A 91,239-nucleotide genomic window follows, 5' to 3' on the forward strand; every position below is an offset into this window, starting at 1 on the left:
GGTCTCGACCGGCGCAGGGCGAGCGGCGCGACGGACCGCCGGGCGCGGTTCGGCGCGGGCTGTCTCGACGCGGGCGGCCGGCGTGGGAGCGGGCATGGCGGCGGYCGGTTCAGGCATCGGCGCCGGCGTCGGCGCCGGGGTGGCCACCGGTTCAGCCTGCGCCACCTGCAGGCTTTCGCCCGACGAGGCCGGAGCCTGGGCCTGGTTGCTCATCACGCCCCAGGCCAGGGCGCCGACGGCGACGACGGCCACCGGCGCGCCGATCAGCAGCGGCAGGTTGCTGGAAGACTTCTTCTTGCGCGTCGAGGTGCGGGCATAGACGGGGGCTTGCGGAAACAGCGCCGAACCGTCGCCAGCATTAGCGATCGCGGGTTCAGGACCATCGAGGTTCAAGGCAGGCATTTGGATCCTCCTCAGCTTATCCTTGTCGAGATAAGTAACGGGAGGTTTCGAACGCGGTTCCTGCCGACCCAGAATGGCGCCGTTTCTGCCGGATTCAGGTCGTAATTCTTGTGGCGCTTATATCGCCCTCTCCCGGAGGGGAGAGGGAGGGGCCCGCGCGAAGCGTGGGAGGGTGAGGGGTGACGGTGTTGGCCGGCACGCCGTCTTCAGTCCCTAACCCCTCATCCGGCGCTTCGCGCCACCTTCTCCCTCCAGGGAGAAGGGAACTCTAGTACCCCAGCGCCACGCCGTCCTTGCGCATCTCGGTCGCCGCCGCGTAGCGCCCCGGCCAGCGTTCGATGGCCTGGTAACCGCCATAGCCGCCGATATCGGTCTTCAGGGTCCAGCCGATCGCCTCCAGCGCCTTGCGCGTGGCGGCAGGGACGCCGCTTTCCAGGTCGAGCGCGGTGATGTCCTCGGCGGCGATCCCGGTCGGCTCGGGCGAGCCGCCGTGGTGCCAGCGCGGCGCGTCGCCGGCTTCCTGCACGCCCAGGCCGAAGTCGACCATGTTGCTGATGATCTGGGTCTGGCCCTGGGGCTGCATGTCGCCGCCCATGACCCCGAAGGAGAGCCACGGCTCGCCCTTGCGGGTGGCGAAGCCCGGGATGATCGTCTGGAACGGCCGCTTGCCGGGCGCATAGACGTTGGGGTGGCCGTCGGTCAGGGCGAACAACTCGCCCCGGTCCTGGAACATGAAGCCCAGGCCGTCGGGCATCAGGCCCGAGCCCATGCCGCGATAGTTCGACTGGATGATCGAGACCATCATCCCGTCCTTGTCGGCAGTGGTGAAATAGGTGGTGTCGCCCTTGCTGGGCGCCGCGCCCGGATAGCTCGGCGTCCAGATCCTGTCGGGGCGGATCAGCTTGGCGCGCTCCTTGGCGTAATCCTTGGAGATCAGCCACTCGATCGGCGACTTGTAGAAGTCCTGGTCGGCGTAGAAGCGGGCGCGGTCTTCATAGGCCAGGCGCTTGGCCTCGACGGCGTGGTGGATGGCCTGGGCCGACTGGAAGCCCATGCCCGCCACGTCGAACTGCTCGAGGATATTGAGCATCTGTAGGGTGGCCAGCCCTTGGGTGTTGTCGCCCAGGGCGTGGACGTCGACGCCGCGATAGCCGGTGGTGTGAACCGTGGTCCAGACCGAGCGGTGGGCGGAGAGGTCCGCCTTGGTCATCCAGCCGCCGATGCGCTTGAAATAGGCCTCGATCGTCGTGGCGATTTCGCCTTCATAGAAGGACCGGCCGCCGCCCTGGGCGATCAGGCGGTAGGTGCGGGCCAGCGCCGGGTTCTTGAAGATCTCGCCTTCAACGGGGGTCTTGCCGTCCGGCGCCCAGACCTTCTTGAAGTTCTCGACCTCCTCGATGTTGGAGGCCGGGTTGGTGAAGCGGCGGTGGCTGCCGGCCAGATAGTAGGCGACGTTCTGGGTGATCGGATGGCCTTCCTCGGCGGTGGCGATCGCCGGCTCGAACAACTCGGCCCACTTCAGCTTGCCGTAGCGCTCGTGCAGGGCCCGCCAGGCGTCGACCGCGCCGGGCACGCTGACGCTGACCGCGCCGTAGGAGGGGATCTTGCCGTCCTTGGCGCGCGCGCGGACGGTTTCCAGCGACAGCCCCTTGGGCGAGCGGCCCGAGCCGTTCAGGCCGACCACCTTGCGGGTCTTGGGATCCCAGAGCAGGACATAGCAGTCGCCGCCGATGCCGCAGGCGATCGGTTCGCACAGGCCCAGCATGGCGTTGGCCGCCACGGCCGCGTCGGCCGCCGAGCCGCCCTTCTTGAGCACCGCGATCGCGGCCTGGGTCGCCAGCGGATGGGCCGTGGCCGCGGCGCCGTGGACGCCCCAGGCGGCCGAGCGCGAGGCGAAGCTGGCCCCATCAACCCGGTCGCCGCCATGCACGTCGGGGCGCTTCCTGTTCGGGTTGGGGCCGGTCAGGATCTGCGACTGCGCGAAGGCTTCCCCCGCCAGGGCGACGGCGGGCAGGGCGGCGAAGAAGGTGCGGCGGCGCATGTCGATATCCCCACGAAAACGGCGAGTCCATTTCTAGGGGCGGCCGGCGTGGGAGGCTAGGCCGTGCGCGAAAAGTGGGTGGTGGGGGCGGAAAACCCCCTCAGTCGCTTCGCGACAGCTCCCCCAAAGGGGGAGCATCTGGGCACTCAGATCCTCCCCCTTTGGGGGAGGTGGCCCGGAGGGCCGGAGGGGGTCACCCCAGCGCCAGGTCGTCCAGTTCCTTGCCGAGCATCATCGCCAGGGCCTCGACCACCAGCACGTGGTCCTGGCGCTGGGGCAGGCCCGAGACGGTCACCGCGCCGATGCAGCCCAGGCCCTTGACCAGCAGCGGAAAGCCGCCGCCGTGGGCGGCGTAGTCCCGCGTCGGCAGGCCGTGCTTGGCCTCCAGCGTCTCGCCCTTGGCCGCCAGCGCCAGGCCGACGCCGTACGAGCTCTTGGAGAAGTGCAGCACGGTGTTGCGCTTGCGGCGGATCCAGTCGGCGTTCTCGCCGGTAGAGCCGGGCAGGGCGGCGTGGAACAGCGGCCGGTCGCGCAGCGAAATGTCGATGGCCAGCGGCGCCTTGCGGGCCAGGGCCGCGTCGCGCAGGCCCGCGCCCAGGGCCCAGGCCGTGTCGAGGTCGAAGCGCGGGAAGACCAGCGTGGCCTCCTGGGCGGCGATGCGGTCCAGGTCGTCCTTGTGGCTCATCGGGCGGCCTCGACCGGCAGTTCGCGGCGCTCGGCGGCCGAGCGGGCGGCCAAGTCCAGGAGCTCCATCACCTGCAGCGCCTCGCGGGCCGGCACGGGATTGGCGGCGCCGGTCAGGATCGCGTCGCGGACGCCGGCGTAATAGGCCGCGTAGTCGCCCCGCTGGCCCTGGACGCTCTGGCTGGTCAGCACGTCGCCCTCGGCGCGGGTCAGGGTCCCAGGACGTGGGTCCAGGCCGAAGCCCTCGTCGGCGGGGGTCAGGCCGCGCTTGAGCGCATCCTCCTGCGCGTCGAGGCCTTGCTTGACGAAGCTGCCCTTCGTGCCGTGCACGGCCAGGCGCAGGTCGGCCGCCGCGGTCAGCAGGCTGCCGTGCAGGATCACCCGCAGCGCCGGATAGCGCAGCGTCACGTGGAAATAGTCGTCGGCGCCCGCGCCTTGGCGCTGGACGCCGATGTCGGCATTGACCGCCAGCGGCTGGCCGAACAGCTGCAGGGCCTGGTCCAGCAGGTGCGGGCCAAGGTCGAACCAGGCGCCGGCGCCCGGGCCGGCCCGTTCGCGCCAGCGGTCGCGCACTACGGGGCGGAAGCGGTCGAAGTGGCTTTCGTACTGCGTCACCTCGCCCAGGACGCCGTCCGCGATCAGGCCCTTCAGGGTCAGGAAGTCGGCGTCCCAGCGGCGGTTGTGAAACACCGACAGCAGCCGGTCGTGGGTCTCGGCCGAGGCGATCAGGGCGCGGGCCTCGTCGAGGGTGACGGTGAACGGCTTGTCGATCACCACGTGCTTGCCGGCGGCCAGCGCCGCCTGGCCCTGCGGGGCGTGCAGGTCGTTGGGGGTCGCGACCACCACCAGGTCGACAGCCGGATCGGCCAGGGCCTCGTCGAGGCTGGCGACCACCCTGGCCTCGGGATGGTCGGCGGCGACCTTGGCCGGGTCGCTCGAGACCACGGTGTGCAGCACCAGGCCCGGCGTGGCGCCGATCAGCGGCGCGTGGAAGGTCTTGCCGACATAGCCGTAGCCGACGAGGGCGACGTTGAGCGGGGCGGTCGTGGTGGGAGACAACGTTGTCATGCATCCAATCTAGGCCGTGATCGCGGCGAGGTCACGGCGCCGGCGGGGGAAATGCACAACGAAAAAGCCCCCGGCGCGGCTGCGTCCGGGGGCTCGATTTCAGGCGGGCGGCGAAGATCAGATCTTCACCGGCTCCATCTTGGGGCTCAGCAGGTGCACGACCAGCAGGGCCAGGAGGTAGGCGGTGCCGGCGACCACGAAGATCGGGGTATAGGTGCCGATGTCCTCCAGCACCTTGCCGATGTACTTGGAGAACACCATGCCGCCCAGCGCGCCCAGCATGCCGCCGATGCCGACCACCGAGCCGACGGCGGCGCGGGGGAAGACGTCCGAGGGCAGGGTGTAGAGGTTGGCCGAGAAGCCCTGGTGGGCCGCGGTCGCCACGCCGATGATCAGCACGGCCAGCCAGACGTTGCTGGCGAACGAGGCGAACATCACCGGCACGGCCAGCAGGGCGCAGACCAGCATGGTCGTCTTGCGGKCGGCGTTGATGCTCCAGCCGCGCTTCATCAGGTTCGACGACAGCCAGCCGCCGCCGACGCTGCCGACGTCGCTGAGCAGATAGATGGCGATCAGCGGCGGGCCGAAGGTCTTCAGGTCCAAGCCGTAACGCTTGCCCAGGAAGTCGGGCAGCCAGAACAGGAACATCCACCAGATCGGGTCGATCAGGAACTTGCCGATCGAATAGGCCCAGGTCTCGCGCTTGGTCAGCAGCTTGGCCCAGCCGATCTTCTCGACCGGGTCGGCCGGATCCTGCTCGATGTGGGCCAGCTCGGCCGCGCCCAGCTTCTTGTGCTCGCGCGGGCGGCGGTAGACCAGGAGCCAGATCGGCAGCCAGATCAGGCCGGCGACGCCGGTGACGATGAAGGCCATCTGCCAGCCGAAGGCCAGGGTGATGCCCGGCACGACGAGGGGCGTCACGATGGCGCCGATGTTGGTGCCGGCGTTGAAGATGCCGGTGGCGAAGGCGCGTTCCTTCTTGGGGAACCACTCGGCCACGGCCTTGATGCCGCCCGGGAAGCCGCCGGCCTCGCCGATCCCTAAGCCCATGCGGGCGAAGATGAAGCCCGACAGGCCGCGCGCGCCGGCGTGGGCGATGTGGGCGACCTGCCAGATGGCGAAGGCGATGCCGAAGCCCCAGCGGGCCCCGATCTTGTCCATGATCTTGCCCCACGCCAGGTAGGCGATGGCGTAGGAGAGCTGGAAGTAGAAGACGAGATCGGCGTAGTCGCCCTCGCTCCAGCCGAACTCCTTGGAGAGGTTCGGCTTGAGCAGGCCGATGGTCTGCCGGTCCACATAGTTGATGACCATCGCCGCGAACAGCAGGCTGACGATCACCCAGCGATAGCGCCCGATCTTTTCAGACGGCGCGGGGGCCGCGGATACGTCCATGGACTTCGTCTTCCTTACCCTAGTCTTTGTTTTTGGTTCGTTGTTGCGCGGCGGTCCGCCGTCAGGCGGGGACCGCCCTGCAGCGGACCTCGCCCAGCGGGCCGAAGCTTATGGTCGACTCGTCGCCGGCGGCCACATCGTGGATTCCGGTGCTGGCGCCGGTGGTGACGATCATGCCCTTCTTCAGCGGGCGGCCGCGCGAGGCGACGTGACCCAGTAGGAAGGCCAGGGCCGCCAGGGGCGAGCCGGGGATCGAGGTCGCGCCGCCCTTGCCGACGCTGGCGCCGTTGACGAAGGTCTCGGCCGGCATGGCCTCCCAGCCGATCTCGCGCCAGTTCTCGATGACCGGACCCAGGATCTGGCCGTCGTTGTTGCCGAAGTCGGAGACGACGATGGGCGGGCCCAGCTCGTTGATGGTCTTCAGAGGGCTGCCGGCGATCTCGACGCCCAGGATCAGCTCGCCCACATAGTCGGCGGCTTCTTCGGCCGTCCACTCGGTCTTGCCCTCGGGGGCGTCCTTGGACAGGCGGATGATGAACTCGGCCTCAACGGCGCAGAAACCGCCGGAAATGGCGCGGAACGGGGTCGGCTCGGCGCCGGCGTCCCAGACGTTCTTCGCAAAGATGCAGCCGGCCAGGCGATCGACGCCCAGGCGCTCGCGGTGCTGCGGGGGAACCAGGCCCACCTTCCAGCCGACCAGCTCGTCGGGCCACAGGTCGATGGCGATGTCCTGCACCGCGTAGCCGTCGGCCATCGACTGGGGCAGGGCGCCGCCGGGATAGCCGGGAACCGAAACGCCCTTCTGGCGGGCTTCGACGAATTGGGGGGCGATCGACGCCGGTGCGAATAGGTCGCTTTGCGCCTCAGAAACGGTCACGCCGCGTAGCCTCCCTGGATTTACTCATGGCTGGCCCGTTCGTCGGACCTGCGCTGTCTCTAATGGAAACCGGTGTCATTGACAATTGGTCCACTGAAACACGTCACGGCGCGGAGGGGAACCGTTCATGCGCTCGAAGACTCTTGTTTTCAGAGAGGGATCGGGAAGATGGCTCAGCCGCAACTGACCGAATATCGCCGCAAGCGAGACTTCAGGAAGACCGCCGAGCCCAGCGGCGAGCGCGCCGTGGCGGCCGCGCCGCATCCGCGATTCGTCATCCAGAAGCACGACGCCACCCGCCTGCACTATGACTTCCGGCTGGAGGTCGACGGCGTCCTGAAGTCGTGGGCGGTGACCCGCGGCCCGTCGCTGGATCCGGCCGACAAGCGTCTGGCGGTCGAGGTCGAGGACCATCCGCTCGACTATGGCGACTTCGAGGGGGTGATCCCCAAGGGCCAGTACGGCGGCGGCACGGTGCAGCTGTGGGACCGGGGCTATTGGGCGCCCGAGCCGGGTTTCGAAGACATCGGCAAGGTGCTGAAGAAAGGCGAGCTGAAATTCGTGCTGGAGGGCGAGCGCCTGCACGGCGGCTGGGTGCTGGTGCGGATGAAGCACGACCGCGAGGCCAAGGAAGGAAAGGCCAGGCGCGCCAACTGGCTGCTCATCAAGCACCAGGACGAGGCCGCCAAACCAGGAAAGGGCGAGGCTGTCCTGAAGGAGGATCGCTCGATCGCCTCGGGCCGCACCATGGCCGACATCGCGGCGGGCAAGGGCAGGGCGCCCAGACCTTTCATCCTGAAGTCCGGAGGCAAGGCCGACGCGGTCTGGAAATCGCGGGCCAAGGCCGGCGAGGTCCGCAGCTTCGCGCCGGCCCAGAAAGCCAAGGCGGCCAGCGCCGCCGCCATGCCGCGCTTCGTCGAGCCGCAGCTTTGCAAGCCGGTGGAGCGTCCGCCGCAGGGCGAGGGCTGGGCTCACGAGATCAAGTTCGACGGCTATCGCCTGCAGCTGCGCGTCGAGGACGGCCGCGCGGCCTTACGCACCCGCAAGGGCCTGGACTGGACCGATAGGTTCGCTGGGATCGCCGAGGCCGCCGCCGATCTGCCCGACGCGATCGTCGACGGCGAGGCGGTGGTGCTGGACGAGGCTGGTCAGCCCGACTTCGCGGCCCTGCAGGCCGCGCTGGCCGAAGGTGGTGAGGACGAGATCATCTTCTTCGCCTTCGACCTGTTGTTCGCCCAGGGAGAGGACCTGCGAAGCCTGCCGCTGCGCGAGCGCAAGGCGCGACTGAAGATGCTGTTGGGCGAGGACGAGCCGCGCCTGCGCTATGTCGACCATTTCGAGACGGCGGGCGATGCGGTGCTGCTGTCGGCCTGCAGGCTGGAGCTGGAGGGGATCATCTCCAAGCGCCTGGATGCGCCTTATCGCTCGGGCCGCAGCGAGACCTGGACCAAGGCCAAGTGCCGGGCGGGCCACGAGGTGGTGATCGGCGGCTGGACGACGACGGGCAGCGCCTTCCGCTCGCTGATCGCCGGGGTGATGCGCGACGGCCAACTCGTGCATGTGGGCCGCATCGGCACGGGCTTTGGCAAGGACAAGGTCGCAGGGCTGCTGCCGAAGCTGAAGGCGCTGGAAACCGACCGCTCGCCGTTCCAGGGCAAGGGCGCGCCGCGTGACGCGGCCAACATCCATTGGGTGAAGCCCAGGCTGGTGGCCGAGATCGAGTATGCGGGCTTCACCGGTGAGGGCGCGATCCGTCAGGCCGCCTTCAAGGGTCTGCGCGAGGACAAGCCGGCGTCCGAGGTCGAGGCCGACGCCATGCCGGCGACCAAGGCCGAACTGGCCGAGCCCAAGCCGAAGGCGACCGCCAAGTCGGACGGCGTCGTGCTGGGCGTTCCGATCTCAAAGCCCGACAAGCCGCTGTGGCCAGACGCCGGCGACGGCGAGCCGGTGACCAAGCTCGATCTGGCCCGCTACTACGAGGCGGTCGGCGAATGGATGCTGCCGCATGTCCAGGGACGGCCCGCCTCGGTGGTCCGCGTGCCCGACGGGATCGAGGGCGAAACCTTCTTCCAGCGCCACGCCATGCGGGGGATGTCGTCGCTGATCGAGACGGTGAAGGTGTCGGGCGATCGCCAGCCCTACATCCGCTTCGACCGCGTCGAGGCCCTGGTCGCCGCCGCACAGATCGCCGCCGTCGAGATCCATCCCTGGAACTGCCAGCCCAAGGACACCGAGGTCGCCGGCCGCCTGGTCTTCGACCTCGATCCCGCGCCGGAACTGTCCTTCGATGACGTCATCCTCGCCGCCCGCGACATGCGCGACCGGCTGGAGGAACTGGGCCTCGTCTCGTTCTGCAAGACCACCGGCGGCAAGGGGCTGCATGTGGTCACGCCGCTGTCGGACAAGGTCGCCTGGGACCAGGCCAAGGTCTTCGCCCGCGAGGTCTGCGCCCGCATGGCCGCCGACGAGCCCGACCGCTACCTGATCACCATGAGCAAGAAGGCCAGGGCGGGCCGGATCTTTCTCGACTATCTGCGCAACGACCGCACCAGCACGGCGGTCGCTCCGCTGTCGGCGCGGGCGCGGCCGGGCGCGACGGTGTCGATGCCGCTGAACTGGACGCAGGTGAAGGCGGGCCTGGATCCGGCGCGGTTCACGATCCGCACCGCGCCCGATCTGATCGCCAGGAGCACGGCCTGGGCCGACTATGCCGAGGCGGCCAAGCCGTTGAAGGCGGCGATCAAGCGGCTGGGGTAAGGGGTTGCCCGACGCCCCCACATCGTGACACCACCATCGGGTGACGATCGCGACGACCAGGGACGAAGGACGCTACACCGCCCTGGACGGGCTGCGCGGCGTCGCGGCGCTGGGCGTGCTGCTCTATCACATCGCCGACTGGTCGGGTCGGCGCGGGCACTTCGGCCACGGCTATCTTGCGGTCGATTTCTTCTTCTGCCTCAGCGGCTTCGTGCTGGCCCACGCCTTCGAGCAGCGCCGCATGGGTTTCGGCAAGTATCTGGTCGCCCGCTGGGTGCGGGTCTGGCCGATGCTGGCCATCGCCACGGTCGCCGGCGCGCTCTTGACCGGCAAGGGCGACGCCGAGACCTGGATCGACTTCGCCAAGGGCCTGCTGCTGATCCCCAAGTTCGCGCCGATGGAGGCGGGGACCTTTCCGTCGCTGTTCCCCTTCAATCCCCTGGCCTGGTCGCTGTGCCTGGAGGTGCTGGTCAGCCTGGCCTGGTTCCCGGTGCGGCGCGCGCCCGACACGGCGGTGGTGATGTTCGTGCTGCTGGCCGGCGCGGCCCTGCTGTTCGTGGCGCTGGGCATGGGCGGGCTGCAGACCGGCTGGGACCAGGCGACCTTCGGCCTGGGCGTGCTGCGCGCGGCCTATCCGTTCGCCATCGGCTGGATGTGCTGGCGCTATCGGGCCAGCTTTGCCGCCCGCAAGACCTGGCTGCCGGCGGTCCTGCTGCTGATCGTGCTGGTGCTGCCGGTCTGGCCGACGAGGATCGCCAACGGCCTCTACGATTTCGCCTGCACCACCTTGCTGTTCCCGGTCCTGGTGCTGCTGGGCGCCTATGATCCCGGCGGCCGACTGGCCAAGCTGTGCGAGCGGCTGGGCGGGGTGTCCTACCCCCTCTACGCCCTGCACTGGGCCTTCTGGTACCTGATGATCTCGATCTATCCCGACGGCTGGAAGCGCGACCTGCCGCTGTGGTTCTGCGTCCTGGCCTTCTTCGTGCTGCCGACCGCCTCCTGGGCGGCCTGGCGCTGGGTGGAAACCCCGCTGCGCAACCGCCTGAAGAGCCTGACCGGAACCTGAGCCGAGAAAATCGTCGCCCGCTGGTGTGCATCCGGCGAGGATGTGCGTCATGCACTCCGGGAAAGCTGTCGAGACGGACCGTGCGGGCCAAGAGTGAACAGGACCTGGGGAGCTTGGATCGGCGCTATCGGCCAGCGCTGATGGCGTTCTTCATGCGCCGCGCCGCCAGCCACAGCGACGCCGAGGACATGACCCAGGAACTGTTCGCCAAGCTGGCCCTGAGCGAGGGCGAGCGTACGATGGACAACGCCGACGCCTACATCTTCCAGATGGCCGCCAATCTGCTGCGCGACCGGGCGCGGCGCGAGCGCGTGCGGTCCAGCTACAGCGCGGCGATCCGCGCCGAGCCGCTGGATCTGGAGCCCCTTGATCCCGCGCGCGTGCTGATGGGGCGCGAGCGCCTTGGCGAGGTGTCCGACGCCCTGCGCGAACTGCCCGAGCGCACCCGGGCCATCTTCCTGCTGTTCCGGCTGGAAGGCATGAAGCAGGCCGAGCTGGCCGAACTGTACGGCATGACCACCAGCGGCGTGCAGAAGCATATCCTTAAAGCCATGGGCCACCTGACCAAGCGTACGAGGGCCGGGGAATGAGCGGGCCCGACATGAGCAATCCGGCCGCCGAGGAAGCGCTGGACGCGGCGGCCGCCTGGTGCGTGCGGCTGGCGGAGGGCGAGCTGTCGCCGGTCGAGCAGCGCGAGCTGGAAGCCTGGTTCGCCGCCGATCCGCAGCATCGCGAACTGCTGGACGACGCCGTCTCGGCATGGCGGGCGGTGGACGAGCAGGCGATGAGCCCCGGCATGGTCGCCCTGCGCGGCGAGGCGCTGGAAGACCTGCGCCGGGCCCAGCGGGCGCGGTGGTCGCGCAAGCCGGGACGCCGCGCGGTGATCGGCGGCGCTGTCGCCGCCTGCCTCGTGGCCGCTCTGGCCGGCGGCGGTCTTGCTTGGCGCGCCAGCCTGCCGGACGTCTATCGCACCACCGAGGGCGAGCGTCGCATCGTCGAGCTGCCCGACGGCTCGCGCGCCTCGCTGGACGCGGCCACCGTGCTGCGCGTGCGCTACGACGGCGGACGTCGCCGGCTGTGGCTGGACGAAGGCCGCGCCAAGTTCTCGGTGGCCAAGGACCCGCTGCGGCCGTTCTCGGTAGCCGCCGACGGCAAGCTGGTGGTCGCCACCGGCACGACGTTCAGCGTCGAGCGCCTGCCGGGCCAGATGCGCGTGGTGCTCTATGAGGGCCACGTCGCCGTGCTGGACGGGGAGGGCGGTCGCGGCCGTCCGCCGCCGTCGCTGAAGGTCGACGGCGCGCCGGCCGAACGGCTGCTGACGCCCGACCATGAACTGGTCGCCTCGACGACCTCGGGCGCAACCGTGGTGTCGGCCACCGACCCCTCGCGCGCGGCTTCGTGGGAGAGCGGCCAGCTGGTGTTCCAGGACGAACCCATGGACCTCGCCGTCGAGCGGGTGAACCGCTACGCTCGCGAGAAGCTGCGGATCGCCGATCCTGCGGTGGGCCGGCTGAAGATCAGCGGCGTCTTCACCTCGGGCGACACCCGGGCCTTCATCGACGGCGTCACGGCCGTGCTGCCGGTGCGGGCCGAGCCGTCTTCGGGCGAGACGGTGCTGCGGATCGCCAGGGGGCAAAGTGACGGCGGACAAAAAAAGATCAGCGGCGCTGGTGAGTCTTCCGCCGACTGAGGCGTCTCACTGACCAAAGCGCCGCCAAAGAACAATGATCGGCGCGAGGGAGGGAAGTGATGCGCAAGAGCTTCGACCGCCGCCTCGTCTGGGGCACCAGCACCGCCGCCGCCGTCCTGGCGGCGCTGATCGCGCCGACCGCCGGCTACGCCCAGGCGCGGGCGACCTACAGCTTCGACATTCCGGCCCAGGACCTGGGCGGCGCCCTGCGGGCCTTCGGTCGCGTGTCGGGCCAGCAGCTGGCCTTCGACGAGACCCAGTTGCGCGGCAAGCGCAGCGCCGGCCTGAAGGGCAGCTATTCGGCCGAAGAGGGCCTCAAGCGCCTGCTGGCCGGCTCGGACATGGTGGCCCAGCCTACCGCCAGCGGCGTCTACGCCATCCGCGGCCGCAGCCTGCTGGTCGCCGCCAGCGCCACGGCCCAGGCCGCCCCGGCCGTCGCCGCCGAGCCTCCGGCCCAGCCCGAAGCGCCGGCCGAGGTCGAAGAGGTCATTGTCGTCGGCACCCCCGGCGGCGCGGGCATCGACAAGCTGTCGGCCAGCTTCGCCGTCAGCACCGTCAACGCCGCCGACATCACCAAGGCCTCGCCCAAGTCGAGCGCCGAGCTCTTGGCCCTGGTGCCGGGCGTCTGGGTGGAAACCTCGGGCGGCGTGGCCGGCGCCAACGTCTTCGTGCGCGGCTTTCCCGCCACCGGCGACGCCGAGTTCCTGACCATCCAACTGCAGGGCGCGCCGATCTATCCGCCGTCGACCCTGTCGTTCCTCGAGAACTCGTCGATTTTCCGCGTCGACGAGACGATCTCGCGGATGGAGGCCCTGCGCGGCGGCCCCAACCCGATCTTCTCCAACGGCCAGCCGGGCCTGACGACCAACTTCATGCTCAAGGAGGGCGGCGAGGAGACCAAGGGCCTGGTGAAGGCCTCGACCTCCGACTACGGCCTGCGCCGCATCGACGGCGTGGTCAGCGGCAAGCTGGCGGACGACCTGTTCTTCATGGTGGGCGGCTACGTCGCCCGCTCGCCGGGCGTTCGCGACACCCAGTTCGACAGCGAGAAGGGCCAGCAGTTCACGGTGAACCTCACCAAGAAGCTGGAGAACGGCAAGATCAACCTCTACGCCCGCGCCACTGACGACCACGGCGCCTGGTACCTGCCGTTCGCCATCAACGTGCCCGGCGTCGACAAGGGGACCTACACCCAGATCGGCGAGCTTTCGCGCCACCAGACCCTGCAGGTCCACGCCGACGGGACCACCCGCAGCTTCGACCTGGCCGACGGTCGCGGCTGGAAGGGCTATGTCGCCGGCGGCAGCTTCGAGCACGAGTTCGGCGACGGCTGGACGGTGCGCGACCGCTTCAGCTTCACCAAGGGCGACGCCAACACCTACGGCCTGGTGCCCGACGGCGGAGCGGTGACGGCGGCGTCCGTGGCCGCGGTGACCGGCTCKGCCGTGACCACGCGCGGCGGCGCGACCCTGGGCTCGGGCGCCTACGTCCAGAACTGGGGCGCCTGGATCGTCGAGAAGGAGATCGAGGCGCTGACCAACGACTTCAGCGTCTCCAAGACCCTCGGAACCCACGAGCTTTCGGCCGGCTACTACGCCTCCAGCTTCTCGTCGGACGACTTCTGGACCATCGGTAACTTCCGCCCGATGCAGGTGAAGGCCAACGGCGACTACCTGGCGACCGGGATCACCTGCGCCAACCTGGCGACGGCCGGCAGCGGTTCGGGCTGCTGGAACTACGGCCTCGTTTCGGCCGGCGACGGGCGGGTGGACGCGCTCTATCTGGCCGACGCCTGGCAGGCCACCGAAGCCCTGCGCATCGACCTTGGCGTGCGCCGCGAGCGCTTCAAGACCGACTACGTGGTCGACGACGGCAACGGCTATCCGGACGGCTTGGCCATCCGCACCACCGACTACAGCCAGAGCAAGACGTCCTACACGGTGGGCGCAAACTACGACCTCAACGACGTCTCGGGCGTCTTCGTGCGCTATTCGCGGGGCTACAAGTTCCCCAGCTTCGACAACTTCCGCGAAAACCTGACCGACACCCTCAAGGTCGACCAGTACGAGCTGGGCTACAAGCTGCGCAGCGGGCCGTTCGAACTGTACGCCACCGGCTTCGCCAACGAGTTCAAGGGCGCCAAGTTCGCCGACGTCGGCGGCATCCAGGAAAGCAACACCAACAAGGCCCACGGCATCGAGCTCGACGGCCGCTGGCGGTCGGACTTCGGCCTGTCGCTGGCGCTGAACGGCACCTTCCAGAAGACCGAGATCAAGCAGTCCTCGATCCCGGCCAACGCGGGCAACAGCGCCCAGCGCCAGCCTGATTGGCAGATCCGCTTCACGCCCAGCTGGGACGTGCAGCTGGGCGCGGTCGACGCCACCTTCTACGGCACGCTCAGCGCCGTCGACGACCGCTATGGCGACAACGCCAACACCCAGGTGCTGAAGGGCTACGAGAAGCTCGATCTCGGCGCGATCTTCCGGGTCGGCCAGTTCGACGTGCAGATCGCCGGCGACAATCTCACCGACAGCCACGGCCTGACGGAAGGCGATCCGCGCTCGACCAGCGGCGCCAACGCCCGGCCGATCCTGGGCCGCTCGGTGCGCCTGAGCGTCGGCTACAACTTCTGAGGCCTTCGCGGGTTCTGTCCTGCAACGGTTCCTGCGCGCGGGCCGGCTTTCCTCCCTGCCGGTCCGCGTCCTTTTTTCTGTCGTGAGGCCCCGAATGATCCGCGCTCGCCTGCTCGCCGTCGTTTCAGCAGCGGCCTGGACGGCCCTTGCGCCGTTCGCCATGGCCCAGGCGCCGGCGGCGGAGATCGCAACGCCCGCGGACACGTACCAGGAGCTCTTCCACCAAGTGCAGACCCGGCGGCTGTTCCCGGACGGCAAGACCTTCGTCGACGCCACGCCCAGGCGCGACCCGGCCGCGATCCTCAAGGACTATCGCGCCCATGCCCGCTTCACCGACGCCGAGCTGAAGCGCTTCTTGCGCGCCAACTTCGTCGTGCCCGAGGCCGGCGCGGCTCCCGCGCCCAGCGCCGAGCGCACCACGCTGAAGGCCCACGTCGCGCAGCTGTGGCCGCACCTGACCCGCGATCCGGTCAAGCCGGTGGCCGGCGGTTCGGCCCTGGCGATGGACAAGCCCTTCGTCGTGCCAGGCGGCCGCTTCCGCGAAATCTACTACTGGGACAGCTACTTCACGATGCTGGGCCTGAAGCTCGACGGCAGGGCGGACCTGGTCGAGAGCATGATCGACGACTTCGGCGGCCTGATCGACGCCTACGGCCACATCCCCAACGGCGCGCGCACCTACTATCTCAGCCGCTCGCAGCCGCCGTTCTTCTACGCCATGGTTGGCCTTTCCGACGCGACCGACCCGGCGGTGGTCAAGGCGCGTGTCGACCTGATGCGGCGCGAGCACGCCTTCTGGATGGACGGCGAGAAGACGCTAGCCCCCGGCAAGGCCTATCGCCGCGTCGTCGCCCTGCCGGGCGGGGCGGTGCTGAACCGCTACTACGACGACCGCGTCACTCCGCGCGACGAATCCTACCGCGAGGATCTGGAGACCGCCCGCGAGGCTTCCCTGGCCACGGGCCGTCCGCCGGCCGAGGTGTTCCGCGACCTGCGGGCCGGGGCCGAGAGCGGCTGGGACTTCTCGTCGCGCTGGATGGCCGACGGCGAGCACCTGAAGACCATCCGCACCACGGCGATCGTTCCCGTCGACCTCAACGCCCTGATGTACGGCCTGGAGGGCGCCATCTCGACCGGCTGCGCCCGCATCGCCGACGCGGCCTGCGTCGCCGAGTTCGACGCCCGCGCCAAAGCGCGCAAGGCGGCGATGGACGCGGTGCTGTGGGACGCCTCGCGCGGGGTCTATCTCGACTGGCTCTGGACCGGCGGCGAGCGGGTCGACGCCCTGAGCGCCGCCACCCTCTATCCGCTGTTCGTCGGGGCGGCCTCGCCGGAGCAGGCCAAGGCCGTGGCGAGCGCGACGCGCGAGCAACTGCTGGCGTCCGGCGGCCTGCGCACCACCACGCGCCGCACCGGCCAGCAGTGGGACACGCCCAACGGCTGGGCCCCGCTGCAGTGGGTGGCGGTCGCCGGCCTGCGCCGCTACGGCGAGCGCGCGCTGGCCGCCGAGGTCTCCAGCCGCTGGCTGGCGACGGTCGAGCGGGAGTACCGCGCCAGCGGCAAGATGCTGGAAAAGTACGACGTCGAGGAAGCCAAGGCCGGCGGGGGCGGGGAGTACCCTCTGCAGGACGGCTTCGGCTGGACCAACGGTGTGACGCGGGCGCTGCAGGAGAGCGGGAACTAGAGCTCCGGCTCGTCCCCGCCCAGGCGCTCGATCTCGGCGACCAGGCCGTCGATGTCGAGGATGGTCAGGGTGCGGCCCTGCTTGGCGATCAGGTTGCGGGTCTCCAGACGGTTCAGTTCCCGCGTCACGGCCTCGCGTTGGGCGCCGGCCAGGACGGCGATCTCGGCGTGGGTGGGCGCGCGGGCCAGCACCGCGCGGTTGTCCTCGATGCCGACGTCGGTGGCCAGGCGAAGCAGTTCCATCTGCACGCGGCAGGGGGCCGAGACGGCGTTCAGCTCGAAGACCCGGCTGCTGAGCGCCCGCACCATGGCCGCCAGGTCCTCCATCACCGCGCGGGTGAAGTTGGGCGAGCCAGCCATCAGCTCGGCCACCAGGGGCTCGGGCAGGCGCCCGACGACGGCTTCGGTCAGGGCCGTGACATTGGCCGAGCGGGGCAGGCGGTCGATGGCGGCGATCTCGCCGAAATAAGAGCCCGGCTGCAGGCGGCGATAACCGACCTCGCGGCCCGAGCGCGCATACTGGTTCACCAGCAGCAGCCCCTGCACGACGACGTAGATCGCGCCGCCCGGATCATGCCGCTGCACCAGCCGCGCGCCGCGGCGAACGGTCAGGATCTCGATGCGCGAGACCAGCGCCTCGACCTCGGCCGGGGCCATGTGGCGCAGTAGGCGGCACCCGGCGAGGGCCTGCAGGCGGGAGGCCTGATCGCCGAAGCCCGCCGCATTCGAAGCGCCAGCGGTGGCGGCGTTCGCGGAAGAGTCCATAATCGCCGCTCCTGAGTTCGCGTACGGGGAGAGTCGAGGGGGCAATGGGGGACTTAAACTACAAGGCCTTCATCAGCTACAGCCATGGCGACGGCAAGCTGGTCGACTGGCTGCACAAGAGTTTGGAAGCCTATCGCCCGCCCAGGGGCGTGGGGCCGGCCGACGCGCGTCCGTTGCGTCCGATTTTCCGCGATCGCGCCGAGCTGTCGGCCGCCGCCGACCTGGGCGGGGCGATTCGCGAGGCCCTGGACCGCTCGGAGCACCTGATCGTCGTCTGTTCCGAGGCGTCGCGGCGCTCCAAGTGGGTCGGCGAAGAGATCCGCCACTTCCTGTCGACCCATGGTCCCCAGCGGGTGATCTGCGTGCTGGTCGACGCGCCGGAAGGCGCAGGCGAGGTCATCGACTGCCTGCCGCCGGTGCTGCGCGAGGCGTTCCCGCCCGGCGGCGAGCCGCTGGCGGCGGACCTGCGTCCGGGCGGGGACGGCCGCCGGCTGGCGTTCCTGAAGGTGGCCGCCACGCTGCTGGGCGTGCGGCTGGACAACCTGATCCAGCGCGACGCCCGCCGGCGTTCGCGCTGGATGGCCGCGACCACGGCCGGTGCGGTCGGCGTCGCCGTCGTCACCGGCGCGCTGGCGGTGGTGGCCTTCGACGCCCGCCGCGAGGCCGAAGCCCAGCGCGCCGAGGCCGAGGATCTGGTCGCCTACATGCTGGGCGACCTGCGCAAGAAGCTGGAGCCCGTCGGACGGCTGGACGTGCTCGACGGCGTCGGCGCCCGGGCCCTGGCGCACTACGCCCATATCGACGCCCGCGACCTGGACGACGAGGACCTGTCGCAGCAGGCCAAGGCCCAGACCCTGCTGGGCGAGATCCGCGACAAGCGCGGCGACCTGAAGGGCGCCCGTCAGGCCTTCTCGCAGGCGGCCCTGACGTCCGAGGCGCTGTCGAACCGCAATCCGCAGGACGGCAAGCGTCTCTACGACCACGCCCAGAACGTGTTCTGGCTGGCCTATGTCGACTGGCGCCTGGCGCGTACGGCCGACGCCGAGGCGGGCTTCCGGCGCTACGGCGAGCTGGCCGAGCGCCTGACCAAGCTGGATCCCGGCAACATCGACTGGCGGATGGAGGTCGCCTACGCCCGCAGCAACCTTGGAACCCTGCTGCTGGACGAAGGACGCTCGCGCGACGCGCTGGAGGCCTTCGAGGGCGCCCAGACCCGCTTCGAGGCGGTGGTCAAGGCGTCGCCCGACGCGATCCAGCCGGTGAAGGACCTGGCCGACTCCCACGCCTGGCTTTCCGACACCCACTATCGTCTCGGCGAGATGCGCTACGCCTACGAGCAGCGGGTCAAGGCCCAGGCCCTGATGAGCGGGCTGCTGAAGAAGGATCCCGAGAACCGGCCGATGGCCGCTAAGCTCTATGCCGGCCAGCTGGGTCTGGCGCGGCGGGCCCTTGACCTGGGGCGCGTGGACGAGGCCCGCCGCCTCGTCGACGGGGCGCGGCGCGGCTTCCGCGAGCTGACCGCTCTGGACCCGGAGAACGCCACCTGGCTGGACTACGCGGCCAATGTGGAGCTCGACGCCTTCGATGTCGCCTTCGCCGCCGGTGATCTGCCGACCGCCCGTGCGGTCCACGCCGAGGCGACGCGCAGGATCGAGCGGCTGCGGGCGCTGAACCCCGAAGTCTACGCCTGGATGTCGCGGCTCAGCGGAAAGCTGCGGGTGCAGGCGATCCGTCTGGCCGAAGTCGACGGCAAGCCGGAGGCCGCCAGGGCCGCGGCGCGCGAGATCGAGCAATCGCTCGCGGGCCGGACGGGCAAGAAGGGCGACGCCGAACTGGAGGCCTGGCTGCTGGGCATGGCGCACATCGCGCAAGGCAGGACGGCCGACGCTGTCAGCCTGCTGGGGCCGCGCCGCGAGACCCTTTCGCCCGAGGCGCTGTACGTGCTGGCGCGGGCTCTGCACAGCCAGGGAAGAATTTCCGAGGCCTCGGCCATAGTGAACAAACTTCGTTTACACGGTTATGCGAGACCCGACTTCGTTGCGTTTTCACGCGATTCATCTCTAGGTTAACTCGCCTATTGGGGGAATTTTCCATGCTCAGCCACAGCGGCACGAATCCGGAACCGGATCTGGTCATCGACATCATCGTCGGCTTCGACGGCAACCTCAGCTTCATGGATCTGGCGCCGAACCCGCCGGAACCGCTCGACCTGGACCTGAAGCAGCGCTGCGTGCTGCAGTTCCGTCTCAGCGACGACCTGCTGTCGAAGGGCTGGGGCTTCCAGCCGACCCCGATCTCGTTCGAGAACGACTGGGGCCAGAACTTCTCCAGCTACTACTGGACCAACTACACGCCCCCGGGCGCGGAAGAGCCGGTTCCGTACTCGCAGTTCAAGGTCGTCTACGAATGCAAGCGCATGGGCATCTTCGTCTACAGCCTGTTCATGCATGACGCGCTCGGCCAGGCGATCGACCTGGACCCGCTGATCGAAAACGGCGTCGGCCGCTAAGCTGGGCGCCGAGGCGTCTTTCGACGAGCTCGCCGCGCTGCTTCGGCGCGGCGAGCACCTTTCCGCCTACGATCTGGCGCGTCGCGCGCTCGACGAGGACGGACACTCCCTGACATTGGCCCATGCGGCCGTGCTTTCCCTGGCTCGCGCCGGCGCGACGGATTTCGCCCGCGCCGAGTTCGTGCGGCTGGGCCTTGCCGTTCCCGACGATCCCGAAGCTCTGTCTCTGGGAGGACGCCTCCTGAAGGACGTCGCCTTGAGCGCCGAAGGCGCCCGGCGGCGGGCGTTCGCGCGCGCCTCGGCCCGCGCTTATGTCGCCGCGGCCGCGAGCGGCGGCGGGCGCTATGGACTGGTCAACGCCGCCACCATGAGCCTGCTGGCGGGCGACATGGGCCAGGCGAGCGAACTGGCGACGGCCGCCATCGATCTTGCCGGTCAGCCCGCAGGGCAGGGCGAGGCCGGGTACTTCGATCGCGCCAGCCGCGCCGAGGCGCTGTTTCTGCTGGGCCGCCGGCAGGCCGCCGCCGACATGCTGACCGCGGCGGTCGCGCAGGCGCCGAGCAGTCTTTCGGCCCATGCCTCGACGCTGCGCCAGCTTTCGATGATCGCCGCCGAGATCGGCGCGCCGACCTCGTGGCTCGAAATCCTGCGGCCGCCCGCGACGGCCCACTTCACCGGTCACATGTTCACCGCGCGCGAACCCGGCGAGGAAGCCGCGCTCAAGGCGCGCATGGCGGATCTGGTGCGCGCCCAGAGGATCGGCTTCGGCTACGGCGGCCTGGCGGCCGGGGCCGACATCCTTTGGGCCGAGACCCTGCTGGCGGCGGGCGGCGAGCTTCACGTCGTCGCGCCGCTGGGACTGGCCTCCTATGTCGAGACCTCGGTGCGGCCGTTCGGAGAGCGCTGGGTGGGGCGGTTCGAGGCCTGCCTGGCCAGGGCCGCTTCCGTGCGGTTCGCCGCGCGCGACCCCTATGCCGGAGACGACGAGGTCTTCGCCTATGCCAGCCGCTTCGCCATCGGCTGTGCGATCCTGCGGGCCGAGGGCCTGTCCACCCGGGCGGTCCAGGTCGCGGTCTGGGACGGGCGATCGGCCGCCGGGCCGGCGGGCGCGTCGGCCGACATCGCCTATTGGCGCGAGACCGGCCGTCCGCAGGCGATCCTTCCCTTCGAGCGGCCCGCGCCCGACGCGGCGCTCGCCGCCGCCTCGCCGGCGACGAGCGAGCGCGGGGTCAAGGCGATGTTGTTCATCGACGTGCGCGGCTTCGGCGCGCTGCACGACGCCCAGGTGCCGGCCTTCTTCGAGGTGATCATGGCGGGCATGGCCGAGGCGATCGCCGGGCTCTCCGCGCCGCCGGAGCACGTCGAGACCTGGGGCGACGGCGTCTTCCTGGTCTTCGACCAGCCGTCCGACGCGGCCGAGGCGGCGCTTGTGCTGCTCGAAACCCATCGCCGGCTGAACCTGAGGGCGCGCGGCCTGCCGCGCCACCTGGCCCTGCGGATCGGCGGCCACTACGGCCCGGTGCATCTGCGGGTGAACCCGATCACCGGCGCGCAGGCCGTGGTCGGCGCCCACGTGGTCGTCGCCGCGCGGATCGAGCCCGACGTCGCGCCGGGCGCTGCCTATGTCAGCGAGGCGATGGCGGGTATCCTGGCTACGCGCCACGCCGACCGTTTCCGTTGCGGCTACGTGGGCCGGACCTCGCCGCGCAAGAGCTTCCCGCCGGTCTCGATCTTCAATCTTTCCCGCCGCTGAAACGACCCCGCCTGACCCCTGTGACAAATTGCACAGCGGGGCTGTAGGGCTTGGGACATTCTGTCGCAGATCACGGGCGGCCGGGCCGCAAAGCCTCCAGAGCGGACGCCCAGCGATCAGGGACCCGAAGCCGTCCGCCATGACGGCTTCGGGTTTCCCACGGCCATTAGCGCGCGAGGAAGTCTTGGGGGGGCTCTTCGCATGCGGGGCGGGGGCCGCTCGTGACGCTCGCGAGCGGCCCATCGCCGACCCCAGCGTGGAGTAGCGGCGTTGCGAAGCATCGAGGACCGACGGCTTGAGCCGCGGGGCTGGCGATGAACGGGCTTCTGCTCTTCGCCGGCGACGCCAGCGGCCGCTCCGCTCAATCGGGAAACCTGTTCGACCTGGGCCTGGCCGGCTGGCGCGACGTCGCCGCGCTCGGCCGCGTGGCCGGCGAGACCCGGACCGCGCTGCGCGCCTCGCGCCAGCGTCGCGATATCGTCGATTTTCTTGGCGAGGTGGTCGGTTCGGCCCTGGAGCCCCGTCGCGGCGGTCGCGCCGGCGAGGTCGGCGAACTGTGCGCCGAGGCCCAGCGGCTGATCGCGGCCTGGACCGACCTGGACGCGGTGCTGGAAGGGCAGGGGCTGGACCTGCAGCTGGGCATGGCCGCTTTCGCTCGCGATCTGGTTTCCTACGGCCGCGACGTCGCGCCGTCGCTCTATCGTCAGCTGCTGGGCGGCGACCGAGCAGCGGCGCTGGATGCGCTGCGCCTGCAGGTTCGCATGCGCGCCGATCGCGCCACGGCCCTGGCGGCCGCCATGCGGGGCTTCGCCACGCGCGCCGGAGCCTTCGCGGCCGCCTTCGCCGCCTTCGAGCGCGATCCGGCGGTGCGGATCTCGCTGCGCGAGGCGCCCGAACTGTGCCTTGCCTACGACGACGAAGGCGCCGCGCACCTGGAGCCGGTCAAGGGCGGCGCCGCGCGCCAGTTCTGGCGCCTGCAACTCGATCCAGCTCTCGACGCCCATCGCCTGCGATCCGCCGCCGATCCGGCGCTGCATCTGCACATCTCCGCCGACGAGAAGCTCTGGACGCTGGCCAACGCCTCGACGCCGTTCGGTTTTCCGCTGGTCAGCGAGGGGCCGCCGCCCCGCGTGGACAGGGTGGCGGATCTGCCGGCCGGCGCGGACCTCTTCCGCATTCCCCCGCTCCAGGGGGCTGCGCTGGAGAACGTCGCCTTCCCGGGTCACGCGCTCGACGTGGCCGAGGTGCAGGCCGGCGCGCCGCTGCGCCTGTGGGAGAAGACCGGCCTGCCGTCCCAGCAGTGGGCGTTCAGCCCCGCGCCGCGCACGCGCCGCGAGATCGCCCTGCACGACCTCGTCGCCCCGGCCGCCGAACTGGCGACGACGGTGGCCGGGGTGCGGGGGCTGCGCGGCGACTGGAACGCGGTCCTCGACGACTTGGAGGCCGGGCTGGCGGTTCCCGAGGCGGTCTCGCCTGACCTCGAAGGCGTCATCGCCGAATGGGGGCGGATGGCCGACGCGGCCGAGGCCGCCTTGGCGGAGTTCGAGGCGGAGGCCAAGGCCTTCGACACGGCGAGCTCATGAGCCCGTTTTCCATTCCGCCCACGCCTGAACGGCTTCCGTCCGCACCGCGCCTGGTCGAGGCCCGGCGCCCGCCGTTGGACCGTTGCAGGCAGGCTGGCGAGCTCGTCGCCCGCGCCTTGGCCCGCGAGATCCGCTGAGGCCGTCGCCAGCAAAAAGAGGCTTGCCTGCACCGGCTCGGGGCGAAACCGTCGCCCGCCGCGACTTGAGCGGGAATCGGAGGGGCAGATGAGGAAATGGGACTTCGGCGGTGCGTCGCTGCGCGCCTTGGCCATGGCGAGCGCGCTCGCGGTCCTGACGCTGTCGGCCGCTCCGGCCAGCGCCGCCCCGCCGGCAACCCAGACCGCTCCCGCGAGCGCGCCCAGCCTGCTGCCGGTCAAGACCGACGCCGCCAAGGGCGCGGTCGTGGTCAGCCTGCCGGCGCCCGACGCCGAGGGGATTTCCGGTCGCTTCCTCTATCAGCCCAGCCTCAGCGGGGGCCTCGGCGCCACGCCCGTGGGGCTGGACCGCGCCGCGACCGGCGACACCCAGGTGCTGGTCTTCCGCCGGGTGGGCAAACGGGTGCTGGCCGAGTTCGAGAACTTCGGCTTCCGCGCCCTCGGCGGCACGGTCGAGGAGCAGCGGACGGTCCGCGACAGCTTCCCCGGCTCGGTGGTGTGGTCGGGCGAGGTGACGGGCGAGACGCCCGACGGCGGCTTCACCGTCGACCTGGCCGGCTTCCTGCTGCGCGACGCCTTCAACATCACCGGCGCCCTGAAGGACGCCAAGCAGGGCGGCTTCAAGGCTGCGCCGACGCTGAGCTATGTCGACCTTGGCCATGTCGGCCTGTTTCCCGACAACCTCGAGTTCGAGACCCGCCAGACCTTCACCGCCGACGATCCGGGCGGCGAGGTCTCTGGGATCGTCCCCGACGCCCGGGCGGTGACCTTCGGCGTCCACCACAGCTTCATCCGCCTGCCGGGACCGGGCTTTACGCCGCGCGCCTTCGATCCGCGCACCGGCACCTCGGCCCAGGTGCTGTTCGCCGACTACGCGGCGGGCCTCGACCAGCCGACGGTGCAGCGCCTGGTGCGCCGCTTCCGCCTGGAAAAGACCGATCCGACGGCGGCCAGGTCGCCGGTGAAGAAGCCGATCATCTTCTATGTCGATCGCGGCGCGCCCGAACCCGTGCGCGGCGCGCTGGTCGAGGGCGGGCGCTGGTGGAACCAGGCCTTCGAGGCGGCCGGCTACGTCGACGCCTTCCGCGTCGAGCCGCTGCCCGAAGGCGCCGACCCGATGGACGCCCGCTACAACGTCGTCAACTGGATCCACCGCCAGACGCGGGGCTGGTCCACGGGCACGACCGTGGTCGATCCGCGCACCGGCGAGATCGTGCGCGGCGTGGTGCAGCTTGGCTCGCTGCGCATCCGCCAGGACCGGATGATCTTCGAGGGGCTGCTGGGCGCCGACAAGACGGGCAAGGGCGGTCCGGACGACCCGATCCAGATCTCGCTGAACCGCATCCGCCAGTTGTCGGCCCACGAGATCGGCCATGCCATCGGGCTGTCGCACAATTTCGCCGGCAGCGTGTACGGCCGCGCCTCGGTGATGGACTACCCCGCGCCGCTGGTGAAGATCGACGGCGACCGCCTCGACCTGTCGGACGCCTACGCCAAGGGCGTGGGGGTCTGGGACGCCTTCGCCATCGACTGGCTCTACTCGGAAGGCGCGCCCGGAAGCGACGAGGCCGCGCGCCTCGACAGGCTGGCCCGCGACGCCCAGGCCAAGGGCTATCGCTACGTTTCCGACGCCGACGCCCGCGGCGCGGCCTCGGCCCAGCCCTACGGCGCGCTGTGGGACAACGGCGCCGATCCGGTGGTCGAGCTCGACAACGTCATGGCCGTACGGCGCATCGCCCTGTCGCGCTTCGGGCTGAACAGCGTGCCGGCCGGTTCGCCGGCGGCCGACCTGCGTCGCGCGCTCGTGCCGATCTATCTTTTCCATCGCTACCAGGTGGAGGCCGCGGTGAAGTTCGTGGGCGGCGTCGACTACGGCTATGCCGTCGTGGGCGATGGTCGAGAGGCCGCGCCTGCTACGCCGGCGGCCGACCAGCGTCGCGCTCTGGCGGCCCTGGTGCGCACCCTCGACCCGACGGCGCTGGACCTGCCCGATCCGCTGCTGTCGCTGCTGTCGTCGGGCATGTCGGGCTCGCGCGACAAGGCCTACGCCATCGAGATCTTCCCGACCTCGGGCGCGTCGGTGTTCGACCTGCCGACGGCCGCCGAAACGGCCGCCGACCTTCCGCTGTCGCTGCTGCTGACGCCCGCGCGCCTGAACCGCCTGGTCGAGCAGAAGCGTCGCGATGCGGGCCAGCTGGACGTGACCGAGACCGTGGACGTCCTGCTGGCGGCCGTGGCGCCGGGCGGGCCCCAGGCCGACGGCCGCACGGGCGAGCTTCGTCGCCGCGTGCGGGCGCGCCTGATCGGCGATCTTGTTTCCGTGCTCGACGACAAGACGCTGTCGCCCACCGCCGCCGCCCAGATCGACGCGGCCCTGCTGCGCTACGCCAAGACCCTGTCGGGCTGGAAGGGGCAGGGGGCCGAGGCCGACCAGGCGGGGCGCATCGCGCGCCTTCTGACCTCGGGCGACCGCAAGGCGCTGGCCGCCCCGCGCAGCGGCGCGGTCGAAACCTTGCCCCCCGGCATGCCGATCGGCGGGGAGGACTGCTGGTTTTGCGCGCCTGGTTCGTCATGACGGATGGGCGCGTCTGAAAGCGCCCGTTCGAACGAGGAACGACCGCCTATGAACCGCGCCCGCATCCTGCTCGGCGGCCTCTGCGCCGCCGCGCTCTCGACCTCCCTGGCGGCCGCCCAGCCGCTGGCGGTGGTCAACGCCGAGATCTTCGACGCCACGGGCGCGGCGCCCTATCGCGGGACGCTGGTGGTCAAGGACGGCCGCATCCTGGCGGTCGGCCCCAAGGTGAAGGCTCCCAAGGGCGCGACCATCGTCGACGCCAAGGGCGCGGCGCTGATCCCGGGCCTGTTCGACGTGCACACTCACTGGACCCCGGCCGGCGCCCCGGCGGTAATCCCGAAGATCGCCGACGCCTACCTGGCCTCGGGCGTGACGACGGTGAACGACTTCCACCAGCAGCCGGAAAGCTTCGCGCCCCGTCGCGCCTGGCTGGGAACGCTGACCGCGCCGCACGTCAACTTCGTCGCCCGCATCAGCACGCCGGGCGGCCACGGCGCGGACTGGGCGGACCAGGCCACGACCCGCTGGGTCGACACGCCGGAAGGCGCCCGCGCGGCCGTCGAGGCGATCGCGGCCTACAAGCCCGACGCCATCAAGGCCTTCACCGACGGCTGGCGCTACGGCTCGGCGCCCGACAACACCAGCATGGACGCCTGGACCCTGAAGGCGCTGACGGAGACGGCGCACAAGCATGGCCTGAAGGTGCTGACCCACACCGTCACCGTCGAGCAGGGCAAGGTGGCGGCGACCAGCGGCGTCGACGTCATCGCCCACAGCCTGCAGGACGAACCGCTGGATGCGCAGACCATCGCCTCGATCAAGGCCTCGGGCCTGTTCTACGCCCCGACGCTGGCGGTCTACGAGCCGGTCAAGCCGGGGGCCAAGCCGCCGGCCGATCCCGACAGCCCGCGCGCGCGCCAGAGCCGCCTGAAGTTCGGCTACGCCCTTTCCAACGCCAAGGCGCTGTACGACGCCGGCGTGCCCCTGGCCCTGGGCACCGACGCCGGCATGACCGGCACGCCGCATGGCTCGTCGACCCTGCGCGAGCTGGAGCTGCTGGTGCAGGCCGGCCTGACGCCGGCCCAGGCCCTGACCGTGGGCACGGCCGGCAGCGCCAAGGCCATGAACATGCTGGCCGACCGCGGCACGCTGGAAGCCGGCAAGCGGGCCGACTTCGTGCTGGTGGCCGGCAAGCCGTGGGAGACGATCTCCGACGCCCGAAAGGTCGAGCGCGTGTTCATCGACGGCAAGCCGTCCTTCGGCCCCGGCGCAGTGCGTTCGGCCGCCAACGACAAGCTGACGCCGCCGGCGGTGAAGGCGGGCGCGCTGATCGACGACTTCGAGCGCGCCGACGGCCGCACCAGCCTGGACACCCTGCGGCTGGACGATTTCGAYGGCGGTCGCGACCGCAGCCTGGAGGTCTCGCAGGTCATCGAGCGCGAAGGCGGCGGCAAGGTGCTGAGCGTCGGCGCGCGGATGGCGACCAAGGACGACGCCTCGGCCGGGATCCTGCTTCCCCTGACCCGCGGCTCGGTGGTTCCGGCCGACGCCAGCGCCTTCAAGGGGCTGAAGCTGTCCGTGCGCGGCGACGGCGGGGCCTATGTCGTCAGCCTGGTCGGCGCGGCCGGCCGTTGGACGGCCAAGGTCGACGCCGGCCCGCAATGGCGGACGATCGAACTGCCATTCTCGGCGTTCAAGCCGGCGGGCAGGGAGAAGGCGGCCTTCACCGGGACCGACCTGCTGCAGGTCGGCGTCGAGGGCGAACGCCCCGCCGGGKCCAAGCTGTGGTTCGAACTGGACGACGTGACGTTCTACTGAGCCGGGACGGGCGCGGCGGTTTGACGCGGCGGGCGCTGGAAGGCTAATGCCAACAAGCGTTTGGCGGGCGACGGGGATGACGAATCCCCGTCATTACCGCGATTTAAGTGGTCTAGCGTCGGTGCGCGGCTCAAACCGTTACCAAGCAAGGTCGCTTATCGACCGAACGGAGACCGCCGATGGCCCGCATGGGCATGACACTCGCCGCCGCCCTGGTCATGGGTCTGACGACCCTGGCCGGCCAGGCCCAGGCCAAGGCCTCGATCGAGGACAAGGACGTGGCGCGCCTGGTGTCGCTGGGCGGGGTGTGCGTCAGCTGCGATCTGGCCGGCCGCAAGATGACCGGCGCCAAGTTCACCGGCGCCAACTTCGCCAGGGCCAACCTGATCGGCGCGGACCTGCGCGGCGCGGTGTTCTTCGGCTCGAACTTCGAGGCCGCCGACCTGACCCGCGCCGACCTGCGCGGCGCCGAGATGCGGGCCGCCAACTTCGAGAAGGCCAACTTCAACGGCGCCCGCCTGTCGGGCGTGGAGTCGGCCGGTGCCAACTTCCAGAACGCCAACCTGTCGCGGGCCGACATGACCTCGTCGGAGATGCACGGGGTCAATTTCGAGGCCGCGACCCTGATCGACGCCAGGCTGGCCAATTCCGAACTGAACGGCTCCAACCTGTCGTCGGTGAACGCGCGCGGCGCCGATTTCTCGAACGCCGAGATCAACGGCTCCAATCTCAGCGGCGGCCGCTTCGATCGCGCCCAGTTCCGCAACGCCTCGCTGACGGCCTCGCACCTGCGGGGCGGCAGCTTCGCCGGCGCCGACTTCAAGGGCGCGGACTTGTCGGGCGTGCGCCTGCAGGGCGTGGACCTGAGCGGGGCCCGCGGCCTGACCCAGGACCAACTGGACGACGCCTGCGGCGAGGCCCGTCTGCCGCCGGGGCTGTCGCTGAAGACCTGCGGGAATCGGGTGAAGCGCATCACCGTCATTCGCGGCATGCCCGCACCGCCGGCGCCGCCCGCGCCTCCGGCCCCGCCCGCGCCTCGGCGCTGAGTTCGCCTCTGAGGGGTCTTTCTCGCCTGCGGAACGTGCGGGCGAGACAGGCGTTTCGCGACATGGTGAACGCCAGGGGAGCTAGGGACCTCGTGGCGATTGCGCGACAGCAGAGGTTGTGAGATCAAGACGCACGGCGCGGGGGGACACCATGCCTGAGCATGACTTGAGGGAGGGGCAATCCATGCCCCTGCCCAGCTATTTGAGCTATTTGATGTATCAGACCGAGCAGCATCGGCGCGCCTTGGCGGCCGATCATGTTGCGCGTCACGGTCTGTCGTTCCCGAAGTGGGTGGCGATGCTGTCGCTGGCCCGGTTCGGCGAGTGTTCGATGACGCGTCTGGCCAAGCTTTCGGCGGCCGATCGCACGACCCTGACCCGGTCGATCGACGGCCTGATCCGCGACGGCCTGGTCGAGCGGGGCGGGGCGCCGAATGATCGCCGCAAGGTGGTCGTGCGCCTGACCGAAGGCGGGGCGGCGCTGCTGCAGCGGATCCGCGACGAACTGGCGCCGCTGCACCAGGAAGCCTGTTCGGAACTGAGCGCCGACGAGCAGTCGGCTCTCGCCTTCTATCTGAAGAAGATGCTGGGCGGCCTCATCCCTGAGCCCGACTGGAAGGACGAGATCCTGTCGTTCGGTCCGCCGATTCCGCGGCTGGTCTGAAGGCCCTTCGACGCCCTGGGCGCAATCTGCGGTTAGCATGTTGCGCCTTAGGGTGGATTTCGCGGGCCGCTAAGGGCCAGCGCGAGGGGGCTTCATCTCATGACTGTCGAACAGGTCGCCGAACACATCAGCGAAATGACCACCTATTCCGTCTCGGCCGGCGGGCAGAGCTATCCGATGATGGCCTGGAGCGCCATGGTCGCGCACGGCGGCCAGGGCTCGGCCGACATCGTCGTTGCCAACGTCGCCGGAACCATCGTCGGGGACCAGCTCACCTGGCTGGATCAGCAGCAGGTCTTCCTCGTTCAGGAACAGGCTGACGGCGCCCGCGTGGGCGTTGGCGTCAATCCGGCCGCCGTCTGAGAACTGCGGCGCGTTCAGTCGTCGTGACGGACGCGGCCGCGCATCGACTTCACGCCCGATCGCTTCGACTTGGTCTCCAGCCGCTTGAGCTTGCTGGAATAGGTCGGCTTGGTCGGGCGGCGGGGCTTGGGCTTTTCCGTGGCCCGGCGGATCAGCTCGACCAGTCGCTCGCGGGCGTCCTGGCGGTTCAGTTCCTGCGAACGATGGCCCTGGGAGAACAGCACCAGCACGCCCTCCTGGGTCATGCGGCTGCCGCCCAGGGCCGTCAGCCGGGCCTTGATGTCGTCGGTCAGCGACGGCGAATTCGTCACGTCGAAGCGCAGCTCGATGGCCGTCGAGGTCTTGTTGACGTGCTGGCCGCCGGGGCCCGAGGCGCGGGCGGCCTTCTCGACCAGTTCGTCCTCGTCGATGCGCAGCCAGGAGGTGATCTCGATCATCGCGGGACCACGCGGCGGGCCTTGACCACGGCCTGGTCGAGCGCCTGCAGGAACTTGCTGCGGTCCTGGGGACCGAAGGCCTTGGGGCCGCTCGTGACCTCGCCCATCGAACGCAGGTGCTCGCCGATCGAGCGCGAGGCCAGGGCCGAGCCGATCATGTCGTTGGTGAACACCCGGCCGTTGGGCGCGATCGCCTGGCCGCCGGCCTTCAGCACGCGGTCGGCAAGCGGGATGTCGTTGGTCACCACCACGTCGCCCGGACCGGCGCGCTCGGCGATCCAGTCGTCGGCGACGTCGGGGCCGGCGTCGACCACGATCTGTTCGATGGCCGGGGTGGCGGGTACGCGGATCCAGCTGTTGGAGACGACATAGGTCTTCAGGCCGTTGCGGGCCGCGACCTTGTAGGTCTCGTCCTTCACGGGGCAGGCGTCCGCGTCGATGTAGATCGTCGTCATCCGCGGCCTATAGCACTCTCAGGCGAGCGCGAGCAGGGCGGGGATCACTTCGTCCGTCAGCAGCGGCGCCAGCGGCATGCCGGCGGGCGGGGCGGCGGGATCGATCCAGGCCAGTTCCTCGATCTCGGCCCGCGCGGCGATCGCGCCCTCGACCATGGCCAGGTAGGTCGCCGACTGCACCATGAACCCGGCCTCGTTGGCGGCCGGGGCGGAGAAGCGGCCCAGCAGGCTGGCGTCCACCAGCCGGCAGCCCAGCTCTTCGTCCAGTTCGCGGGCCAGGGCGGTCAGGTCGTCCTCGCCCCCGTCGCGCTTGCCGCCCGGCTTCATGAAGATCGCCGTGCCGCGCTTGCGCACCAGCAGCATGCGGCCCGCCTCGTCGCGGATCACGGCGGTGACGATGTCGAGAACCTTGGTCATGCCCGCCAGCCTAGCGGATTCGACGCCGTCAGGGCTCTACCTGGCAGGCGTCGTCGCGCTTGTCCTGCACGAACCAGCGAAGGTCTTGGGCGCCCAGCGCCTGCAACTGCCTATGCAGCGCCTCGTCGAGGCGTCGCATGGTTTCCAATTGGGTCTCGCGCGCCTTTCTGAAGAAGGCGGGATGCGGCAGTTGGACATGCAGCTCCCAGATCTCGTTCGAGCTTTGGCCTTTGGCCTTTGGCGCTGACGCCGACGCTAAACTCGGCGTCGCCGAGCGCGACCGAGAAGATCGACAGCTCTTCATCGCCGAACGGCGCATCCGGCTTGGCGCCTGGCAGGTCGAGGTCGCGGTGCAGAGCCGCCGCGAAGTCTCGGACCGACCGGCCGTGCGCCTTGGGAGCAGCCGCGGGGTCTTCGAAATGGAACGTCGCGAAATGATTGACCCCGATGCGCGCCATGGCCGCTTACCCGCCCAGCTTTTCGGCGGCCCAGGGTGCGAAATAGGTGATGATCCCCGCCGCGCCGGCCCGCTTGAAGGCGGCCAGGCTTTCGAGGATGGCGCGCTCTTCGTCGATCCAGCCGTTGGCCCCGGCGGCCTTGATCATCGCGTACTCGCCCGACACCTGGAAGGCGTAGGTGGGCATGCGGAACTCGTCGACCAGGCGGCGCAGGATGTCGAGGTAAGGCAGGCCCGGCTTGACCATGACCATGTCGGCGCCCTCGGCGATGTCGAGCGCGACCTCGCGGATGGCTTCCTCGGTGTTGGCCGGATCCATCTGGTAGGTCTTCTTGTCGCCCTGGCCTGCAGACAGCTTGGCCGAGCCGATGGCGTCGCGATACGGGCCGTAGAAGGCCGAGGCGTATTTGGCGGCGTAGGACATGATCATCGTGTCCTGGAAGCCGTCGGCCTCGAGCGCGCCGCGCAGACGGCCGATGCGGCCGTCCATCATGTCGGAGGGGGCCAGGATGTCGGCGCCGGCGGCGGCCTGCATCAGACCCTGTTCGATCAGCCGCTCGATGGTGGCGTCGTTGAGGATCTTGCCGCCCTCGACCACGCCGTCGTGGCCGTGGTCGGTGAAGGGGTCCAGCGCCACGTCGCACATGATGCCGACCTCGGGGGCGGCGTCCTTCATGGCCTTGACGGCGCGCGGGATCACCCCGTCGGGATCGGCGGCGATCGAGCCGGTCGCGTCCTTCCGCGACGGATCGATGTGCGGGAAGATGGCGATGGCGGGAATGCCCAGGTCGCGGGCCCGGACGGCGGCCTTGGCCGCCTCCTTGACGCTGAGGCGTTCGACGCCGGGCATCGAGGCGACGGGCACGGTTCCTTCGCCCTCGTGCACCACCATCGACCAGATCAGGTCGGACGGCGTGACCTGCGTCTCGCGGACGAGACGGCGGGTCCAGTCGGCCTGACGCAGGCGGCGCAGGCGCGTGGCGGGGTAGGGGGCGAGGGGCGGAACGGTCATGCGAAGGGTTTCGCGCGCGCCGCCGGTCGAGGCAAGGCGTTAAGGCCCTTAAGGAGCTATTCGCCGGCCTTGCTGACGCGAACCTGCTGGACGCCGTCGACGCGGGTCCAGACCTGCGACTTGCAGAACAGGCCGCCCAGCACGCAGCCCTTGGCGCGCATGGTGCGGGCGTCGACGAACTCGGCGGTGCCCGAGAGGGTGACCTTCAGGGTCGGAACGAAAACCTTGCCCTTCATGTTTCCATTGCCGGTGGGCGCGAAGTCGCGCAGCACCTGCTGGCCCACCAGGGTGTCGTAGCCGCTCTTCTTGGCGTCGGCCTCGGCCTTGCGGCTGGCATAGACGACCCAACCGCACATGCTCGGACCGCAGTCGGTGATGTGCAGGCGGATGTTGTCCTTCGGGTTGCGCCACACGCCGAGATTCTCGGCGTGAGCCGGCGCAGACACGAACGTGAACAGGGCCGCGACCGCGGCCAGAGCGGTAATGAACTTGGACATGGGAACCGAGACGACGCCTCCGATGGGCGTGATCTGATACCGACGAGGTGTCGGATCAAGGGAGGTGCGACCTTTCGCACCCGATTTCGCTGCGGCGCCGCATGCAAATTCGCCAACTGAGATATGATTGACACACTTGGCTGCTCAGGGCAGGTCAGCGGTCAAGAAGGTGAGGGCGTACATGCCCCGCATGGGAGGAAATGGCGCATGGATTTCGCGCTGAACGACGATCAACGCGCCATTCAGGATATGGCTTCGGGCTTCGCGGCAGAACGGCTTGCCCCGCATTCGGCCGAGTGGGATGAGAAGAAGCACTTTCCCGTCGACGTCCTGCGCGAGGCCGCGGGCCTGGGTTTCGCGGGCATCTACGTCAATGACGACGTCGGCGGCAGCGGCCTGTCGCGCCTCGACGCCTCGATCATCTTCGAGGCCCTCAGCTACGGCGACGTGCCGACGGCGGCCTACCTCACCATCCACAACATGGCCTCGTGGATGATCGACCGTTTCGGCTCGGAGGTCTTGCGCCAGCGCTTCCTGCCGCGCCTGACCACCATGGAGCTGATCGCCAGCTACTGCCTGACCGAGCCGGGCTCGGGCTCGGACGCGGCCGGCATGCGCACGACCGCGCGGCTGGAAGGCGACCACTACGTGCTGAACGGCGGCAAGGCCTTCATCTCGGGCGGCGGCGTGTCGGACGTCTACGTGGTCATGGCCCGCACCGGCGGCGAAGGCCCCAAGGGCGTCTCGGCCTTCGTGGTCGAGAAGGGCGCGCCGGGTCTCACCTTCGGGGCCAACGAGCGCAAGATGGGCTGGAACGCCCAGCCCACGGCGCAGGTCAATTTCGACGACTGCCGCGTGCCGATCGAGAACCGCATCGGCGGAGAGGGCGAGGGCTTCCGCTTCGCCATGATGGGCCTGGACGGCGGACGGCTGAACATCGCCTCGTGCTCGCTGGGCGGCGCGCAGTTCGCCCTCGACACCGCCAAGGCCTATCTGGAGACCCGCAACCAGTTCGGCCGGCCGCTGAAGGACTTCCAGGCGCTGCAGTTCAAGCTGGCCGACATGGCCACCGAACTGGAGGCCGCCCGCCTGATGGTGCGCCGCGCCGCCCATGCGCTCGACAACCGGGATCCGCAGGCCACCAAGCTGTGCGCCATGGCCAAGCGCTTCGCCACCGACGCCGGCTTCCAGGTGGCCAACGACGCCCTGCAACTGCACGGCGGCTATGGCTACCTGCAGGACTACCCGCTGGAGCGCATCGTCCGCGACCTGCGTGTCCACCAGATCCTGGAAGGCACCAACGAGATCATGCGGGTGATCATCGCCCGCGAGATGTTCCGGCAGTAGGCGGCTTGTTCGTCGGAGCCGGGCGGGCTAGGCCCGACCTGGCTTCGTCGTGAGGCTGCAGTTTCAGCGTCGGAACCCGCCATGATCTATCTTTGCCGCCACGGCCAGACGCAGTTCAACCGCGAAGGACGCTTCCAGGGCCAGACCGAGTCCGACCTGACCGCCCTTGGCCGCGCCCAGGCGCGGGCCATGGGCGACCTGCTGGCCGACCTGATCGCGCGCGAGCCGTCCGACGCCTGGCGGATCGTCGCCAGTCCGCTGCGTCGCGCGCGCCATACGGCCGAGGCCATCGCCGAGCGAACGGGTCTGCCGCTGAGCTTCGACGATCGCCTGCTGGAGATCAGCGTCGGCGAGTGGTCGGGCCGCCTGCGCGAGGACATCCGCCGCGAGAACCCCGAGCTGTTCGCCAGCTACGAATGGGCCTTCCGCGCGCCCGGCGGCGAGACCTTCGAGGACGTCACCGCCCGAGTCGCCGGCTGGCTGGCCGAGCAGGCCCCGGAGGGCGAGCGCCGCCTGATCGTCGTCAGTCACGGCGTCGCCGGCCGCCTGCTGCGCGGCGCCTATGCCGGCCTGTCGCGCGCGGAAACCCTCGCCCAGGAAGTGCCGCAGGACGCGGTCTACCGCCTGATGGCCGGCCAGATCGACCGCTTCGACTGCGCACCGGTCGAAGACCCAGAATTCGCCTGAGACCCCAGATGACCGAAGCTCCCCAAAAGCAGGCCCCCGAAGTCCTCGTCAGCGTCAAGAAGAACGTCGGCCGGATCACTTTGAACCGGCCCAAGGCGCTGCACGCCCTGACGCTTTCCATGTGCGAGATCATGATCAGGACCCTGCTGGAATGGCAGGCCGATCCCGAGATCGACATGGTGATGATCGATCATTCGGGCGAGCGGGGGTTCTGCGCGGGCGGCGACATCCGCATGCTGGCGCAGAGCGGGGCGGCCGACGGCGTCGAGGCGCGCAAGTTCTTCCACACCGAGTACCGGCTGAACCACCTGCTGTTCCACTACGACCGGCCGATCGTGGCGATCATGGACGGGGTGGTCATGGGCGGCGGCGTCGGCATCTCGATGCCGGCCCACTACCGGATCGCCACCGAGCGCACGACCTTCGCCATGCCCGAGACCGGCATCGGCCTGTTTCCGGACGTCGGCGGCGGCTGGTACCTGCCGCGCCTGCCGGGCAAGGCGGGGCTGTGGCTGGCCCTGACCGGCGCGCGGATCAAGGGCGCGGACTGCATGCGCCTGGGCATCGCCACCCATTTCGTGGAGTTCGGCGCGGTCGAGGGGCTGAAGAAGGCCATCCTGGCCGACCATCGCCGCATTGACGAGACGCTGCGCATGTATCGCGCCGACGCCGGCAAGGCGCCCCTGGTCGGCTACGAACAGGACCTCAACCGCCTGTTCGTCGGCGACAGCGTCGAACAGATCTTCGAGTTCCTGGAGGTCGACTCCAGCGACTGGGGCAAGGCCCAGCTGGCGGTGCTGAAGACCAAGTCGCCCCAGACCCTCAAGGTCGCCTTCGAGCAACTGAAGCGCGGCGAGGCCATGACCGACTTCGCCGACAACATGGCCATGGAGTACCGGATCGGCTCGCGCGTCGTGCGTCGCCACGACTTCATCGAAGGCGTGCGGGCGGTGATCGTCGACAAGGACAACGCGCCCCGCTGGGACCCGCCGAGCATCGAGGCGGTGGATGACGCCGATATCCAGGCGATCTTCGCGCCGCTTCCGCCCGAGGAGGAGTGGACGCCTCTCGCGGAAGCCTGACAGCGTTATGCCGTAGCGGCATTGAAGCTGTCGCTTGGCCTCGCTAGCTTGCCGCCAGCCAAAGAAGAAAGTCCGCCGGAAGGAAGACCATGCGTAAGCCGCTTCTCAGCCTCGTCGCCGCGCTCGCCGTGACTGCGTGCGCCACGACCCCGATGGGACCGGCCGCACCGCCGCCTCCGCCGCCCGCCGACGCCCCGGTTTCGATCCCGGCCAACATCATCGCCGCCGTCGACAATCCGCTGCGCCCCGAGGTCGACAGCCGGCGCGACGCCGATCGCCTTCCGGCCCAGGTGCTGGCCTTCGCCGGCGTGCGCAACGGCGCCAAGGTTGCCGACCTGATTCCCGGCACCGGCTATTTCACCCGCATCCTGTCGAAGGCCGTCGGCCCGCGCGGCCACGTCTACGCCTATGTGCCCGACGAGCTGACCAAGCTGGCCAACCGCGAGCCGGCCGTAAACGCCATCGCCGCCGATCCAGCCTACAAGAACGTCTCGGTGATCCTGAACCTGCTGCCCAACTTCGGCGCGCCGGAGAAGCTGGACCTGGTGTTCACCGCCCAGAACTATCACGACATGCACACCCCGCTGATGGGCAAGCCCGACATGGCGGTGGTCAACCGCAAGGTCTTCCAGTCGCTGAAGCCGGGCGGCGTCTACCTGGTGCTCGACCACTCGGCCCAGCCGGGCTCGGGCCTGCGCGACGCAGAGAAACTGCACCGCATCGACCCCGAGACCGTGAAGGCCGAGATCACCGCCGCCGGCTTCGTGTTCGAGGGCGAAAGCCGCGTGCTGCGCGACGCCGCCGACAAGCGCAACGTCTCGGTCTTCGACCCGTCGATCCGCGGCAAGACCGACCAGTTCATCTACAAGTTCCGCAAGCCCGCCGGGGCGCGGTAGCGGCGTTGCGTCCTTCGAGGCTCCCCTTCGGGGCGCGCCTCAGGATGAGGGTGTCATTGCTCTGATTTCCTCATCCTGAGGCGCCCGCGCAGCGGGCCTCGAAGGACGCACGACCTCGAAGATACAAACACAAGGACCGCGCCCACGTAGGCGCGGTTCGCATTTAGGGAGCGCACCAATGACCCGTATCGCCTTCATCGGCCTGGGCAACATGGGCGGCGGCATGGCCGCCAACCAGGCCAGGGCCGGCCACGCCGTGGCGGCGTTCGACCTTTCGGCCAAGGCGCTGGAAAAGGCCGTCGGCGCGGGCTGCGTGGCCGCGGCTTCCGTGGCCGAGGCGGTGAAGAACGCGCAGATCGTCATCACCATGCTGCCCGCCGGCCCGCACGTGCGGGCGGTCTATGGCGAGCAGGTGTTGGGCAGCGCCCCGAAGTCGGCCCTACTGATCGACTGCTCGACCATCGACGTCGACAGCGCCCGCGCGGTGGCGCAGCAGGCGAGGGCGGCGGGCTTCCGCTTCGCCGATGCGCCGGTCTCCGGCGGGATCATGGCCGCCGAGGCCGGGAGCCTGGCCTTCATGGTCGGCTGCGACGACGCCGACTTCGCCGCCGTCGAGGCTGCGCTGAAGCCGATGGCGCGGGCGATCATCCACGCCGGCGGCCATGGGGCGGGGCAGGCGGCCAAGATCTGCAACAACATGCTGCTGGGCGTTTCCATGCTGGGAACCTGCGAGGCCTTCGCCCTCGCCGAGAAGCTGGGCCTGGCCGCAGACCGCTTCTTCGAGATCGCCAGCCAGTCGTCGGGCCAGTGCTGGTCGGTCTCGACCTATTGCCCCGTGCCGGGCGTGGGGCCCAGCACGCCGGCCGACCGCGGCTACGAGGGCGGTTTCGCCACGGCGATGATGCTCAAGGACCTGAAGCTGGCCCAGGAAGCGGCCGCGCGCGCCGGCGCCAGCACGCCGATGGGCGCCCAGGCCGAGGCGCTGTACGCGCTGTTCGACGCCAACGGCTTTGGCGGCAAGGATTTTTCGGCAGTCCTGCAACTGCTGCGCGGACGCATTGCTGAGCTGGTTTGAACAAGGCAGGGTTGCGATCCGCTGTTATAGAACCAATCGATGCGACACCACGCCCAATTCCAATTTGTAGGTAGAGGCCCTTAGGTGGACACTGTGCCTGCGTGGTGCGAAAAGCCGTGCCAGAAGAAAAGGACCGCCGAGCTTCGGTTCGACGGGTAGAGACCAGCATGGACTACAAAGCCGCGTTCACCGCCGCTGTCTCCCAGATCCGCGACGAGGGTCGCTATCGGGTCTTCGCCGACCTGAAGCGCCATCGCGGCGCCTTCCCGCGCGCGACCTGGACCCGCGCCGACGGCGGTGAGAGCGAAGTCGTGGTCTGGTGCTCGAACGACTATCTCGGCCAGGGCCAGAACCCCGTCGTGCTGGACGCCATGCACCAGGCGATCGACGACCACGGCTCGGGCTCGGGCGGCACCCGCAACATCTCGGGCACCAACCACCATCACGTGGAGCTGGAAGCCGAGCTGGCCGACCTGCACGGCAAGCAGGCCGCGCTGCTGTTCACCTCGGGCTACGTCTCCAACGAAGCCACGCTCAGCGTCCTGCAGAAGATCCTGCCGGGCCTGATCATCTTCTCCGACGCCCAGAACCACGCCTCGATGATCGCCGGCATCCGCAACGGCGGCGGCCCGCGTCACATCTTCCGCCACAACGATCTGGCCCACCTGGAAGAGCTGCTGGCGGCCGCGCCGGCCGACGCGCCCAAGCTGGTGGCCTTCGAGAGCGTCTACTCGATGGACGGCGACATCGCCGACATCGGCGCCACCGCGGCGCTCGCCAAGCAGTACGGCGCCATGACCTATCTGGACGAAGTCCACGCGGTCGGCATGTACGGTCCGCGCGGCGGCGGCGTCGCCGAGCGCGACGGCGTGATGGATCAGATCGACATCATCGAAGGCACGCTGGGCAAGGCCTTCGGCGTCATGGGCGGCTACATCACCGGCGACGCCGAGGTGATCGACGCGGTGCGCCTGATGGCCTCGGGCTTCATCTTCACCACCTCGCTGCCGCCGGCCCTGACCGCCGGGGCGTTGGCCAGCGTGAAGTGGCTGAAACAGCATCCGGAGGTGCGCGACGCCCACCAGGAGCGCGCCGCCACCCTGAAGAAGATGTTCCAGGACGCCGGCCTGCCGGTGATGGAGAACGACAGCCACATCGTGCCGGTGCTGGTCGGCGATCCGATCCACACCAAGCTGATCAGCGACATGCTGCTGGCCGATCACGGCGTCTACGTGCAGCCGATCAACTATCCGACCGTGCCGCGCGGCACCGAGCGCCTGCGCTTCACGCCCACGCCGTTCCACACCGACGACATGATGCGCAAGCTGGTCGGGGCGATGGAAAAGCTCTGGGCGCACTGCAACGTGGCCCGCATGGGCGGCCACGCGGCTTAAAGCACCCGTTTTGGGTTTCGATATGGGCTATCTGCGCGAGCTGGCCGAGGATGCGTCCGCGCATCCCGGCTGGTCGGGCGTGGCCGACTACTTCCGCCTTCGCCATCAGGGCCTGCGTCGCGAGGCGCTCGACGCGCTCGACGCCTTCATCGCCGGGGCGGTGAGCTGGCCGCTGGCCGAGCGGGCGGCTTTCGCCGCCTGGATCGGCGAGAAGCGGCTGGCCTATCGCGGTCAGCCCGAGGCGGTGCTGCCGGTCCCTCTGTTCCGCCTGCTGGTCCGCCCGGCCCTGGAGGAGTGGGCCGCGAGCAAGCCGGCTGATCCCTGGCCGCTCGTCTGGCTGGCCCGCCTGTCGAGCGGCGGTTCGACCTGGCACGCGCCGCCGCAGCCCTTTCTGCGCGAGGCCCTCGAGCGGGATCCGCTGTTCGCGCCGGCTCGGCTCGATCTGGTCGACGCCGTCCTGGCCGACATCGCCTTTCATCAGCACGAGCTGCCCGATGCCTATCTCGGCGACGCGCAGACGGATCTGGCGACCCTGGACGAGGCCCGCCGGCTGCTGATCGGGCTGGACGAAGACACCGTGGCCGATCTGGCGCCCCGCATCGCCTGGGCGCGATCGGAGGCGCGGGCCTGGCTGGAGCGGGAATCGGCGGTTTAGAGCCGAGATCTTCGCCGTGTTTCACCGAGCGTCCCCGCGAAGGCGGGGATCCAAGCCGAGTCTGCGGATAGACCCTGGCCGTCCTCAATCCTGAAAGTCAGCTTGGGTCCCCGCCTTCGCGAGGATTGGCGGATTTGGGGGAGGGGGCGCGCGTGAATGAAGATCATCCCCGGCCTCTCCGCGTGGCGGTTTCCCGCCACGAGACCGCTRCGCCCGCGCCCGGCTTCAGGCTGGATGCGGCGTCCTGCGCTAGAAGAGAGTCGCCCCGTGAAGACCATCGTGATCACCGGCAGCAGCCGCGGCATCGGCTTCGGCCTGGCTGAAGCCTTCCTTGAGCGTGGCTGCCAGGTGGTGATCTCCGGCCGCAACCCCGCCGTCCTGGCCGAGGCCCTGGGCAAGCTGGAAGCCACCGGCGGGGCCGTCGCCGCCCAGGCCTGCGACGTCAGCAAGGTGGCCGACCTGGAGGCCCTCTGGGACGCCGCCGTCGAGCGATTCGGCTCTGTCGACATCTGGATCAACAACGCCGGCTCGGTGTCGCCCCGCGTGCGCCTCGACAAGGTCGAGGAGGCCGAGATCGACGCGGTGGTCGCCACCAACCTGCTGGGCGTGATCAAGGCCACCAAGCTGGCCATGATCCGCATGCTGGCCCAGCCCGGCGGCGGTGCGATCTACAATTTCGAGGGCTTCGGCAGCGACGGCATGACCGCCTCGGGCCTGACGCTCTACGGCGCCACCAAGCGGGCTGTGACCTACTTCACCAAGTCGATGGGCAAGGAACTGGACGGCACCAGCGTGCGGATCGGCACGATCAGCCCCGGCATCGTGGCCACCGACCTGCTGCAGTCGGAGATGCGCGACGCCTCGGACGCCGACCGCGCCAAGTCGATGAAGCTCTACAACATTCTCGGCGACCGCGTGGAGACCGTGGCGCCCTACATCGCCGATGGCGTGCTGAAGGGCGAGGCCACGGCCGCGCCGGTGCGCTGGCTGACCATGCCCAAGGCCATGGGCCGGTTCATGACCGCCGGCTTCAAGAAGCGCGACATCTTCTCGGAAGCGGCGAACTGATCGCAACTGTGGCGTTGCGCACAAGCGTATTCGCGTAATGGGTGTACGCTCCGGGCCGGTAATCACCATGCCCAGGGGCGCCCCATGACCTACAAGCTCGAGATCAAGACCGCGGACAGCGCCGACGCCGGCACCAGCGCCAAGGCGACGATAGCCGTCGTTTGGAGCAGCGGCGACCGCACCGTGCTCCATGCCGATGGCGCGGCCGGCTATCTCGACAGCGGCGCGCTGGACGTCCTGACCTTCGATGCCGGGCCCTTCCAGAATCCGGGCGCGCCCGTCGCGATCGAGCTTTCGCACGACGACGCGGGCGCGGCGTCCGGCTGGTTCGTCTGCTACGTCCGGGTCTTCGCCCCCGGCGGCAAGTGGTGGCGGGCCGATTTCCAGCGCTGGCTGGCCACCGACGAGCGCGACGGCTCGCTGCATGCGTCGGCGCGCCTGCGCAATCACAGCCGCTGGATGGGCGACCTGCACGACCACTTCGGCACGATCAGCAGCCGCAACGAATTCGGCGAGGTGCCGCTTCACCAGCTGCCGATGGCCGGCACGCACGACTCCGGCACCTACGGCATGGGCAAGGGGGCGATGGCCCAGGACGCGACGATCCTGGAGCAGTTGGGCCTGGGGGTCCGCTTCTTCGACCTGCGCCCGCGCGCCTATGGCGGCAAGTTCTACGTTCAGCACACCCTCGGGTCGGACAACGTGCTGGTGAACTACGGCCAGACGACGAAGTTCGCGGTCAATCCGGGCGACGGGTCGATCTTCAACGACATCCGGGACTTCCTGGCGCACAACCCGAACGAAGTGATCATCCTCAAATTCCAGACCTTCTCGCTGTTCGACGCGGAGGAGCACGACGATTTTCGCCAGCTGATCGCGGCCTACTTCTCGCTGATCCCGCAGGGCCCTGTCGAGAACCTGACCCTCAACAACATCCGCAACGGCGCCGGGCGGGTGATCGTGTTCTACGGCGACGACCTCGGCGCCGCGGCGCCCTACGACGCCAGCTGGTATGGTCTGTGGCCCTACCGCGTCGCCCAGGAACAGCGCTCGGTGGGGTATGTGAGCCTGCTCGATCCCTGGTGGGAGGACGATATCGGCGCGAGCGGCGGCGACGACGACCAGGCCTCGTTCGCCGGGACCTGGCAGCCTTATCACGAGGCCAATCTGGTCGACTGGGCGTCGCGCTCGCCGGCGTTCTTCGTCACCCAGGCGCAGATGCAGGTGCTGCACGGCGAACTCGACGACCGCGGGCGCGACAACGCCTATCGCAACAACGGCCGCAACATCGCGATGTTCATGAACTGGGTGAAGATGGGCGTGCCTAGGCAGGTCGATCCGTCGGTGCTGTCGGGGGCGCCGGCGCCCGTCCTGCGGCCCAACATCATGACCCTCGATTTCGTCGAGTACGGCCATGAGACGCTGGGTTCGCTGACGGACGCCATCGTCGACTACTTCCTGTCGATCTCGCCGCCGATGTTCAGCCGCACCTACGATTACGATCGGTTCAACACCCCGTTCATTCAGCTGCCGGGGCAGCAGGGCGTTCCGGTCCTCGCCTGAGGACGGCGCGGCGGGCGACTAGGCCCGCCGCCGCACGCCCTTGCCCAGGCCGATCTGCTTGGCGAAGTCCGAGCGGCGCGCGGCATAGGCCGGGGCGACCATCGGATAGTCCGACGGCAGGCCCCATTTGCGGCGATAGTCCTCGGGGCTCATGTCGTAGTGCGAGCGCAGGTAGCGCTTGAGCATCTTCAGCTTCTTGCCGTCTTCCAGACAGACGATGTAGTCGTGCTGCACCGAGCGGGAGACGGGGACGGCGGGCTTCTGCTTCTCGACGGTCTTGGCCGGGGCCGGTTCGCCGTTCAGGCCCAGCAGGGCGCCGTGCACGGTGCGGATCAGATCGGGGACCGCGGTCTGGGAAATCTTGTTCTGTCCGACATAGGCCGCGACGATGCTCGCGCTCAGCGCCAGCAGGTCGGTGTCGTCCGAAGCGTCCGACCCCGTTTCGCCGTGTGAAACCGCCATACGCATCCCGCCCGTTCTGTTCGTTTGCACTCAAAAACGCTCGGCGCGGCGGCAACACCCCGCCGAGGTTCGTGACCAACGCATGGTTACCGTCGCGGTTCCGTCATTGATCGCGCCGCGAAGGACGCTAAAGAGAGCGCCGTCGACTCCCGCTGTCGGGAGCGCGCCGCCCAAAGCCCAGCCGCCCGCCCCAAGGAGCTGCCGATGACGACCTCCACCGACCTGACCAAGTTCTTCGGCGCCGATCTCGCGACCGCCGACCGCGACATCTTCGATCGCATTGGTCGGGAGCTGGGTCGTCAGCAGAACCAGATCGAGCTGATCGCCTCGGAGAACATCGTCTCGAAGGCGGTGCTGGAGGCCCAGGGCTCGATCCTGACCAACAAGTACGCCGAGGGCTATCCGGGCAAGCGCTACTACGGCGGCTGCGAATGGGTCGACGAGATCGAGACCATCGCCATCGACCGCGCCAAGCAGCTGTTCGGCGCGGCCTTCGCCAACGTCCAGCCGCACTCGGGCTCGCAGGCCAACCAGTCGGTGTTCATGTCGCTGCTGCAGCCGGGCGACACCTTCATGGGCATGGACCTGGCCGCCGGCGGCCACCTGACCCACGGCTCGCCCGCCAACCAGTCGGGCAAGTGGTTCAAGCCGGTGTCCTACACCGTGCGCCAGCAGGACCAACTGATCGACTACGACAACGTCGCCGAGGTGGCCCAGCGCGAGAAGCCCAAGCTGATCATCGCCGGCGGCAGCGCCTACAGCCGCCAGATCGACTTCGCCCGCTTCCGCGAGATCGCCGACAGCGTCGGCGCCTACCTGATGGTCGACATGGCCCACTTCGCGGGCCTGGTGGCCGGCGGCGTGTTCCCCAATCCGGTTCCGCACGCCCATGTCGTCACCACCACCACCCACAAGACCCTGCGCGGTCCGCGCGGCGGCATGGTGCTGACCAACGACGAAGCCATCATCAAGAAGGTCAACTCGGCCGTGTTCCCCGGCCTGCAGGGCGGTCCGCTGGAGCACGTCATCGCAGCCAAGGCCGTGGCCTTCGGCGAGGCGCTGCAGCCGTCGTTCAAGGATTACGCCCAGCAGATCCTCGACAACGCCAAGGCCTTGGCCGAAGCGCTGCAGAAGTCGGGCGTCAACATCGTCTCGGGCGGCACCGACAGCCACCTGATGCTGGTCGACCTGCGTCCCAAGGGCGTGACCGGCCGTGACGCCGAGCACAGCCTCGAGCGCGCCCACATGACCTGCAACAAGAACGGCGTGCCGTTCGACACCGCGCCGTTCACGATCACCTCGGGCATCCGCCTGGGCACGCCGGCCGGCACCACCCGCGGCTTCRAGGCCGCCGAGTTCACCCGCGTGGGCGAGCTGATCGGCGAGGTCGTCAACGGCCTGGCCGCCAACGGTCCGGAAGGCAACGCCGCGGTCGAGGCCAAGGTGCGCGAGGAAGTCCTGGCCTTGACGGCCCGGTTCCCGATCTACAACTAATGGCCTAAGGCCGCAGGGGAGGGCCCAAGATCATGCGCTGCCCATTCTGCGGCCACGCCGAAAGCCAGGTTAAGGACAGCCGCCCGTCGGAAGACGGCGCGGCCATCCGCCGTCGTCGCCTCTGCCCGGAGTGCGGCGGCCGGTTCACGACCTTCGAGCGCGTCCAGCTGCGCGAACTGATCATCGTCAAGCGCTCGGGACGTCGCTCGCCGTTCGACCGCGACAAGCTGATGCGCTCGATCTCGCTGGCCACCCGCAAGCGTCCGATCGAGGGCGAGCGGGTCGAGCGGATGGTCAACGGCATCGTCCGCCAGCTGGAAAGCCAGGGCGAGACCGAGCTTCAGTCGTCGGTCGTGGGCGAAATGGTGATGAAGGCTCTCAAGTCGCTCGATGACGTGGCCTATGTCCGCTACGCCTCGGTTTATCGCGATTTCCGGGAGACCAGTGATTTCGCGAAGTTTTTGGGCGAAGAAGGCTTGAGCGACGTCGCCGAAGACGAGCTATAGGCGCATTCTACGATTCGATTTTTCGGGTCGGCGTGTGACGGCCCATCGAGGCCTCCCGTCCGCCCAGGAGTTCAGAGGCATATGGTGGAAGACAAGATTCGTCTGCTGATCGTCGAGGGGCGCCGTTATTCGGGCCTTTCCGACGCTCTGCTGGCCGGCGCCGTGCAGGCGATCGAGGCGCAGGGCGCCGAGTACGAGGTCGTCACCGTCTCCGACGCCCTGCAGATCCCGGCCGCCATCGCCATCGCCGAGGAGGCCGGCAAGGGCCCGTCGGGCGTCCGCTTCGACGGCTATATCGCGCTGGGCGCGGTGATCCGCGGCGAAACCTACCACTTCGAGATCGTCAGCAACGAGACCGCTCGCGGCCTTCAGGACCTCGCGGTCGGAAAAAGGTTGGCCATTGGTTACGGCGTGTTGACGGTTGATGACGAGGATCAGGCCTGGAATCGCGCGCGCCTCTCGCAGGGCGACCGCGGTGGCCAAGCCGCTCGGGAATGCCTGGAGATCGTTGGATTGAAGCGTCAGCTGTCGGGACAAGCGCGATGAGCAAGCGCATCCAGCCCCGTTCCGTTTCGCGTCTGGCGGCTGTTCAGGCCCTCTACCAGATGGAAGTCTCCGGCGCCGGCGTCGACGCCGTCGTGCGCGAGTTCTCTGAGCACCGCTTCGACCGCGCCGTCGAGGACACCGAAGGCGCCCAGCTGGCCCAGGCCGACGAGACCTTTTTCGCCGACCTGGTGAAGGGCGTCGTGTCCAAGCAGGCGATCATCGACCCGGCCATCGTGCGCCGCCTGGCCTCGGGCTGGAAGCTGGAGCGCCTGGACGCCACCGCCCGCGCCGTGCTGCGCGCCGGCGCCTACGAGCTGATGAACCGCCCGGACGTTCCGACCGAGGTGGTGATCGACGAGTACGTCGAGATCGCCAAGTCGTTCTTCGAGGGGCCGGAAGCCGGCTTCATCAACGGCGCCCTGGACGCCATCGCGCGTGACGCCCGAGTCTGACGACGACTGGTTCGACGATCCCGCCCCGGCCGCAGCGCCGGCGGCGGAGGACGACGAGTCGTGGTTCGACGACGTCCCTCCGGCGGCCGCGCCGTCGGGGCCGGACGAGTTCGAGCTGATCGCGACGCACCTTCGCCCGCTGACCAACGGCGATCCGGCCGCGCTCGACCTGTTGGACGACGCGGCGGTGCTGCCCTCGCGTCCGGGCTATGACCTGGTGATCACCAAGGACGCCATGGTCGCGGGCGTGCATTTCCTGGCCGGCGAGGATCTCGACATCGTCGCCCGCCGGCTGCTGCGCACCAATCTTTCCGACCTCGCCGCCAAGGGCGCGGAGCCCTACGGCTATTTCCTGGCCGTCGGCTGGCCTTCGGGCACGACGGTCGAGGATCGCGAGACCTTCGCCCGCGGCCTGGCGGAGGACGGCCAGACCTTCGGCGTCAATCTGCTGGGCGGCGACACCGTCACCACCTCGGGCGCGATGGTCGTTTCGGCGACCCTGCTGGGCTGGGTTCCGCAAGGCGCGGCCGTCCTGCGTCGCGGCGCCAAGGCGGGGGACCGCCTGATGGTTTCGGGCAGCATCGGCGATGGCTGGCTTGGCCTGCTGGCCCACTGGGGCGAGGTCGAGGATCCCGACGGCGGCCTGGTTCGCCGCTACCGCACGCCCGCGCCGCGTCTCGCCCTTCGCGAAGCTCTGCGCCAGTTCGCCCACGCCGCCGCCGACGTCTCCGACGGCCTGCTGGCCGATGCGGGCCACATCGCCAAGGCCAGCGGCCTGCAGGTGAAGGTCGACCTCGACCGCCTGCCGTTGTCGACGGGCGCACGCAAGTGGTTGGAAGCCCAGCCCGAGCGTGGCGAGGCGCGCATGTCGCTGGCTTCGGGCGGCGACGATTACGAGGTCGTCTGCGCCGTTCCGGCCGCCGACGTCGCCGCCTTCCAGGCCGCCGCCTTCGCCGCCGGCCTGCCGGTGCGCGACATCGGCGAGTTCGTCGAGGGCGAAGGCGTTGCGGCCCTCTTCAAGGGCAAGGACATCACGCCTCAGCGGCTAGGCTGGCTGCACGGCTAAGGCGGACCTTGGGCCTTAGCCTCTTTCTCCGTGTATCCCCGTGAATGCGGGGATCCAAGCCGAGCCTGCGCTAGTCCAAGGCCGCGCCTCATCCTGAAAGTCAGCTTGGATCCCCGCCGTCGCGGGGAATGACGGACTTGGGGATGGCTGGAAGACGGCCTGCGACGTTAGCGGCCGCCCAGCGCCGCCACGACGCCCGTCGCGCCCTGGCGCTCGGCCAGGCTGAGGGCGGTGTTTCCGGACGCGTCCTTGAGGCCCGTCGCGGCGCCCTTGGCCACCAGCATCCGAACCTGGGCCTCGCGGCCGAACAGGCTGGCCATCATCAGCGCCGTCTGGCCCTGGGCGTTGACCTGGTCGACCGGGCAGGGGGCCTTGTCCAGCAGCAGGCGCGCCATGGCGTCGTCGCCCTTGAAGGCCGCGCCCATCAGGGCGGTGTTGCCGCGAGGGTCCATGGCGCAGGCGTCGGCGCCGCGGGCGATCAGCAGAGCGACCAGATCGGTCCTGCCGTTGTAGGCGGCCAGCGTCAGGGCGGTGTAGCCGCGGTCGTCGCGGGCGTCGACCGGCGCGCCGGCGTCGAGCAGGGCGGCGACGAGGTCGGCCCGGCCCTCGCGGGCGGCGGCGAAGAAGCTGGCGCGCGGATCGGGGGCGGGGGCGGGCGCGGCGCTCTGCAGGGCCAGCGCGAACAGGGTGATCAGCATGGGGGCTTTCTGGAACAAGAAAAGCGCGGGCCCGCTGGAGCAGGCCCGCGCGAGAGAGGCGAGGAGGGCTAGTTGGCGGCCAGCTTGACGGCTTCGAGAGCCTTGGCCGCGCGGACCTTCACGGCCGCCAGATCGACCTTGGTCGCCGCCGCCAGCCGGGTCCCGTATTCGGGATCGGCCGCGTAGAAGTGGCTGACCATGATCTCCTTGATCTCGGGCGCGGTGACGCCGTTGAGGTCGCCCGACAGGTTGCGGATCAGGGCCGCCTTCTGGTCTTCCGGCAGGCGTTTCCAGAACAGGCCCGCCTGGACGAACGGCTCCTGCTTTGAGATCGCCTTCTGCTGGATCGTGGCCGAGACCTCGTAGGGGCTCAGCTTGTAGGCGGCCGTATCGGCGTAGGCGCCCGCGTCGGTGCGGCGCGAGGGCTGGTAGTTGACGTCGCCGACCCGCGGCACGGTGTTCATCGCCCCGTCCTGGGCGCCGTTGGCGACCGCGACCTTGGGCGCGTTGACGGCCAGCTGCTGGTAGTTCGGACCCAGGCGGTGACGCTGGGTGTCGGCGTAGCTGAACAGGCGGCCCTGCAGCAGGCGGTCGGGCGAGGGCTCGATGCCCGGAACCATGACGCCCGGCGAGAATGCGCTCATCTCGGTCGACTGGAAGAAGTTCTCCGGCATCTTGTTCAAGGTCATCGTGCCGACCTTGATCTCCGGCATGTCGTACCAGTCCTTGGTGGCGTCGAAGGGATTGTAGCCCAGCTTGGCGATGTCCTCGGGCCGCAGGATCTTGACGTAGAGGTCCCACTTGGCCGCCTGGCCCTTGCCGATCGTCGCGTAGAGGTCGTCGGTCAGGTAGTTGAAGCCGGCCTTCTGGGCCTCGTCCGGAGTGTAGTTCTTGATCCCCTGCAAGCTCTTCCAGTGGAACTTGGCGAACACCACCTTGCCGTCCTCGTCGACCAGCTTCAGCGCGTGCACGCCGTTGCCGTCCATGGTCCGATAGCTCTGCGGCGTGCCCAGGTCCGTGAAGAGCTGGGTGATCATGTGGGTGCTTTCGGGGTGGTGGCTGAAGAAGTCGAACAGCCGCGTCGGGTCCTGCTTGTTGGTCACCGGCGAGGGCTTCAGCGAGTGCACCATGTCGGGGAACTTCATCGCGTCGCGGATGAAGAACACCGGCAGGTTGTTGCCCACCAGGTCCCAGTTGCCTTCGGTCGAATAGAACTTCGTGGCGAAGCCGTGCGGGTCGCGCAGGTACTCCGGCGAGCCCAGCGGGTGGATCACGGTCGAGAAGCGCACGAACACCGGGGTCTTCACGCCAGCCTTGAATAGGGCGGCCTTGGTGAACTTGTCGAGTTCGCCGTTGGAGACGAACTCGCCCTCCGCGCCCGTGCCGCGGGCGTGCACCACGCGTTCGGGAATGCGTTCGCGGTCGAAGCGGGCCAGCTTCTCGATAAGGTGGAAGTCCTCCAGCATCACCCCGCCCCATTCGCCGGCGGCCTTGGAGTTCTGGTTGTCGCCCACCGGGGCGCCGCTGTCCTGCGTCTGCCTGGGGGTCTGGGCGGCGGCCTGGCCGGCGGCGGCCAAGGCCAAGGCGGCGAGGATGGCGGTGGAAGCGCGGGACGTCATCGGGTCTCCTGATCAGCTTGTCTCTTGCGATGCGTCCTCTTCAGTAGGGAGCCGGCCGAGCCGACAGAAACGAATAGAATTGCGCCGCCTGATCGACTGCGCCGATCAGGCCGAAACCCGCGCCGGCGCTTCCTGAGCAGCGCCGGCCAGGCTCTGGCGGATATGCTGGGCCAGCAGGGCGAATTCCTCGGCCCTGGGGGTGTTGCGGCGCCAGGCCAGGGCGATCGTGCGGTGGGCCTTGGGCGTATCGAGCGAGCGGGTGACGATCGGCGTTCCGGCCGCGACGTCGGCCTCGACCGCCATGGCCGGGATCAGGCTGACGCCCATCCCCGCGCCGACCAGTTGCACCAGGGTATGGACCGCCGCGCCGCGCCCGGGGCCGCGCTCGAGGTCGCGGCGCTCGCATGCGCCCAGGACGTGGTCGCGCAGGCAGTGGCCGTCATCCAGCAGCAGAAGGCGATCGGCCGGCAGGTCGCCGGGGGCGATCGCCGGCTGCGCGGCCAGCGGGTCGTCGGCGTGCAGCGCCACCAGGATCTCGTCCTCGAACAGCGCCACGTGGTCGAGCCCGTCGCACGGAAAGGGCAGGGCCAGGACCAGGCAGTCGCGGGCTCCGCGCGCCAGCCCCTCGCACGCCCAGTGGCTCATCTCCTCGTGCAGCACCACCCGCAGGTCGGGACAGGCCGCCTTCAGCGCCGGCAGCAGGCGCGGCAGCAGGAAGGGGGCGATGGTGGGAATGACCGACAGCCGCAGCGTCCCGCTCAGCGGCGTCGCGGCGACGCGGGCCAGGTCGGTGATGTCGCGCGCCTGGCGCAGCATGTCCTTGGCCCTGGCCGCGGCGCGCACGCCCAGCGGGGTGAAGATCGTCACGCGCCGGGTGCGCTCGACCAGCCGGGCGCCGAGGATGGCCTCCAGCTCCTTCAGTCCGGCCGACAGCGTGGACTGGGTCACGTGGCAGGCCTCTGCCGCGCGGCTGAAGTGCATGTGCTCGTGAAGGCTGACCAGGTACTGCAACTGCCGCAGGGTTGGCAGGATCATGCGCCGGTCCTGGACGCGCGGGCGAGCGCCGTACGACGCGGACGCCGGACGAGCGGCGCGGGGAAACGGGCGGGCGGTGGGCCGCCGTTGAAACGGGGTGTCATGAAGGGCTCCGAAGGCGCCCAAACTCGGGCAGTCCCGTCGGCAAGGCGAATTGATAGTTTTCATTTCCCAGATCGAGAGGCTCGATAAGCCGCGCCTGGGTCTGGGGGCTTTGCCCGGTAGCGAAACCTCAAGGCTTCTCGGTTAATGGCTCGGGCATGACCCGTTCCGCCCTGTCCCGCCGCGCCGTCCTGGCGTTCGCCGCGCCGCTGGCGCTGTGCGCCGCGCCCGCCTTCGCCTCCGGCAAGGAGAAGAAGAAGGAAGGCGACGAGGGCGAGAAGGAAAAGGAAGATCCGGTGATCAAGCTGGGCTCGATGGCCCTGCCGATCGTCGCCGAGGGACGCCTGATCAACTACATCTTCGTCGAGCTGTCGCTGACCCTGCCGCCGGCCGGGGACGTGACCGCCTTCGCCGGCAAGGAGCCGCTGCTGCGCGACGCTCTGGTGCGTGCGGCCCACAAGCAGCCGCTCAACAAGCCCGGCAGCTACGTGCTGCTCGACGAGGGCAAGGTGAAGGCCATCGTCATGCGCGAGGCGATCGCCCTGGTCGGCAAGGGCAAGGTCGCCGCGGTGACCGTCGGCAAGCAGACGCCGCGCAACTTCGTGCCGCCGCCGAAGCCCGCGCCCAAGGTGGCCGCCAAGCCGGCGCCGCCGCCCGTCGATTCGGCGCCGATCATTCCCTGAGGCTTTGCGAACGCCGTTCTCGCAAGCGGTTGCGCGCTAGGCTTGTGGATGTCAGTGTTTCCCCCTGGCGCCGATGTCGGGGCCAGATCAGGGAGCTTCGAGGGGGAATGAGGCCCTAAGGCCCGCCCGCCGCTCCTGGCCTGGGGCGCTCGTCGATCCTCCATGGCCGGGAACCGCGACCCCTCGTGATTTGAAACACGAAGGGGCACAACACCCATGAGTTCTTGGCTTTACGTAGCCATCGGCGCCGGGCTTCTGGCGGTGCTGTATGGCGCGGTTCAGACCGCCAGGCTTTTGAAGGCCTCGCCGGGCGATGCGAAGATGCAGGAGATCGCCGCGGCGATCCAGGAAGGCGCCCAGGCCTATCTGAACCGTCAGTACACCACCATCGCCATCGTCGGCGTCGTGGTCGTCGCCGTCCTGGCGTTCTTCTTCAAGGGCTGGGAGCAGCCGGTCGGCTTCGCGCTGGGCGCGATCCTGTCGGGCCTGGCGGGCTTCGCCGGCATGCTGATCTCGGTCCGCGCCAACGTCCGCACCGCCCAGGCCTCGTCCGAAGGGCTGGGCAAGGGCCTGTCGATGGCCTTCACCTCGGGCGCGGTCACCGGCATGCTGGTGGCGGGCTTCGCCCTGCTGGGCGTGGCCGGCTACTACGCCCTGCTGCTCGGCGCGGGCCATGAGAGCACCGATCGGGTGGTCATCGACTCGCTGGTGGCCCTGGGCTTCGGCGCGTCCTTGATCTCGATCTTCGCCCGTCTGGGCGGCGGCATCTTCACCAAGGGCGCCGACGTGGGCGGCGATCTCGTCGGCAAGGTCGAGGCGGGCATCCCCGAGGACGACCCCCGCAACGCTGCGACCATCGCCGACAACGTGGGCGACAACGTCGGCGACTGCGCCGGCATGGCCGCCGACCTGTTCGAGACCTACGCGGTGACCACGGTGGCCACCATGGTGCTGGCGGCGATCTTCTTCACCGGCACCGAAGTCGTCGGCTCGATGATGCTGCTGCCGCTGGCGATCTGCGCCGTCTGCATCGCCACCTCGATCATCGGCGCCTTCTTCGTCCGGCTGGGCAAGAACAACAGCATCATGGGCGCGCTCTATCAGGGCCTGATCGTCACCGGCGTGCTGTCGGTGCCGGCCGTCTGGTGGGTGATCCATCAGCTGGTGCCGGACGCCATCGAGCTCGACGGCCGCCTGTTCACCGCCAACAACCTGTTCTACTGCGGCCTGGCGGGCCTGGTGGTCACGGCGCTGATCGTGGTGATCACCGAGTACTACACCGGCACGGGCTTCCGGCCGGTGAAGTCGGTGGCCCAGGCCAGCGTGTCGGGCCACGGCACCAATGTCATCCAGGGTCTGGCCATGTCGCTGGAGTCCACGGCCCTGCCGGCGCTGACGATCATCGTCGGCATCGTGGTGACCTATAACCTGGCGGGCCTGTTCGGCATCGCCATCGCCACCACCACCATGCTGTCGCTGGCCGGCTTCATCGTCGCCCTGGACGCCTTCGGTCCCGTCACCGACAACGCCGGCGGCATCGCCGAGATGGCCGGCCTGCCGCCGGAAGTCCGCGTCACCACCGACGCCCTGGACGCGGTCGGCAACACCACCAAGGCCGTCACCAAGGGTTACGCCATCGGTTCGGCGGGCCTGGGCGCCCTGGTGCTGTTCGCGGCCTATACCGAGGACCTGAAGTTCTTCTCCGAGAACGCCGCGCCCGGCAGCTTCTTCGACGGCATGGGAGCGGTCAGCTTCGACCTGTCCAACCCCTATGTCGTGGTCGGCCTGCTGTTCGGCGGCCTGCTGCCGTTCCTGTTCGGCGGCCTGTCCATGACCGCCGTCGGCCGTGCGGCCGAGTCGGTGGTGGCCGAGGTGCGTCGCCAGTTCCGCGACAATCCCGGCATCATGACCTACGAGACCAAGCCCGAATACGGCAAGGCGGTCGACATCCTGACCAAGGCGGCCATTCGCGAGATGATCGTGCCGTCCCTGCTGCCGGTGGTGTCGCCGGTGGTGCTGTTCTTCGTCATCAACGCCATCGCCGGCAAGGTCGACGCCTTCGCCTGCCTCGGCGCCATGCTGATGGGGGTGATCGTCACCGGCCTGTTCGTCGCCATCTCGATGACCAGCGGCGGCGGCGCCTGGGACAACGCCAAGAAGGTGATCGAGGAAGGCTTCACCGACAAGGACGGCGTCCTGCACAAGAAGGGCGGCGACACCCACAAGGCCGCCGTCACCGGCGACACCGTCGGCGACCCCTACAAGGACACCTCGGGTCCCGCCGTGAACCCGATGATCAAGATCACCAACATCGTGGCCCTGCTGCTTCTGGCRGTGCTGGCCCACGGCTGATCCGGCCGTCTCGGCCTTGATCTCAAGCGCCTCGGGGCTCCGGCTCCGGGGCGTTTTCTTTTCCCGCCGCGCCGTACGCGCGCGCCAGCTCCCTGGCCTTGGCCAGGATCCTGTCGCCCGGATCCAGCTCGACCAGCTGGCAGAAGCGCGCCAGCAGCGTGGAGGCCTCGGCTTCGCGACCGAGCGCGTCGAGGCACAGCCCCCAGGCCAGGTCCCTCTGGGTGTAGCCCGAGCGCGGCGGCGACCCGATGGGCGGCCCGCGCGTCTCGAAGATGGCCACGATCGCCTCGATCGAGGTGACGGGCGCGAGTTCCTCGGCGGCCAGCTTGCGGACCTTGCGGGCGATCCTGGTCGCGCGGCCCGGCCCGTCCCAGTCCCGGAAGGTGCACCAGTCGGGCAGGGGCGTGCCCGTGCTGGGCCGCGGCCCGAGATGCAGGTCCAGCCTGGCCTTCTCGGCCGAGCGTTTCCAGGAGAGCTTGGCGTCGCCCATGACCGGTACGAAGTCGATCGCGACGCCCCAGGCGGCCGAGCGGGTCGCGCCCTTGAAGGCCTTGACCTCGACCATCGGCCGGATGCCGCCTACGGAAGGGGCGACCCATCGCCAGTCGCTCACCCGCTCGAAGCTCGGATCGGGCGCGATCGCGGCCAGTGCTTCGAGCACCTTGTGATCCACGGTTCCGCCCCTGCGCGACCAGCGCTGGAGACGGCGCATCTCCAGCCAGCTGATCGGGGGCAGGGCGGGCAGGATCAGCAAGCAGCTCGCCCCTTCAGTAGACCTCTTCCGGATCGAAGTCGTAGGCGGCTTCCGACTGGCCGCCAAGCGCCGTCGGGGCGGGCTGGGCGCCGCGTCGCTCGTCGCCGACGAAGTCGTGATCGATGCGCCGGCGGCGGCAGGGGCCGAAATAGGCCTCGGTGCGGACGAAGTCGCGCGGGTTGTTGATGACCTCGTTGATGCGGTGCATCACCCCGCGCGCCGTCAGCGGCTTGGCCAGGAACTCGGTCACCCCGGCCATTCGGGCCTCGTCGAGCGTGCGGCGGGTGGCGTGGCCGGTCATCATGATGATCGGCGCGTACGKGTTCGGGCTGGCCTGCGAGTTGCGGATCCAGTGCACGAACGACAGGCCGTCCACCGGCTGCATCATCAGGTCGGTGAACACGATGTCGATCTCGCGTTCGGAAAACAGCTTCAGCCCCTCGACGCCGTCGCCGGCCTCGAGGATGCGCCGCACCCCCGCTGACTTCAGGATCGCGGCCAGGATGCCGCGCATGTTGGCGTTGTCGTCGACGATGAGCATCGTCAACGCCCGCAGGTCTACCGCGCTCACGACCTTCTCCCCCAGAGCAATCGACGCCAGGGTTGGGGCCCAAGCGTCGACCAGACGGAAAGGTTGTGACGGACGTGCTTGAGGAAACGTTGATACGGCGACAAAAAGCCGCAGGAAATCACACGCTTATAGTCAAGCTTCGGTAAGGTTGAAGTGTCGGTTAACCGACTTGGCGCCCAGCCTAGCGACGATCGCCGGGACGGGTGCCGGGCACGCCTTCGTCGTCCTGGGGCAGCATGCCGCCGCGACCGACGGTGCCGAGCAGCTGCTCCAGCACGGTCATTTCGCGACCGCGGGTCGGGGTCTCGCGGCCGTTGTAGGCGATGACCTTGCCGTCCTTCAGGGTGAAGGTGTCGACCGAGGCGACCTTTTCGTCGGCGGCGTCGAACTTGATGGCCACCACGTCGCGCTTGATCACGCGGGGCTTGTAGAAGGCCACGCGGTCGGTGGTCTGCGAGATGTAGTACCAGGCGTTGTTGTCGAAGGTGGACACCGCCGACGGCGAGCCCAGCTTTTCACGGACAGTGGACTTGCTGTCCTCGCCGACCTTCATGTCGACCGGCTTGGCCTCGATGGCCTGGAAGCCGGAATAGCTCGTCAGCGGCGTGCAGCCTCCGGCGACGGCGGCGAGGCCGATGACGGCGGCGGCGAAAACGGCGGGGCGAGACATTGAGGCTCCGGAACCGGAAGAAGGCTGGACTTTGACCTATCGCCCGCGCGGGCTTAGTTCAATGGCCCGCGTGGATGCTCAGGCCATCTAGAGGCGGCTCGCGGCGAAATAGAGGCGTGGAATGTTTCTGGAACGGCTACTTAAGCCCAGGCCCGCGAAGCTGGCGGGGGAAAAACTCTATGCCTCGGCGGTCGCCCAGGCCCGATCCGCGCGATTCTACGCCGAACTGGGCGTTCGCGACTCGATGGAGGGGCGGTTCGAGCTCTTCACCCTGCACGTGGTGCTGGTGATCGAGCGCCTGAAAGGGCAGGGCGACGCGGCGCAGGAGACCTCGCAGTCGGTCTTTGATTCCTACGTGCGGGGCCTGGACGACGCCTTCCGCCAGATCGGGGTGTCCGACACGGCCGTCGGCAAGAAGATGAAGAAGCTGGCGGGCGCCTTCTACGGCCGCCTGAAGACCTATGACGAGGCGTTCGCGGCCTTGCCCGATCCCTCCGAACTCGACTTGGCGCTCGCCCGGACCATCTTCGAGGAGCGCGGCGAGGGTGACGTAGCGGCCGTTAGCGCCTATGTGCGGTCCGCGCGTGAAGCTCTGGCGGGCCAGTCGCTGGACGCGCTGTTGAATGGAGAGGTGCAATGGCCGAACGTCTGAGCGATCCCTGGCCCAGCACCGTCACCCTGGCTCGCGTCGACCGCGGCGGGGTGGACCTGAAGCTGGCCCCCGACGAAACCGTGCTGAAGGCCATCGCCAAGCAGCTGGGCCTCGTTTCGCTGCATGATCTCAAGGCCGACGTCTATCTGCGCTCGTGGATGGACGGCGCGGAGGTCTCTGGCGTGCTGCGCGCCCGCGTCGTGCAGACCTGCGGCGTCACCAGCGAGGATTTCGAGACGCCCATCGACGCCCGCTTCAGCCTGCGGGTCCTGCCGGCCGACAGCGAGCACGCCCCGCAGGACGAGGGCGGCGAGCTGGGCCTGGATCCCGACGGCGACGATCCGCCCGACGTGCTGGAAGGCGAGACGATCGACGTCTCCGGCTACGTCATAGAACACCTGGCGCTGGAGCTGGACCCGTTCCCCCGCAAGCCGGGCGCCGTTTTCGTGCAACCGCCCGAGCCTGTTGAGCTTTCTCCGTTCGCGGCCTTGAAGGGGCTGAAAACGAAGGGCGACGAGGGCTGAGTTGGCCCATACGCCTTCCGGCGTGATATCACGCCGGGGAATCATCGGCCGCGTCGCGACCGTCTAAGGAGTCGATAGCGCCTCGTGCCCAAGCCAGTAGTCATCTCGATCGACGCCATGGGCGGAGATCACGGTCCGTCCGTGGTCGTGCCGGCGCTGGAGATCGCGGCCAAGAGCCTGCCCGACGTGCGCTTCCTGGTGCATGGCGACGAGGTCGCGCTGAACGCCGAGCTGGCGCGCGCGCCGGCCGCGCGGGCGGTGTGCGCCGTCGTTCACACCGACAAGTCCATCGCCATGGACGAAAAGCCCGCCCAGGCCATGCGCCGGGGCAAGGGCTCCAGCCTGTGGAACGCCGTCGAGGCGATCCGCGCGGGTGAGGCCGCCGCCTGCGTCTCGGCCGGCAACACCGGCGCGCTGATGGCGATCTCCAAGCTGATCCTGCGCATGAGCGCCGACCTGGAGCGCCCCGCCATCGTCGCCTCGTGGCCGACCATGAAGGGGATCTCGGCGGTGCTGGACGTCGGCGCCAATGTCGAGAGCGACGCCGACCAACTGGTCGAGTTCGCGATCATGGGCGCGGCCTTCCACCACGCGGTGCATGGCTCGACCCGCCCGACCGTCGGCCTTCTGAACGTCGGCTCCGAAGAGCAGAAGGGCCATGAGGAAGTGCGCGAGGCGCACCGCATCCTGCAGGACAGCCCGCACTTCGACTTCGACTACCGGGGCTTCGTCGAGGGCACCGACATCGCCTACGGCACCGTGGATGTCGTGGTCACCGACGGCTTCACCGGCAATGTCGCGCTGAAGACGGCCGAGGGCCTGGCGCGGTTCTTCGGTAATGAGATCAAGCAGACCCTGACGGCCGGCCCGCTGGCCATGCTGGGCGCGCTGATCGCCTCGGGCTCGCTGAAGAAGATGAAGCAGCGCCTGGATCCGGGCCGGGTGAACGGCGGGCCGCTGCTCGGCCTCAACGGTATAGTGGTCAAGAGCCACGGCGGCGCCGACGCCAACGGCTTCGCCTCGGCCGTGCGCGTGGCGGTGGACCTGGCTCGCAGCGATTTCACCGCCGAGATCGATCGTAATCTGAAGCGTCTGACCGCGGAAAAAGACCAAGCGGCCAAGGACGACGGCGCCGAGGGCGCCGAAACCCAGGGAGCCGCCGAGTGAGCGTAGTCCGCAGCGTGGTGACCGGCGTCGGGGCCTACCTGCCGCCGCAGATCGTCACCAACGAAGACCTGTCGAAGATCGTCGACACGTCCGATGAATGGATCATCGAGCGCACCGGCATCCGTCAGCGCCACAAGGCCGCCGACGACCAGGCCGTGTCCGATCTCGCCGTCGAGGCCGCCAAGCAGGCGCTGGAACGCGCCGGCAAGACCGCCGCCGACGTCGACCTGATCATCGTGGCCACCACCACGCCCGACCTGACCTTCCCGGCCACGGCCGCCATCGTGCAGCGCAAGCTGGGCGCGGGCGTCGGCATCGCGTTCGACGTCCAGGCCGTGTGCTCGGGCTTCGTCTACGCCCTGTCGGTGGCCGACGGCTTCATCGCCCGCGGCAACGCCAAGTGCGCGCTGGTGATCGGCGCCGAGGCCATGACCCGGCTGATGGACTGGACCGACCGCGGCACCTGCGTGCTGTTCGGCGACGGCGCCGGCGCGGTGGTGCTGGAGCCGGGCGAAGGCGAGGGGACCACGGCCGATCGCGGCATGCTGGGCTTCGCCCTGCGCGCCGACGGAACCAAGCAGGACCTGCTTTATGTCGACGGCGGACCGTCGACCACCGGCACGGTCGGCAAGCTGCGGATGCTGGGCAACCAGGTCTTCAAGCACGCGGTGATCAATATTTCCGAGGCCATCCACGCCGCCGCCGAGAAGGCGGGCGTGACCGTGCCGGAAGTCGACTGGTTCATCCCGCACCAGGCCAACCAGCGCATCCTGCAGGGCGTGGCCAATCGCTGCGGCATCGACGAGGACAAGGTGATCTCGACGGTGGCGCTGCACGCCAACACCTCGGCCGCCTCGATTCCCCTGGCCTTCGCCCACGGGGTCGCGGACGGCCGGATCAAGCCGGGCGACCTGCTGCTGCTTGAGGCGATGGGGGGCGGCCTGACCTGGGGCGCCTGCGTCCTGCGCCTTTGATGGTCACGGACCAAGCTTGACCTTGGGTTGGCGCACGGCCTGCTTCAGCATATGAAGTATCCGGCTTGACCCTTTGACTTCATGCGGTATTCGCGGCATGCAGTCTCAAGTTGACGAGGTCTTGTCGCGCGAGATCGGGGCTTCGTGCGCCCGTTTTCGCAAGGATCGGACCGATTGGCGCGGACTGTGCTGAGTCCGCGCGTGAAGCGTATAGGGGGCGTTATGAAGGGTTCGACTTTGACCCGGGCTGACCTCTGCGAGGCTGTCCACGAGGAAGTAGGCCTGACTCGTCAGGACTGCGCCGGTCTCGTCGAGCGCACCCTGGATCTCGTGGCCGAGGCGCTCGAGAAGGGTGAGACGGTCAAGCTTTCCGGGTTTGGCGTCTTCCAGGTCCGCGAGAAGCGGGCCCGCATGGGGCGCAATCCCAAGACGGGCGAGCCGGCCGAGATCGAGCCGCGCCGCGTCATCGGCTTTAGGGCTTCCCAGGTCATGAAGGCGCGCATCGACAGCGCCCTGGACGACTAAGGGGGCCGTGCGGTGGCGAAGGGGCCTAACGCCTTCCGCACGATATCAGAGGCCGCCGAGGAACTCGGCGTTCCCCAGCACGTCCTGCGATTCTGGGAGACGAAGTTCTCGTTCATCCGCCCGATGAAACGGGCCGGCGGGCGGCGCTTCTATCGCCCGCAGGACATCGCCGTGCTGAACGGCGTGCGCGCCCTGCTGCACGCCGAGGGCTACACCATCAAGGGCGTCCAGAAGCTGCACCGCGAGCAGGGCGTGGCCCACGTCATCGCCGCGGGCCTTGGCCAGAACGGCGCCGCCTTCCTCGAATCGCCGATCGTCGATGCGTTCGGCGATTCGGCCGAGTTTGCCTCGCCCACGCCCGAGCAGCGTCGTCGCCTGACCGAGGCGCTGGATGACCTCACCAGCATCAAGGCCCGTCTGGACGGGCTTTTGACCCGTTCCTGAGGACTGTGGAAAACCACTAGATTTCCGATTGCCGAGGCGAAGAGCGGCGCCTATAAGGGCGCTCCTTCCGCGTCGGAGCGTGGCGCAGCCTGGTAGCGCACTTGACTGGGGGTCAAGGGGTCGCAGGTTCGAATCCTGTCGCTCCGACCATTCTCTCCCCGGAGAGAACATCGCGGAAGAAACGGAAAGGCCGCCCCTCGGGGCGGCCTTTTTCGTTTCCGGATCGGCGCTGGCCCCGAGCTATCGCTGCCCGACGTCCAGCGGTTTGTCGGCCTTGCCCATCCAGGTGATCAGCGGGATGACCGGCAGGATCCAGCCCATGCCCAGCGCCACGAAATAGATCAGGTGCACGGCGCGGTTCAGGGGCAGGTGGTCGTACAGGCTGGTGAAGGCCCAGATCCAGCCCAGCAGAATCGCGATCACGCCGATCGAGCCGATCAGCTTGCGCAGGCGCGCCGGAATGAGGGGAGCGCTCACGCGGATCTCCGGAAGAGGCCGAGCACGGCCAGGAACAGGGTGGCGCCGACCGCCGAGACGGCCAGGCTGCCGAGGAAGCCGGGAATGGCCAGATGCAGGCGCTGGGCGATGAAGGCGCCGATGAACGAGCCGATCACGCCGATCAGCAGCTTGATGAACAGGCTGTGGCGACGGGCCAGGGCCAGATCCGCGATCCAGCCGGCCAGGATGCCGATCACAACGGCGCTGAACACGCCCACGCCGCTCATTGCACTTCCCCCTGGAACACCGCGCCCCCGCAGCGGCGCACCATGCCATGACGAACCGCCCGCGTCATGGTTCCCTTAAGGCCCCGCTGGGCATGGACAGCGGCGCCTTGCCGGGAGTAGGGGGCGGGAGTAGGGGTCTAGCCGCCCCATTTAGGCCCAGAACAGGCGTTTTTTCGGCTTCATGACTTCCTTCCTGCGTTCCGACCGTTCCGGCCCCGTCGCCATCTGGCTGTTCGTCGTGGCGGTGCTGGTCTTCGCCATGGTGGTCGTCGGCGGCGCGACGCGCCTGACCGACTCGGGACTGTCGATCACCCAGTGGAAGCCGATCATGGGCGCGCTGCCGCCGATGTCGGAAGAAGCCTGGCGAGCCAATTTCGAGCTCTACAAGCAGATCCCCCAGTACCACCTGGTGAACCCCGACATGACGCTGGAGGCCTACAAGGGCATCTTCTGGTGGGAGTGGGCGCACCGGCTGCTGGGTCGGGTGGTCGGCGTCGCCTTCGCCGTTCCTTTCGCCTTCTTCCTCGCGCGCCGAATGCTGCCGCGCCGCCTGATCTGGCGCTGCGGGGCGATGCTGGCGCTGGGCGGCCTGCAGGGTCTGGTCGGCTGGTGGATGGTGTCCAGCGGCCTGTCCGAGCGCGTGTCGGTCGCGCCCGAGCGGCTGATGGTCCATCTGGGCCTGGCGCTGGCGCTGTTCGTGCTGCTGATCTGGACCGCGCTGGACGCCTGGAACGGCGCGCCGCGCGTCGAGGAGCGCAGCGACTGGCGCGGCTGGGCGCTGGCCTTTCTGGGTGCGGTGTTCTTCCAGAGTCTGCTGGGCGCGCTGGTGGCCGGCAACGATGCGGGCATGGTCTACAACGACTGGCCGCTGATGAACGGCGCGTTGCTGCCCGACCAGTATGCCGGCCACGGCCTGTGGGGCACGGTGGCCCACAGCCAGGGCGCGGTGCAGCTGCATCACCGGCTGATGGCCTATGCCGTGTTCGCCGCCGCGATCGTGATCGCCGCCGGCGCGGCCCGCGCCCGCCGCCTGCCGCACGAGGCCAAGATCACCGCCTACGTGCTGCTGGGCGTGGTGACGGTGCAGGCCGGGCTCGGGGTCTGGACCCTGATGGCCGCCGTGCCGCTGAGCCTGGGCGTGCTGCACCAGGCCGGCGCGGCCGTGCTGCTCGCCGCCGCCACCGCCTTCGCCTGGCGGGTTCGCCGGCCGTAACGGGCGGTTTCCGCCGCCCCGCCCGAAGAACTGTCACGAAACTCCAGCAGAGCACGCGCGACGTCCCTGCTGGAGACCCTGTCGTGATCCGTGCTTCCTCGTTCCTGGCCGGCGTCTGCGCCCTGGCCCTTCTGCCCGCCTTCGCCCACGCCGCCGACGCCTCGCCGGCCCAGGCCGCCGACCCCTACTACAAGGCCGGCCAGACGGCGCTGGCCAAGGCCATGGCCGTCAAACCCAACACCGGGCGAGCCAAGAACGTCATCCTGTTCCTCGGCGACGGCATGGGCATCTCCACCGCCGTGGCCGGCCGCATCTGGCAGGGCCAGCAGAAGGGCGTGGATGGCGAATCCAACGTCCTCTCGTTCGAGAAGCTGCCGTTCACCGCGCTTTCCAAGACCTACAGCCACGACACCCAGGTCACTGACAGCGCCGCCGGCATCACCGCCATCACCACCGGCGTGAAGACGCGCAACAAGGTCATCGGCCTGACGGGCGAGGCCAAGCCCGAGAGCTGCGCCAGCGAAGCCTCGACGCGCGTGACGACCATCGCCGAGATCGCCAAGGCCCATGGCCTGTCGGCCGGCGCGGTCACCAACACCCGCATCACCCATGCCACGCCCGCCGGGACCTACGCCCACACCGCCTATCGCGACTGGGAAGGCGACGCCGACATGCCGGCCGAGGCTCTTTCCGGCGGCTGCAAGGACATCGCCCGCCAACTGGTCGAGGCCCCTGCCGGCGTGCGCCTCGACGTCGCCCTGGGCGGTGGCCGCTCGCGCTTCCTGCCCGAGGCCAAGGGCGGCAAGCGCGCCGACGGCCGCGACTTGACCGCCGAATGGGCCAAGGCCAAGGGCGCGGCCTACGTGTCGACCGCCGACCAGCTGAAGGCGGTCGACCCTGGCAAGACCGGTCCGCTGCTGGGCCTCTTCGCCGGCGAGCACCTGCCCTACGAGGTCGAGCGCGCGCAGAGCGGTCAGGGCGTTCCGACCTTGGCGCAGATGGCGACCAAGGCCGTCGACGTGCTGTCGCAGAACCCCAAGGGCTACTTCCTGCTGGTCGAGGGCGGCAAGATCGACATGGGCAGCCACCTCAACAACGCCAGGCGCACCCTGACCGAGACGGCGGCCTTCTCCGACGCCATTCAGGCCGTGCTCGACAAGGTCGACCTGAAGGACACCCTGGTCATCGTCACCGCCGACCACAGCCATGGCTTGGTGATCTCGGGCTACGCCGCCCGCAACGCCCCGATCCTGGGCCTGGCGGGCAACGAAGGCGAACCCGTCGTGGCCGGCGACGGCAAGGCCTATACCGTGCTCAGCTTCGCCACTGGCCCCGGCGGCGTCGAGGGAAGCAACCTGCGCGCCGACCCGGTCAAGGAAGACCTCGACGAGGTCGACTATCACCAGCAGGCCGTCGCGCACCTTCCCAGCGCCGCTCACGCGGGCGAGGACGTCGGTGTCTATGCCGACGGTCCGGGTGCCTACCTCGTCAGGGGCGTCGTCGAGGAGAGTTATCTTTTCCAGGTGATGAGCCACGCCTTCGGCTTCGAGGCCGGCAAGTAGCCGCGCATCCCAAGCCAGGAAAGGGGCGGGCGGTCTTCGGGCGTCCGCCCTTCTCTTTGATCGCGAAGGATGGGGCGACTTGATGTGGTATTTAGATACCGCATCGTTCAAGCCCTTGTCCTGCAAGGGTTTCCGAACTTTCCTGCGCGCGCATTGTTGACAGTCGGCGAACCCTTGGGTATCAGCCGCCCCTCACGCGGAAGGAACTGGTTCTCCGGCTCCCGACGCACAGGAATTACGGATCAATCCCATGCAAAAGACCACGGCTTCCCTGAAGCCCGCCGAGGTCGAGAAGAAGTGGATCGTGGTCGACGCCAAGGACGCCGTTGTCGGTCGTCTGGCGACGTTCATCGCCATGCGTCTTCGCGGCAAGCACCGTCCCGACTACACCCCGCACGTCGACTGCGGCGACTTCGTCGTCGTGATCAACGCCGACAAGGTGAAGTTCACCGGCAAGAAGCTGGACGACAAGGTTTACTACCGCCACACCGGTCACCCGGGCGGCATCAAGGAAACCACCCCGCGCAAGGTCCTGGGCGGTCAGTTCCCGGAACGCGTCCTGAACAAGGCCGTCGAGCGCATGCTGCCGAAGGAAAGCCCGCTGGCCCGCAAGCAGATGACGCACCTGCTGGTCTACGCCGGCGCCGAGCACCCGCACCAAGCGCAAAGCCCGGAAGTCATCGACTTCGCCGCGCGCAACGTCAAGAACACCCGGAGCCTCTAAGCCATGTCCGAAGCTCAAGGTTTTGACGCGCTGGCCAGCCTGTCCAGCAACCCGCAAGCGGCCGCTCCGGCCGAGCCGAAGATCGACGCCCAAGGCCGCGCCTACGCGACCGGCAAGCGCAAGAACGCCATCGCGCGCGTTTGGATCAAGCCGGGCACCGGCAAGGTCACCGTCAACGGCCGCGACCAGGAAGTCTACTTCGCTCGTCCGGTCCTGCGCATGATGATCGCTCAGCCGCTGCAAGTGACCGAGCGCCTCGGCCAGTTCGACGTCGACGTCACCGTCGAAGGTTCGGGCCTGTCGGGTCAAGCCGGCGCCATCCGTCACGGCCTGTCCAAGGCCCTGACCTACTACGAACCGGCCCTGCGCCCGGTCCTGAAGCCGCACGGCTTCCTGACCCGCGACAGCCGCGTCGTCGAGCGTAAGAAGTACGGCAAGGCCAAGGCCCGCCGCAGCTTCCAGTTCTCGAAGCGCTAAGCGCGTCGTCGCACGCGTTTTGGAAGAGGGCGCTTCGGTTATCCGAAGCGCCCTTTTTCTTGTGACTTCCGATCGGGCCGGACAGCGCCCGAACGCATGCGCCGGTCACATGGCGCTGCAAGACTGGGTCCCGGCCGAGCGCGGTTCGGGCCAGGAGTTGGCACCATGGCGAACACCCCCAAGGTCTTCATCGACGGCGAAGTCGGCACCACCGGCCTGCAGATCCGCGAGCGCCTGATCGGCCGCACCGATCTGCAGCTGATCTCGATCGATCCCGACAAGCGCAAGGACCCGGTCGCCCGCGCCGAGATGCTGAACGCCGCCGACGCGGTGATCCTGTGCCTGCCCGACGACGCGGCCAAGGAGGCTGTCGGCCTGATCGAGAACCCGCTGGTCAAGGTGATCGACGCCTCGACGGCCTATCGCACCAACGCCGACTGGACCTACGGCTTCCCCGAGCTCGACAAGGAACAGCGCAAGAAGATCGCGGCTTCGAAGCGGATTTCGAACCCGGGCTGCTACGCCACCGGCGCCATCGCCCTGACCCGTCCGCTGGTCTCGGCCGGCCTGCTGTCGTCCGACCTGCCGGTCTCGTTCAACGCCGTGTCGGGCTACACCGGCGGGGGCAAGGCGATGATCGCCGAGTTCGAGGACGAGAGCTCGCCGAACTACACCAAGGTCGCCTACCGCATCTACGGCCTGTCGCTGACCCACAAGCACGTGCCCGAGATCCAGAAGCACGGCGGCCTGCTGTCGCGTCCGATCTTCACGCCCGCCGTGGGTCGCTACGCGCAAGGCATGCTGGTCGAACTGCCGCTGCACCTTGGCCTGCTCGAAGGCTCGTGCTCGCTGGGCGACATCCACGCCGCGCTCGCCGCCCACTACAAGGGCGAGAGCTTCGTCGAGGTCGCCTCGCTGGACGAGGCCAAGAGCCTGACCACCCTCGATCCCGAGGGCCTGAACGGCACCAACCGCCTGAAGCTCTTCGTGTTCGGCTCCGACACCAGCGGCCAGGCGCGTCTGGTGGCCCTGCTCGACAACCTGGGCAAGGGCGCCTCGGGCGCGGCGGTGCAGAACCTCAACCTGGCCCTCGGCCTGGACGAGAAGGCCGGGCTGTAGGGCAGCCGCCTGCATGAGCGCTCCGATGTACGATCTGGTCTTCGGAGCTTGGCCGCACGACGTCGGCTACTGGCGCGACCATCCGATGGTCAGCGAGGTCGAAGCCCATTTCGAAGGCGCGCACGGCTGGGTCGGGCTCAGGCTGGATCAGCCGCTGAACGCCTGTGTGGAGGCCGTCGCCGCCATGTCGGACGCGGCCGAGGCGACCCGCGCCGGCCCTGATCTCCATTTCTACGGAGAGGGCGATTGTCCGCTGGCGCTTTTCGAAAGTGCTCCTCGCGTCCGTGAACTTCGTGCGTGGGCGCAAGGCCCGATCGAAGGCGACGAGAGCAGCGTCTGGTCGGTCGGGATCTGGCTTCACGCGGCCGTCTGAGGCTGGGCGGGCCTCACGCCCGCCAGCGGTAGTGCCCGACCGGCTTGTGCAGCTTGAAGATCCACAGCGCTTCTTCGCGCGCGCCGGCGCCGATGTTGTGCACCACGCGCACCTTTTCGGGGCCCTGCACCACGACGCCGATGTGCGGGCGGCCGTTGCCGAACAGCCGCCAGCTCAGGACGTCGCCTGGCTGGGGATCGGAGAAGCCGTCGCCCGAGCGGGCGTTCTGGCTGGCGCGCAGGCGCGCGCCCTGGCGCTCCAGATAGGTTTCCAGGTTCAGCACGCGCCGGTGGTCGATGTTGGCGTCGGCGCTCTTCTGGCCCCAGGCCCGCTTGGCGGGATAGGCGGAAAAGGCGCGGACCATGTCGGCGTGCACGCGTTCCTGCAGGTCCACGTTCCAGGCGTCGCGGGCGGCCCGCACCAGCACGTCAGAGCATACGCCGGTGGTGCGCAGCACGTCGCCGCGGGGATAGCTGATCGCCCGATAGCTGGGATCATAGTCCAGGGTGACGCCGATCTGGGTTCGCGCCGCCTGGGCCAGTTTCAGGCCGTCGCCGCGCGCAGCCGCGCCCAGCCAGGGGGCGGCGGCCAGCAGGCTCAGCGCTGTGCGACGGGAGAAATCTTGCATGTCGCCAAGCTCCGCCGTGATCGGGGCGAGTTTTGGGCGAACGTTGGTCTTTGCGGCGTCAAATTTCGTCCAGAAGGCGAGCGCCCGGACCTTGTGCGGCCAGTGCGTCATCCGGATTGCGCAGCGGGCAGGCCGTCAACGACAGGCAGCCGCAGCCGATGCAGCCGTCGAGCTGGTCGCGCAGCTGGGTGAGGCGGCGGATGCGCGCGTCCAGATCGTCGCGCCAGGCCGCCGACAGATCGCGCCAGTTCTCCTGGCTCGGCGCGCGGTCGTCGGGGAGGGCGGCCAGGGCCTGCTTGATCTCGTTCAGCGGCATGCCGGTGCGCTGGGCCACCTTGATCACCGCCACCCGGCGCAGCATGCCGCGCGGATAGCGCCGCTGGTTGCCCTCAGTGCGCAGGCTGCGGATCAGGCCCTTGGCCTCGTAGAAGTGCAGGGCCGATACGGCCACGCCGGCTCGCTTGGCCAGTTCGCCGACGCTGAGGGTCTGGAACGCGGACGGGCAGGTGTCGGGCATCGGCGCTTGACCTCAAGTTTGCTTGAGGTTTTACAGGAGGGGCTCCGCAACCGGCAACGCCCTTCTGAGGAGCGCCTCTCCATGACCTTCGCCGCCGCCACGACCGCCGTCGCAGCCGCCGCCATCGCCGCGCCGCTGGCGCTACGGCCCACGCATCCCGAGCCGGTGGTCAACATCAGCGTCATCCGGCCCAAGGAGGGGCAGTACGAAGCCTTTCTCGAACTGCAGCTGGCCCAGCACCGTCGGTTGCGCGGCCAGGTGAAGGGGCTGCGCGGCGCGCGGCTGTTTCGGTCCGCCGAGGGCCTGGTGCTGATCTCGGTGTTCGACACTCAGCAGGACGCCGACGCCTTCCGCGAGGACCCGCGCTTCACCGACCACATGGCGCGGGTGCGGCCCTTGATCGAAAAGTCCGAGGCGGGGGTGTTTTCAGAGGCCTATGCGGTGGGCAGCGTCTAATCCTTCTCCCCATGCGGGAGAAGGTGGCGGCGAAGCCGACGGATGAGGGGTTTCTCAGGCTTGAGACGCCTCACCCCGTCTGACCGCGGCTACGCAGCTTTCAGGTCTGAGAGACCCCTCACCCGGCCTCCTTTGGAGGCCACCCTCTCCTGCAAGGGGAGAGGGATTTGACTTCCTAGGCCGCCGCCTCGGCGTTCGAGCGCACGCGCACGAAGCTGCCCGGAGCGTCTTCGAAGGCTTTCAGCGGGCCCTTGGCCGGATCGCGGGCCGGGACCAGCTTGCCGGACTTGGCCTTCAGCCACCCCGCCCAGTGGGGCCACCACGAGCCGGGATGCTCGACGGCGCCCGACAGCCAGCCCTCGACCGAGCCGGGCAGGTGCTCGTTGGTCCAGTGCTGGTACTTCTTGGCGTCGGGATGGTTGATCACGCCGGCGATGTGGCCCGAGCCCGCCATGGTGAAGGTCACCGGTCCGCCGAACGCCCGTGCGCCGCGATAGACGCTGCGATAGGGGGCGATGTGGTCGTCCTTGGACGACTGCACGTAGATCGGCGTCTTCACCTTCGACAGGTCCAGTTGCTCGCCGCCCAGGCTCAGGCGGCCATGGGTGAGGTTGTTGTCCTTGTAGAAGTTGCGCAGGTAGAACAGATGCAGCGATTTAGGCATCCGCGTCTGGTCGGCGTTCCAGAACAGCAGGTCGAAGGGCCGCGGCTCCTTGCCCATCAGGTAGTTGTTGATGAAGAACGACCAGATCAGGTCGTTGCCGCGCAGCGCGTTGAAGGTGTCGGCCATCGACTGGCTGGGCAGGAAGCCGCCCTGCTGGTCCATCCGCGCCTCGATCTCCTTCAGCCAGGCCTCGTCGGTGAAGAGCAGCAGGTCGCCGGCCTCGGCGAAGTCCTGCTGGGCGGCGAAGAAGGTGGCCGAGTTGATCCGCTTGTCGCCCCTGGCGGCCATGTGGGCCAGGGCGCAGGACAGCAGCGTGCCGCCGATGCAGTAGCCGACGGTGTTGACCTTATCGACGCCGCACTGGGTCATCACCTGCTGGCTGGCGTCGTAGACGCCCTCCAGCATGTAGTCCTCGAAGGTCTTGGCCGCGAGCCGGGTGTCGGGATTGACCCACGAGGCGACGAACACCGTGAAGCCCTGGCCGGTCAGCCAGCGGATCATCGAGTTCTCGGGGCGCAGGTCCAGGATGTAGAACTTGTTGATCCAGGGCGGGAAGATCAGCAGCGGGATCTCGTGCTGCTGCTCCGTGGTCGGATCGAACTGCAGCAACTGCAGGATGTCGTTCTGGTAGACCACCTTGCCCGGCGCGGTGGCGACGTTCTCGCCGACCTTGAACTTGGCCAGGTCGGTCTGGCTGATGGCCAGCTGTCCGCCGCCGCGCTCCAGATCGGCGGCGAAGTTCTCCATGCCGCGCTTGAGGCTCTCGCCGTTGGTCTGCATCACCTCGCGCAGGGCCGCCGGGTTGGAGATCAGGAAGTTCGACGGCGAGAAGGCGTCGGTCAGCATCTTGGTGAAGAACTCGACCCGGCGCTTGGACTGCGGGTCGACGTTCTCGGCCTGGGCGACCAGGCCGTTCAGCCAGTTGGACGTCAGCAGGTAGGACTGCTTCATCATGTCGAACACCGGATTGGTCACCCAGTCCGGGTCGGAGAAGCGCTTGTCGCCATGGGCGGGGCTGACGACCGGCTTGGTCTCCTCGCCGACGGCGCGGCGGGCTGCCGACTGCCAAAGCTCCATGTAGCCGTTGAAGAGGTCGGCCTGGGCGCGCAGCAGCCGGTCGGGCTGGGCCGCCAGGCTGCCGATCACCTCGTTGAGGGCAGGCGCGACGTGGAACGGGTCGGGCGACAGGGCCGCTGGCCGGTCGGCCTGGCGAAGGGCCGCCTCGGCGATCGCGCCCTGGGCGGTGACCGCCGCGCGGGCCAGGTTGGCCGACAGCGCCTCCATCATCCGCCGCTGCTCCTCGGTCAGCAGCGAGGCGAAGTCGGGCCCGCCGGCGGCCTGGGGCGATTCGGGCGGGGGATCGGGTTGAGGGGGCGGAGGAGGGGGCTTTGGCGTTGCGGCGGCCGTCTTGCGGGGTGCGGAAGGCTTGCGGGGCTTCGCCGCCGTCTTGACGCCCTTGCCCGCGTCCTTGCCGTCGCCCTTGGCCATGCGCGTTCCTTCCGCCTGAATGTCGCTTATCGACCGCCGATTCTCGTTCGGCGCCTTCCGCTCGCCGCGATCATCGCATAAGACCTGAGACAAGATGAACGGCCAAACCGGTAAAATCGTACGTTTCGGCGCCTCGCTCTCGGTCCTCGCGGCCGTGCTGTCGGCCTGCGCCTCGTCGCCGTTCACGCCGCCGCCGGTCGACGCCACCTCGCCGGTGGCCGCCGCCGCCGAAGCGGCCGGCAAGGAGCGGGGCAAGATCCCGAGCCTGGCCGCCATTCCGACCGTTCCGACGGATATTCCCAAGCCGGGCGAATACAAGGCCCAGGTCCAGGCCGAGCAGGCCGCGGCCGCTCAGCTCCGTCGCGACACCGCGCCGGGGACCTTCGCCCTGTCGGACACCGAGGGTTTCGCCGCTCGCGCCCAGCGCGCCGGCCGCGTTCCGCCGTCGGAAATCCCGACCGTGGCCGATCGCGCCGAGACCGAAGCCTTCGCCAAGGCTGCTCGCGGCCGAGCTACCCCGCCTCCGTCCAAGCCCCAATAGGGCGACGGAGGCATAATTTTCCTTGAACTGGCTTGGCTAGGCCCCGCTTGGGGTCTATCCATGCCCGACTTTTCGCTCCTGCAGCGCCAGAGGGCGCACGAGCCATCATGACCGCCGACTTTCACCGTATCCGCCGCCTGCCGCCCTACGTCTTCGAAGAGGTCAACCGCATCAAGGCTCGCCTGCGCGGCCAGGGCGTCGACATCATCGACTTCGGCATGGGCAACCCGGACATGCCGACGCCCAAGCACATCGTCGACAAGCTGATCGAGACCTCGCGCGATCCGCGCGCCGGCCGCTATTCGGCCTCGAAGGGCATCCCGGGCCTGCGCAAGGCCATGGCCGGCTACTACGAGCGCCGCTTCGGCGTGAAGCTGAACCCCGACACCGAGGTGATCTCGACCCTCGGCTCGAAGGAAGGCTTCGCCAACCTCGCCCAGGCCCTGACGGCTCCCGGCGACGTCATCATCTGCCCGAACCCGGCTTATCCGATCCACGCCTTCGGCTTCATCATGGCCGGCGGCGTCATCCGCCACGTGCCTGCGCTGAGCCCCGAGCAGTATCTCAGCAACATCAGCCGCGCGGTGAAGCACTCGGTGCCGCCGCCGTCCGTGCTGATCCTGTCCTATCCGTCGAACCCGACGGCCCAGACGGTCGACCTCGACTTCTACAAGGACGCCGTGGCGCTGGCCAAGAAGCACGACCTGCTGGTGATCAGCGACGTGGCTTACGGCGAGATCTACTTCGAGGACAACCCGCCGCCGTCGATCCTGCAGGTCGAAGGCGCCAAGGACATCGCCGTCGAGGTCAATTCGCTGTCGAAGACCTACGCCATGGCCGGCTGGCGCGTGGGCATGGTGGTCGGCAACGCCCGCATCTGCGCGGCCCTGGCCCGCGTGAAGTCGTATCTCGACTACGGCGCCTATACGCCGGTGCAGGTGGCCGCGGCCGCCGCGCTGAACGGCCCGCAGGACTGCGTCGAGGAGATCCGCGGCATCTACAAGGGCCGCCGCGACACCCTGGTCTCGTCGATGAAGCGCGCCGGCTGGGACATCCCCAACCCGCCCGCCTCGATGTTCGCCTGGGCGAAGATCCCGCCGCAGTTCGAGGCGGCCGGCTCGATGCTGTTCTCGCGCCTGCTGATCGAGGAGGCCGGCGTCGCCGTCGCCCCGGGCATCGGCTTTGGCGAATACGGCGAGGGCTATGTCCGCATCGGCCTCGTCGAGAACGAACACCGCATCAAGCAGGCCGCGCGCAACGTGAAGAAGTTCATCGCCAACGCCGACCAGATCCTGGCCAAGGCTCACAACAGCCTCGAGCAGGCCTGACCCGCTTGCGAAATCCTCGCCCCTGACAGGCTCGGGGTGAGGATTTCCACTTCATATGCCCGCAATAGCCCTCATCCTGAGCCTGTCGAAGGACGAGGGCGGCCCCGCCAAAGGGTCGCACCGACCACGAGGAACCGCACCATGACTCAGAAAACCTGGCGCGTCGGCGTCGCCGGCCTCGGCACCGTCGGTGGCGGCCTGCTGCAGTTCCTCAACGCTCGCCCCGACTTCGCCCCGGCCGGCGATCGCGCCGAGGTGGTCGCGGTGTCGGCTCGCTCCAAGTCGCGTCCGCGCACGGTCGACATCTCGGGCCTGGAATGGTTCGACGACCCGGTCGCCCTGGCCAGCTCGCCCAATGTCGACCTGTTCGTGGAGCTGGTCGGCGGCAGCGACGGTCCGGCCAAGGCCGCGGTCGAGGCGGCGCTGAAGCTGGGCAAGCCGGTGGTCACCGCCAACAAGGCCCTGATCGCCGAGCACGGCGCCGAACTGGCCGCCCTGGCCGAGGCCAACAACGTGCCGCTGCTGTTCGAAGCGGCGGTGATGGGCGGCACGCCGGCGGTGAAGATGCTGCGCGAGGCCATGGTCGGCGACGACGTCGTCTCGGTGGCCGGCATCCTCAACGGCACCTGCAACTACATCCTCTCGGAGATGGAAAAGACCGGCCGCGACTTCGCCGACGTGCTGCGCGAGGCCCAGGCCCTGGGCTATGCCGAGGCCGATCCGACCATGGACGTCGGCGGTTTCGACGCCGGCCACAAGATCACCATCCTGGCCGCCCTGGCGTTCGGCTGCGCCCCCAACTACGAGGCCGCCGAGATCGAGGGCATCAGCGAGGTCGAGCTGCTCGACATCAAGCTGGCCAAGGACCTCGGCTACCGCATCAAGCTGATCGCCGGCACCTCCAAGACCGACGACGGCGTGGCCGTGAAGGTCCATCCGACCCTGATCCCGCTGGCGCATCCGCTGGCCCAGGCCGGCGGCGCCCTGAACGCGCTCTTCATCGAGGGCACCCGTATCGGCCGCATCTTCATCCAGGGACCGGGCGCGGGCGCCGGCCCGACGGCCGCCGCCGTCGCCGCCGACATCGCCGACGTCATGACCAAGGCCGTGCGCCCGGTGTTCCAGGCTCCGGCCGGGGCGCTGGCGCCGTTCGTGGCGGTGGATCCGAGCAAGTCGGTGGGCAAGGCCTATCTGCGGATCATGGTCCGCGACGTGCCTGGGGCCATCGCCGCGATCTCCGAAACCCTGGCCGAATGCGGCGTCTCGATCGACGCCTTCCTGCAGAAGCCCGTGGAAGGGGCGGGGGGCGTGCCGATCGTGCTCGTCACCCATGCGACTCCCGAATCCAAGCTGCTCGACGCGATTAGCCGCATCGAAAAGCTGCAGGCCGTGCTAGAGCGTCCCCGTCTTCTGCGCGTCGCGCGCAACTAGAGATCGCGAGCAACAAGCGGTCCAGGTGTGGAAGACATTGGGAAATTAGCCTCGCCACGGGCTGGGAGACACTGATGAGTTCTAACACCCTGGACCGTTCTCTGGTCCTGGATGCGGTCCGCGTGACCGAAGCGGCCGCCATCGCGTCATGGACCATGGTCGGCCGGGGTGACGAGATGGCCGCCGACCAGGCCGCCGTCGACGCCATGCGCAATGCGCTGAACGAGCTTTCCATCGACGGCGAGATCGTCATCGGCGAGGGCGAGCGCGACGAGGCGCCGATGCTCTACATCGGCGAGAAGGTGGGCCGTGGCGGCCCCACCGTCGACATCGCGCTCGATCCGCTGGAAGGCACCACCCTGACGGCCAAGGCCATGCCCAACGCGCTGGCCGTTATGGCCTGGGCGCCCAAGGGCACGCTGCTGAACGCGCCAGACACCTACATGGACAAGATCGCCTGCGGTCCGGGCTATCCGGCCGGCGTGATCGATCTGGACAAGTCGCCCGCCGACAACGTCAAGGCCCTGGCCGCGGCCAAGGGCGTCGAGCCCTCGCAGATCACCGTCTGCGTGCTGGACCGTCCGCGCCACGCCGAGATCATCGCCTCGGTCCGTTCGGTCGGCGCGCGCGTCAACCTGATCACCGACGGCGACGTGGCCGGCGTCATCAACACGGCCGATCCGGCCACCGGCATCGACCTCTATCTCGGCTCCGGCGGGGCGCCCGAGGGCGTCCTGGCCTGCGCGGCGCTGAAATGCGTCGGCGGCCAGTTCCAAGGGCGGCTGATCTTCCGTAACGCCGACGAGCGCGCCCGCGCCGCGCGCTGGGGCGTCACCGAGTTCGACAAGAAGTACGACCTGCACGAGATCGTGCGGTCCGACGCCATCTTCGCCGCCACCGGCGTCACCTCCGGCGCCCTGCTGGACGGGGTGGGCTTCAAGGACGGCTTCGTCCACACCCACAGCCTGGTGATGAATTCCTCGACCGGCGCCGTGCGCGAAGTGCGCATGAAGCGCCGCGCCTAGGCTTTGTCGGGCCGGCGTTCCGCGTCGGCCCGTTCGCACTCGTAATATTGTCGTACTAGTCTGCGAGTCGCTCGCGCCGCGGCGACTGATCGCCGTCTCGTACAGTCTAAGGCTCTTCTCCATGACCGCCCTGATCGATCTCGCCAGCCACCTCGCCGGCGATCCCTCCAGCCCCGCGGTCAAGACCGTCGTCACCGAGATCGCCGCCGCCTGCGCCCGCATCAGCCGCGTGGTGGCCGGCGGGGCCATTCTGGGCAATCTCGGCGCGGCCGGGATCACCAACGTCCAGGACGAAGAGCAGAAGAAGCTCGACATCCTGACCAACGACCTGCTGAGCGACGCCCTGAAGGCCTGCGACCCGGTCGCCGGCATCGCCTCGGAAGAGCTCGAGCATGTCGAGACCACCGGCCGCCAGGGCGGCTATCTGGTCACCTTCGATCCGCTCGATGGCTCCAGCAACATCGACGTCAATGTCTCGGTGGGCACGATCTTCTCGATCCTGCCGGCCCCGGAAGGCCGCGAGCCCGAGGAGGCCGACTTCCTGCAGCCGGGCCGCCACCAGGTGGGCGCGGGCTATGCCGTCTACGGCCCCCAGACCATGCTGGTCCTGACCCTGACCTCGGGCGTGGTGGGCTTCACCCTTTCGGCCGACGACAAGTGGCTCCTGACCCACGCCTCGTCGACCATCCCCGCCGACACCGCCGAGTTCGCCATCAACATGTCGAACCAGCGCCACTGGGCACCGCCGATCCGTCGCTATGTCGACGGCTGCCTGGCCGGCAAGGAAGGCCCGCGGGGCAAGAACTTCAACATGCGCTGGGTGGCCTCGATGGTCGCCGACGTGCACCGCATCCTGATGCGCGGCGGTATCTTCATGTACCCCTGGGACGCTCGCGAGCCGGGCAAGCCGGGCAAGCTGCGCCTGATGTACGAGGCCAATCCGATGGCCCTGATCGTCGAGCGCGCGGGCGGCAAGGCCACCGATGGCGTCACGCCCATCCTCGATCTCGCGCCCAGCAAGCTGCACCAGCGCGTGCCGGTGGTGCTGGGCTCGGCCAACGAAGTGGATCAGGTCGCCAGGGAAACGGCCGCCGGTTGACGGCTTGCGCGCTCTCCGAAGGGGAGCGCGCGCCCGTCAGCGGGCGAAGGCCGCCTTCGAGCGCAGGGCGGCCGCGGTCGCCAGGATCGAACTGATCAGCACCAACTCGCCGGCGTTGCCGAGCCAGAACACGCCGCTGGCGGCGCTGCCGAACATCGCCAGGGCGCCCAGGCACAGCCAGGGCACGCCTGCTCGGCGCCACAGCAGGGCGCCGACGCCGATCAGCACCAGCACCGTCACGATCGACGGGATGGGCGGGCTGGCGGCCGCGTGGGCGTAGCGCAGCGTGCCGCCGTACTCCTTGAGCACCAGGTCGAGGTTGAAGATCTCGGTATAGGCGCCGAGCGCTACGAGCAGCGCGGTCAGGACCCACACCCAGGCGCGCAGGCGCAGCCTGGCGATCCAGAAGACGATCGGGATCAGCAGCGGCGTCAGCAGGCCGTGGGCGACATAGCGCGGCACCGACAGGCCCACGAGCAGGTCGCCCGGCCCGACAAGGGCTCCGGCGGCGACGATGGCGTTGTCCCAGCACAGCGCCAGGATGATCACCGTCAGGGGCCACAGGCGCAGGAAGCCTGCATACACGCTGGCGGCCAGCATGCCCGCCGCCATCAGCCAGAACACGAGGGTGATCACGAGGGCGCTCCGTCCGATTCGCTGTCTCTATTCATGGGCGAGGTTAGAGCGGCCATGATCGCCGGCGTCTGCGGCGAGCGAAGTCGTCGCCACACGATCAGGCGCCCGCCAGGAGAGCTCGCCGGGCGCGCTTGGCCTGGGTCACGTCCGCTTTCGCCGCAGCGGCCTGTCATGGATCGAATCCCGCAAAGGCGATAGGGTCGCCCCATGCCCCAAGACGCTGATTTCAGGCTGGTTTAGCCATGGCCGCCGACGGTCACGCCAATCCCGCCGCCACCGAGGCCTTTCTGGGCGTCGAGCGCTCCCTGTCCGGTCGCGCCTGGCGCGAGCGTCCCGCCGACGCCGCCGTGGCGCGCGACATCGCCCGCCTGCACGGCCTTTCCGAGCCCTTGGCCCGCGCCCTGGCCGCGCGGGGCGTCGGCCTCGACGGCGCACGCGACTATCTGCAGCCGACCCTGAAGTCGCTGTTTCCAGACCCGTCCAGCTTCACCGACATGGACCGGGCCGCCGAGATCCTGATCGACGCCCTGGAGCAGGGGCGGCCGACCATGGTGTTCGCCGACTACGACGTCGACGGCGCCACCAGCGCGGCCCAGCTTGTGCGCTGGTTCCGGCACATGGGCGTCGAACTGCCGATCTACATCCCCGACCGCCTGAAGGAGGGCTACGGGCCCAGTCCCGCCGCCTTCAAGACCATCCGCGAGACGGGGGCGGAGCTGGTCGTCACCCTCGACTGCGGGGCGGCCGCCTACGACGCCATCGCCAGCGCCGCCACGATCGGCCTGGAGGTCGTGGTCATCGACCACCACCTGATGCGCGAGGACCCGCCGGCCGCGGCCGCCGTCGTCAATCCCAACCGCCCCGGCTGCCAGAGCGGGCAGGGCGTGCTGGCCGCCGCCGGCGTGACCTTCATCCTGCTGGTGGCCCTCAATCGCGAGGCCCGCAGGCGCGGCCTGTTCAGCGAGGCGCGGCCCGAACCTGATCTTCGCCAATGGCTGGACCTGACGGCCCTGGGCGAGGTCTGCGACGTCACCCAGCTGGTGGGCTTCAACCGCTCGCTGACGGCCACGGGCCTGCGGGTGATGTCCAACTGGGCCAATCCAGGCCTGAAGGCCCTGCTGGAGGTCGCCAAGGGGCAGGGGGCGGCCAGCGTGTTCCATGCCGGCTTCATCCTGGGCCCGCGAATCAATGCGGGCGGTCGCATCGGCCGCTCCGATCTCGGAGCCCGTCTCCTGTCGACGGACGACCCGCTCGAGGCTCGGGCCCTGGCCGAGGAGCTCGATCTCCTCAACACCGAGCGCAAGGCCGTCGAGGCCGCCGTGGTCGAGGAGGCCGTGGCGATTCTCGAACGCAGCAGCAACTTCAATCCGGATGCGCCGGTCATCGTCGTCGCCGGCGACGACTGGCACCCGGGCGTCGTCGGCATCGTCGCCAGCCGCCTGCGCGAGCGTTATCGCAAGCCGACCCTGGTGATCGGCATCGATCGCGCGGCGGGGGTAGCCAAGGGGTCGGGTCGATCCCAGCCGGGCGTGAATCTCGGTCGCGCCGTTCAGGCCGCGTTCGAGGCCGGCATCCTGATGGCCGGCGGCGGCCACGCCATGGCCGCGGGCCTGACCGTGCGCCCCGATTCGATTCCGGAGCTGCGCGCCTTCCTGGAGGAGGCCCTGGCCGGCGAGATGGAGGCCGTGGGAGCCGAGTCGGTCGAGATCGACGCCCTGGTGCAGCCGCGCGCGGCCAATCGCGGCCTCTGGAGCGAGTTTCAGCAGATGGCGCCGTTCGGTCCCGGCAACGTCGAGCCGACCTTCGCCCTGGCCGGCGTGCGGCCCGAGCGGGTGATGGCCCTGCGCGGCGGCCACGTGCGAGTCGACCTCGTCGGACCCAGCGGAGATCGCATCAAGGCCGTCTCCTGGCGCTCGGCCGAGACCGATCTTGGCCGCAGGCTGCTGGCGGGCGGCGGCGCGCTGCACGTCGTGGGCCGCCTGAAACCTGATGATTACATGGGCCGGGAAGGGGTCCAGCTTGAGATCGAAGACGCCGCCGACCCGCGCATGTGGACGGATTGAAAAAATCGCATCTGACCGCTTGCGCTCTCCGGGGAGCCTTTGTATATCCCCGGCTCCTCGCGGCGACGCGGTCCCTTCGTCTATCGGTTAGGACGCCAGATTTTCAATCTGGAGAGAGGGGTTCGACTCCCCTAGGGACTGCCAACCGCAGAGTTCAGAGTTTTCCATACGACATAGAAGGCGCGACTAAACGTCGCGCCTTTCGTATTGCGCGCTCACCGCATCATTTGGCCATTGACGGCCCTCCCTTACCGAGAACACTGTTATTCTTGTGGTGCTCGCTCCTTTGGGCTGTTTGGGCGAGCCAGAGGGGCGGAATGTCTGGTTACGACTTGGATGCATCGGGCGCGCACGAAGACCTCGTGCGCATCAGCGGCCGTGTGAAATGGTTCGACGTCGGAAAGGGCTACGGCTTCATCGTTCCCGACGACCCGGGCCAGACCGGCCTGAAGGACGTCCTGCTCCACGTCACCTCCCTGCGCAATTGCGGCCGCGAGTCGGCGCTCGAGGGCTCGGCGATCGTCTGCGACGTGGTCAAGCGGCCCAAGGGCTGGCAGGTCAGCGAGGTCGTCGACCTCGACGAGACCTCGGCCCCATCGCCCCTGGAGCGCCCGCGTCGCACCTTCGACGAGTCGGCGCCCCGGCGTGACGGCCCGCGCGCCTTCGGCGGCGCGGCCCGCCAGTCCCTGGCTCCTGCCGGTCCGCCCGAGCGGGCCAAGGTCAAGTGGTTCAACCGCACCAAGGGTTACGGCTTCGTCGTCCGCGACGAGGCGCCGGGCGACATCTTCGTGCACATCGAAACCCTGCGCCGCGGCGGGCTGGAGGATCTCCAGCCGGGCGACGACGTGATGGTTCGTTTCGCCCAGGGCCCCAAGGGGCTGGTCGTGGCCGAGATCACCGCCGCCTGAGGCGGCTTTCCCGGTCGGCGAGGGGCGGGTAGGGTCCTGGCCGGTTCTCCAGTCCTGGCGAGGCGTTCTTGGTCCTTCTCGACGATCCGCGGCGGCGCGACGCTCTGAGGCTGCTGGCGGGCGCGGTTCCGGTCCTGGCGGGCGCGGGCGAGGCCTTCGCCGCCGGTCCCCGTCTCGAACCGCTGGAGATCGTCACCGGCCGGGGCGTGGCCCGTTTCCAGGTCGAGATCGCCGCCACCGAGGCCGAGCAGCGCAAGGGGCTGATGTTCCGCAAGTCGCTGGCCCCGGACCGCGGCATGCTGTTCGTCTACAAGAAGCCGCAGCGCGCGGCGTTCTGGATGAAGAACACGCTCATCGCACTCGACATTCTCTATGTCGGGCCGGACGGGCGCATCCTGTCGATGGTCCGCAACGCTCGCCCGCTGGACGAGACGCCGCTGCCGTCGGGCGGCCCCGTGCTCGGCGTTCTCGAGATCGCTGGAGGCCGGGCGGGGCAGCTTGGCGTGCTTCCCGGCGATCGCGTGCGGCACAGGATCTTCCCCAAGGGCTGAGCCGCGTCGAAAATCCCGCCCGCGCAGGCTTGCGTTTCGCCCCCAAAGCCGAGTAGGAGCAAGCCCTTGCTGGTGTCCGGAGCGTAGCGCAGCCTGGTAGCGCATCTGTTTTGGGAGCAGAGGGTCGCAGGTTCAAATCCTGCCGCTCCGACCACCGGCAGATCCGTTTGGAGAGGCTCATGCTCGCCCGCATCTATCGTCCCGCCAAGAACGCCATGCAGTCGGGCAAGGCCAAGACCAAGGACTGGGTGCTGGAGTTCGAACCGGCCTCGGCCCGCAAGCCTGACCCGCTGATGGGCTGGACCCAGTCCAGCGACATGAACGGCCAGGTCCGTCTCACCTTCGAAACCCGCGACGAGGCCATCGCCTACGCCCAGCGGCACGAGATCTCGTTCCAGCTGTTCGAGCCGAAGGTCCCCAAGCGTATCATCAAGGCCTACGCCGACAATTTCGCGACCAACCGCAAGCAGCCCTGGACCCACTGAGGGTCTCCCGGGCTAAGCGCGGCCAGCGCGCGCCCTTAGCTCAGTTGGATAGAGCATTCGCCTTCTAAGCGAACGGTCGCAGGTTCGAATCCTGCAGGGCGCGCCAGTCCGGAACACGTGCTGGAACTGCAACTTCGGCAGCTTCCATACCGCTCGTGGCGGCCAGTGAGCGCATCAGCTCCACGCGGCATCCGGACACTTCGAGCTCCCACTTCGATTTCACCACCACGCGCTGGGCTATGGCGCGCAAGATGTCACGGCGGAACGTGCCGTCCTCGTTGCGAAGGGCTCGACGCGTCGCCTCCGAGAATTGCTTCAGCAGGGCGGGAGTGATGATCGGGCCCAGCCGATTGATCGCCCGCTCCGCGCGTTCGGCGTCGGCCGTCGCCTCGTCCTGCAGCTTTTTCAATTCCCGCAAACGGTCCTTGAGGACGGGATCGGACCCATCGGCGATGCCTGACTCGATCGTGTCGTAGAGCCGCCTCAGTCTGGCCTGGGCCTCGTATGCGATCTTCTTGAGATCGGCCACGTGCTTGTGCCGGCGTTCGATCCATTCCTGGCGGCGGTCGATGACGTTTTCCATCAACTCGGTCAGGAAGCGCGGTTCGAGAAGCCTGTTCTCCAGGTAGTCGATGACCGCGGCGTCGACGGCGTCCATGCGTACGGTCTGACCGCCACAGGCGGCCGTTCCTGTACGGGCTCGGCTGGCGCAGGTGTAATAGCGGTACCGTCCACTTTGGCCTGTTCGCAACGTCATGGCGACATCGCAGTGGCCGCACCGTATGATGCCTGCCAACAGCAGGGGGCTCTTGGCGAAGTTGCCGCCCGGGGTCCTCGGAGAGCGGGCGGCCATGGCCAGTTGAACTGCGTCGAAGGTCTCGCGATCGATGATCGCCGGCACCTCCATGATGACGTGTTCGTCGGTCTCTTTCAGTTCCCCGGTCTTGAAGTTGCGGCTGTTGAAGTGGTGCTCGCCGAAATAGGTCGTACGGGTAAGGATGTAGTGGACCGCGCCCGTGCCCCAGCGGCCACCATCACGGGTGCGTAACTGTCTGGCGTTGAGATAGGTGGCGATCAGCTTTGCGCCCATGGGGCCGCTATGCTCGTCGCCGACGAGGGCCAGGCGAAACATCAGGCGGATGATTTCGGCCTGGGCCGGATCGACCTCCAGCTTCTTCTTGACCTTGGTCCCGCGCTCCTCGGCGTCGACGATGCGATAGCCGATCGGCGGCCGCGCCCCGTTCCAGAAGCCCTGGCGGGCGTTTTCCTTCATTGCCCGCAAGGTGTGCTTTGCGTTCTCGCGCGACTGGTACTCGTCGAAGAGCGCCATCATCTGGCGCATCATCAGGCCCATCGGATCGTCGCCGAGTTCCTGGGTGATCGACACCAGTCGCACGCCGTTACGCGCCAGCTTCCGGGTGTAGAACTCAAACAGGAACTGATCGCGGAAGAACCGTGAGAACGAGTGGACCAGGATGGTGTCGAAACGGGCCGGCTTCTCCAGGCCTGCCTCCATCAGCGCTTGAAAGCCTGGCCGTTTGTCATCCGTCGCTGTGTTGCCGGGTTCGACGAACTCGGCGGTGACCGTAAAGCCCTTGGTCAGGGCGTACGCGGCGAGCTGGCGTCGCTGATCAGGAATTGACAGGTCGCTTTCAGCCTGTCGCGCGGTGGAGACGCGTAGATAGAGCGCCGCTGTCGATGGCGGCGCCTTGGGAGTTTTCTCGCGGCGGGACATGGGCCTTGCTCCTGATCAGGGCAGGGATCCCAGAAGCTCGTCGAGATCCTCCGCCAAGTGCGTTTCGACCACGCGGAGGATTTGCTGGGTGACCGGCAGCACCTCCGGCCATGGACCGGCTTCCACTATGGAGACGACGGCCGAGGGCCTTAGGGGCAGCGGTGTGGGAGTTTTTTTTGAGCCCTTGGGCCGACCACGTGGACGCTTCATTCCGTCAGCTTCCCGCCTGCCATGCGCCTGCGCAATCTGCGGGGAAATAACGGGAAGCCTCCGGCGCCAGAGAGAGCCGCGAGCGGCATGTCGATCGGCCGCGCCACGGTCGTTCGAGCGGCGAGACGATACACAGGAGTTTTGAGAACGTATGTGGAACATGTCCGCCGCCGCGACTATGCTTGAGCAGGTTTCACCAAGAGGTGCTTTCGATGGCGATGCGTCGCAGGCCCACAGGCCGGTTGCTGACAGGCCTTGGTCTGGCCTTCGCGGTCGGATCTTTCGTTCTGCTCGTCGTCCTGGCCATGGTGATGGTCAGCGAGATCTACGCTTGGCCGCAGCCTTGATTTTCGGATGGATCGAGCGGTCCCCCGTTTGGGCTGGTAGGGTCGCCGCGCACCCAGACTTACTCGTGCCTGGGCGCTATCGGAATGAAGCCATGACCGGACAATGGTCCGATGGATGACCGTCGGCCAAGTCGTAGGTCTGCTCCTCGAAGCCGGCCAGGTCACGCGCGGCGCGGGCGTCCATCACGATATGATCGATGAACTCGCGATAGCGCGGGTCGCACTTGGGCGTCGCAGCGCCTTGCGCCAGCGACAGGTCGGCGTTGGCCGGCTGGCCGTCGTCCAGTTCCGCCCATAGGACATCGTCCTTGCGCGCCAGGCGGCGGTTGAAATCGCCCAGCACGACGAAGCGGACCGGTTCGGTGGCGCGCGCGTCGATCCAGTGTTCCAGGATGGGGATCTGCTGCTGCAGCGTCTGGCAGGCCTGGCCACTGAGGCCGTTGAAGCAGCCGGATTTCAGGTGGACCGCCAGAAGACGCAGCGGCGCATGGCCTCTTGCGCGGACTGTGATGTCCACGCCTGAGCGAAGGTTGGGGTTGCCGAGCGCAAGCTCGGTCAAGTCCGAGGCGCGCTCGAACGCCAGATCCTTGCGGATAGCGAAGCCGACGGCTTGGCGGGTCAGCTTGCGACCCTCCTGGCCGCCGCACGGAAAGTGATCCCTGGCCGGCCGATCCTCGATGATCAGACGGTATCTGGCAGGATCGAACACGCGGGCCGCGGCCTTGACCGACTCCACTTCCTCGAAGGCGATGATGTCGGCGTTCAGTTGATCGGCATAACGACGCATCACCACGTAGTCGGCGTCCGTGCGCGGCTTGCAGCCTTGAGCGCCGTTCTCGGAGAGATGCTCCATGTTCCAGGTGGCCACGCGCAGCGGAGGCGGGGGCGCCTTCGGCGTCGGCGCTGTGGTGGCGCAGGCGGCGAGCGACAGGGCCAGCACCATGGCGGCGAGCGGCTTGAACATCGGAATCCCTTGAAGGCGACGCCGCTTTAGATCTCACGTGTTATAAAATAACAATAGGCTTGATGGGGTGAGGTGGTGGGGGTAGTTGGCGTTATATTGTAACATCATGGACGTGCCTCATGACCGAGCCCTCCGACGGCGAAGCTTCGCGGATCGACCGCCGTCTGCCCGTCACCGTCCTGTCCGGCTTTCTGGGGGCGGGCAAGACCACGCTCCTCAACCATGTGCTGGGCAACCGCGAAGGCCTGAAGGTGGCGGTCATCGTCAACGACATGAGCGAGGTGAACATCGATGCGGCGCTGGTCGCCGAGGGCGGCGCCAACCTGTCACGCACCGACGAGACGCTGGTGGAGATGTCCAACGGCTGCATCTGCTGCACCCTGCGAGAAGATCTGCTGGCCGAGGTTCGGCGTCTCGCCGCCGAGCGGCGCTTCGACTACCTCCTGATCGAGTCCACGGGCGTGTCCGAGCCGATGCCGGTGGCCGCCACGTTCGACTTCCGGGATGAGGAGGGCTTGAGCCTGTCGGACGTAGCGCGGCTCGACACCATGGTCACCGTGGTCGACGCCTTCAACTTCCTGCGCGACTACGGCTCACGCGACCGCCTGGCTGATCGCGGCGAGACCGCGGGGGAGGGCGATGAGCGCACGGTCGTGGATCTCCTGGTCGAGCAGATCGAGTTCGCCGACGTCATTGTGCTCAACAAGGCCGATCTGGTGTCGTCGCAAGATTTGGGGCGACTGTCGGCGATCATCGCGACCTTCAATCCGCAGGCGCGCATTGTAGCGGCCGAGCGCGGCTCCGTGGCGCTGGGCCAAGTGCTCGGCACCGGCCTTTTCGATCCGCTGCGGGCCGAAGGGGCGGCTGGCTGGCAGAAGGCTTTGATGGGAGAGGTCCTGCCGGAGACCGAGGAATACGGCATCAGTCACTTCGTCTATCGCGCCAGCAAGCCGTTCCATCCGGAGCGACTGAAGGCCTGGTTGGAAGCCGAGTGGCCAGGCGTCATTCGCTCCAAAGGGTTCGTATGGCTGGCGACCCGGCCCGACCGCGTCGGCGGCTGGAGCCAGGCCGGCGCGGTGACGCAGTTTGGTCCTCATGGCCGCTGGTGGGCGAGCGCGCCCAAGGATTACTGGCCTGACGATCAAGCTTGGCGCGCGGCGATCGAGAAGGTCTGGAACCCGCCCTATGGTGATCGTCGCCAGGAGATCGTGCTGATCGGCCAGCACATGGATCGCGCGGCGCTGACGCGAGGTTTCGACGCCTGCCTGGTCTCGGACCTGCAGTTCGGCTTCGGGCCGCGCGCTTGGGCCAAGCTCTCCGATCCCTTCGCGGCTTGGGACTGAGATGCCGGCGAACGCGACCTTGCCCGAGGCCGGCCAGCAGATGATCGACGATGAACCTTCGCCCGCCTGGATAGCCGAAAACCTGGGCGTCAGCTTGCAGGACGCCGAATGGTTGCTGGTGCACTACCGGTTCCTGCCGGCCGATCCGGCGCAACGATCGCCTCGCATCTTCTATTGCGAGGCGCTTTAGCGACGATCGCCTTGTCGCCAAGGCGAGGGATGCGGAGAGCGTCCGGCGGTCACGCTCGGTCCCGCCGCGCGACCCTTGGGTGTCGCTCCGCTCGCGGCTCCTGCGGGCGCGCCGCGCCCCCGGGGCGGCCTGGGGGCCGCCGCCGGACACTCGGCGCCGCTTCCCGAGCCCGCTTGGCGGTCTCTCCTTGCAGGCTTCATTTCATGAGCGCGCGCTGACGCGCGCGCGTGCTTGGGGGCGCCGCCCCCTGGCGCACTTCGCAACGGTTTCCGCCCAGCTTCGCGGGCGCGAGAGGCGGCGATCCTCTCGAAAGCGGCGACGGCTGCAGCCGGGTCCCCGCGAAACCGTCGCTCCGTTTGCACCCCCCGAAGGGGCGCTGGAGCGTCGAAGTCATTGGGAGAAGACCTCCCACAGCCTGCTGGTCGGCACGATCCTACACGTGCTCTATGCCGAGGCCGACAAGACCTTGGCGGGCGTAGCCAATTTCCTCTCCGACCCCAGCCGGACGATCGAGGCGACGCTGCGGGTGATGATGTCGACACAGCACCTTGGCGACCGGGGTCACCCGGTAGTGGCGGGCGCCGCTCGGGAGTTGCTGAACAAGAGCGACAACGAGCGCAGCGGCGTGCTGTCGACGGCGATGAGCTTTCTGGGTCTTTACCGCGACCCGATCGTCGCGGCGGCTACCTCCCGGTGCGACTGGCGCATCGCCGACCTGGTGGGGGCCGACAAGCCCGTCAGCCTCTATCTGATCGTGCCGCCCTCTGACATCAGCCGAACCAAGCCGCTGATCCGGCTGCTGCTCAACCAGATTGGCCGGCGCCTGACCGAAGGGCTTGAGGCGGCTGCTGATCGGCGGCCGCTGCTGCTGATGCTGGACGAGTTTCCGGCCCTTGGACGGTTGGACTTCTTCGAGACGTCGCTGCCGGTGATAGCCGGATACGGCATCCGCTCGTTCTTGATCGCCCAGTCCCTCAACCAGCTCGAAAAGGCCTACGGGCCCAACAACGCCATTCTCGACAACTGCCATGTGCGCGTGGCGTTCGCCACCAACGACGAGCGAACCGCGCGTCGGATCAGCGACATGCTCGGCACCGCCACGGAGATGAGGGCGATGCGGAACTATGCCGGCAACAGGCTCTCGCCGTGGCTTGGCCACATCATGGTCTCGCGCCAGGAGACGGCGCGCGCTCTGCTCACGCCCGGCGAAGTCATGCAGCTTTCACCGCAGGAGGAACTCATCTTCGTTGCGGGCGCGCCGCCGATCAGGGCGCGAAAGATCCGCTACTACGCCGACGTACAGCTTGCCGCCCGCGTGCGGCCGCTGGCGACCGGCTATGCGCGCTTTCGCTCGACCGTCGTTTCCGAATGGACCGCGGTTGCGGATATCTCACGTCCAGAGAGCCCGCGCCCTGCTGAGGCACCGGACGAGGGCGGGCTCAAGCGCGAGCCCGAGTTGCCCGGTCTGGTATCAAAGAGACCCGCGCCGACCAATGAGCCTGAGGTTCCTGATGCGGAGACCGACGGCGATGAGACGCCTCAGGGGGCCCAGTTGCAGCGGCGCCTGGCGGGCGTCGCCCGGCAGGCGGCGATGGATCCGGACGATGGCATCCCGCTTGGAGGCGACGCATGAAGATCGCCACCAAGGTCTTCCTGCCGCCCGAGACCATCCGCAAGCTCGACGCGCTGTGTGAGCGAACCGGTCGCGGCAAGTCGGAGGTCGCGCGGGCGGCGATCGAGTCCTATCTGTCGCCGGACTCGGCCGAGGCGGCCGACGCGGTATGGATTCGGCGTCTTGATCGGCTCTCCCGGCAGCTTGATCGCCATGAACGCGACCTCACCATCGCCACCGAGGCGCTGGGGCTTTTCATCCGCACCTGGCTGAAGGTCACGCCGGCGATGTCGATCGCCGAGGATCGGGCCGCAAGCGCCAAGGGGCAGGAGCGCTATGCGGCTTTTGTCGAGCGGCTCGGGCGGCGGCTCGCCGAGGGGCGGTTGTTGCGCGCCGAGGTGATGTTGGATCGGGAGGGGGAGAACTGACTCTTCGCTGACGTTGGGAAGGTCTACTCGTCGGTATCCGCGGGTCATTCGGGTCGACAACGGCCCTGAACTTGTCTCCCGCGACCTGGATCTTTGGGCCTACCAGCGGGGTGTCGCCTTGGACTTCAGCCGGCCCGGCAAGCCGACTGACAACGCCTTCGCCGAGTCCTTCAACGGCAAGGTCCGGGCCGAATGCCTAAACACCGCCTGGTTCATGTCCCTCGACGACGCCCGCTCAAAATGCGAGGCTTGGCGTAGGGACTATAACGAGCAGCGTCCCCATAGTTCGATCGGCGACAAGTGCCCGATCGAGCTAATGAACGGCGCCGGGGCATRTGGCCCGCCCGGTGCTGACCGGCGAGAAATCCCGGCGCGATCTGGTCCAAGGTTGGGGGCAAGGTCAAATCAACCCAGGACTCTCGTTATCGCTGGATGAGAAATGGGGGTCACGTCATTCGCAAGCGTCAGATCGGCGCAGCAGCAGACCCATCTGGGTAGCGCTACGCCAATCTCAGTTCAGGCGATTATTCCGAACACATATTCCGCGATATTGTCGCCGGTGACATCGATATTAAATTGTGCATTTTCCATGTCATGCGAGAATTTTGCATCTATGGTTCCATCATTATCTCTATCCATAAAATACACGCCTGCAATCTCGTATATTTTTACAACCGTGTTATTAAACCCCGCAAATTGAACTCGGGTAAGCCCGGTCGTATTGGTGCTAAATCCAAATGCGGCATCTCCGGCATCGACATTGATCTTTGGCACTTGCTGCGCCAGTTGCCAAAAATAATCGACGGGCTCGGGCGCCTCTCCGATGCTTGCAACTTCGGGCGCCCAATTGCCACTCGCCCCTATCTCAAAGCGAGGAGGTATTCCCGTCTCGCCTACGGTAACCCAGCCTTGATGCTCATAGAGGCCCGTCGCGCCGACGGGCAGGGCGACGAGCGCGGCGGCGAGCCCCGCGAGGCTGCTGGCAGTCTTCAACCAAGGCATGCGATCTCTTCCTTCTGAATAGTCAGAATCTGGTTACATTTGTAAATTTACATCAGGTCGCTTCTGCGTCTTCAGATGAGGTTTGCTAAGCCTGCCCCTTATCACCGCTTACGACCCTAAGGTTGCAAGCAACGCCAGCATCTTCTGAACATCGCCCTCCGATTGCGCGGTCGATTCCTATCGGATGACAAGACCGTGGCGCAACGCACAATTTTAGGTAAGCAGGCGATGATGCTCCTGTTGCTTGCGGCCGCTGTGATTCCTTACGCTGTCCAGGCGACGCCTTCGGATTCATCGACCGCGGCCGCCCAGGCCCGCGCCACTTCCTCCAGCGACAGTGGTCCGATCCTGGTCGAGGGCGTTGAAGTGACCGCCCGCCGTGGCGCGACCGAGTTCACGCCGCAGCACGAAATCGGCGAGGCCGAGATCGACGCCCTGCTCGCGACGAACATCGGCGACGTCATCACCCAAGTGAACGAGCGATACGGCGGACAGGCCGCGCCCGTGGTCATCGTCAACGGCCAGCGCATCGCCGACGCCGACGCGTTCAAAAGCTTTCCGCCCGACGCGCTGGTGCGGGTGGAGGTGCTGCCGTCAGGGGCGAGCGAGATTTATGCCGACGGCGACCCGACCCGCAAGGTCGTCAACATCGTCCTGCAGAAGCGCTTCGCGAGCTATGACGGCGTCCTGAACCGCAGCACGCCGACGGCCGGCGAGACCGCCACCCTGTCGGGCGGCCTTCGCCGCGGGCGCATCAACGATCTTAACACCAGCCAGAGCGGTGTTCGGGCGTCGGATACGAGTTCGCTGCGGGCCAACGAGCGACCGGATTATCTGGAGTCGCATCCCGACAGCACCGGCGCGACCCTGCGCTCGCAGTCTCGGAGCGCCAGCGCGGACTACAGCCTGACCCGCTCGCTGGGGCCGTGGCGCGGATCGATACGCAGCGCCGTTCAAGCACACGAAAGCCACTTCACTTCAGGCACCGAGGAAGAGCAGGTCGCCTCGCGCAATCGTAGCCGCATTTTCGACGTCACGACCGGGCTTAGCCGCGAGGCGTGGGGCTGGTCAGTGCAGATGCAGGCCTTCGGTCGGATAGCGCACTCAGACATCAACGGCGCGACGACATCGTCGTCGGACAACCGGTCTGTCAATCTGAGCCTGAACGCCAACCGCAAACTGCTGGCGCTGCCGACGGGCGCCGTTAGAGCGACAGTTTCGGCGCGCGCGGCGCGTTCGTGGTCGGAAACCGAACGCGAAAGCGTCGCCAGACGGTCGAGCGGCAGCGAGACTCTCGACGTTCGCCTGACCGTTCCGCTCCTGAGGATCACGAAGGGCGAGGAGATCGGTCGCAACAGCCACGTGGGCGCGGTCTCGTCCAGGCTGAGCCTCGGCCAGAGGATCTCGGACACCGGCCGCGGCAGCAACATCGGCGGCAATCTCTCTTGGGCGCCGCTCGCGCGCCTCAGCTTCGACGGCGCGTGGTCACGGTCCAGCGACGCGCCTTCGGACGAGAAGCTCTACGCTCCGATGGCTTATGGAAATCCGATCACCGTCTACGACTTCCGCACCGGCCAGTCGGTGGAGGTGTTGCCATTGACCGGCGGCAATCCCGACCTTAGGGCTCCCAAGCTCGACGGGGTCACTCTGGGCGTGTCGAGCGGTCCCTTCACCGCCTGGAGGCTGATCACCAACGCCAGCTATCAGCGCAGCGAGACGATCGACGGCATAGGCTCGATGCCTGCCACGACCGCCGAAGTGGAGGCGGCCTTTCCCAGCCGCTTCCAGCGCGACGCGGACGGCAAGCTGGTGAGCATCGACCAACGGCCGATCAACATCGACTCGGCGGTCTCGAGTTCGGTATCGGCCAACTTCAACCTCAGCCTTCCCGTCGCTGACCCAATGACTGGCTCGGTGCAGGTGTGGGCCAGTCAGACTTGGACGCTGAGCGACTTCGTCACCATCCGCGCCGGCCTGCCGCGGATGAATCGTATGGCCGGAGACGGCGGGGGCTCGGCGCCGCGGACTCTACGGGGGGGCTTCAACGCCCGGCGCAAGCCCTGGAGCCTGAGTGTCAACGCCAACTGGAACGAGGGCTATCGCATTCGCGCCAGCAGCGGACGCAACGACGCCAGCGACCTGGTGATCGGAGACTTCGCCACGATCAATCTGAAGCTCGGCTATCAGTTGGCCCGCGTGACGCCGCAGCCGGCGCGTCCGACGGACGACGCGGTCGCCCGGCGGCGCAACCGCGGCCTGAGCCTGGACTTTGAGGTCGAGAACCTGTTAGACGCCCGCCCCCAGGCGCGGCTCGGCGACGGCAAAGCAGCCTCCGGCTATGGCCGCAACGATCGCGACCACATCGGCCGTCGGGTGAAGATCGGCCTGTCGACACGGTTTTGATCACCCCAAGACTTCACGAAGCGCCTGGCCAGATGGGGATTCTCTGTGTCTTCGGCCAGTGCTCAACGGCTGAGCCAGACTGACGCTCACCTGCGCGCGAACGTCGGAAGTGATCCCTCCTCAGTCCACCGTCCGATCTCCGGCGGGGTCGCGCCAGGCTCGCGCGCTCAGCGATTAAGGCCCGAACGTCCGCCAAGGGTCGATCTCGCCGGGTGGCCTGATGAGCGGAATGTCAGCTTCCTGGAGGTGGGCCAAGGTCAGCTACTGGCGCTGCCCAGGCCTGCGATGCAGACCTTCGGATCGGCCGGGGAGGGTGGTGAGCGGACCTCATGCGTGCCACGGTTACGCATGCGAAAAACTCTCATTACCCTCGCTTGCTTAGTCCTCGCCCTGCCTCTCGCCTACCTTGGACTGCTTGCGTTCCACGCGCTGGAGCATGGCTACCGATGGTCGGAGATGGACTGGGATAGCGACGGTCGAACCACGATCTCGGAGTTCTTCTCTGCGGCTGATATTGGGAAACGCGCCGCACTCGAGGGGCCGAACAGCTGCACCGTCTACTACGCCTACAAAGATGGCTTGCCCGTGCGGATTGACTGCCCACATGGCGTGGACAAGTCGAAAGTGCTTTGAGTGACGTCCGCTCCGGGTCGATCTCGCCCTTGCGCCTGCGGGCTGAAGGTCCGCTAGCTGGAGCAGCGCCAACGTCAGCACCTGGTGCGACGCCGCCGGCGATGCAGACGTCGTGACCGGCTGAGAAGGGTGGTTAGGAGACCTCGCCTGAGACGAACACGGCATCGTGCCAGAACGTGCTCGGCCTGCGAAACCAAGCACGACCCGCCCCCTCGCCGAAAACTGCGAGTTGGCGCATGTCCACGCCATACCTGTGGAACAATGCGATGAACTCTCTGAGTTCGTCGTCGTTCGGCGCACGCGACAACGTGATTGTCAGGTCAGATCCGAGCCCATCGCATCGGACGACGCAATCGATCCGATCCAGCCACTCAAAGAACGCTCCCTCATCCAGCGGGCTGTAGTAGATGACGCTGGTTGCAACGAGGGTCTGTGACAGGACGGACATTCCACGACCATGCCTGGACAGGACGGCTAGTTGCAACGTCCGACCAGGG

Annotated in this window: 87 protein-coding genes, 4 tRNA genes and 2 pseudogenes; 63 read left to right on the forward strand and 30 right to left on the reverse strand. The window is 68.5% G+C overall.

Annotated elements, in window-relative coordinates; translation table 11 throughout:
• The 6 genes from AC1DCG_RS07220 to AC1DCG_RS07245 form a co-directional block, all read right to left on the reverse strand.
• On the reverse strand, positions 1 to 402 hold a 402-nt coding region (locus AC1DCG_RS07220), incomplete at its 3' end, for a hypothetical protein (RefSeq protein WP_477041432.1).
• A 268-nt stretch (positions 403 to 670) separates the two neighbouring features.
• Positions 671 to 2,443, reverse strand: coding sequence for a gamma-glutamyltransferase family protein (locus tag AC1DCG_RS07225; protein WP_477037296.1), 1,773 nt, complete (start codon positions 2,441 to 2,443; stop codon positions 671 to 673).
• 193 nt (positions 2,444 to 2,636) lie between these two features.
• Positions 2,637 to 3,128: a heme-degrading domain-containing protein gene (locus AC1DCG_RS07230; RefSeq protein ID WP_477030051.1), complete on the reverse strand. Its 492-nt coding sequence runs from the start codon at positions 3,126 to 3,128 to the stop codon at positions 2,637 to 2,639.
• The gene (locus AC1DCG_RS07235; RefSeq protein WP_477030052.1) at positions 3,125 to 4,195 is read right to left on the reverse strand and encodes an oxidoreductase; all 1,071 of its coding nucleotides are present in this window, start codon (positions 4,193 to 4,195) and stop codon (positions 3,125 to 3,127) included. The genes AC1DCG_RS07230 and AC1DCG_RS07235 overlap by 4 nt, the downstream gene beginning before the upstream one ends.
• A gap of 117 nt (positions 4,196 to 4,312) precedes the next feature.
• The gene (locus AC1DCG_RS07240) at positions 4,313 to 5,587 is read right to left on the reverse strand and encodes an MFS transporter (RefSeq protein ID WP_477041433.1); all 1,275 of its coding nucleotides are present in this window, start codon (positions 5,585 to 5,587) and stop codon (positions 4,313 to 4,315) included.
• A 61-nt stretch (positions 5,588 to 5,648) separates the two neighbouring features.
• Positions 5,649 to 6,464: a fumarylacetoacetate hydrolase family protein gene (locus AC1DCG_RS07245; protein WP_165259645.1), complete on the reverse strand. Its 816-nt coding sequence runs from the start codon at positions 6,462 to 6,464 to the stop codon at positions 5,649 to 5,651.
• A gap of 168 nt (positions 6,465 to 6,632) precedes the next feature.
• Here AC1DCG_RS07245 and ligD point away from each other — a divergent pair, with 168 nt between their 5' ends.
• The 6 genes from ligD (at position 6,633) to treF (ending at position 16,294) form a co-directional block, all read left to right on the forward strand.
• Positions 6,633 to 9,221: a DNA ligase D gene (gene ligD / locus AC1DCG_RS07250; protein ID WP_477030054.1), complete on the forward strand. Its 2,589-nt coding sequence runs from the start codon at positions 6,633 to 6,635 to the stop codon at positions 9,219 to 9,221.
• Positions 9,222 to 9,261: 40 nt separating this feature from the next.
• Positions 9,262 to 10,287 carry an acyltransferase family protein gene (locus tag AC1DCG_RS07255; protein WP_477030055.1) on the forward strand — a complete coding sequence of 342 codons (1,026 nt, stop codon included), beginning with the start codon at positions 9,262 to 9,264 and terminating at the stop codon, positions 10,285 to 10,287.
• Between the two features lie 80 nt (positions 10,288 to 10,367).
• Positions 10,368 to 10,877: an RNA polymerase sigma factor gene (locus AC1DCG_RS07260; RefSeq protein WP_477030056.1), complete on the forward strand. Its 510-nt coding sequence runs from the start codon at positions 10,368 to 10,370 to the stop codon at positions 10,875 to 10,877.
• Positions 10,874 to 11,977, forward strand: coding sequence for a FecR family protein (locus AC1DCG_RS07265; protein ID WP_477030057.1), 1,104 nt, complete (start codon positions 10,874 to 10,876; stop codon positions 11,975 to 11,977). Before AC1DCG_RS07260 ends, AC1DCG_RS07265 begins: the two co-directional genes overlap by 4 nt.
• A gap of 59 nt (positions 11,978 to 12,036) precedes the next feature.
• Positions 12,037 to 14,610 carry a TonB-dependent receptor gene (locus AC1DCG_RS07270; RefSeq protein ID WP_477030058.1) on the forward strand — a complete coding sequence of 858 codons (2,574 nt, stop codon included), beginning with the start codon at positions 12,037 to 12,039 and terminating at the stop codon, positions 14,608 to 14,610.
• 94 nt (positions 14,611 to 14,704) lie between these two features.
• Positions 14,705 to 16,294, forward strand: coding sequence for an alpha,alpha-trehalase TreF (treF, locus tag AC1DCG_RS07275; protein WP_477030059.1), 1,590 nt, complete (start codon positions 14,705 to 14,707; stop codon positions 16,292 to 16,294).
• On the opposite strand, the gene AC1DCG_RS07280 is transcribed toward treF, so the two are convergent.
• Positions 16,291 to 17,058 (reverse strand): Crp/Fnr family transcriptional regulator, encoded by a 768-nt coding sequence (locus AC1DCG_RS07280; RefSeq protein WP_240903491.1) that lies wholly within the window; start codon positions 17,056 to 17,058, stop codon positions 16,291 to 16,293. The two genes, treF and AC1DCG_RS07280, sit on opposite strands and share 4 nt — an antisense overlap.
• A gap of 44 nt (positions 17,059 to 17,102) precedes the next feature.
• Here AC1DCG_RS07280 and AC1DCG_RS07285 point away from each other — a divergent pair, with 44 nt between their 5' ends.
• From AC1DCG_RS07285 to AC1DCG_RS07325, 9 genes are all read left to right on the forward strand, one after another.
• A complete protein-coding gene (locus AC1DCG_RS07285; protein ID WP_477030061.1) occupies positions 17,103 to 19,127 on the forward strand; it encodes a TIR domain-containing protein in 2,025 nt (674 codons plus the stop codon).
• 23 nt (positions 19,128 to 19,150) lie between these two features.
• Positions 19,151 to 19,567, forward strand: coding sequence for a hypothetical protein (locus AC1DCG_RS07290; protein WP_477030062.1), 417 nt, complete (start codon positions 19,151 to 19,153; stop codon positions 19,565 to 19,567).
• Between the two features lie 37 nt (positions 19,568 to 19,604).
• Positions 19,605 to 21,320, forward strand: a complete 1,716-nt coding sequence (locus AC1DCG_RS07295; RefSeq protein WP_477030110.1) for a tetratricopeptide repeat-containing protein — start codon at positions 19,605 to 19,607, stop codon at positions 21,318 to 21,320.
• A 314-nt stretch (positions 21,321 to 21,634) separates the two neighbouring features.
• Positions 21,635 to 22,903: a hypothetical protein gene (locus AC1DCG_RS07300; RefSeq protein WP_477036398.1), complete on the forward strand. Its 1,269-nt coding sequence runs from the start codon at positions 21,635 to 21,637 to the stop codon at positions 22,901 to 22,903.
• Positions 22,904 to 23,128: 225 nt separating this feature from the next.
• The gene (locus AC1DCG_RS07305; protein ID WP_477036397.1) at positions 23,129 to 25,633 is read left to right on the forward strand and encodes a zinc-dependent metalloprotease; all 2,505 of its coding nucleotides are present in this window, start codon (positions 23,129 to 23,131) and stop codon (positions 25,631 to 25,633) included.
• Between the two features lie 48 nt (positions 25,634 to 25,681).
• A complete protein-coding gene (locus tag AC1DCG_RS07310; RefSeq protein WP_477041434.1) occupies positions 25,682 to 27,451 on the forward strand; it encodes a CIA30 family protein in 1,770 nt (589 codons plus the stop codon).
• Positions 27,452 to 27,630: 179 nt separating this feature from the next.
• Positions 27,631 to 28,497, forward strand: coding sequence for a pentapeptide repeat-containing protein (locus tag AC1DCG_RS07315; RefSeq protein WP_477030066.1), 867 nt, complete (start codon positions 27,631 to 27,633; stop codon positions 28,495 to 28,497).
• A 214-nt stretch (positions 28,498 to 28,711) separates the two neighbouring features.
• Positions 28,712 to 29,161: a MarR family winged helix-turn-helix transcriptional regulator gene (locus tag AC1DCG_RS07320; RefSeq protein ID WP_240903492.1), complete on the forward strand. Its 450-nt coding sequence runs from the start codon at positions 28,712 to 28,714 to the stop codon at positions 29,159 to 29,161.
• Positions 29,162 to 29,260: 99 nt separating this feature from the next.
• The gene (locus tag AC1DCG_RS07325) at positions 29,261 to 29,524 is read left to right on the forward strand and encodes a hypothetical protein (protein WP_477030067.1); all 264 of its coding nucleotides are present in this window, start codon (positions 29,261 to 29,263) and stop codon (positions 29,522 to 29,524) included.
• 14 nt (positions 29,525 to 29,538) lie between these two features.
• Here the strand turns inward: AC1DCG_RS07325 and arfB are convergent, their stop codons facing one another.
• From arfB to AC1DCG_RS07355, 6 genes are all read right to left on the reverse strand, one after another.
• Positions 29,539 to 29,961 carry an alternative ribosome rescue aminoacyl-tRNA hydrolase ArfB gene (gene arfB / locus AC1DCG_RS07330; RefSeq protein WP_165259671.1) on the reverse strand — a complete coding sequence of 141 codons (423 nt, stop codon included), beginning with the start codon at positions 29,959 to 29,961 and terminating at the stop codon, positions 29,539 to 29,541.
• Entirely contained in the window at positions 29,958 to 30,416 is a 459-nt protein-coding gene (locus AC1DCG_RS07335) for a YaiI/YqxD family protein (protein ID WP_165259673.1), read from the reverse strand. The genes arfB and AC1DCG_RS07335 overlap by 4 nt, the downstream gene beginning before the upstream one ends.
• A gap of 18 nt (positions 30,417 to 30,434) precedes the next feature.
• A complete protein-coding gene (locus tag AC1DCG_RS07340; RefSeq protein WP_477030068.1) occupies positions 30,435 to 30,833 on the reverse strand; it encodes an NUDIX hydrolase in 399 nt (132 codons plus the stop codon).
• Between the two features lie 110 nt (positions 30,834 to 30,943).
• On the reverse strand, positions 30,944 to 31,291 hold the full coding sequence (locus AC1DCG_RS07345; protein WP_477030069.1) for a hypothetical protein: 348 nt from the start codon (positions 31,289 to 31,291) through the stop codon (positions 30,944 to 30,946).
• 6 nt (positions 31,292 to 31,297) lie between these two features.
• Positions 31,298 to 32,302 (reverse strand): porphobilinogen synthase, encoded by a 1,005-nt coding sequence (gene hemB / locus AC1DCG_RS07350; RefSeq protein ID WP_477030070.1) that lies wholly within the window; start codon positions 32,300 to 32,302, stop codon positions 31,298 to 31,300.
• Between the two features lie 56 nt (positions 32,303 to 32,358).
• Positions 32,359 to 32,799, reverse strand: a complete 441-nt coding sequence (locus AC1DCG_RS07355; RefSeq protein WP_165259681.1) for a DUF2147 domain-containing protein — start codon at positions 32,797 to 32,799, stop codon at positions 32,359 to 32,361.
• A gap of 207 nt (positions 32,800 to 33,006) precedes the next feature.
• Here AC1DCG_RS07355 and AC1DCG_RS07360 point away from each other — a divergent pair, with 207 nt between their 5' ends.
• The 9 genes from AC1DCG_RS07360 (at position 33,007) to AC1DCG_RS07400 (ending at position 42,566) form a co-directional block, all read left to right on the forward strand.
• The gene (locus AC1DCG_RS07360) at positions 33,007 to 34,146 is read left to right on the forward strand and encodes an isobutyryl-CoA dehydrogenase (RefSeq protein WP_477030071.1); all 1,140 of its coding nucleotides are present in this window, start codon (positions 33,007 to 33,009) and stop codon (positions 34,144 to 34,146) included.
• An 81-nt stretch (positions 34,147 to 34,227) separates the two neighbouring features.
• Positions 34,228 to 34,833 carry a histidine phosphatase family protein gene (locus AC1DCG_RS07365; RefSeq protein WP_477030072.1) on the forward strand — a complete coding sequence of 202 codons (606 nt, stop codon included), beginning with the start codon at positions 34,228 to 34,230 and terminating at the stop codon, positions 34,831 to 34,833.
• A gap of 8 nt (positions 34,834 to 34,841) precedes the next feature.
• On the forward strand, positions 34,842 to 35,915 hold the full coding sequence (locus AC1DCG_RS07370) for an enoyl-CoA hydratase/isomerase family protein (RefSeq protein ID WP_477030073.1): 1,074 nt from the start codon (positions 34,842 to 34,844) through the stop codon (positions 35,913 to 35,915).
• Positions 35,916 to 36,004: 89 nt separating this feature from the next.
• Positions 36,005 to 36,811, forward strand: coding sequence for a class I SAM-dependent methyltransferase (locus AC1DCG_RS07375; RefSeq protein ID WP_165259693.1), 807 nt, complete (start codon positions 36,005 to 36,007; stop codon positions 36,809 to 36,811).
• A gap of 178 nt (positions 36,812 to 36,989) precedes the next feature.
• Entirely contained in the window at positions 36,990 to 37,886 is an 897-nt protein-coding gene (mmsB, locus tag AC1DCG_RS07380; protein WP_477030074.1) for a 3-hydroxyisobutyrate dehydrogenase, read from the forward strand.
• A gap of 167 nt (positions 37,887 to 38,053) precedes the next feature.
• Entirely contained in the window at positions 38,054 to 39,280 is a 1,227-nt protein-coding gene (gene hemA / locus AC1DCG_RS07385) for a 5-aminolevulinate synthase (RefSeq protein WP_165259697.1), read from the forward strand.
• Between the two features lie 10 nt (positions 39,281 to 39,290).
• Positions 39,291 to 39,935: a hypothetical protein gene (locus AC1DCG_RS07390; RefSeq protein ID WP_477041435.1), complete on the forward strand. Its 645-nt coding sequence runs from the start codon at positions 39,291 to 39,293 to the stop codon at positions 39,933 to 39,935.
• Between the two features lie 267 nt (positions 39,936 to 40,202).
• Positions 40,203 to 41,003, forward strand: a complete 801-nt coding sequence (locus tag AC1DCG_RS07395; protein WP_477030076.1) for an SDR family NAD(P)-dependent oxidoreductase — start codon at positions 40,203 to 40,205, stop codon at positions 41,001 to 41,003.
• 84 nt (positions 41,004 to 41,087) lie between these two features.
• Positions 41,088 to 42,566: a PLAT/LH2 domain-containing protein gene (locus AC1DCG_RS07400; protein ID WP_477030077.1), complete on the forward strand. Its 1,479-nt coding sequence runs from the start codon at positions 41,088 to 41,090 to the stop codon at positions 42,564 to 42,566.
• Positions 42,567 to 42,584: 18 nt separating this feature from the next.
• Here the strand turns inward: AC1DCG_RS07400 and AC1DCG_RS07405 are convergent, their stop codons facing one another.
• Positions 42,585 to 43,028 carry a Ros/MucR family transcriptional regulator gene (locus tag AC1DCG_RS07405; protein ID WP_477030078.1) on the reverse strand — a complete coding sequence of 148 codons (444 nt, stop codon included), beginning with the start codon at positions 43,026 to 43,028 and terminating at the stop codon, positions 42,585 to 42,587.
• Between the two features lie 204 nt (positions 43,029 to 43,232).
• Here AC1DCG_RS07405 and glyA point away from each other — a divergent pair, with 204 nt between their 5' ends.
• The 5 genes from glyA to thiL all read left to right on the forward strand — a co-directional run bounded on the left by glyA (position 43,233) and on the right by thiL (position 47,092).
• Complete coding sequence (glyA, locus tag AC1DCG_RS07410) at positions 43,233 to 44,522, forward strand: serine hydroxymethyltransferase (protein WP_477041436.1); 1,290 nt, start codon at positions 43,233 to 43,235, stop codon at positions 44,520 to 44,522.
• Positions 44,523 to 44,554: 32 nt separating this feature from the next.
• Positions 44,555 to 45,028 (forward strand): transcriptional regulator NrdR, encoded by a 474-nt coding sequence (gene nrdR, locus AC1DCG_RS07415; protein WP_101714276.1) that lies wholly within the window; start codon positions 44,555 to 44,557, stop codon positions 45,026 to 45,028.
• 81 nt (positions 45,029 to 45,109) lie between these two features.
• Positions 45,110 to 45,574: a 6,7-dimethyl-8-ribityllumazine synthase gene (locus AC1DCG_RS07420; RefSeq protein ID WP_165259709.1), complete on the forward strand. Its 465-nt coding sequence runs from the start codon at positions 45,110 to 45,112 to the stop codon at positions 45,572 to 45,574.
• Positions 45,571 to 46,026 (forward strand): transcription antitermination factor NusB, encoded by a 456-nt coding sequence (nusB, locus tag AC1DCG_RS07425; protein WP_101714274.1) that lies wholly within the window; start codon positions 45,571 to 45,573, stop codon positions 46,024 to 46,026. The genes AC1DCG_RS07420 and nusB overlap by 4 nt, the downstream gene beginning before the upstream one ends.
• Positions 46,010 to 47,092, forward strand: a complete 1,083-nt coding sequence (gene thiL / locus AC1DCG_RS07430; protein WP_477036396.1) for a thiamine-phosphate kinase — start codon at positions 46,010 to 46,012, stop codon at positions 47,090 to 47,092. Before nusB ends, thiL begins: the two co-directional genes overlap by 17 nt.
• A gap of 167 nt (positions 47,093 to 47,259) precedes the next feature.
• Here thiL and AC1DCG_RS07435 read toward each other — a convergent pair whose 3' ends face one another.
• From AC1DCG_RS07435 to AC1DCG_RS07445, 3 genes are all read right to left on the reverse strand, one after another.
• Positions 47,260 to 47,790, reverse strand: a complete 531-nt coding sequence (locus AC1DCG_RS07435) for an ankyrin repeat domain-containing protein (protein ID WP_477036395.1) — start codon at positions 47,788 to 47,790, stop codon at positions 47,260 to 47,262.
• Between the two features lie 68 nt (positions 47,791 to 47,858).
• On the reverse strand, positions 47,859 to 49,409 hold the full coding sequence (locus AC1DCG_RS07440; protein WP_477030082.1) for a catalase: 1,551 nt from the start codon (positions 49,407 to 49,409) through the stop codon (positions 47,859 to 47,861).
• 105 nt (positions 49,410 to 49,514) lie between these two features.
• On the reverse strand, positions 49,515 to 50,444 hold the full coding sequence (locus tag AC1DCG_RS07445; RefSeq protein ID WP_477030083.1) for a hydrogen peroxide-inducible genes activator: 930 nt from the start codon (positions 50,442 to 50,444) through the stop codon (positions 49,515 to 49,517).
• Between the two features lie 260 nt (positions 50,445 to 50,704).
• On the opposite strand from AC1DCG_RS07445, the gene AC1DCG_RS07450 reads away from it, so the two are divergent.
• Positions 50,705 to 51,229: a hypothetical protein gene (locus tag AC1DCG_RS07450; RefSeq protein WP_477030084.1), complete on the forward strand. Its 525-nt coding sequence runs from the start codon at positions 50,705 to 50,707 to the stop codon at positions 51,227 to 51,229.
• A 216-nt stretch (positions 51,230 to 51,445) separates the two neighbouring features.
• Positions 51,446 to 53,581, forward strand: coding sequence for a sodium-translocating pyrophosphatase (locus AC1DCG_RS07455; protein WP_477036394.1), 2,136 nt, complete (start codon positions 51,446 to 51,448; stop codon positions 53,579 to 53,581).
• 22 nt (positions 53,582 to 53,603) lie between these two features.
• Here AC1DCG_RS07455 and AC1DCG_RS07460 read toward each other — a convergent pair whose 3' ends face one another.
• The 3 genes from AC1DCG_RS07460 to AC1DCG_RS07470 form a co-directional block, all read right to left on the reverse strand.
• On the reverse strand, positions 53,604 to 54,335 hold the full coding sequence (locus AC1DCG_RS07460; protein ID WP_477030086.1) for a hypothetical protein: 732 nt from the start codon (positions 54,333 to 54,335) through the stop codon (positions 53,604 to 53,606).
• Positions 54,336 to 54,348: 13 nt separating this feature from the next.
• Positions 54,349 to 54,906, reverse strand: a complete 558-nt coding sequence (locus tag AC1DCG_RS07465) for a response regulator (RefSeq protein WP_477041437.1) — start codon at positions 54,904 to 54,906, stop codon at positions 54,349 to 54,351.
• Between the two features lie 181 nt (positions 54,907 to 55,087).
• Positions 55,088 to 55,576 carry an outer membrane protein assembly factor BamE gene (locus AC1DCG_RS07470; RefSeq protein WP_165259727.1) on the reverse strand — a complete coding sequence of 163 codons (489 nt, stop codon included), beginning with the start codon at positions 55,574 to 55,576 and terminating at the stop codon, positions 55,088 to 55,090.
• 121 nt (positions 55,577 to 55,697) lie between these two features.
• Here AC1DCG_RS07470 and AC1DCG_RS07475 point away from each other — a divergent pair, with 121 nt between their 5' ends.
• The 7 genes from AC1DCG_RS07475 (at position 55,698) to AC1DCG_RS07505 (ending at position 60,012) form a co-directional block, all read left to right on the forward strand.
• Positions 55,698 to 56,228, forward strand: a complete 531-nt coding sequence (locus AC1DCG_RS07475; protein ID WP_477030089.1) for a ubiquinol-cytochrome C chaperone family protein — start codon at positions 55,698 to 55,700, stop codon at positions 56,226 to 56,228.
• A complete protein-coding gene (locus AC1DCG_RS07480; RefSeq protein ID WP_477030090.1) occupies positions 56,213 to 56,752 on the forward strand; it encodes a YceD family protein in 540 nt (179 codons plus the stop codon). Before AC1DCG_RS07475 ends, AC1DCG_RS07480 begins: the two co-directional genes overlap by 16 nt.
• Positions 56,753 to 56,836: 84 nt before the next feature.
• A complete protein-coding gene (gene plsX / locus AC1DCG_RS07485) occupies positions 56,837 to 57,919 on the forward strand; it encodes a phosphate acyltransferase PlsX (RefSeq protein WP_477030091.1) in 1,083 nt (360 codons plus the stop codon).
• Positions 57,916 to 58,893 carry a beta-ketoacyl-ACP synthase III gene (locus tag AC1DCG_RS07490; protein ID WP_477036392.1) on the forward strand — a complete coding sequence of 326 codons (978 nt, stop codon included), beginning with the start codon at positions 57,916 to 57,918 and terminating at the stop codon, positions 58,891 to 58,893. The genes plsX and AC1DCG_RS07490 overlap by 4 nt, the downstream gene beginning before the upstream one ends.
• 222 nt (positions 58,894 to 59,115) lie before the next feature.
• The gene (locus AC1DCG_RS07495; protein ID WP_058346906.1) at positions 59,116 to 59,418 is read left to right on the forward strand and encodes an integration host factor subunit alpha; all 303 of its coding nucleotides are present in this window, start codon (positions 59,116 to 59,118) and stop codon (positions 59,416 to 59,418) included.
• A 12-nt stretch (positions 59,419 to 59,430) separates the two neighbouring features.
• Complete coding sequence (locus AC1DCG_RS07500; protein WP_165259737.1) at positions 59,431 to 59,862, forward strand: MerR family transcriptional regulator; 432 nt, start codon at positions 59,431 to 59,433, stop codon at positions 59,860 to 59,862.
• A 73-nt stretch (positions 59,863 to 59,935) separates the two neighbouring features.
• Positions 59,936 to 60,012, forward strand: a tRNA-Pro gene (locus AC1DCG_RS07505).
• 90 nt (positions 60,013 to 60,102) lie between these two features.
• On the opposite strand, the gene AC1DCG_RS07510 is transcribed toward AC1DCG_RS07505, so the two are convergent.
• Together AC1DCG_RS07510 and AC1DCG_RS07515 are read right to left on the reverse strand one after the other, a co-directional pair.
• Positions 60,103 to 60,339: a DUF2842 domain-containing protein gene (locus AC1DCG_RS07510; protein WP_109455235.1), complete on the reverse strand. Its 237-nt coding sequence runs from the start codon at positions 60,337 to 60,339 to the stop codon at positions 60,103 to 60,105.
• Positions 60,336 to 60,587 carry a GlsB/YeaQ/YmgE family stress response membrane protein gene (locus AC1DCG_RS07515; protein WP_058346908.1) on the reverse strand — a complete coding sequence of 84 codons (252 nt, stop codon included), beginning with the start codon at positions 60,585 to 60,587 and terminating at the stop codon, positions 60,336 to 60,338. Before AC1DCG_RS07515 ends, AC1DCG_RS07510 begins: the two co-directional genes overlap by 4 nt.
• A gap of 181 nt (positions 60,588 to 60,768) precedes the next feature.
• On the opposite strand from AC1DCG_RS07515, the gene AC1DCG_RS07520 reads away from it, so the two are divergent.
• From AC1DCG_RS07520 to AC1DCG_RS07545, 6 genes are all read left to right on the forward strand, one after another.
• A complete protein-coding gene (locus AC1DCG_RS07520; protein ID WP_477030093.1) occupies positions 60,769 to 61,800 on the forward strand; it encodes a COX15/CtaA family protein in 1,032 nt (343 codons plus the stop codon).
• Between the two features lie 83 nt (positions 61,801 to 61,883).
• Positions 61,884 to 63,362, forward strand: a complete 1,479-nt coding sequence (locus tag AC1DCG_RS07525; RefSeq protein WP_477036390.1) for an alkaline phosphatase — start codon at positions 61,884 to 61,886, stop codon at positions 63,360 to 63,362.
• A gap of 250 nt (positions 63,363 to 63,612) precedes the next feature.
• Positions 63,613 to 64,086 (forward strand): 50S ribosomal protein L13, encoded by a 474-nt coding sequence (gene rplM, locus AC1DCG_RS07530; RefSeq protein ID WP_165259741.1) that lies wholly within the window; start codon positions 63,613 to 63,615, stop codon positions 64,084 to 64,086.
• Positions 64,087 to 64,089: 3 nt separating this feature from the next.
• Positions 64,090 to 64,563, forward strand: a complete 474-nt coding sequence (gene rpsI / locus AC1DCG_RS07535) for a 30S ribosomal protein S9 (protein WP_165259743.1) — start codon at positions 64,090 to 64,092, stop codon at positions 64,561 to 64,563.
• A gap of 165 nt (positions 64,564 to 64,728) precedes the next feature.
• Positions 64,729 to 65,682, forward strand: coding sequence for an N-acetyl-gamma-glutamyl-phosphate reductase (argC, locus tag AC1DCG_RS07540; RefSeq protein ID WP_165259745.1), 954 nt, complete (start codon positions 64,729 to 64,731; stop codon positions 65,680 to 65,682).
• A 13-nt stretch (positions 65,683 to 65,695) separates the two neighbouring features.
• Positions 65,696 to 66,055: a hypothetical protein gene (locus AC1DCG_RS07545; protein ID WP_477030096.1), complete on the forward strand. Its 360-nt coding sequence runs from the start codon at positions 65,696 to 65,698 to the stop codon at positions 66,053 to 66,055.
• 13 nt (positions 66,056 to 66,068) lie between these two features.
• On the opposite strand, the gene AC1DCG_RS07550 is transcribed toward AC1DCG_RS07545, so the two are convergent.
• A complete protein-coding gene (locus AC1DCG_RS07550; protein ID WP_165259747.1) occupies positions 66,069 to 66,683 on the reverse strand; it encodes a DUF1287 domain-containing protein in 615 nt (204 codons plus the stop codon).
• Between the two features lie 58 nt (positions 66,684 to 66,741).
• A complete protein-coding gene (gene soxR, locus AC1DCG_RS07555) occupies positions 66,742 to 67,200 on the reverse strand; it encodes a redox-sensitive transcriptional activator SoxR (RefSeq protein ID WP_165259749.1) in 459 nt (152 codons plus the stop codon).
• Between the two features lie 81 nt (positions 67,201 to 67,281).
• On the opposite strand from soxR, the gene AC1DCG_RS07560 reads away from it, so the two are divergent.
• Complete coding sequence (locus AC1DCG_RS07560) at positions 67,282 to 67,656, forward strand: putative quinol monooxygenase (protein WP_477030097.1); 375 nt, start codon at positions 67,282 to 67,284, stop codon at positions 67,654 to 67,656.
• Between the two features lie 175 nt (positions 67,657 to 67,831).
• Here the strand turns inward: AC1DCG_RS07560 and phaC are convergent, their stop codons facing one another.
• The gene (phaC, locus tag AC1DCG_RS07565) at positions 67,832 to 69,808 is read right to left on the reverse strand and encodes a class I poly(R)-hydroxyalkanoic acid synthase (RefSeq protein WP_477030098.1); all 1,977 of its coding nucleotides are present in this window, start codon (positions 69,806 to 69,808) and stop codon (positions 67,832 to 67,834) included.
• Between the two features lie 94 nt (positions 69,809 to 69,902).
• Between phaC and AC1DCG_RS07570 the strand changes: the two genes are divergently transcribed.
• The 5 genes from AC1DCG_RS07570 to AC1DCG_RS07590 all read left to right on the forward strand — a co-directional run bounded on the left by AC1DCG_RS07570 (position 69,903) and on the right by AC1DCG_RS07590 (position 75,232).
• Positions 69,903 to 70,349 carry a hypothetical protein gene (locus tag AC1DCG_RS07570; RefSeq protein ID WP_165259754.1) on the forward strand — a complete coding sequence of 149 codons (447 nt, stop codon included), beginning with the start codon at positions 69,903 to 69,905 and terminating at the stop codon, positions 70,347 to 70,349.
• A gap of 107 nt (positions 70,350 to 70,456) precedes the next feature.
• The gene (locus AC1DCG_RS07575; RefSeq protein ID WP_058346918.1) at positions 70,457 to 71,677 is read left to right on the forward strand and encodes an LL-diaminopimelate aminotransferase; all 1,221 of its coding nucleotides are present in this window, start codon (positions 70,457 to 70,459) and stop codon (positions 71,675 to 71,677) included.
• 141 nt (positions 71,678 to 71,818) lie between these two features.
• Positions 71,819 to 73,108, forward strand: a complete 1,290-nt coding sequence (locus tag AC1DCG_RS07580; protein WP_477030099.1) for a homoserine dehydrogenase — start codon at positions 71,819 to 71,821, stop codon at positions 73,106 to 73,108.
• Between the two features lie 74 nt (positions 73,109 to 73,182).
• Entirely contained in the window at positions 73,183 to 74,133 is a 951-nt protein-coding gene (gene glpX, locus AC1DCG_RS07585; RefSeq protein WP_165259758.1) for a class II fructose-bisphosphatase, read from the forward strand.
• Between the two features lie 121 nt (positions 74,134 to 74,254).
• Positions 74,255 to 75,232, forward strand: a complete 978-nt coding sequence (locus tag AC1DCG_RS07590; protein WP_477036389.1) for a class 1 fructose-bisphosphatase — start codon at positions 74,255 to 74,257, stop codon at positions 75,230 to 75,232.
• 36 nt (positions 75,233 to 75,268) lie between these two features.
• On the opposite strand, the gene AC1DCG_RS07595 is transcribed toward AC1DCG_RS07590, so the two are convergent.
• The gene (locus AC1DCG_RS07595; protein WP_477030101.1) at positions 75,269 to 75,868 is read right to left on the reverse strand and encodes a hypothetical protein; all 600 of its coding nucleotides are present in this window, start codon (positions 75,866 to 75,868) and stop codon (positions 75,269 to 75,271) included.
• Between the two features lie 242 nt (positions 75,869 to 76,110).
• Here AC1DCG_RS07595 and recJ point away from each other — a divergent pair, with 242 nt between their 5' ends.
• From recJ to AC1DCG_RS07630, 7 genes are all read left to right on the forward strand, one after another.
• Positions 76,111 to 77,931 carry a single-stranded-DNA-specific exonuclease RecJ gene (gene recJ / locus AC1DCG_RS07600; protein WP_477030102.1) on the forward strand — a complete coding sequence of 607 codons (1,821 nt, stop codon included), beginning with the start codon at positions 76,111 to 76,113 and terminating at the stop codon, positions 77,929 to 77,931.
• Between the two features lie 69 nt (positions 77,932 to 78,000).
• Positions 78,001 to 78,075, forward strand: a tRNA-Glu gene (locus AC1DCG_RS07605).
• Positions 78,076 to 78,248: 173 nt separating this feature from the next.
• A complete protein-coding gene (cspD, locus tag AC1DCG_RS07610) occupies positions 78,249 to 78,839 on the forward strand; it encodes a stationary phase survival cold shock domain protein CspD (RefSeq protein ID WP_477030103.1) in 591 nt (196 codons plus the stop codon).
• 104 nt (positions 78,840 to 78,943) lie between these two features.
• Positions 78,944 to 79,390: a DUF192 domain-containing protein gene (locus tag AC1DCG_RS07615; protein WP_477036400.1), complete on the forward strand. Its 447-nt coding sequence runs from the start codon at positions 78,944 to 78,946 to the stop codon at positions 79,388 to 79,390.
• 77 nt (positions 79,391 to 79,467) lie between these two features.
• Positions 79,468 to 79,544: transfer RNA gene (locus AC1DCG_RS07620), tRNA-Pro, on the forward strand.
• Positions 79,545 to 79,569: 25 nt separating this feature from the next.
• Entirely contained in the window at positions 79,570 to 79,875 is a 306-nt protein-coding gene (locus AC1DCG_RS07625) for an ETC complex I subunit (RefSeq protein ID WP_058346925.1), read from the forward strand.
• A gap of 29 nt (positions 79,876 to 79,904) precedes the next feature.
• A tRNA-Arg gene (locus AC1DCG_RS07630) sits at positions 79,905 to 79,981 on the forward strand.
• On the opposite strand, the gene AC1DCG_RS07635 is transcribed toward AC1DCG_RS07630, so the two are convergent.
• Together AC1DCG_RS07635 and AC1DCG_RS07640 are read right to left on the reverse strand one after the other, a co-directional pair.
• Positions 79,940 to 81,610 carry a recombinase family protein gene (locus AC1DCG_RS07635; RefSeq protein ID WP_477030112.1) on the reverse strand — a complete coding sequence of 557 codons (1,671 nt, stop codon included), beginning with the start codon at positions 81,608 to 81,610 and terminating at the stop codon, positions 79,940 to 79,942. The two genes, AC1DCG_RS07630 and AC1DCG_RS07635, sit on opposite strands and share 42 nt — an antisense overlap.
• A 633-nt stretch (positions 81,611 to 82,243) precedes the next feature.
• Positions 82,244 to 83,131, reverse strand: a complete 888-nt coding sequence (locus tag AC1DCG_RS07640; protein ID WP_477030104.1) for an endonuclease/exonuclease/phosphatase family protein — start codon at positions 83,129 to 83,131, stop codon at positions 82,244 to 82,246.
• A 119-nt stretch (positions 83,132 to 83,250) separates the two neighbouring features.
• On the opposite strand from AC1DCG_RS07640, the gene zigA reads away from it, so the two are divergent.
• From zigA to AC1DCG_RS07665, 5 genes and pseudogenes are all read left to right on the forward strand, one after another.
• Positions 83,251 to 84,474 carry a zinc metallochaperone GTPase ZigA gene (zigA, locus tag AC1DCG_RS07645; RefSeq protein ID WP_477030105.1) on the forward strand — a complete coding sequence of 408 codons (1,224 nt, stop codon included), beginning with the start codon at positions 83,251 to 83,253 and terminating at the stop codon, positions 84,472 to 84,474.
• A gap of 1 nt (position 84,475) precedes the next feature.
• Positions 84,476 to 84,664, forward strand: coding sequence for a hypothetical protein (locus AC1DCG_RS07650; RefSeq protein ID WP_477030106.1), 189 nt, complete (start codon positions 84,476 to 84,478; stop codon positions 84,662 to 84,664).
• A 364-nt stretch (positions 84,665 to 85,028) separates the two neighbouring features.
• Positions 85,029 to 86,297 (forward strand): annotated as a pseudogene (locus tag AC1DCG_RS07655) (type IV secretory system conjugative DNA transfer family protein); the annotation flags it as partial.
• Complete coding sequence (locus tag AC1DCG_RS07660) at positions 86,294 to 86,704, forward strand: ribbon-helix-helix protein, CopG family (RefSeq protein ID WP_477030107.1); 411 nt, start codon at positions 86,294 to 86,296, stop codon at positions 86,702 to 86,704. The pseudogene AC1DCG_RS07655 and the gene AC1DCG_RS07660, both read left to right, overlap by 4 nt.
• Before the next feature lie 34 nt (positions 86,705 to 86,738).
• Positions 86,739 to 87,140: pseudogene (locus AC1DCG_RS07665) on the forward strand (integrase core domain-containing protein); the annotation flags it as partial.
• 80 nt (positions 87,141 to 87,220) lie between these two features.
• On the opposite strand, the gene AC1DCG_RS07670 reads toward AC1DCG_RS07665, so the two are convergent.
• Complete coding sequence (locus AC1DCG_RS07670) at positions 87,221 to 87,706, reverse strand: hypothetical protein (protein WP_477030108.1); 486 nt, start codon at positions 87,704 to 87,706, stop codon at positions 87,221 to 87,223.
• Positions 87,707 to 87,901: 195 nt separating this feature from the next.
• On the opposite strand from AC1DCG_RS07670, the gene AC1DCG_RS07675 reads away from it, so the two are divergent.
• Positions 87,902 to 90,109, forward strand: a complete 2,208-nt coding sequence (locus AC1DCG_RS07675; protein WP_477030109.1) for a porin family protein — start codon at positions 87,902 to 87,904, stop codon at positions 90,107 to 90,109.
• Between the two features lie 766 nt (positions 90,110 to 90,875).
• On the opposite strand, the gene AC1DCG_RS07680 is transcribed toward AC1DCG_RS07675, so the two are convergent.
• Positions 90,876 to 91,239 (reverse strand): hypothetical protein (locus AC1DCG_RS07680; protein ID WP_477041438.1); only part of this gene is annotated, 364 nt, incomplete at its 5' end.

Source organism: Caulobacter sp. 10L414 (assembly GCF_056395525.1).

Excerpts from the sequence above, each read along its gene's own strand:
- AC1DCG_RS07435 (WP_477036395.1), bottom strand. The coding sequence starts at position 47,790 with ATGCTGATCACCCTGTTCGCGCTGGCCCTGCAGAGCGCCGCGCCCGCC.
- AC1DCG_RS07480 (WP_477030090.1), top strand. The coding sequence starts at position 56,213 with ATGGCCGAACGTCTGAGCGATCCCTGGCCCAGCACCGTCACCCTGGCT.
- AC1DCG_RS07515 (WP_058346908.1), bottom strand. The coding sequence starts at position 60,587 with ATGAGCGGCGTGGGCGTGTTCAGCGCCGTTGTGATCGGCATCCTGGCC.
- ligD (WP_477030054.1), top strand. The coding sequence starts at position 6,633 with ATGGCTCAGCCGCAACTGACCGAATATCGCCGCAAGCGAGACTTCAGG.
- AC1DCG_RS07670 (WP_477030108.1), bottom strand. The coding sequence starts at position 87,706 with ATGCCTTGGTTGAAGACTGCCAGCAGCCTCGCGGGGCTCGCCGCCGCG.
- AC1DCG_RS07635 (WP_477030112.1), bottom strand. The coding sequence starts at position 81,610 with ATGTCCCGCCGCGAGAAAACTCCCAAGGCGCCGCCATCGACAGCGGCG.
- AC1DCG_RS07420 (WP_165259709.1), top strand. The coding sequence starts at position 45,110 with ATGGTGGAAGACAAGATTCGTCTGCTGATCGTCGAGGGGCGCCGTTAT.
- cspD (WP_477030103.1), top strand. The coding sequence starts at position 78,249 with ATGTCTGGTTACGACTTGGATGCATCGGGCGCGCACGAAGACCTCGTG.
- AC1DCG_RS07400 (WP_477030077.1), top strand. The coding sequence starts at position 41,088 with ATGACCTACAAGCTCGAGATCAAGACCGCGGACAGCGCCGACGCCGGC.
- glpX (WP_165259758.1), top strand. The coding sequence starts at position 73,183 with ATGAGTTCTAACACCCTGGACCGTTCTCTGGTCCTGGATGCGGTCCGC.
- AC1DCG_RS07495 (WP_058346906.1), top strand. The coding sequence starts at position 59,116 with ATGAAGGGTTCGACTTTGACCCGGGCTGACCTCTGCGAGGCTGTCCAC.
- arfB (WP_165259671.1), bottom strand. The coding sequence starts at position 29,961 with ATGATCGAGATCACCTCCTGGCTGCGCATCGACGAGGACGAACTGGTC.
- AC1DCG_RS07550 (WP_165259747.1), bottom strand. The coding sequence starts at position 66,683 with ATGCAAGATTTCTCCCGTCGCACAGCGCTGAGCCTGCTGGCCGCCGCC.
- AC1DCG_RS07560 (WP_477030097.1), top strand. The coding sequence starts at position 67,282 with ATGACCTTCGCCGCCGCCACGACCGCCGTCGCAGCCGCCGCCATCGCC.
- AC1DCG_RS07230 (WP_477030051.1), bottom strand. The coding sequence starts at position 3,128 with ATGAGCCACAAGGACGACCTGGACCGCATCGCCGCCCAGGAGGCCACG.
- AC1DCG_RS07640 (WP_477030104.1), bottom strand. The coding sequence starts at position 83,131 with ATGTTCAAGCCGCTCGCCGCCATGGTGCTGGCCCTGTCGCTCGCCGCC.
- recJ (WP_477030102.1), top strand. The coding sequence starts at position 76,111 with ATGGCCGCCGACGGTCACGCCAATCCCGCCGCCACCGAGGCCTTTCTG.
- AC1DCG_RS07320 (WP_240903492.1), top strand. The coding sequence starts at position 28,712 with ATGTATCAGACCGAGCAGCATCGGCGCGCCTTGGCGGCCGATCATGTT.
- AC1DCG_RS07660 (WP_477030107.1), top strand. The coding sequence starts at position 86,294 with ATGAAGATCGCCACCAAGGTCTTCCTGCCGCCCGAGACCATCCGCAAG.
- zigA (WP_477030105.1), top strand. The coding sequence starts at position 83,251 with ATGACCGAGCCCTCCGACGGCGAAGCTTCGCGGATCGACCGCCGTCTG.
- AC1DCG_RS07345 (WP_477030069.1), bottom strand. The coding sequence starts at position 31,291 with ATGGCGCGCATCGGGGTCAATCATTTCGCGACGTTCCATTTCGAAGAC.
- phaC (WP_477030098.1), bottom strand. The coding sequence starts at position 69,808 with ATGGCCAAGGGCGACGGCAAGGACGCGGGCAAGGGCGTCAAGACGGCG.
- AC1DCG_RS07475 (WP_477030089.1), top strand. The coding sequence starts at position 55,698 with ATGTTTCTGGAACGGCTACTTAAGCCCAGGCCCGCGAAGCTGGCGGGG.
- AC1DCG_RS07440 (WP_477030082.1), bottom strand. The coding sequence starts at position 49,409 with ATGACGTCCCGCGCTTCCACCGCCATCCTCGCCGCCTTGGCCTTGGCC.
- AC1DCG_RS07285 (WP_477030061.1), top strand. The coding sequence starts at position 17,103 with ATGGGGGACTTAAACTACAAGGCCTTCATCAGCTACAGCCATGGCGAC.
- AC1DCG_RS07590 (WP_477036389.1), top strand. The coding sequence starts at position 74,255 with ATGACCGCCCTGATCGATCTCGCCAGCCACCTCGCCGGCGATCCCTCC.
- AC1DCG_RS07290 (WP_477030062.1), top strand. The coding sequence starts at position 19,151 with ATGCTCAGCCACAGCGGCACGAATCCGGAACCGGATCTGGTCATCGAC.
- AC1DCG_RS07375 (WP_165259693.1), top strand. The coding sequence starts at position 36,005 with ATGCGTAAGCCGCTTCTCAGCCTCGTCGCCGCGCTCGCCGTGACTGCG.
- AC1DCG_RS07235 (WP_477030052.1), bottom strand. The coding sequence starts at position 4,195 with ATGACAACGTTGTCTCCCACCACGACCGCCCCGCTCAACGTCGCCCTC.
- argC (WP_165259745.1), top strand. The coding sequence starts at position 64,729 with ATGGCGAACACCCCCAAGGTCTTCATCGACGGCGAAGTCGGCACCACC.
- AC1DCG_RS07445 (WP_477030083.1), bottom strand. The coding sequence starts at position 50,444 with ATGATCCTGCCAACCCTGCGGCAGTTGCAGTACCTGGTCAGCCTTCAC.
- rpsI (WP_165259743.1), top strand. The coding sequence starts at position 64,090 with ATGTCCGAAGCTCAAGGTTTTGACGCGCTGGCCAGCCTGTCCAGCAAC.
- AC1DCG_RS07650 (WP_477030106.1), top strand. The coding sequence starts at position 84,476 with ATGCCGGCGAACGCGACCTTGCCCGAGGCCGGCCAGCAGATGATCGAC.
- rplM (WP_165259741.1), top strand. The coding sequence starts at position 63,613 with ATGCAAAAGACCACGGCTTCCCTGAAGCCCGCCGAGGTCGAGAAGAAG.
- AC1DCG_RS07370 (WP_477030073.1), top strand. The coding sequence starts at position 34,842 with ATGACCGAAGCTCCCCAAAAGCAGGCCCCCGAAGTCCTCGTCAGCGTC.
- AC1DCG_RS07520 (WP_477030093.1), top strand. The coding sequence starts at position 60,769 with ATGACTTCCTTCCTGCGTTCCGACCGTTCCGGCCCCGTCGCCATCTGG.
- AC1DCG_RS07225 (WP_477037296.1), bottom strand. The coding sequence starts at position 2,443 with ATGCGCCGCCGCACCTTCTTCGCCGCCCTGCCCGCCGTCGCCCTGGCG.
- AC1DCG_RS07315 (WP_477030066.1), top strand. The coding sequence starts at position 27,631 with ATGGCCCGCATGGGCATGACACTCGCCGCCGCCCTGGTCATGGGTCTG.
- AC1DCG_RS07265 (WP_477030057.1), top strand. The coding sequence starts at position 10,874 with ATGAGCGGGCCCGACATGAGCAATCCGGCCGCCGAGGAAGCGCTGGAC.
- soxR (WP_165259749.1), bottom strand. The coding sequence starts at position 67,200 with ATGCCCGACACCTGCCCGTCCGCGTTCCAGACCCTCAGCGTCGGCGAA.
- AC1DCG_RS07300 (WP_477036398.1), top strand. The coding sequence starts at position 21,635 with ATGAACGGGCTTCTGCTCTTCGCCGGCGACGCCAGCGGCCGCTCCGCT.
- AC1DCG_RS07355 (WP_165259681.1), bottom strand. The coding sequence starts at position 32,799 with ATGTCCAAGTTCATTACCGCTCTGGCCGCGGTCGCGGCCCTGTTCACG.
- AC1DCG_RS07360 (WP_477030071.1), top strand. The coding sequence starts at position 33,007 with ATGGATTTCGCGCTGAACGACGATCAACGCGCCATTCAGGATATGGCT.
- hemB (WP_477030070.1), bottom strand. The coding sequence starts at position 32,302 with ATGACCGTTCCGCCCCTCGCCCCCTACCCCGCCACGCGCCTGCGCCGC.
- AC1DCG_RS07625 (WP_058346925.1), top strand. The coding sequence starts at position 79,570 with ATGCTCGCCCGCATCTATCGTCCCGCCAAGAACGCCATGCAGTCGGGC.
- AC1DCG_RS07365 (WP_477030072.1), top strand. The coding sequence starts at position 34,228 with ATGATCTATCTTTGCCGCCACGGCCAGACGCAGTTCAACCGCGAAGGA.
- AC1DCG_RS07340 (WP_477030068.1), bottom strand. The coding sequence starts at position 30,833 with ATGACCAAGGTTCTCGACATCGTCACCGCCGTGATCCGCGACGAGGCG.
- AC1DCG_RS07570 (WP_165259754.1), top strand. The coding sequence starts at position 69,903 with ATGAACGGCCAAACCGGTAAAATCGTACGTTTCGGCGCCTCGCTCTCG.
- AC1DCG_RS07280 (WP_240903491.1), bottom strand. The coding sequence starts at position 17,058 with ATGGACTCTTCCGCGAACGCCGCCACCGCTGGCGCTTCGAATGCGGCG.
- hemA (WP_165259697.1), top strand. The coding sequence starts at position 38,054 with ATGGACTACAAAGCCGCGTTCACCGCCGCTGTCTCCCAGATCCGCGAC.
- AC1DCG_RS07305 (WP_477036397.1), top strand. The coding sequence starts at position 23,129 with ATGAGGAAATGGGACTTCGGCGGTGCGTCGCTGCGCGCCTTGGCCATG.
- AC1DCG_RS07325 (WP_477030067.1), top strand. The coding sequence starts at position 29,261 with ATGACTGTCGAACAGGTCGCCGAACACATCAGCGAAATGACCACCTAT.
- AC1DCG_RS07575 (WP_058346918.1), top strand. The coding sequence starts at position 70,457 with ATGACCGCCGACTTTCACCGTATCCGCCGCCTGCCGCCCTACGTCTTC.
- AC1DCG_RS07580 (WP_477030099.1), top strand. The coding sequence starts at position 71,819 with ATGACTCAGAAAACCTGGCGCGTCGGCGTCGCCGGCCTCGGCACCGTC.
- AC1DCG_RS07405 (WP_477030078.1), bottom strand. The coding sequence starts at position 43,028 with ATGGCGGTTTCACACGGCGAAACGGGGTCGGACGCTTCGGACGACACC.
- treF (WP_477030059.1), top strand. The coding sequence starts at position 14,705 with ATGATCCGCGCTCGCCTGCTCGCCGTCGTTTCAGCAGCGGCCTGGACG.
- AC1DCG_RS07450 (WP_477030084.1), top strand. The coding sequence starts at position 50,705 with ATGACCCGTTCCGCCCTGTCCCGCCGCGCCGTCCTGGCGTTCGCCGCG.
- nrdR (WP_101714276.1), top strand. The coding sequence starts at position 44,555 with ATGCGCTGCCCATTCTGCGGCCACGCCGAAAGCCAGGTTAAGGACAGC.
- nusB (WP_101714274.1), top strand. The coding sequence starts at position 45,571 with ATGAGCAAGCGCATCCAGCCCCGTTCCGTTTCGCGTCTGGCGGCTGTT.
- AC1DCG_RS07335 (WP_165259673.1), bottom strand. The coding sequence starts at position 30,416 with ATGACGACGATCTACATCGACGCGGACGCCTGCCCCGTGAAGGACGAG.
- mmsB (WP_477030074.1), top strand. The coding sequence starts at position 36,990 with ATGACCCGTATCGCCTTCATCGGCCTGGGCAACATGGGCGGCGGCATG.
- AC1DCG_RS07470 (WP_165259727.1), bottom strand. The coding sequence starts at position 55,576 with ATGTCTCGCCCCGCCGTTTTCGCCGCCGCCGTCATCGGCCTCGCCGCC.
- AC1DCG_RS07545 (WP_477030096.1), top strand. The coding sequence starts at position 65,696 with ATGAGCGCTCCGATGTACGATCTGGTCTTCGGAGCTTGGCCGCACGAC.